Below are 105,842 nucleotides of genomic sequence, written 5' to 3'. Positions count from 1 at the left end.
AGCGCCGCAAGGCGCGCCGCGACCTCGTCCTTGCTCATTTCCGGCCATTCCTCGACACCGGCCTTCGAGACGATCCGCACCCGGTTGCGATCGCCGCCCATGACGCCCCCCGTACCGATCCCGCTGTCATGCGAGACATCGTTGGCGACGATCAGATCGGCGCCCTTCTTCCTGAGCTTGGCCTCGGCGTTCTTCTGCACATCCTGCGTTTCGGCGGCGAAGCCGATGACCAGACGGGGCCGCTTCGCATGATGGCCCACAGTAGCCAGGATATCCGGGTTTTCGACCATCTGCAGCGGCGCCGGCCCTTCACCATGCACCTTCTTGATCTTCTCCCCTGCCGAACTGGCGGCGCGCCAGTCGGCAACCGCCGCGACGAAAACGGCCGCGTCGGCCGGCAGCTGCGCTTCGACGGCCTCCAGCATCTCCTGCGCGCGCTCGACATGGATCGTTTTAACGCCGGACGGATCGGCGATTGCGACAGGCCCCGAGACCAGCCGCACATCGGCGCCCAGCCGGGCAAGCGCCGCCGCAATCGCGTGGCCCTGCCGGCCTGATGAACGGTTGGCGATATAGCGGACCGGATCGATCGGTTCGTGCGTCGGCCCGGAGGTGACGACGATCTTTGTGCCGGCGAGCGGCTTGGGCCCGTCTTGCAGCAGGCCCTCCGCTGCCGCGACGATCTCCAGCGGTTCGGCCATGCGGCCCTCGCCCGCCTCACCGCTTTCGGCCATTTCGCCCTTGGCAGGCCCGATGAAGTGAACACCGTCGCCCTTCAGCACGGAATGATTGCGCCGCGTCGCCGGGTGCGACCACATCTTTGGATTCATCGCCGGCGCCATCAGCACGGGCCTGTCAGTCGCGAGCAGCACGGCCGATGCCAGATCGTTGGCGAGGCCGCTGGCCAGCTTCGCCATCAAGTCTGCGGTTGCGGGCGCGACGACAATGATGTCGGCCTCTCGCGCCAGCCTGATATGGCCGATATCCTGCTCGTCCTGACGGTCGAAAAGATCGGTAAAGACGTGATCCGCGCTCAGCGCGCCGACGGACAGCGGAGTGATGAATTCCTTCGCCGCCCTGGTCATGACGCAGCGCACCGAAGCACCCCGCTCGCGCAGCCGCCGGATCAGATCCAGCGCCTTGTAGGCGGCGATGCCGCCACCGATGATGAGCAGGATGCGATTGTCCGAAAGCGCCATGCTGCGATCGATCCTGTGCGAAGCGTTCAAGCCGACAAGCCGGCCGCTTACGGTATGGAGGAAATCGAAGCCCTTGAAAAGCTTGGAAACAATCTGGGGTTAAGAGCAAAAATTAAGGCGGGAGCCGAAGCTCCCGCCTTAATGGATCAGTCCCTTTTCAGGAAGCTTAGTCCTGATTGTAGAAGGGATTGGCTTCCTGCTGCGACTGGACGCCGGTGCCGACAACGCGGTTGTGGTCGATATAGAGATCGCGGCGGACCGAGTTGGTCTGGAGCTTGTCGATACCGGCCTCAGCCTGGTTGACCTTCTGGCCGGCAAGCGTCGGCGCGCCCAGAACGTTGGAAGATTCACCGGCGGCAAAAGCAACGCCGTTCAGCGCAACAAGCGCAGCGATGGCAAGAGCAAACTTTTTCATTTTATTCGTCCTATGTTGATACAAAAACCCTGTGAGCGGGGAAAGCGGCCTAATCGGTAAACCATTGATGTCTTGGGAGAATTCGTGGCTGCCGCTGGGTCTGTCAGTTTCTTTCGTTCGTCTCACTGGACAGAGATGGTGAGGCCTGCCTCATATTACCAGTGTCGGTTTTTGTGACAGTCCGTTGCCAAAAGTGGAACGATGCGGAATGCCTTTGCCGGCGGGCGAACGACACAAATATCCGGTTCAAAGATCGAGCGGAGACCGGCATGTCCGGGGGACAAGCCGTTGGATACAGAACAAAGAAAAAGGGCAGGAGCCGAAGCTCCCGCCCTTTTTTGTAAAGCCGTCGTTCGGCTTAGTTCTGGCTCTTCAAGGGGCCAGCTTCACTCTGGTACATGCCGCCATCGGCCTGGCCCATGGTGTTGTCCATGTAGCCCCCGCCCATGTAGGAGCCCTGGTTGATCGAGCTGATGCGCAGCGTATCGACCGGGACCGTAGCCTGCTCGACGCGCTGACCCGCCAAGGTCGGCTCACCGATAACATTCGATGATTCGGCATAGGCCGCGCCACTCAGAGCGACAAGACCGGCGATAGCAAAAACAAACTTTTTCATTTTCTTCATCCTGTTGTTGAATACAAAATTGACTGACCGTGAAGGAGCTTGGCTCTAGAGTTAAAATGTTAGGCAAGAATTTGCCTTATCAAACTCATTGAAATCCTGAATTAATCTTTTCAGGGTTTACCAATTGGCTCGATCGTTCCGGCACCACTTCGATTTTGTTGATCTCGATTTCGTTGATCTGTTTGAAGTGGAACAACCTGTATACGGGACCAAACGAGCTGGAGTTTCAAATGTTCCAACAACAACGCGGCGTAAAACTAAAAAGGGCGGGGTTTGGCCCCGCCCTCATCATCACAGTCGCGTGAGCGACTTAGTCCTGGTGCTGAAACGGCGAGTTCTGATCCTGGCCGACCGTACCCGACTGGTTGCCCATCCATGCATCGCGGCGAACCGACTTGGTGGCAAGCTGGCTGGTATAGGAGTCGCTGACCGGTTCAACGGTCGCATTTTCCTGGCCCGCCAAAAGCGGGGCGCCGAGCGTGGCCGCCCAAGCGGACGACGCGCCGGTCAATGCGGCAATAGCAGCAATAGCAATAGCAAACTTCTTCATGACGTGGTTCCTATCTCTCCAAAAACAGGCATTCGAAGGACTTATCAACACGGCGACCGACTGATCTCATGGGAGGAATTCCAGTCGTCCGTCAGGGTCTCCTTCGTTCACCTGTGGAGCGCAGGTAGGCGTCGCTGCAAGTCGCCGGTAGTGTCGAATTCTGTCTTTCTGTGTCGCAAAATACGGAACAGCCGCCGCATCGCAAATGGCAGCGCAATAAGAATCCGAACCACCTCACCAACGCCGGCTATGCACTTTTTTGCCGACGCCTACGGCTGGAACCCTCCTAAATTTATACCCAGGACTACATAAGGTGTTGGAATAAAACGATCTTTCGAACCCGCGATTTCTGCTCCCGCCTTTGTGTGTCGATTTCATTGTAAAAAAGACATAGGACCCCATATTCGAGCGAAGCGCTTCCGGCGCTTCGCAATCGCCCAAACGCGGAAATTTCAGCATGGTTGGCTTTGAAGACCTTCAGACCTTTGTGGAGGTTGCTGATGCGGGAGGGTTGACTCGCGCCGCCCAGAGAATGGGGCTGGCAAAATCGATTGTCAGCCGTCGGCTCATGCGTCTTGAAAAAACCCTCGGCGTGCAGCTTCTCGCCCGCAACACGCGCGGCGCCGCATTGACGGAAGCAGGCGCCACTTTGCGCGAACATGCCGCCCGTGTGGTCACAGAAGTCCAGGCCGCCTTCGACGCCATATCTCCGACCGACGAAATCTGGGGCCGCCTGCGGGTCGCCGCGCCGCTCTCCGGCGTCACCCATCTCGCGCCGGTCATGGCCGATCTTGCGCGCCGTTATCCCCGCCTGGAAGTGCAGACCTCGTATACCGATCACATGGTCGATCTCGTCAGCGACGGATTCGACGTCGCTATACGGGCGGGCTATCTGGAGGATTCCAGCCTCGTCGCCCGCCGCATCGCCCCGCTTCATGCCAAGGTGGTCGCCAGCCCGGCCTATCTGGCGCAGCATGGGATGCCAGCCACGCCCGCCGACCTTGTCGATCACGAGGCCCTTACGACGGGGGCGGATTCCTGGCGCTTCAACGTCAAGGGCGAGGTCCTGATCATCCACCCCACCGGCCGCTTCAAGGCCAACCACGGTCAGGCCCTGCTGTCGGCGGCGCTCGAGGGGCTCGGCATCGCCATGTTGCCGGATTTCCTGACCACGCCGCTGATCGCCTCGGGCGCCCTGGTGCAGGTCCTTGCCGACTATCCGACCCCTGACGCGGGACTCTATGTGGTCCGGCTGCCGGGATCTCAGCCGCCACGCAAGATCAAGGCGCTGACCAACATCCTGCTGGAATATTTCGCGCCGGGGCCGGAACTGACGGCTAAGGTCTGATCCAGAGGCTGAATCTCAGGACAGCTTCCAGGCGATATAGATCAGCGCCAGCGCGATCGCCCACAGCGCTACCCGGCCCGAGCGCGAATAACGCGCCTCCGCCTTGCCGATCGCCCGCGCCGTGGCCTCGTCGAAACGCAGCCCGCGTTCGGCCATGGTGTCAATCTCGCGCGACAGTCGTTCGGTGCGTTGCGCCAGGTCAGGCGCCTGCCTTGCCAGCGAAACCAGTGCGCCCACGCCGTCGCGCATATCGGTCAGCACCGCGCGCGGGCCGAGGTTGCCGCGTATCCAGCCGCCCACCACCGGTTCGGCTGTCTTCCACATGTTGAAGGCCGGGTCGAGCGTGCGCGCCACCCCTTCGACGACCACCATCGTTTTCTGTAACAGCACGAGTTCCGGCCGCGTCTCCATGTCGAAGATCTCGGTCACTTCGAACAGCAGCGTCAGCAGTCTGGCCATGGAGATCGTCTCCGCCGGCTGGCCGTGGATCGGCTCGCCGATGGCGCGGATCGCCTGCGCGAAAGCGGCCACGTCGTGCTTGTGCGGCACATAACCGGCCTCGAAATGCACCTCGGCGACCCGCATATAATCACGAGTGATGAAGCCGTAGAGGATTTCGGCCAGGAAGCGCCGCTCCTTCTTGCCGAGCCGGCCGGCTATGCCGAGATCGACTGCGACAATGGTGCCGTCGGCCTCGACGAACATGTTCCCCGGATGCATATCGGCATGGAAGAAGCCGTCGCGCAGCGTGTGACGCAGGAACGACTGGATCAGGTTGGCCGCGATCGCCTTCAGATCGTGGCCGGCCGCCGCCAGCGCCGCGACATCGTTCATCTTGATGCCGTCGATCCACTCCATGGTCAGCACGTCGCGGCCGGTGCGCTCCCAGTCGACGGACGGAACACGGAAGCCCGGATCGTCCCTGGTGTTCTCACCGATTTCGGACAGCGCGGCGCCCTCGAGCCGCAGGTCCATTTCCACCTTGGTGGTCTGGGCCAGCGTCTCCGTCACCTGGACGGGGCGCAGGCGACGCGTCGACGGAACGTATTTTTCCTGCAGCCGCGCGGCGAGGAAGTAACTTTCAAGGTCATGCTGGAAGCGCCGTCGCACGCCGGGCCGGATGACCTTGACGGCAACCTGTCTGGCTAAACCGGCATAAGCCGCCTCGGCCACGTGCACCTGCGCGATCGATGCGGCGGCGACCGCCTCACCGAAATTGACGTAAAGATCGTCTATCGGCCGTCCGAGCGAAGCCTCGATCTCGGCCACCGCCGCTTCCTTGGGAAAGGTCTGCATCTTGTCCTGCAGCATGGCGAGATCGACGGCAATGTCATTGCCGACGACGTCGGGCCGCGTCGCCAGGAACTGCCCGAGCTTGACATAGGAAGGCCCAAGCCTGGCCACCGCCTGCGCCAGCCGGTCGGTGCGCCCGTGCCTGAGCGCCCGCCGCTTGGTCAGGAGCCGGGCAACCCGCCAACCGAACTTCGGCAGGCCGGAAAGCTGGTCGCCCGGAATGGCGACCACGACGCCCTCGCGCACCAGCACCCAGCCGGCCCGAACGAGCCGGAACCCCGCGCCGAGCGCGCTCATGCGGAGCCTTTCCTCAAAGCTTCCAGCCCGAGTGGAGCGCTGCGATGCCGCCGGAATAATTGCGGAAGGTGACGCGGTCGAAACCGGCGCGCCCGATCATGTCGGCGAAGTTCTTCTGGTTGGGAAACTTGCGGATCGATTCGACAAGGTAGGCGTAGGGCTCGCCGTCGCCCGTCACCATCCGGCCTATGCGCGGAATGGCATTGAACGACCACGCTTCATACGCCTTGTCGAGCAGCGGCATGTCCACCTCGGAGAATTCCAGGCACAGGAAGCGGCCGCCGATTTTCAAAACCCGGTAGGCCTCGGCCAACGCCACTTCGATGCGTGGCACGTTGCGGATGCCGAAAGCGATCGTATACGCGTCGAACGAATTGTCGGGAAACGGGAGTTCCTCGGCATTGGCCTCGACGAAATCGACATTGCCCAGCAAATCGTATTTTTCGGCCCGGTCGCGCCCGACCGTCAGCATCGACCCATTGATGTCCAGCACGGTGGCCGCGGCGTTGCGGCCGCTCGCCTCCACGATGCGGAAGGCGATGTCGCCGGTTCCGCCGGCAACGTCCAGCACCCTCCAGCCGGGACGCTTCGGCGGATGCAGCCAGGCCACCATAGCGTCCTTCCACAAACGGTGGAGGCCGGCCGACATCAGGTCGTTCATCAGGTCGTAGCGATCGGCGACCTTGTGGAACACTTCGTTGACCAGCGGCTGCTTTTCGCCGGCCTCGACCTTCTGGAAGCCATAGGAGGTTTCCATGCCTCCGGCGGCTGTCGTTCTTGAGCCTGACATAAATGTGATCCGTCACAAAATCGGCGCGACCATAGCCGATCAGGGATGCGGGCGCTATTGTTTAGACCATCTCTTGGGCGCGGTGTTCAGCCGCGCTTGCCAGCCGCGGAAACGGGGAAGCGATGCCTTTGAAAGCCGAACTGCACTGCCACATCGAAGGGGCAGCGGCGCCCGACCTCGTCATCCGGCAGGCGCGCAAATATGGCAAGGACACCTCCCCCTATATACGCGATGGCTCCTTTGTCTGGGACGATTTCAGCACATTCCTTGCGGCCTACGATTTCTCCTCGGACCTTTTTCGCACCGAAGAGGACTATGCGGTGCTGGCCGAGCACTATCTGACCAGTCTCGCCCGCGATGGGGCCATCTACTCAGAGGTCTTCACCTCGCCGGACCATGCGAAGAAGGCCGGCCTCTCGCCCAAGGCCTACACCGACGCGCTCGGCGAAGGCATGGCGCGCGCCAAGGCCAAGACCGGCATCGAGGGCCGCATGATCGTCACCGGCGTCCGCCATTTCGGGGTCGAGCCGGTTGAGCAGGCGGCGCGCTTCGCCGCACGCTGCAATCACCCGCTGGTGACTGGCTTCGGCGTGGCGGGCGACGAGCGCATCGGCGATTTCGAGGATTATGTCCGCGCCTTCGAGATCGCCCGCGAGGCGGGCCTCGGCATCACCATCCACGCTGGCGAGCTGACCGGCTGGGAGAGCGTGGCGGCCGCGCTCGACCACATTCGCCCCTCCCGCATCGGCCATGGCGTGCGCGCCATCGAAAACCCCGATCTGGTCAAGCGCATCGCCGACGAGGGCATCGTGCTGGAATGCTGCCCCGGCTCGAACGTGGCGCTCCGGGTCTTTCCCGATTTCGACAGCCACCCTTTTCCAGCCTTGAAGGCGGCCGGCTGCAAGGTCACGCTCAATTCGGACGATCCGCCCTATTTCTGGACCTCGCTGAAACGCGAATACGAAATCGCCTCGACGCATTTCGGCATGAACGAAAAAGCCCTGCTCGGCGTCACCCGCACGGCCATCGAGGCAGCGTTCGTGGACAGGAAGACAAAAGCGGCGCTGCTGGCGAAACTGGACGGCAAAAAGCGCTAAACGCCCTAACGGCGACGTCTTGTCCGCTGTGGACGTGCGTGCCCTGCGATGGCGCGGGACTCGCCAAACGCGCCGTCATTCACTATTCACGAAGGCATTCGTTTGTTGCCGGAGAACCATCATGAAGGGCGTCACCGTCGTCGACCATCCGCTTGTCCAGCACAAGCTGTCGATCATGCGCAACAAGGATACGTCGACCGCCGGCTTCCGGCGGCTGCTGCGCGAAATCTCGCTGCTGCTCGGCTATGAGGTCACCCGCAACCTCGAACTGACGACGACACGCATCGAGACGCCGTTGGAAACGATGGATGCGCCGGTGCTGGAAGGCAAGAAGCTGGTCTTCGCCTCGGTGCTGCGCGCCGGCAACGGGCTGCTGGAGGGCCTGCTCGATCTGGTTCCGGCGGCGCGCGTCGCCCATATCGGGCTTTATCGCGATCACGATACGCTGGAAGCCATCGAATATTTCTTCAAGGCGCCGAGCGATCTCGCCGACCGTCTCATCATCGTCGTCGACCCGATGCTGGCGACCGCCAACTCGGCCATCGCGGCGATTGACAAGCTGAAGGCGCGCGGCGCCACCAACATCCGCTTCCTGTGCCTGCTGGCCTCACCCGAAGGCATCGAGCGCTTCACCAGCGCTCATCCGGACGTACCGGTCTACACCGCCTCCATCGACCGCGAGCTGAACGACAAGGGCTATATCATGCCGGGTCTTGGCGATGCCGGCGACCGCATGTATGGGACAAAATAGCGTCGTTTACCGGCTGTTTACGCAAAAGCGCGGTTTCCTCAAGCCGACCGGCCATCGGCGCAGGCGTTAAGACGGAAAATACCATCGCGGCGCTATCGATGTCCTTGAAAGAGGCATCCATGTTGCAGAAGCTCCTCATCGCGGGCGTGATCGTCGGGTGTTCGGCATCGCTGCCGATCCTTCTTCAATCGCACCCCGAAGCCTTCGAGCACGTCATGCGGTTCGCGCTCGACAAATCGAAGGACATGACGGCCGAAGCGCCGATGACGATCGCGACCGCCGTCTCCGAGCCGGAAACATCCCAGCCGCTCGGGCGAAAGGTCCTCGTCGCAGCTGATAATCAGGGACATTTCGTTACGACTTTCAAGGTCAATGGCCGCCCGGTCGACGCCATGGTCGATACCGGCGCCACGGTCGTCGCCCTCACCGCTTCGACAGCCCGCAAGGTCGGCATTTCGTTGAGCTCGGGCGATTACAATCACGAAGTGAGCACCGCCAACGGTCAGGTAAAGGTGGCGGTGGTGACCATCGACAGCATTCAACTGGGCAAGATAACCCTCGAGGATGTGCAGGCCGTCGTCATCGAGGACAAGGCGCTGCGCACCAATCTGATCGGCATGAGCTTCCTGAAGCGCCTCGACAAATATCAGGTCCAGGACGGCGCCCTGCTGCTGGCGCAGTAAGCCGCGTCATCGCAACGGCAATCAACGCGGCAGGATGCGCCGGATGATCGCCTTCTCAGAAGCTGGCCGCTGCGGCCCAACCGTATAGGCAGACCGCACCGCCGCCGCGGCCGCCTCGGCGTCCGTCTCGTTGCGGGCGTGGATCAGCGCCAGCGCCTCGCCGGTCCGGACCTCCGCGCCGACCGGCAGGAGCCGCGTGATGCCGACCGCATGATCGATCACGTCCTCATTGCGCCTGCGCCCGCCGCCCAGCGTCACCACCGCGAGCCCGATCTCCCGCGTGGCAATCCCGATAACGAAGCCGTTCTCATCGGCTTTGACCGCATGTTCGATAGGTGCCTTCGGCAAAAAATCATGCGGCCGCTCCACGAGGCCCGCCGGACCTCCGAGAGCCGAGACCATGCGGCCGAAGGCCGCCGCCGCCCGCCCGCTCGACAGCGCCTCGCCCGCCCGCTCAAGCCCTGCCTTGTTGGAGGCCGTTATTCCCGCTGATTGCAGCATCTCGGCCGCCAGTGCCAACGTCACCTGCTCCAGCCGCCGGTCGCGGCTGCGGCCGGCGAGGAAGTCGACGGCGTTCAGCACCTCGACGGCATTGCCGGCTGCGGAGGCCAGCGGCTCGTTCATCCCGGTGATCAGCGCCGTCGTCTTGAGGCCAGCGCCGTTCGCCACCTCGACCAGACTGGCGGCGAGAGCGGTGGCGTCGCGCGACTTTTCCATGAACGCGCCATTGCCGACCTTCACGTCCAGCACCAGCGATTGCAGCCCGGCGGCCAGTTTCTTCGACAGGATCGACGCGGTGATCAGCGGCACCGATTCCACCGTGGCGGTAACATCGCGGATCGAGTAGAGCCGCTTGTCGGCAGGCGCGAGATCGCCGGTCTGGCCGATGATGGCCGCGCCCGTCTCCACCACCGCCTTTCGGAACAGACCGATGTCGGGCTGGCTGACATAACCGGGAATGGCGTCCATCTTGTCCAGCGTGCCGCCCGTGTGGCCGAGGCCACGGCCCGAGATCATCGGCACATAGGCGCCGCAGGCAGCAACGATGGGCGCCAGCATCAGCGAGACATTGTCGCCGACGCCGCCAGTGGAATGCTTGTCGGTGACGGGACCCGGCAGGTCCGACCAGTCGAGCACATCGCCGGAATCGCGCATCGCCATGGTCAGCGACACCGCCTCGTCCCGGCCCATGCCGCTGAAGAAGACCGCCATGGCGAAGGCCGCCACCTGACCGTCCGACACGCTTTTGTCGGTCACGCCCGAAATGAACGCACCGATCTCCTCGGCCGAAAGCTTCTGGCCGTCGCGCTTGTGGCGGATGATCTCCTGGGGGAGCATGGGCAACTATCCCTCCCCCTCACGCATCGAACAACCCATCCTGGAACACCTTCTTCAGGATCGTCGCCAGCCGGCCGCCGCCGATGGGGGCCATATCCTTGGTTTCCTGGTGCGACAACTCGGCCCCCGTCATGCCGGCGGCAAGGTTGGTGATAACCGAGCAGGCGGCGACGCGCAGGCCGAAGAATCGTGCCAGGATCACCTCGGGCACCGTCGACATGCCCACCGCATGTGCGCCGAAGGCACGCGCCATGCGGATCTCCGCCGGCGTCTCGAAGGAGGGCCCCGAAAACCACATATAGACGCCCTTGTGCAGTTCTATGCCGGTCGCCTGCGCCGCCCGCTCCAGCGCCGAACGCATGCCCACGTCATAAGCCTCGGTCAGCCCGACGAAGCGGCGGTCCGTCGGTTCGCCGAACAGCGGATTGGAACCGGAAAAGTTGATGTGGTCGGTGACGAGCATCACCGAACCGGGCAGCATTTCGGGGTCGACCGAACCGGCGGCGTTGGTCAAGAGCAGCCGGGAGACGCCGATGCCGGCCAGCGTCTCGATGGCCGGGCGCATGACGGCGGCGTTGCCTTCTTCGTAGTAATGCGCGCGTCCTGCCAGCATCAGCACCGGTCTGCCGGCGAAACGCCCCGCGACCACCTCGCCGGCATGGCCGGTGACGCCGCTGCGTGGAAAGCCGGGAAGATCGGCATAGGGGATACGCACTGCGCCCTCCACCTCATCGACCAGCCCGCCGAGCCCCGAGCCCAGCACCAGCGCCGTGGATGGCGCCAGCCCGTCCAGCCTTTCGACGAGATGATCGACGGCGGCTTTCATTTGAGGATATCGCCCCTGAACCCGTAGGGCAGGATGTCGCCCATCGTCACCGTTTCGACCACACCGGTCTCGTCGCAGAGATAGAGCTTGGTATCGGGCTGCGTGAACTCGGCCAGCCGCTGGCGGCAGCCACCGCAGGGCGTGCATCTGGCCATGCGCTCGGCGATCACCGCGATTTCGGTGATCCTGCCCCCACCGCCCATGATGTAGTGGCCGAGCGCCGTCGTCTCGGCGCACCAGCCTTCCGGATAGGATGCCACCTCGATGTTGGCCCCGGCGAAGACGCGCCCGTCCTCCGTACGCAACGCCGCCCCGACCGGGAATTTGGAGTACGGCGCATAGGCCTTGGCCATGGCGGTCTGCGCGGCAAGGAAGAGGTCATGCGACATGGCTCACCGCTCCTTCACATACGGTACGCCGCCGGCCCGTGGCGGGATCGCTTTTCCGATGAAGCCGGCGAGCAGCACGACGGTCAGCGCATAGGGCAGCGCCTGCATGAACTGTACCGGCACCCGGCCGATCAGCGGCAGCGGCGTGCCTTGCAGCCGAATCGCCAGCGCGTCGAGGAAACCGAACAGCAGGCAGGCGAACATGGCGTTGACGGGCTTCCACTTGGCGAAGATCAGCGCCGCCAGCGCGATATAGCCCTTGCCGGCGGTCATGTCCTTCACGAAGCCGCCATTCTGCACCATCGACAGATAGGCGCCTGCAAGACCGGTCAGGATACCGGTGCAGATGAGTGCGCGATAACGTAGCCAGGCAACCGAAATGCCCGCCGTATCCACCGCCGCCGGATTTTCGCCGACAGCGCGCAGCCGCAAGCCGAAGCGGGTGCGGAACAGCACCCACCAGGTGAAGGGGACCGCGAGGAAGGCAAGATAGACCAGCACCGAGTGGCCCGAGATCAGCTCGGCATAGATCGGCCCGATGATCGGCACGCCGCGCAGCGCATCAGCGCCGGGAAAGGTGATCGCCTCGAACCGTTCGTTCGGCGCCAGCGCCGGCGTCCGGCCGCCTTGGCTGAACCAGGCCTGGCCGAGAATGACCGTGGACCCCGCCGCGATGAAATTGATCGCCACGCCCGACACGATCTGGTTGCCGCGATGGGTGATCGAGGCGAAGCCATGGACGAGCGCGAAGGCCACGGAAATCAGGATCGCCATGCCGAGCCCGATAAATGCCGAGTGAAACACCGAGGCGGCGGCCGCTCCGGCGAATGCTCCGACCAGCATCTTGCCTTCAAGGCCAATGTCGAAAACGCCCGCCCGCTCCGAATAGAGGCCGGCAAGACAGGCCAGCAGCAGCGGCACGGAAAGGCGGATGGTCGAATCCAGCGTCTGGATGACGATGTTGAAGAAATCCATCTCAGCCTCCCCCGCCCTTGGCCGCAGCCATGCCCATGGATTTCGGACTGACGGACGCGAACAGCGCCTGGATGTATGGCCTGAACATGTGTTCGAGCGCCCCCGCGAACAGGATGACGAGACCCTGGATGATGACGATCATGTCGCGGCTGATCGCCGGCATCTCGAAGGCCAATTCGGCGCCGCCCTGATACAGCGCGCCGAACAAAATGGCCGCCAATACAATTCCCACCGGGTGGGAACGGCCCATCAGGGCAACTGCGATGCCGACATAGCCGGCGCCGCTGACGAAATCGATGGCGACGTTGTGCTGGTCGCCCATGGTCGGGTTGAGGGCCATCATGCCGGCCAGCGCGCCGGAGATCATCATGGCAATGATGATGATGCGGGTTTCGGAAATACCGGCATACTTCGCTGCCTTTGGGCTGTGGCCATAGGTGCGCATCTCGTAGCCCAGCTTGGTGCGCCAGATCAGCAGCCAGACCAGCCAGGCCATCAGCAGGGCCAGCAGGAAACTGACATTGAACGGCGCTGAACGAATTTTCGCTCCGAACAGTTCGATGATCCAGTTGAGTTTCGGCAATTGCCCGCCTTCGAGGAAGTTGCGCGTTTGCGGCGCTTGCGAGCCGGCTGGCTTCAGCGCGCCGACAAGGAAAAAGACCATTGTCGATGCGGCAATAAAATTGAACATGATCGTGGTGATGACGATGTGCGAGCCGCGCTTGGCTTGAAGATAAGCCGGGATCAGCGCCCACAGCGCGCCCATGACCGCGGATGCGACAATGGCGATGGGAAAGGTTATCCACCACGGCGTCACGCTGTCGAATACGAGACAGACGACCGCGACGCCCAAGCCGCCGATATAGGCCTGACCCTCGGTGCCGATGTTGAACAGGCCGCAATGCACCGCCACCGCGACCGACAGTCCCGTGAAGATGAAGGTCGTGGCGTAGAACAATGTGAAGGCGATGCCCTGCCCGCGTCCGAACGCGCCCTCGACCAGGATGACGGCGGCGCGGAACGGGTTTTCGCCGACCAGCAGCACGACGAAACCGGCGACGACGAAGGCGACGAGCAGGTTGATCAGCGGAATGAGGCCGTAATCGGCCCAGCCCGGCAGCTTGGCGTAAGGCGTGCTCATTCGGCCGCCTCCTTGTGCTCGACACCGGCCATGAGCAGGCCAAGCTCGCCTTCCGTCGTATCGGAACCACGTTCGCCGACGATGCGGCCGGCGAACATGACGAGGATGCGGTCGGACAGCGAGCGGATCTCGTCCAGTTCGACCGAGACCAGCAACACCGCCTTGCCGGCGTCGCGCATGGCGATCAGCCGCTTGTGGATGAACTCGATGGCGCCGACATCGACACCGCGTGTCGGCTGCCCGACGATCAGCACGCCGGGATCCTGCTCAATTTCGCGCGCCAGCACGATCTTCTGCTGGTTGCCGCCGGAGAAATTGGCGGTCTTGAGCCGGCAGTTCGCCGGCCTGATGTCGTATTTCTCGATCTTGTCCCTGGCGTCCTTCTGGATGGCGTCGATGTTGAGGAACGGACCTTTCAGATATTGCTCGTCATCCTGATAGCCGAGGATGGAGTTTTCGTTTTCCTCGAAGGCGAGCACCAGGCCGACATGGTGACGGTCCTCTGGCACATGGGCGAGTCCGCGCTCGCGCAATTCCCCGGGATCGGCCGCGCCCGTGAGGTCGATCGGCTTGCCGTCCAGCGTGACGCTGCCGGAAACGGCCTTGCGGATGCCGGAAATGGCCTCCAGAAGCTCCGACTGGCCGTTGCCGGCGACGCCAGCGATGCCGACGATCTCGCCGGCGCGCACGTCGAAGGAGACATCGTCCACCATCGTCACGCCGCGCAAATCCTTGACCGTCAGGTTCTTCACCGAAAGCTTGACGCCTTCCGCCTGCATCGCGTCCTTTTCCACACGCAGCAGCACGCGGCGTCCGACCATCAGCTCGGCGAGTTCCTCGACCGTGGTCTTCTTCGTCTCGCGCGTGGCGACGATCGTGCCCTGCCGCATGACCGAGACGCTGTCGGTGATCGCCATGATCTCGCGCAGCTTGTGCGTGATCAGCACGATGGTCTTGCCCTGCTCCTTGAGCTGGCCGAGAATGCGGAACAAATGGTCGGCTTCCGCCGGCGTCAGCACGCCGGTCGGCTCGTCAAGGATCAGGATTTCAGCGCCCCGATAGAGCGCCTTGAGGATTTCGACGCGTTGCTGCAAGCCCACCGGCAGTTCCTCGATCAGCGCGTCGGGGTTGACCTGCAGGCCATATTCACGCTCCAGCCGGATCAGTTCCGACCGTGCCTTGGCGATGGAGGATTTCAGCAGCGCGTTGCTCTCGGCCCCGAGGATGACATTTTCCAGCACGGTGAAATTGTCGACCAGCATGAAGTGCTGATGCACCATGCCGATGCCCGCCGTGATGGCGTCGTTGGAGGTCTTGATCGTCGCCGGCTTGCCGTTGACGCGGATTTCGCCGCTGTCGGCCTGGTAGAAACCGTAGAGGATCGACATCAGCGTCGACTTGCCGGCGCCGTTCTCGCCGACGATGCCGTGGATCGTGCCACGGGCGACCTCCAGATTGATGTCGCGGTTGGCCTGGACGGCGCCGAAGCTCTTGTTGATGCCGATCAGCTCGATTGCGGCTTCCGCCATACGGCTGTTCCCACTTTTGTTTTTTTATCGACCGGTCAAAAGTCGTAGCATGGCGCGGCTGGCCATGCCAACGGCCTGCCGGTTCTATCACTCTCGACAAAACCCCGCCCGCTTGTCAATTTCGGCACGAGCAAAATTGCCGCCCCCGCGCGAACATGCATTCGGGCGTTGTCGGGCAGCCACATAGGAACATTCGCATGACAGTGCCCACAGACCGGCTGACCACGCTGGAAATCCGCGCCGCCGAGCAGGAGCGGACCATCGAGGAACTTTCGGCGCAGATCGCCGAACAGTGGAAGGTGATCGAAAGGATGCAGCGCAAGCTGGATGCGCTGACGGACCGGTTTCTCGTTCTGGAGGAGCAGGCCGCGCCGGATGTGCCTATCACCAAGCCGCCGCACTGGTAGTTCCATCAGCCACTCATAGGTCCGGCCCCGGCAAACCGGGACCGGACAAGTTCAGGCTCGGAACATCAAGCTGTCCCGACCCGAATTGGTTACATCGCCTTGAGCACGGCGATGTCGCGCAAGGCGCCCGGCGCGCCAGTGATGTCGCCGGTCTTTTCGGCTACACCCGTTTCCAGGTTGACCTTGTGCAGCGCTCCCGAGGCCACCAGCCAGCCCGTGTTGGCACCCTCGGCCGTCGTATGGACGTCGAAGGCATACGCATCCGATGTCACGCCGAGCGCGCCGATGGTCTTGAGCGTCCCGTCATTGGGCTTCGTCTGCTGGAGGAAATTGCCGGCCGCGTCGATATCGTACATGGCGGTCTTTTCCGGCTTGCCATGCGAGTTGATGTAGGCGGTGGCGACGACGTTCGGCTTGGAATCCGCGCCCTTGTCGCCGGCCTCGAAGTTCAGCGCGCCGTCCTGTGTCACCTCGCCGGTATCGGGATTGGCGCGCAGATTGGTGCCGTCCGAACCCATGACGCGCAGCCGATCCGACGTCGGGTTGAAATCGACGCTTGCCAAAATGCCGTCGGGCAGCATCTTGGTCAGCTTGCCGCCGGCCGTCGCCGCGCCCGCTTCATCGATCGCAACGATGGTGCCGTCGCCAGCGACGCCATAGAGCTTGCCGTCGGCGGGCCGCATGTCGATGCCAATCAGCCTGTCGACGCCTGTCACATCGACGGTTTTGGTCACTTCCGGCTTTTCGGTGTCGAACCACACCAGCGTCTTTTCTCCGGTAAGGCCGACGACCGGCTCCGCATTGGCCGATATCGCCATCAGGCTGGCGCCCGCGATGAGAAAGGCGGAAAGGGTTTTGTTGTGAACGTTCATGGCGGGTCTCCTTGTATCCGCAAGATGAGCCTTGCCCTTGCCTTACCCGCGAGGACACATTGCGGATGCAGCGCCCGAAGAAAAATTTCCGCTCTTGCATCCGGCGGCGTTCCTCGTGTGTATGACAATCGAGGTTTCCTGCTCTGCAAGGTCCGGGAGGACGATGGACGCGACTTCCGACGACGATCTGTGCACAGCGCTGCTGGTGCGCGTGGCCAAGGGCGACCGGGCTTCGCTGGGCGAGCTTTTCGCCCGCGAAGCCGGCAGGCTGATTGCCGTTGCGCGGCGCATCCTGCGGCGGTCCGACCTGGCGGAGGAAGCTGTCCAGGATGCTTTCGTGGCGGTATGGCAGCGGGCATCGACCTATGATGGCGCACGCGGCTCGGCGCGCGCCTGGCTGACCACCATCGTGCGCAATCGCGCCCTCAACATGCTGCGGGACGGCGCCCGGCTCGACTATGTCGATGACGACATGCTGGAGCATTTTGGCGAACGCAGCGCCGATGCCGAGGCCGCCTACGCTGCCTTGCCGGACCGCGAGGCACTCAAGCAATGCCTTGGCCAATTGGATGCGTCGCGGCGGCGCTCGATCCTGCTTGCCTATGTGGTCGGATTCACCCATGGCGAAATCGCAGCCGACCTCAAGGCGCCGGTGGGGACGGTGAAGGCCTGGATCAGGCGTGGCATGATCGCCCTGCAGGAGTGCCTGTCATGACCGACAACGAGCAGAGAATGGCGCGCGCCGGCGACTATGTGCTGGGTCTGATGAGCGAGGAGGAACGCGACCGGGCCGAACACGACATGGAACGCGACGCCGCCTTTCGCGATGCGGTGCTGACGGCGGCGCAGCACTTCCACAAGCTCGACCTGACCACAGCTCCCGAGCCCGTTCCGGACGAACTATGGCAAAAGGTATCCGAACGCATTGCCAGTCTGCCGCAGATGCAGGCTGCCGAAACCGCCCCCGCCTCGCCCTCGAAACCGCGCGTGGCGGCGAACGCCAGACCGAAGCGCTTTGGGCTCCATTCGCTCGGCGGACGTGGCGGTTTCGCCATCGCCGCCTCGCTGGCCGCCGCCTGCGCGATCGGCTATTTCGGCGCGCTCGCTACCGTGACGAACCCCCAGCCAGTGGTCGTGGTGGTGCTCGATACGCCAGCCAACACGCCCGGCGCCATCTTCGAAGCTTTCGCCGACGACAGCGTCCGCATCGTCCCGCTCGAGGAATTCACCGTGCCGGCCGGCCAGACCATGCAGGTCTGGACGCTTTACGACAAGACTGTCGGGCCGGTCTCGCTCGGCACCATCGGCGCCAAGGCGACAGAAGTGCGCTTGCAAGGCCCGCATCTGCCCCTGCCGAAACCCGAACAGCTCTACGAGATCACGCTGGAGCCATCGCCCGGATCACCGACCGGCAAGCCGACCGGGCCGATTCTGGTCAAGGGTTTCGCCAGGCAGCCGGCGCGCAGCTGATCAAAGCAAAACCGCCGGGACAATGCCCCGGCGGCTCGAACCTTATTTAAAATCAGTCGTAAGCAGTTCAGTACGGGCAGGCGCTGTCGGCCGTATAATCATGCACCTCGACTGTGCCGGCGATGATGTCGGCCTTGGCCTTTTCGGCGGCTGCCTTCATGTCGGCGGTCACGAGATCCTTGTTGTTGTCGTCCATGGCGTAATCCACACCGCCTTCCTTGAGGCCGAGATCCTGGAGGCCGCCGCTGAACTTGTCGTCCTTGGCGTCCATGAAGGTGGTGTAGACGGCAACGTCGACGCGCTTCAGCATCGAGGTCAGCACCTTTCCGGGCTGCAGGCCGTTCTGGTTGGAATCGACGCCGATGCCGAGCTTGCCGCCATCCGCCGCAGCCTGCAGCACGCCAACGCCGGTGCCGCCGGCCGCCGCATAGATGACGTCCGCGCCCTGGTCCATCTGCGTCTTGGCGATTTCACCGCCCTTGGCCGGGTCGTTCCAGGCAGCCGGCGTATCGCCGGTCATGTTCTGGATAACCTCCGTCGCCCCGGCGGACTTGGCGCCGCCGACATAGCCGCAGCCGAACTTGCGGATCAGCGGAATGTCCATGCCGCCGACGAAGCCGACCTTCTTCGACTTGGAGGCCATCGCGGCCAGCACGCCCACGATGTAGGAGCCTTCCTGTTCCTTGAATTTAAGCGACCGCACATTCGGCAGGTCGACCTGATCGTCGATAATGGCGAACTTCAGCTCGGGATATTCGGCGGCCACCTTCTTCAGCGAATCCACCCACGAGAAGCCGGCCATCACGATCGGGTTGCGGCCGTCCTCGGCGAAGCGGCGCAAGGCCTGCTCGCGCTGCGAGGCGTTGGAAACCTCGAACTCGACATAGGAGATGCCGGTTTCGGTCTTGAATTTCTCGGCGCCGTTATAGGCCGCTTCGTTGAACGATTTGTCGAACTTGCCGCCCAGATCGTAGAGCAGCGCCGGCTGGATATCGGCGGCGAAGGCCGGCATGACCATTGCGGTTGCGGCCAGGAGGCCGAGAACGAGACGTTTCATGTGATCCACACCCTGTCGGTTGTTTCCGTTTTCGCGCCCCGCGCTGCCGGTTTGAAGCCAGGCGCACAGGGTTCCGGCAGGAAAGATAGGCCTCCCGCTTGACGGCCAATCTTGCATGGCCGGAAACAAAATTCACGCGGAATTTTGACCTTTTGGAAAACCATGGCGCGGTGTGGCAGCGCCATGGTTATGGGTTGCGGTGCGCGCGTCGCGGGTCAGGCGTTCGCGGCAGCCGAAGCCGCGGAAGGTATGGCGCAGGCGACGCCGGTGCCCCTCAGATTGCAGTACCCGTAGGGATTCTTGGCCAGATACTGCTGGTGGTCCTCCTCGGCGAAATAGAACTCCGGAGCGGGCGCGATCTCGGTGGTGATCTTGCCGCGGCCGGCGCCTTTCAGCGACGCGTCGTAGGCATCGCGCGAAGCGATCGCCGCCTGCTGCTGCCCCTCACCAAAGGTGTAGATCGCCGAACGATAGGTGGTGCCGACATCGTTGCCCTGGCGCATGCCCTGCGTCGGATCATGGCTTTCCCAGAACAGCTTCAAAAGGTCGGCATAGGAGACGATCTTCGGATCGAACACGACGAGCACGACTTCGGCATGGCCGGTCAGGCCGGTGCAGGTTTCCTGATAGGTCGGGTTCGGCGTGATGCCGCCGGCATAGCCGACCGCCGTCACCCAAACGCCTTCGGTCTGCCAGAACAGCCGCTCCGCGCCCCAGAAGCAGCCGAGCCCGAACATGGCCGTCTCCAGCCCATCGGGATAAGGGCCCTTGAGCGGCCGCTTCGAGACATGGTGTTTGGCAGCAGTCGGGATCGGTTTGTCCCGTCCGGGCAACGCTTGCTCAGGCTTCGGCATCGTCACTTTCTTGTTCAAGAGGTCGCCGAGAAAAAACATGCGCAAATCTCCTTCCCGTTTTCAGGAATCCACGGTCAGCCGATGGCATATCTGCCGGCAAACGGCTGTCGCCTGTAGCCGACACAATAGAGCAGAAACGCCAGCAGCGCGAAAAGGATGAAGCCGGGTTGATCGATAACCCAGCTCAGACCCATGTCCCAGGCGAGCGGATGCAGCTTGCCGCGGACAAAGGTCTCGAACGAGACCAGGGTGTCGGGCGATACCGAATTCCAGCTGGTTCTCAGCGGTGTCATCACAATCTGCGAGGCCACGACCGACCGCGTCGTATCGAGCACCGCCATGATGACGGAAACGGCCAGCGACACCATCGCCGCGAAACGGAACAGGAAACGGATCATCCGGCCTTCCGGTCTTCGCCAGCCATCGCCCTGAAAGGCTTGGCGGCCGGCATCTCTTCATCCGACAACAAATATGGCGTGAACAGCGCTAGCGCAATGCGGACACACGGATTTGAGCCGGGTTTGATCGTGAACCCTCAGATGCGACGCCGTGACATCGACCGTTTTCGACGCCATGTCGAATGCGCCAGCCTCGCGCCAAAGCTGTCGGACCGGCGTTGCAAGCCTGCACGGATGCCCGAGCGCAGGAAAGAACTCGCGGCGGCGCCATTATGTCTTGGCATTCCGCGCCGGATCGACTAGATCAGCCCCGCGCCCGCCACTTCGGTGGCCAAGGCGCAGGAAAGGCCCGCCCCATAGGTCAAGGGCGGCCCCATGTCCCGGCTTCCGGGACTGATTTCCACCGGAATGCGCATTCCCGACCCGCGCGGCGAAACCGGCCGTGTCGAGCGCAAAGGACGGAGAGGTGGCCGAGTGGTTGAAGGCGCACGCCTGGAAAGTGTGTTTACGGGAGACCGTAACGCGGGTTCGAATCCCGCTCTCTCCGCCAGCTTCCCTTCTGTAAGCGTTGGGAAATAAGGGTTTTCGTACTAGTCGCGATAATTTTCCCCACAATTTTCCCCACAAATATTTACGGCTTTGAACGAACTTCGGCGGACTTTCGCCCGCCGATTGATCAGTTTTCAGGCAAGGCATTCAGCCACGCCTTGGCGTCTTCGGCCCTTATCAACGTCATCCGTCCGGCCTTCCTGATCTTCAGCCGTCCGTCCTTGATCTCCTCGAAGACCTTCGTCCGCCCTACCCCAAAGGCATCGCAGAACTCTTCGACGCGATAGGCCATTTTCTCTCTGGCTTGTTCGTTCATCGGGAACCCCCCATGGCTACGATCAAAAGCCAGACGCCGGCGATGAAGATTCCTGTCAGCGTGGCGAGGAGCCACGTCGCAGGATCGTTGAAGGTCGAGCGGCGGCTAGGCTCGGACGTTCCAGTTGCGAGCGACCGGGAAGCCAAAAGGTCGACCATGGCGGCGGCCGAGTGGTGCTCGGCCTTTCCGATGAAACGATCCGCGACCGCCATCAGCCGGTTGGCTTGAGCGGTCAGGCAATAGGCGCGCCAGACATGCCAGAGCGCCTTAGTGGAGAGGATGAGGCGCTTCACGGCTGCGCCTCCCCGAGCAGGGAGCGGAGGAACCGGTCAAGGTCAGACCCGGCGGCGTCCTCGCAGTTGCGCAGCGTGTCGTTCGGCCCCGAGTTGTCGAGGAAGAAACGAGCCTTCATGCGCACATCCTCTGCTGTCTCGCAGGGAGCGACGATCACGGCATGTTCTGCCGCCTCGTAGGCATCCGCCTCCGGGCTGTCCCAATCTGCGGCCTCGGGAGCTGCATTGTATGCAGCGCTCGCCTGTGCAAAAGCGTCGATCAATTCGCGGAGGTCAGCCATTGCGCTTGCCTCCCTTCACGGCTTTCGCCATGTCGCGGGCGAGGCGGTAGAGCATCTTCTCGGCCACGTCTGCCGGCTCGGGCGTGCCGAGGTCGAAATCGGCTTGGTCGAAAGCTATGGCCCCGATCTTGACGGCGAAGCCCTCCAGCGTCGTCGCCTTTGCCCGGTGGATTGCCTTCATCAGGCGGATGCACTCGGCATGAACCCTGTTGAAAGCGTAGCTGGCAGAGGCGTAGCCGGTCTTGCGATAAATTGATCCCGCAAGCTTCACGTCGTCCAGGCTCCAGTCTCGGCGGTCCTCGGAGAGGCCGGATTTCGCGAGCGCGCTTTCGTATGCTGCGAAGGTTGGACCACGGGCCTGATCAAGTTTACGCGCTGCTGCCTTTGCGGCTTCGAACTGCCGGCCAAGCTCGGCAAGCTTGGCGTCGGGGCGGACGGGCGGAATGACGGCGCTCACGAGGCACCGCCGTTCTGGCCGTCATCCAGCGGGCAACTACGGACTTGCCAGTCGAGATCGGCCGACAGTGTCGCAAGCTTGGCTACGATGTGTGCCCGTTCTTCGCCGCCCCACGTCATGGACGCCAAGATGATGTCAAACTTCGCGTCAGCCTCGGCTCTGCTGCAAACCTTGCGCTGACCTACCTCCTCGCGGATGTCATCGATCTCGCAGGCAATGTTATTGCGCAGGTTTTCGAGGATCGCTCCAACTTCGGTCATGCCTTTGGTGGCTGTAAACACGCCCCACTCCTGCAAGCCGCTGAGTGTGTTCGTGACGGTTTCCAGTGCGTCAATGAGGCCGCGAAGCTGCTCTAGCGGCAGACCCTCGGTTGCAAATCCAAGCGGATGAGGTTCACGGACGATCATGCCGCACCGCCTTCCGGGAGCATGGACGCAATCAGGGCTTTTTGCTCCTCGCCAGTGAGTTCGGTGTCCTTGGTCCACTCGCGGAGGAACTTGGCTTTGAGCCGATGCTCGTGCCCGCCGACCGTGCGGTAACCGCAGATAGCCAGGGCCGCTTTATTCAGCTTCTCGCAAAGACCGCCGACCTCCGGGTCATCTGCATCGGTCTGGTTGATTGCGTCGGCAGTTGCCTTGTGGTCATCGATCATGGCGCGGAGGCTGGCGTTGTCATGCTCGCATTTGGGGAGCATCGACAGCAGCAGGTTATCGACTTGATACCCTTGCAGTTCGCCATGGTGCTGGGTGTTCATTTTCAGAAGGTGGCGGGCCTTGGCCGCCATGTCGGCGGCCGTGAAGGCTGGGAAAAAGCAGACCTCCGTCAACGCGGCTTCTTCAATGTCGCTGGCAACATCCCATATCGCCGTCTCCTCGGCTGTCGCGTCCCGCCCGAGAATGAGATCGTCGCTGAGATAGACGGTGGATTCGAAATAGGCATGCGCCGCTTCATGACGCGCGATAGTGCGGCGCAGAAGGTCTGAGACCGCGTTCTCGGTCTGTGCTTCTGGATTTCCAGCCAGAGCGGTGCTATTTACGTGCTTGGTCATCTTTGCTTCCTAGGCTTGATGATTTCGGGGACCGCCTTGCCGGGCGGTTTTCATTTCGAACGGCGATCAGATCGAGCCTGCCGGCTCGCTGGTCGCCGTTTTCGTTTCTCGGTCCATCCGGTCGCGAATGCACCGGACGATTTCACTGTTTTGAGAACTGCCGTTCCGGTGAGCTTGGGCTTCTAAAAAAGCTTTCGCATCCGCTGGGAGACGCAGTGTGACGGTGGTGTTCATTTTCCTCCTCGTTAACCATATGACACCGTTTTAGTGTCGCACCAAAATGGTGTCAAGACATGACACCAAAATAGTGTTATTCGCTTGTGGAAAGGTGGATGACATGACCGACGATGACGCCGAAATCCGGATAACTTTGCGCCTGCCCGCCAAGCTGCGCGACAGGCTCGAATATTCGGCAGGCATGAACTCGCGCTCGATGAATGGCGAAATCGTAGATCGGCTGGACTGGTCCTTTGACCGGTCCACCAAAGAGATGCAGGCCCTTCTCGACCAGATATCAGAGCGAGACGCGAGAATTCGAGAACTGGAAGCCTTTGTGCGTCCACCGGCAGAGCTGTCAGGCGCCGATCTCGCCAAAACCACTAAGCTTCTTGCAGAAGCGCTTGACCAAGTGAAGAAGAACACACGCCAGTATGTATTGGCGATGCGGTTTCTCCTTGAGGAACTTGTGGCCCAAGGCAAGCTAGATGAGAACGGCATGCGGCTAGCGCAACGCATGATCACAGAGACCGGGTTTCTCGACCACGACGAACCCGACGAATAGCCGGTGTCGGCGGTGGGCATGCCAACCGGCGCGAAATTGCGCTGATAAGCTCTGATGCTTGATGGCGACATGGTGGGCGCGACCTGTTCTCCTGCTAATTGGCACCCTATGCGTTACGCATTACGCAAGTCAACCGTAATGCGAAGAGAATTTCGTTAACTTCGAGTTCTTGCTTTGTTCCCTCCTAGTGAGTCAGAATGACGCAGCTAGTGTTTGGAGTTGGCAATGGACGGGGACGAGGCTGCGCGCCTGATCTTGGGCTTGGCGAGTGTATATGTCGCTTGCGACGACTGCGGGCATAACCGCGTCCTTCGCCTGTCGAATCTCAAACAGGCGGCAGCGTTAGGGGTTCACACCTATAGGGATCTGTGTTCAAAAATCCGATGTGGTGAATGCCCGCGCCGCCCTCCGGAAAAGCGCAATCTCACGATCCGCCCGACCTGGCAGGGAGAGGATCAGGTTGTGGCCTGAAAAACGATCTTATGAACCGTGAAGACGCTGTCCGCATCGAAGAACATCTCCTCGGTCTCGCCTTCGTCTGGGTTCAACTGACGAAGGCGCAGCCCTTTTGAAGTGTTGGAGATGAATTGCTTGATGTAGCTGTCCGGCGCTTCGTTTTCGTCCGCAATGATCTGAGCGACGACGAAATCGCCGGCGCGAACTGGCGCCCTTGGATTGAGCCATACCGTTTCACCAGCGAAAAATCTCGGTTCCATTGAGGTTCCATAGACCTGCACCGCATAGGCGTCATCGACCCCTTCCAGCATGGGCGGGCAGAAGACGTAAGCGATTTCCTGGCCGTTCAGAATGAAGCGGCCGTTCGCTCCAGCGACGGTCTGCCCGAGGAGCGGAACCATTCGGCCCGGAAACCTCTGGTGAACTGGCGGAAAGCTCGCATTTGGCTTCGGCCTCGGAACAGCCTCGGACGCTGAAGCAGGAGCCTCCCCTACGCCCCGGAGAAGCCAGTCTGACGAAACGCCGTATCGCTCGACGTAGGTGCTCAACGCGCGCCCGATCCCCCGACTGCCGTTTTCATGGGCAGCCATCGTGGCATACGGGATGCCGAGGGCCAGCGCTGCCTCGTTCAGGGTGGCGTATCCGGCAGCTTCCCGCGCGGCGCGCAATCGTTTTGTTATCTCGGTATCGCTCATGCGTTATGCATACCGGGTATTTTTCCACAGCGCCAGTTGCTATTCGCATTATACCTAACGTAGAATGACCGGCATCTGATTTGCACAGGAGCCGTCATGCCAGTCGTTACGTTTCTCGACTTCGACTTGAGGTCGCACCGGGATCACAAGCTGAAGTGGAGCCAAGCCCAGCTTGCCAGTTTTCTCGGATGCTCCCAAGCTCAAGTGTCGCGCATGGAAGCTGGCCGCCGGGTCACCCGCACCTTCATGAAGTTGCTGGCCACGATTGAGCCGCCATTCGTCGTAACGCGAACACATGACGGGACCGTCATCGTCGTCGACCCCAACAGTGGCCTCTCAGCATCCGGACCGAATGAAGCCGACGCATTGGCGGAGATCAGGCGGCTGCTCGCTGAGCGAGATGTTCGAATCGAGGAACTGCAAAGCCTCCTCAGCGGGAGCCAGGCGGCTTGACCCAGATCGCCTCTATCCGTGTCGATTTGATCGACCGCCGTTCCGATGCCCGGCCGCTTGACTCAGCCACCATCGACGGACTGACCCAGAGCATCAAGGTTGTCGGCCTCATAAACCCGATACGGGTCCGTCCAGTCGGCGAACGCTACGAGATCGTATCCGGCCACCATCGTTTTGGCGTCTGCGCCTTCCTCGACTGGGCTGAAATCCCCTGCATCGTTGCCGACGACGACGATCTCCATGCCGAACTGGCGATGATCGATGAAAACCTGATGCGGGCTGAGTTGTCCGCATCAGAGCGGGCGGTCCAAACCGCGCGCCGCAAGGCAATCCATCTGGAGCTGCACCCGGAGACCGCCCAACATGTGGCTGGCGCCCATGCCTCAAATCGGTTGCAGGGCAACGCAAGCGCAAACTTTGCGCCTGCGTTCGCCGCAGAGACGGCGAAGGCCACGGGTCAATCTGAACGCACAGTTCAGCTCCACGTAGAGCGCGGCGAAAAGGTCATCGGCGCAGCGCTGGACATAATTCGCGGCACGAAGCTGGATACCGGCGTTTATCTCGACAAACTGAAAAGGCTCTCGGCGTCCGACCAGATCACGGCAGCGAAGCGAGATGTCGCATGGGAGAAGCAGAAGTCCGCCGCAGCACCGCCGGAGAACTCGCAAGGGCGTGTCGGCGATACAGCCTCACAGGTCCAGCCCAAGGCCAAGCCGACATATGAGCAGATGCGGTCGGCGATCCTGCTGCTGGCCGATCTCACCGCCGACGACATCACCAGCATTTGCCCGCCGACCAAACGAGCCGCCATGTGCCAGAAGCTGGCTCACCTGGAACAGGTTTTTGGGCAGGTGCGGGAGGCCGCATCGACATGAGCAAGGTGGCGCTAGATTGGTTCAAGCACCAGCGAATTGGCGACGCAACGCTGAAGGCGGTCGTGCGGGCTATCGCGTGGAGCGCGGACAAGGGTGGCGGTGAATGTCGTGCCGCCCAGAGTGTTCTAGCCGCAGAAGCGTCAACGACAGATAGAGCCGTCCGGGCGGCGTTGGTGGTTCTTGAACGTCTGGAAATCATCCGGCGCAAGCCCCGCAGCAAGGGCAAGTACGGTCGGACGACAGACTTGATCATGTTGGCGCTGGACAGACATTTCGATGTCTCCAAGGCATCAGTGCGGGCCATCAGAAAGAGTCTTCGACCGGCTCTGCAACCGGAACGCCGTTCCGGTAAGACCGAGACTTGCAACCGGAACCGCGTTCCTCTGCAACCGGAACCGCGTTCCGGGGAATATAACCCGGTTTACCCAGAAGTACCCTATCAGGTTAGGATTAGCACTAACGTTGAAGGAAGTAGCACAGGGGGAGAGACGAACCCCACTGACCGGGCAGCCTACCCCGCCAACGTGATCCCGCTTATGTCCCGAGGTGTGGCATGAGCGCGGAGCTTCGCCACTACCAGGTCGCCGCGATCGATCTCGTTTGGCGCGCCATGGCCGAGGGCCGGCGTCGGCCGATCCTGATGATGGCAACCGGCGCCGGCAAGACCAAGACGGCAGCCGAGATCATCACGCGCGCTGTCGCGAAGGGCAAGCGCGTGGTGATGACCATGCCGGCGATCGAACTCATCGACCAGACCGTGCAGGCGTTGTGGAACGAAGGCATCCGCGACGTGGGTGTTATCCAGGCCGATCACCCGATGACGGACTATTCACGTCCGGTGCAGGTAGCGAGCGTGCAGACGCTGTCCCGCCGCAAGCTGCCCGAAACCGATCTGGTCATCGTCGACGAGGCGCACCGGGCGCACAAGATTATTTTCCAGTGGATGCAGCAGTGCCCAAAGCTGCCGTTCATCGGACTGTCAGCCACGCCGTGGACGAAGGGCCTCGGCAAGCACTACGACGATCTGATCATCGCCGCGACGACGCAGCAATTGATCCGAGAGGGATATCTCTCACCCTTCCGCGTTTTCGCGCCAAGTCATCCCGATCTGACAGGGGTTCGCACCGTTGCCGGCGACTATGCTGAAGACGACTTGGCGGAGGCCATGGATAAACCGCAGCTCACCGCGGACGTGGTCTCCACATGGCTGAAGCTCGGCGAGAACCGTCCGACGCTGTGCTTTGCCGTCAACCGTGCTCACGCACGCAGCCTGGAGCGGGATTTCAAGCGGGCTGAGGTGCCCTGCGGTTACGTTGACGGGAACAGCGAGCCATCCGAGCGCCGCGAAGTGAAGCAGGCTTTCGAGCGAGGCGACATTCGGGTTGTCGTCAACGTCGGCGTTCTGACGACGGGCGTGGATTGGGACGTCCGATGCCTGATCCTGGCGAGGCCGACAAAATCGGAAATGCTCTACGTCCAGATCATCGGGAGGGCGCTGCGACTGGCGCATGGCAAGGCCGACGCGATCATTCTGGACCATTCCGACACCACGCTGAACCTTGGCTTCGTGACCGACATCCATCACGAGAAACTGAGTGACGGCAACGAGCGTAAGGGGTCGGCATCCAGCCGCCCGGAGCGCCCTGCCCCGAAGCCGAAAGAATGCTTGTCCTGCACCCGGCTCAAACCCGCAGGTGTTCGCAAATGCCCTTCATGCGGATTCGAGCCGCACAAGATGGAGGCGGTTGAAACCAGTCAAGGCGAATTGGCCCATCTCGGCGGCAAGCAGATCAAGGCCAGCATGGACGACAAGCGCCGGTGGTATTCGATGCTGCTCTGGCATGAGGAGTTCAAGCAGTACAAACACGGTTGGGCCGCCAACAAATATCGTGAGAAATTTGGCGTCTGGCCGAACGGCATAGACGTGAAGCCCGCCCAGCCCGACGTGCAGGTTGGCAACTGGATCAGATCCACGCAAATCCGCTGGTACAAGGGTCAGGAGAAGGCGAAAAAGGCAGCGGAGGGCGCGCAGCATGCAGCCTGATCGCAAGCCTTTGCGTGATCGCGGACAAGGCAGGTGGCCGAGCATCCTTTCGGCCCTCGGCGTCCCCGACGATCACCTGAACACCCGCAAGCATCAGCCTTGCCCATGGTGCGGAGGAAAGGATCGATTTCGGTTCACCGACAAGGATGGAACGGGGGCGTTCTATTGCGGTCAGTGCAAGCAGCACAGCGCCGTGGATTACCTGATGCAGATCAATGGCTGGGATTTCGCCCAAGCTGCGAAGGAGATTGAGGGCGTTCTCGGTGAGGCGAAATTCTGCCGCAAGAAGAACGCCGACGACAGCGCCGCGCGCGCCGCGATGCAAAAGACGTGGGACCAGGCCGTGCCGGTCGTTGCCGGCGATTTCGTCGACCTGTGGTTTGCCAACCGCGGAATCCGGCAGGAGACCTATTGCCGGTGGCTGAAGAAAATCGATCTCGCCGAGTACGTCGACGACGAGGGCCGGAAAAGCCGTCATCCGGCGATGGTGGCTAAAGTTTTGGCGCCGGACGGTTCGCCCACGAATTTGCACCGCACCTATCTGACCCTGGATGGTCAAAAAGCCAAAGTCAGTTCGGTTCGCAAGGTCATGGTCGGAGGCATCCCCAAGGGCGCAGCCGTCCGATTGTTCGACGCCGGTCCCGTCCTTGGCGTGGCCGAAGGCATCGAGACAGCTTTTGCGGCCTCGGCACTGTTCGGCGTTCCAGTCTGGTCGACTATCAATTCCACGATCCTTTCAGGATGGCTGCCGCCCGAAGGCGTCCAGCAGGTCATCGTCTTTGGGGACAACGATCCGAAATTTGGTGGCCAGGCAGCCGCGACAGCGCTGGCGCACCGGCTTGCCTGCATCACAAACCGTCCGCTGGCGGTCGGCCTGGAGATACCGCCGACCCCAGGCACCGATTGGAATGACGTGCTTCTGGAACGGAGGCGTGCTGCAGCATGACCCGCCAGTTCACGCACGAGGCGATGGCCGAAGAAATTGGCAAGCTCGTCTGGAGCAAGCGCGCATGGCTGGAGCAGTTCGGCTCAGGAAAGGCCGGTCGGCCTCAGCACGAAATCGAGACCAAGCAGATCGAACTAGCAGTTCTTGAGCAAGCGCATGGCGACTATCGCAACGCGGCAGGAAGAAAGAAGGCGAGTGCATGACGCCAATCGTTTCGCTCAGCCAGGCTGAACTGGATGACGCCTACCACCGCGCATATTTCGAATGCGAGGCGGCGGCTATCGCGGCTGTCTGCCGGGTTTTGCCCTGGGAGGATGATCGGGCGACGCGCGACTTGCTGATCAACAGGATCGCGCAGGACCTGCACGAGGTCGAGGCAAGCCACCTTGGACCGGACCGCTATACGGCGTTGATGGACAGGCTCGTGGCGAAGCTCTCCGAAGGCATCGACGGAGCGCGGCCGCAATGACCATCGCCGAACGCCGCGCCCGCCGCGAATACGACCGGCTGAACCCATGGCGGCCGATGTCCGAAGCCAAGCCGGACGGAACGGTTTCCGAGCTGCTGTTCAACGACTTGGCCGGAGATTTCCCCGCCGAAACCTGCCGGTATTTCCTCGATCCGGACGGCAGTTGGTATCGCGTCGATCCGCCCGGAAAGGTCTGGCCATGGCCATCGCCTATGAACTGGCGACCCGCATTCGCAAAGCTGACGCCGGAGCGCCGGCATTACCTCAAGAAACAGGCTGACGCACAATGAAGCTTACCATTCCCGGCTGCATGTCCCTCGCCGTCCACGATCGCCGCTGGTTCGTCCTGCGGACGCGCGGCGGCTATGACGATCAAGTCTTCGCTGATCTGCTGGACAAGGGCTATGAGGCCTATTTGCCGCGGTCAAGGACGGACAAGTTCAATCGTCGGGTCCGCGTCTTCGCCGAGCGGACCAATCCTCTCATGCCAGGCTATCTGTTCATCGTGCATCCGCGCAAAAATGCACCGATTGATGATTGGCGGGAAGTCCGCGACATCAACGGCGTACTCGGACCGATTGGAACGTCGGTCGCGCCCCTGTTAATTCCGTGCAGCGTCGTTGAAGCGATGATGTCGAGCGAGTTCGAAAGCGCTTACGACGATACCCGCGCGGCCAAGATCATGCGCGGCGAGACCAGCCACGCGGCGCTGGAGAAGCGGTTCGCGCCGGGGACCAGGTTCACCGTGAAGGACGGACCATTCGCCACTTTTATCGCCACCGCCGACACTCTCACGATACATGATCGGGTAAAGGCGCTCGTGGAGATATTCGGCCGGATGGTGCCCGTCGAGTTCGAGCCAGACCAGCTGGAGCCCGCGCCAGAGAAGCGAAAATCCAAGGTAGCGTAGCTGATTTGTGCACAGCGCGGTAAAGTCGTTGTCGAAACCGCGCAAATCGGATATATGACGGGCTGGATGATTTGCTTGACCGATTGGGGGCCTTCGGGCGCTGCCAGCGAAGCGGACCCAGCCCGGCGGCGATGCACCGGGCGCGACGGGGTTCTATGGTCGGGACGCTACCAACTTAGCCAGTAAGTAGGGTCGCGACGGCTGCTCCTAAACAAACGTCCACCACGCCTCGCACCCTAAGTGCAAACAATCCTGGTGCAAAAAAGCGCACGCGTTCATTCCCGCATAGAGACTAGAGCTTCTGCAAGGCATCGATACGGTCGATTTCGCCTATGAGCTTCTGATAAGCCGATCTCGCATGGATGCAGTAGTCGAGATGTTCCTCGGTGATGTTCACCGGTGCATTGTCCTCTCGAACCGTGAAGACCCTGGCTAAGCCGGCCCCATAGTCAGCGATCTCAGCGTCGAGCTTGTCCAGCTTCTGCTGGAGAGCGTCGCGTAATGCTTCGACGGCTTTCGACATGCGATGCCTTTGCATGGTTCTTGCCACGCACCTGAGCGTAGCCATCGGCGGCAGCCCAGACAACAAGGCAGCCGAAGACCGTAGAGAAGATCAGGGCGACAGAGATGGGCATGCGAGACATCGACCTGCCATAGACCATCGGGTCGGGGGTACGGCTGTCACATGATTACAATCCCGTCACGATGACACCAATGGTTACCGGATCGTGAACGGTCAGGCGCGCCCACGCCTCCGCAGCGCTGACCGCCGCCCCTCGGCCAGGGAGCGCGGCTATACATGGGCATGGGAGAAAGCTCGATCAGCATTCCTCGCCGAGCCTGACAACCAATTCTGCGTGAAGTGCAAGGCACGTGGCCTGCTCAACTCAGGCACCCTGCGCATGGACGGCACGCCAGAGCGCAACCCTCGGCGCATCGGCCTCGTGGTCAACCACATCGTGCCGCACAAGGGCGACCAGACATTGTTCTGGGACAGGTCGAACTGGGAACCGCTCTGCCACGACGACCACGACATCACTGCCCAGCGTGAGGAGCATGGCCGCGACACGAACGGAGCCGACATAGACGGCCGACCGATAGCCGCTGATCATCCATGGAACCGCAGCCGACTTTGACAACGCTAAGGTTTTGACCTTCACTCAAGTATCGGGTGAGGGGAAACGGCGTGCAAGTAGAGAAGATCGATCCTATTAGGATCAAATACGAAGGCTTAGACGCAGATCGAAACATCGTTGAACTGGAATCGCTGGCGTCCTCACTTCGAGGTGCATCGCGGCTTCTGGTCTCCAGCGGGCAGGTCGCTCTAACTGGCCGCTATTCGAAACGAGATGCCAGTAATGAGGTTCGGGCCTATGCCCTGCCACCGCAAGCTGGCTCCTACGACATCTGGGTTATGGTGCAGCCCATCTTCGCGGTGGGTGCCGCCATTGCCGTGCCGATGTTGCCATACATCGACGTCATGGTGAGAACCGCAGCTACCAAAGCGACTGAAGCGCTTGTCAACGCAACTGTCGCACGATGGTCGGGAAGGTCAAAGGAAATGGACCAAGCCAACCAAGTCGCCGTTAAGGCTTTGGAGGAAATGGGTCACACATCGCGGGCCGCGATTGCGATGGCCGAGCGAGTTGCCTTGTCGAACCACCCAGCGGCGAAGTTGATTGTGCAGCCAATCGGCACGTCGGCGCAGACACTGATAATTGGCCATCAAGAGAGCGGAGCCTTCTCCGTCAATGCCGACGACCGCGCCGCGATTGAGCATGTGGAGCCTGTAGAGATCGGCAGCGAAAGGGTCATGACGCTCACGATCTCGGAGCTCGACCTCGTGACAAAGACTTGCAAGGTCACCGTAGTCGGCGACGACAGTGCGGCGGCAAGACGTGTCGCTGGCCAGATCACCGATCCACAGATCGCCCAGCCAAACAACCCCTACTCGTCAGCCTTCGACAGTCAGAAGCCGATCAACGTGAAGTGCAAACCTCAATACACCGAGGGTGAACTCGAGCGGCTGTTCATCTCCGACATCGCCGCCTAAGGGAGGGAGGGGCAAAAGTCAGGGGACTTGGGTGGCCGGACCGGCTGGGGGCTTCCTTCGCACCGAAAGCAAATTCCAAACAAAAAAGTTGAGGACACCCCGTAGGGGTGAATGCGCATGAACTTGGTCGACGATACGGGGTCTCTGGTCGTCGAGCCGGACTGGACCTCGCTTTTCAATGATGAGCTTGAGATCGCTGCCGCTCACGAGCATTGGCGCGTGATCAGCACCGAATTGCGAGAACGCCAGATTCTGTCTCCGGCCAACGCCCACGCCCTACTCAGGCTGATCGTCGCTTATGTGTCTTTCGACCGAGCATCGCGGGAAGTGGCGGAGAATGGCGCAGTGATGAAACCGCGCCGGAACAACGCGAAATCTATCGCTCGGGTCAGCCCCTGGTTCGTTGTCATGCGCGAGGCGAGCGCCGATGCGACTGGCCTGGAATCGAAGCTCGGACTGACGCCGCGGGACCGAAACGCCGCCGGCAAGGTTGAGCCGAAGAAATCAAAGGCACGAGCCAGAGATGCCTATTTCCGACCGGTGGCCTGACGATCCGGCAACACTGTACGCGCTGGCTACAGTCGACGGCCGGCGACCAGACGGAAGCCTGGCGGGTGAACTGGAAATCGCGGCATGCCGCCGTCATCTGGAGGATCTGGAAACCGGACCTGATCGGGGACTGCGGTGGGAGGTTGATCGTGCCCTCCATGCAATCAATTTCTACCCTTCGGTTCTCACCATAACCGAAGGTTCCCATGTGGGGCGCCCCTTCAAGCTTCTGCCTTGGCACCAGTTCGTTGCCGGCTCGCTGTTTGGATGGCGTAAGACCTCCGGACGCATGCGGTTCCGGTCTGCGTGGCTCGAAACCGGAAAAGGACAGGCGAAGTCGCCCTTCATGGCGGCCACAGGCCTCTACATGACGGGCTTCTATGGAATTGCTCGGGCAAGGGCATTCTCCATTGGGCAGGACAAGGCCACGGCGAACGTTCTGTTCAAGGACGCGGTCGCTATGTGCCGCGCGCCATTCCCGGTCGAAGACGGTGAGGATGTTGACGAGGCGGACACCTTGGTCGCAAGCGGGAACGTACTGATCCGCGGTGAAGGTGATAACGCCTGGAAGATCGAATTTCCGGCCGAAGGATCGTTGTTTCAGTCGCTGGCGAATGGCGAGTCGCCGTCAGGTCCAAAGCCAACGCTGGTCGCAGCGGACGAAATACACGAGTTCAAGAACAACACTTCGTTGGAGATTTGGAAGAACGCCATCGCCAAGATGCCCGGCGACGCTTTGATGTTGCTGGGAACAAACACACCCGCGTCAAACCAGATTGTGGGGACGGAGTACTCGGAATACTACCAGAAGGTGGTCAAAGGCGAGATTGAGGATGACGAGGCATTCGCCTTCATCGCTCGCGTCGACGAGGCGGATCGGGAAGACGTTTTCAATCGGCCCGAGGTGTGGACGAAATCGCTGCCGGCGCTGGGTATCACGTTCCCACTTGAGAACGTTCAAGGCATCGTCAACACCGCCAAGCATCTCCTGTCGACTGCTCTTTCAGCCAAGCGCCTCTACATGGGCATACCGCTTGGCTCGACGGGCTTCTGGATTGCGGAAGAGGCTTGGCAGGCTGTCCAGGGTTCGGTTGATGAACAGAAACTGAAGGGGCGCCGCTGCTGGCTGTCCCTCGACCTTTCCAAGAAGAATGACCTCACCGCGCTCAGCGTATGCTGGATCGACGAGCACGGTCATCTCTGGGTCAAGACGTTCTACTGGACGACGCTATCCGGTCTGAAGGACCGATCCCGCAAAGACCAGACGCCCTATGATCAGTGGGCCGAGAAGAAGCTGATCACAGCCGTCCCGGGCGCGGTGATCGACAAGTCTTTCGTAGCGGCCGAGGTGAGGCGCATCTGCGCCGAGCACGAGGTTGAGTTCATGGCCTTCGATCCTGCTGGCATGGCCGACTTCATCGCCGCTTGCGAGGAGATCAGGTTCGAGGTCTGGAAATATGAGGGACCGGACAAGGCAGAAGGCATCGGCTTGAAGCTGGTCAATCATGCGCAAGGCCCGCGAGTTCGCTTCGAAGATCGTCAGTTGACCATGCCCAGATCGATCGAGCGGCTGGAAGACAGAATTCTGAACAAGACCGTCACCATTGACGCCTCGCCGGTGTCGTACTCATGCGCAGGCAACGCGATGATGATCGCCGATGGTCAGGAAAACCGTGCCTTCGACAAGAAGCACTCCCGGGGAAGGATCGACGGCATGGTGACCATCGCGATGGCCGTTGGCGCGGCTGATAACGAACTTGGCGGGGAGCCTATCGATCTCGACAGCTTCTTTAGCAATCCGCTTCGAGTTGGTGCTTGATGACGAGCCGGACGCGTTCGCGCCAGCAGAAAAAGGCGCTTGTTCCGATCAATATGACGGAGCAACAGGCGGCCGAAAAGGATCGCCGGCTCCGCCTGCAAGATGGCGGCGCGTGGGCGGCTGCATTCGGTTATGACAGCGGGTCCGGGAAAACCGTCACGACCGAAACGGCCATGCGGTTGGCGACGTTTTGGGCCTGCGTCCGCGTGACAGCTCAGGCGGTCTCCTGCCTGCCTGCTGCAATGTATGATCGCATTGACGACAATGACCGAGAGCGCGTTGACGACGATCTCGCGGAGGTCATCTGCGAAAGCCCCAACGAAGACCAGACGCCGCTTGAATTCTGGGAAGGCAACGTCGCCTGGCTTCTAACTGACGGAAACGCCTATTCCGAGCGGGTAGAGTATGGGAAACGGCTCGTGGCGTTGCAGCCTATGGCCAGCAATCACACCAAGCCGATCCGCAAGCCGGATGGGACGCTCGTCTATCGTTTTCACGATCGTGGCAAGACCGAAGACCTCCCGCGCGACAAGGTCTTCCACATCAAGGGATTCGGGTTCGGCGGGGATGTCGGACTGTCGGCCATTCGCTACGGCGCCCAGACCTTCGGCACGGCACTGGCCGGCGACGAGGTGAGCAGTAGGCTTCTAGGGTCCGGGTTGTCGGCTGGCGGCCTCCTGAAGTCCGAATACAATCTCACCGACGATCAAAAGGCCGATCTGCGCTCCATTCTGGAAGAACACATCGGGTCGCCGAATACCGGCAAGCTTCTCATGCTGCCGAAGGGCATAACCTACGAACGGCTTCAGCTTGATCCGGTCGATGCCGAGCTATTGGCCCAGAAGAATCTGTCAATCGAGGAAATCTGCCGCTGGACAGGTACCCCGCCGATTATCATCGGACACGCCGCGCAGGGTCAAACGATGTGGGGCACCGGCGTCCAGCAGATTTTGCTGACCTGGCTGGCGCTCGGAATCGATCCGATCTGCGACCGTATCGAAGCGCGGGTGAAAAAACAGCTCATACGGCCCACGGGTGACCGTCGTCGATATTTCGAATTCAACCGCGAAGCCATGATGCAGATGGACAGCGCCGCGAAGGCCGCGTTCCTCTCGACTGCCGTCCAGAATGGCCTCATGACCCGGAACGAAGGCAGGGCAAAACTCAACCTGTCCAAGATGCCCGGCGGCGAGATGCTGACGGCACAAACCAATCTCGCACCGCTCGAAAAGCTCGGTGGTGAAGTCAATGACGGCGCGCAAGCGCGTGCCGCTATGAGGGCTTGGCTCCTCGACCAGGTCGACCAGAAGGACAAGGAAGCAGCATGAGCAAGCGCGATCTGCCTGTCGCCACCGTCTCGGCTCGACCGGGCCTCAAGAGCGATATTCCGAACACGGTTCTGTCCCGCTGGAACCCTGAGGTCAACGCGGCGGCCAACGATGACGCATCGATCTCTATCCTCGACGTGATCGGGTCGGACTGGTTTGGCGAGGGCGTCACCGCAAAGCGGATTTCGGCAGCCCTGCGCGCCATCGGCAAAAAGGACGTGACAGTCGTCATCAATTCGCCCGGCGGCGACTATTTCGAGGGCTTGGCGATCTACAACCTGCTGCGCGATCATCCCGCCAACGTGACGGTCAAGATCGTCGGCATCGCCGCCTCGGCCGCTTCGGTCATTGCCATGGCTGGTGACGAAATCCAGATCGCACGCGCCGGCTTCCTGATGATCCACAACACATGGGTGATCGCTGCCGGCGACCGACACAATCTGCGCGATGTGGCGGACTGGCTTGAGCCCTTCGATAATATGGCCATCGACATCTACGCGGCGCGCACCGGCATGGAAGCCAAGCCGCTCGGCAAGATGCTCGACAATGAGACGTGGATCGGCGGTTCCGACGCGATTGAGCAAGGCTTTGCCGATGCTCTCCTGCCTGCCGACGAGATCGACAGCAAGACCAAGAACTCCGCCGAGGGCAAGGCCGTTTCGGCCGCTCACAAGGTGGACTCCCTTCTGGCCAAAATGAACGTGTCGCGTTCCGAGCGGCGCGAACTCATCCAGGCCCTGAAAGGCGGCATGCCCAGCGCTGCCGCAACCGGCATGCGTGGCGCTGCCGTCGTCGAGGAGGTCGAAACCCTCCTGAACTCCCTGAAAGCAATTAGGACTACAGCCTAAAGGAGGCATCCATGTCCAAGCACTTTATGCCGCGAGCCAGCCTCGTGGCCCTTATGGCTGCGCGCCCGGCCGGTATCGTCGGCAGTGTACGCAGCGAAGCCAACGTCGACGCGGCCAAGCTTGAAAAGCTGCTCAACGATGTCAATGCGGAAGTGAAGCGCGTTGGCGACGAGGTGAAGCAGACCGCCGAACAGGCTTTGCAGCAGTCGAAAGACGCCGGCAAGATCACCGACGAGGTGAAGGCCAAGGCGGACGAACTGCTCACCGCGCAGTCCAAGCTCAACGACGCCCAGCAGAAGATTACGGGCCGGCTGGAGCAGTTGGAAACCCGGAACACAGATCTGGAGCAGCGTCTTGCGTCCCGGCGCGGCGGCAACGGCAACGATGCCGTCAAGTCACTGGGCCAGATGGTTGCCGAATCCGAAGACGTGAAGAACTTCACGACCAAGATGGGCGCCAAGGGCACGGTGCGCATCACGGTCCAGAACGCCATCACCTCGGCGACCGGCTCGGCCGGCGATCTCATCGTGCCTCAGCGCGAGACCGAGATCATCGGTATCCCCCGTCGTCAGATGACCATTCGCCAGCTTCTCCAGGTCGGCCGTACGACCTCGAACTCGGTCGAGTATGCCCGCATGGTCTCCCGCACTAACAACGCGGGCGTCGTGGCGGAGAACACGCTCAAGCCGGAATCGGACTACGTCTGGGAGCAGGCCGACGCGCCGGTGCGCACCATCGCCCACTGGGTGCCGGTGTCCCGTAACGCGATGGACGACATTCCCCAGCTCCAGGGCGAGATCGATGGCGAGCTTCGCTATGGTCTCGACCTGGCCGAGGAGAACGAAATTCTCAAAGGCGACGGCACCGGCCAGCATCTCGACGGCCTCGTTCCGAATGCCACGGCCTACGCTCCTGCCTTCGCCCCGGCCGACGAAACCGACATCGACACGCTTCGTCTCGCGCTGCTCCAGGCTTCGCTTGCCGAATACGCTGCCGATGGCATCGTCATCCACCCGACCCGCTGGGCCAAGATCGAGCTGACGAAGGATGGCGAGCAGCGCTACGTCTTCGCCAACGTGATCCAGATGGCAGGACCGCAGCTCTGGGGCCGTCCGGTCATTGCCACACAGGCGATGGACGAAGACGAGTTCCTGACCGGCGCCTTCCGCATGGCGGCGAAGATCTATGACCGCATGGATGTCGAAGTCCTGATCTCCTCGGAAGATCGCGACAACTTCGTCAAGAACATGCTGACCGTCCGCGCTGAAAAGCGTCTGGCGCTCGCCATCCGCCGCGCCGCCGCGCTCGTCACCGGCGAGTTCGCCGGCTGATCAACAGACGCGGCGGGTTAGCTCGCCGCGCCTCTCCACAGGAGTGACGGACATGAAAAAGCAGTATCGCGTTGCGCGGTCGCTTTTCGGCACCTTCGGCAGTCTCAGACGCAATGCTGTCTTGGCTGGCGACGATCCCCGAATTGCCGACAACAAGCGCGCGTTCGATCTCCTCGTGAAGCGCAAGCTTCTGGTCGAGGAGAACATCGACGACGATAAGCCGAGCGCCGCACCGGCGAAGGGCAAGAGCGGTCACGGCAAAGCCGACTGACCTTCCTGAAATCACAACCCATAGGAGACGCACATGCGTCGCATCAAGGTTACCGCCACCACGGCGGCCGATGGCACGGCGACTGTCTATTCGCCGCGGGTCAGCGGCAAAATCCACAGCGTCGTCTACCAGAAGGACGGAACGACCGGCTTCACGGACGGCGTGGACTTCGCGCTCACCGCCGAAGAAAGCGGTGAAAACATCTGGACCGAGTCCAACGTCAATGCCAGCACGTCGCGCTATCCCCGCGCGCCGACGCATTCGCAGGCTGGCGCTGCTGCGCTCTATGCTGCAGGCGGCACCGGCATTCTCGACAAGATCGCTCTCGCGAACGACCGCGTGAAGATCGTGATCGCCCAGGGTGGCAACGCCAAGAAGGGCATCTTTCTGGTCCTGGTCGACTGACCCTCATGCGCGCCCGGACCATCATACCGCCCGATCCGATCGTCACGTCGGCAGAGATTGCCGGTGCTGGCGAAAGCGATGCCGCCGTTGATGCCTTGATACAGGCTGTGACGGAGGACATTGACGGGCCGGGCGGCTGGCTCGGGCGCGCTTTGGGACCGCAGACGCTGGAACTGTCGCTCGACTGCTGGCCGGGGTGCGTGAAGCTTCCCTACGGTCCTGTGATCAATGTCGAGCGGTTTACCTATGTGGACCCGGACGGCATCGAGCATGACGTCGCGGAGGGCGACTACTGGTCCCACGACGGTCAGGTCGGTGGATGGATCGCGCCGGCACTGTCGTCGCTGCCTGCCCCGATCAAGATCACTTATCAGGCTGGCTATAACGGCGAGCACACGGGGCCTGTGCCAGAGCGCGCGCGCCAAGCAATCATCCTCTCGGTGCAGCATCTGAGGTCGCTTTCGGTGGAAAGCCTGTATCTGAAAGCCGATGAAGTTGATGGCGTTGGCCGTAAGGAGTTCACCCTTTCCGACCAGGCGAGCAACATAGTCGAGCGCACCTGTGAACGGCTTCTCTCGACGTTGCGAGTTTTTGCATGACCCCGGCCAGCGCCATCGCATCGCTCGACCGGCAGTTGGCCGAGCATGGCGAAAGGGTCATTGTGCGCCGGTTTCTGGCGCCCTCTGGTGATCCTCGGCCGAAGACGGACCTTGAAGACGTTCCGGCATTTGTTAGGCCTGTGAAGGCCGAGCAGTTAACCGACGCGATCGATCAGACGTTCTCCAATGTGGTGTTGAGCCCGTCCGGGCTTGCGGTGCTGTTGCCTCTCAGGAAGGGCGACAAGATCGTTGTCCAGGGCAAGGAACGTAATGTCGAGTTCCCCGGCCCAATCTTTATGGGCGGCACGCTGGTTCGGATCAACCTCGTGGTTGGTGGCTGATGGCGACCGGCTTCGAATTCTTCGCGCGCGACCTGAAGGTGGCGACCGCCAGCCTTGAACCGACGGCGATCAACAAGGCCGTGGCGGCTTTCGCGAAGAGGGAACTGCGCCGCGCCATCGCCGAAGGAATCGCGAGCCCGAAATACGAGCGGTTTGTCAACGGACGGCAGGGTGCGGCTGAGGAAACCTACTCGGCGCCCGGCGCCATCGTCTACGAATTCGTCAACTGGCCTGTCGTCATCGATGCGGCTCTTGCTGAACTGAGGAAGCGCAGCCCGCGCCGCTCCGGGCGTTTCGCCTCGTCCTTCATCGTCATCGCCAGCGGTCGCGCAGTCGTTGACGACTTCACGAAGATCAGGACCGACGCCGAGATCATCATCACCAATTTTCAGCCCTATGTGCGCAAGGCAGAAACCGGACGGCTTGGCATACCCGCCTACCGCCTCTTCACCGGAACGGCGCGCTCGATCCGTAGCCGATTTGCCGGCGCCTTCACGGTCAAGGCCACGTTTCTGGACATCAGGGCCGGGCTGCACCCGTCGATCCCGTACAAGCTGAAGCGCTCTCGGGGCGGTCGCAAGGATCGGCAGGCAGGCCAGCCGATCACCTATCCCGCAATCGTCATCAATCCGGCGAACTGATGTCCAGCCCCGAAACATTCGATATCGTCGTCGCGCAGCTCGGCGACAACTGGACGCTGACGCCGGTCGTCTTCGAAAACGAAGACTATCAACTGCCGGACACACCGGCGCCTTTCGTCTCCGTCGAGATCTATGGCGACTTCTTCGACCAGGCGTCGATCGGCGCCGGCGAGCGCGATGACAATCTATGGCGCGAAGGCGGAGAGATTTTCCTACACGTCATGACGCCGAACGGAACCGGCAGCCGACAAGCCAGGCAGTATGCCAAGCAGCTGGTCAATTTGTTCCGAGGCCAGGACATCGACGGCGTGCGCTTCCTCGATGCGTCGATCGGCGCCGGCGATCCGGGGCGAAGCTTTTCCAACTATTACGCCATGACGGCGACCATCGGCTTTGAAAGGGACGAATGATGGCCAAAGTGATCAAGCCTTTCACCACGAAACTGCGCCGGTTCAAGGATGGCGACACAGTCTCGTCCAGTGAGGATTTGACGCCACATTCCTTCGAAAGCCTGACGGGCGCCGGCTACATCGAGCGCCTTCCGGTCTCCTCCAAGCCCAACAGTCCGACAAGGACTGATCCTTCCCAGCAACCTCGGCCGTCAGTGAACGGCATCTAACGGAGCGGTTCCATGACTGATTCCAATCGCCTTCGCTTGACCTATGTCGAAGAGGCAACGCTCGGCGTCACGCCGGCTTCCCCGCGCATGCGCACCGCGCGCCTGACCGGCGAGGGCCTGGCCTTCAAGCCGACCTTCGTCAATTCGGAAGAACTGCGGTCGGACCGCATGAACCCCGATCCGATCAAGAGCGGCGAGGAAAACAACGGCCCGATCAATGGCGAGCTGTCATTCCCGGTGGATGGATCACCGCTGTCGTCGTGGTTCAAGTCGCTGTTCTGCTCGACATGGCTGAACACGCCGTTCCGCGACAATGACGGTGTGGCCGATTCCGTCATCACGGGTCTTGCGGCGACCACTGACGTGGCCACGGTTCTGACCGGCGATGCTTTCGCGGTCGGTCACTTGGTGCGCTTCACCGGCTTTACCAATGCAGCCAACAACGGCGTCTTCCGCTGCACCACGGCCAGCGCCACCGTTCCGGCCTTCCTTGGTGCCGGCTTCGTTGCCGAAGCGGCCCCACCCACTGTGGCGCGCATGAAGGTCGTCGGTCTTGCGGGCGCCGCCGGCGACATCACCGCACTTGCTGAGGGTCTCGGCTCGACGACGCTGAACTTCACCACACTCGGCCTGCGTGTCGGCCAGTGGGTGAAGATCGGCGGCGCCGCCGATGCCAACACTTTTGCCTTCCTTGTCACGGCCGGCGCAGTGGCCCGCCGCCAGGCATGGGCGCGCATCACCGCGATTACGGCGACCAAGCTCACGCTCGACAACCTGCCTGCCGGCTGGGCCACGGATTCCGGCACGGGCAAGACCATCCAGGTGTTCTTCGGCGACCAGATCAAGAACGGCACGGCCCTCTTCGGCGGCACCATCGAGCGCGGCTTCATGGGCCAGGCGGTGCCGACCTATATCATTCAGCGCGGCATGATCGCCGGTGAAGGGTCGTTCGAGTTCAACACCGAGGGCGCGGCGAAGTCCGTCTTTACCTTCACCGGACTTTCCGGCGAGATCGGCACGGTCTCGCTCGATCCGACGCCTGACGATGCCACGACGAACCCGATCATGGCCGCCGGCGTCAATGTCGGCCGGATCGCCGAAAACGGCGCATGCCTGACGTCGCCGAACTGGATGCAGTCGCTCCAGATCGCCGTCAACAACAACCTGCGGCCGAAGATGGGCCTCACATGCGGCGAAGCGGTCGGCCCCGTCGATATTGGTGCCGGCGCCTTCGACGTGACCGCTTCCGCCCCGGTCTATTTCGGTGACAGCGTGCTGGCGGCTAAGGTGCTTTCCGGCACGCCGACAAACATCAACACCCGCATCGCCAAGAACAACCAGGCGATGATCTTCGCCCTGCCGCGCATCACCTTCACCGAAGGCTCGCCGTCCGCCGGCGGCAAGAACCAGGATGTCATGCTGCCCTTGTCCGGAACGGCCAGCGCCGATCCGCTCACGGCCGCGCATCTCATCTGCGACCGCCTCGAATACTTCGTCTAAGGAGCAACCATGACCGTCAAGCTTTCCTCCCTTCGCGCCAATGTCGAGCGCGAGCAGAAGGGCGACTGGATTCCCTATCCCGAATGGCCGGGCGTGGAATTCAACGTGAAGTCCTTCTACAGCCCGGAATATCTCGCGGCCCGCAACCTGCTCTTTCAGGGCTATGCGAAGAAGTATGGCAACGATCCGGTTCCGCCCGATGTGCTGCGTCAGGGCCTCGGCGAACTCTATGGCGAACACATCCTGCACGGCTGGCGTGGGATCGATGTCGACTGGACGCGCGAACTTGCCACGGCCGAACTGACCGCCGAGAGCGGACGTGACATCGTCAAGGCCGTCGAGTGGTGCGCGCAGCGCCTTGCCAAGAAAGACATCGAGTTCGTCGAGGGCGCGGTAAAAAACTCCGCGCGGCCTTCCGGTGGAAAGTCACCAGCGAAGGCCGCAACGATTGGCTGAAGAAGGTTGCCGCCGAGTTTCCAGACGAGGCGGCAAGCATCCAGATCGAAGAGCCGCCTGAAGAGGCGGAGTATCGCGACTGGCATCCGCTCTATTGGAACGCATGGACCGCGCTTCGGCATGATCGACAGTTCGGCGCCATGGGAGGTGCCTCGCCCATCTCTTATGTCGCGATCTCGGCCTATACGGCCGATCATGGGATCGTCGGTGCTGATCGGAAGGTTTTCGAGACGCTGTTGCGCGCGATCGACGATGAGTGGCTGGCTTGGATGGCAGAGAAGTTGCCGAGCAAGCCGGTCGCTACATCGTGAAATGTTGCCTCGTATCAGGGAGGACAACCGAGTTGGGTGACGAGTGTCTGGAAGAGTTCTGACCCAGATGCTTTAATCTCAGTCGGTAGCATGGTCGCTGTGTTTGACTCTCGGTTGTAGAAAAACGGCTCGATACCAATATAGCCGCCCATTCTGTTTCGCCCGTTCACGTACCCGCAGATCACTGATTTATCGCGTTTCTCTGCTTTCAGGCTGTAATTGACGGCATAAAATCTGGCGGCTTCGGGATCGAAAAAGCCTTCTGTCACCTTCCGTGTGATCAGGGAAATGTCGCCTATATCCAGATTGGAATAGGATGTGTCCGCGAAAAGTTCAGCGCCTGCGGCAGACTGTTTGTAGCGTGAGAAGAATTGGTTGGTGGCCCAAAAGGAGCCAATCAGGATCACCACGCAGCACGCCGCTGCGACCAGCCACTTCAGCCATCGATCCATGATCAATCCCCCGCCGAGAGGCGGGAAGATATGCCTTCTAAATAGAAGGTTCAACTAGGGACTCTACCTCAGAGGTTTGTCTGGATGACCGTTCAATTGTCCTCCCTTCGTGTCGCGCCAGAATTGGACGCTCGCGCATACGTCGCCGGCGTTTCCGACAAAGTGTCGGCCGATAAGGCAATGATCGCCTCAAGCAACGCGACTGGCGCGGCGCTCGTTCAAACCGAAACAAAAATCAATACGTCTGGCGATGCGATTGCCCGCCTTTCGCGGCAGTATATTGACGGCTATGTAGCCGAACAGAGATTCACCAGCGGCCTAAATGCTATCAGTAGAGGCCTGGAAACAGGACGCACCAACCTCGAAGGCGCTCAACGGCTGTTGGTTGGAATGCAGCAACGGCTCGGCCTAGTGGCTGATTCGGAACAAGCCGCTGCAGCAGGACAAATCCGGCTTGCCGCCGCGATCGATGCTGCGAACGCTCAAATTGCCGAGCAGGCAACTGCTGCTGCCCGAGACGCTATAGAACTGGATCGCATGCGGACCGCGGAAGCTGCTGCAGCGCGTGAAACCGAACGTATGACTGCCGGTGTTTCCGCGCTCCGCGCCCAACTCAATCCGCTGGCTGCGGCGCAAGACCAGGTCAACGCCGAGATCGCTGAATATGTCCGTTGGGCTGAGCGTGGCGCGATATCCGCTGCAGAGCTTGCCCAAGCTCAGGCTATGGCGAGCGGTCGTCTTTCCGCCAACCAGAACAGGCCCGGAGGAAACTTTGCCGCAATCGGGGCGGCATCACAGTTCCAAGACATTGCCGTTACGGCTGCAATGGGGCAATCAATTCCGATTATCGCCCTCCAGCAGGGCACGCAGCTTGCCGGCCAGTTGCAGGCGGCACTTGGCGAACAGGGCGCCGCGGGTGCGGCCAAGCTGCTCGGCAGCGCATTGATGAGCCTTGCAAGCCCTGTCAGTTTGATCGCTATAGGCGTGACCGCTGCTTCCGCCGCAGCCATCCAGTTCTTTCTGAGTCTCGGCGAGAACGCGCGCACCGCCGACGACGTGTTGAAACAGCATGAGGAAAATATTCGACGCTTAGGCCCTGCGTACGCCAGCGCGCAGGCAGCAGAAAAAGCCTATTTCAGCGAGAGCATCGCATTGGCAAATCTCCGGTTGCGCGCCGATGCCGCTGAAGCATTGAAGACGCAGGTTGTCGATGCCCAAACTGCCATTCTCAATCTCGTTAAGTCGGAAGGCCTGTTCTCTTCGCGTTTCTATGATGCGAAAAGTGCGATCGACTCTTTCGTTCAGTCCGTTGTAGACGGATCGCCGGCGGCACTCCAATTTCAGGAACGTATCGCGGCGCTTCGGAATAGCGGCGCGTTGACGGAGCAGGTGGCGCAGGATCTGCTCAAGGCGACAAACCTAGCTGCCGACACTGAACGCAAGCTCGGCTCTGTCGCCGGACAGGTCGACCTTGCTGCCGATGCTTTTGCGCGGATGCAGGCGCAGATACAGGGCATCAATCCTTATCAAGCGTCTTCCGGGTTGGCGTCTGTTACGAGCCGCGTCGATGAACTGTCGAAGCAGCTCGCCGCCGGCATCATAACGGCAGAACAATTTCGCAATTCTCTTGCCGACCTGTCAGCTGTAAGCCCCGACTTTTCGGGGTCTATCGCAAGCATCAGCGGTCTCGCAGATCAAATGGAGCGGGCGACCCGAGCCGCACAGGGCTTCGCAAACACCACGGCGAAGACATCTCGGCCGGGAGCGATGGACAATGCGGCGGGTCAATTCGACGATGCCTACACGATGTGGCGGCGTTTTGGGTATGACGCCGATACCGGTGTCGATCCTAATAATCCCTCCATCGATCACTCTGCCGACCTTGAAGCGAAGCGTGCAGAAGAGAAATTGCGCCGGCAGCAGGAAGCGCTGGATCGCGAACTGGAGCAGCTGCGCACCTCGCTGATGACGCAAGAAGAGCTGGAGAACAACAGCTACGCCACGCGCATTCTCGATATCCAGTCCTTCTACGAACAGGGCATGATCGCCAAGCAGGAATATGACGCGCTGCTTGAGCGGGCTCATATCGACCATGAAGACCGCATGCTGGAAATCTCGCGGCAGCGGGCCGAGCAGGATGCGCGCATTCGTGATGCGATGTATTCCTATGCTGCCAGCACCTTCGGGTCGCTGGCGAGCGCGGCTGAAAGTTTCGGCGAGAAGGGCCTTGCCACGGCAAAGGCCTTCGGTATCGCCCAGGCCCTCATCAGCACCTATGCCGGTATCGCCAAGGCGCTCGACAATCCGTGGCCGCTGAACTTCGTCATCGCCGCATCGGTCGCGGCAGCCGGCTTCGCCCAGGTGGCCAACATCATGAGCACCCGCAAGGGCGGCGGAGGATCGCGCAGCAGTTCGTTCGGCGGCGGCGGCAGCAGCGGCTCGACCGGCTCGGCTGCAGCGCCTGCCCAGCAGACGCAGGCGCTTTCCCTCCAGATTATCGGCGACGTGTTTCCTCGCCAGAGCATCGTCGACCTGATCCAGCAGATCAACGATGCCCAAAAAGATGGGCACAAGGTCGATATTCACCTCAAGGGCGCCTGATGACCGTCATCACGACACAGACCGTTGTCATCTCGGCGGCGCTGGCGAACAAGAATGTCGATGCGCCGGTGATCGGCTGGGATAACCAGGTCGCTCGCGGCGCGATCGCGGCGACGTCGGAGGCAGCCTTTTTCCCGGCCAACAATCTGGCCAACCCTTCGACGGCCGAGCGCTGGCAGGCTGCCAGCAATACCACGCAGTATCTGACCTTCACCACCGATCCGACGCGGCCGTGCGACTATGTCGGCATCGCCCGTCACAATCTCGGCTCCAACCAGAACATCATCTCGGTCGAGGTGCCCGATCCGGACAACGAAGGGTCATGGCTGGAAGCGGTTCCGGAAACGCTTCTGGGCAGCGATGCGCCGGCGCTGCTGCGTTTCGAGCCGGGCTTTTTCAACCAGGTGCGGCTTCGAATCCAGGGCGGCGAGGATCCTGCGCGCATCGCGGTCGTCTATGTCGGCAAGCTGCTGGTGCTGCAGCGCGGCCTGCAGCCTGGACATGTGCCGCTGCCATTCGCCCTGAACGACGATGTGTCGTCGGCCATGGCCGAAAGCGGCGACTTCCTCGGCCGCATCGTGACGCGCCAGGCGCTCAAGACTTCGGTTTCGGTGCAGTTGCTCGAATACAACTGGTTCATCGAATATATGGCGCCGTTCGTGAAAGCAGCGCGAACCACGCCCTTCTTCTTCGCATGGATGCCGACCACCTATCCGGACCAGATCGGCTACGCCTGGGTGACGAATGATATCCGGCCGGATGCGGTGCGCATGCATTTCGGGATCGCGGTGAACGTCAACATGGACCTGGCGGCGCTCGCCCTATGACAAAGGCGCTCACCTTCGTCGAGATCGACATTCCCTATTGCGCGCTCTCCTATGGCGTGGGCGCTTGCCCGGCGGTGCTTGGCGTCGATTCCGATATGAAATGCTTCAACTCGCCGGCGACCTGTCCGGTGCGGCCTTCCTTCGTCGATGCGCCTGTGACGCTGCGCTTCGCCGTCAACACCGCCTATCTGGCGGAAAGCGGAATCGACGCCATCGGCTGCATCGAGGATGTGTCCTTCACGCCAGGCACGGTCTCGCTCGGAAAAGACCTCGGGACGCGGGCGTCGCTGCGCATCACAATGTCCGACTTCCCATGGGGCGATGCCGCTCCTGGCTTCGACAAATACCTTGCCGAGCGGCCTTACGATCCGTTCAAGGTCGGCACGTTCTGGGGCAAGTTCCGGGCGCGCCAACCTTATCTTCGCAGCCGTCCGCTGCGCATCATCCAGGGCATTCTGGGGCAGACGCTGGCGGACATGGAAACCCGTCATTTCCTGGTCGAAAGCCTCGATGGGCCGACGAAGGACAATCGCTTCTCCATCATCGCCAAGGATGCGCTGAAGCTGGCGGATGGCGACAGGGCGCAGGCGCCGGTCATGTCGCGCGGCTTCCTGTTCGTCGACATCGACGAGGAAGCCACCAGCGCCCAGATCACGCCGGCCGGCATCGGCGATATCGAATATCCTGCGACCGGCATCGTGGCGATCGGCGGCTCGGAAATCTGCAGCTTCACGCGAACCGGCGACATGCTGACGCTGGTGCGCGGCCAGTTCAATACCGAGGCGGCGTCGCACTCGGCTGGTGACCGCGTGCAGATTTGCATTCGCTATCTCAGCCAGGACCCGGCCGACATCCTTGCCGATCTGCTCATCAATTATGCCGGGGTGCCGGCGGACTATATACCGCTGACGGCTTGGAAGACCGAAACGACGTCCTTCCTGCGCAATCTCTACACGGCGCTGATCGCCGAGCCGACGAGCGTCAGCACGCTCGCCGCCGAACTGGTCGAGCAGGGCGCCTTCGCCGTCTGGTGGGATGACATCAACAAGCTGATCAAGCTGCAGGTGCTGCGCCAGATCGGCACCGATGTCGCGCTGTTCTCCGACGATGTCGTCATGCAGGGATCGCTCACGGCGACCGATCAGCCTGACAGGCGCATCTCGCAGGTCTGGACCTATTTCGCGCAGATCAACGCGCTGAAGAAGGTGGACGATGCCGACAACTATCGTTCCTGCTCGGCGACGGTCGACCTGCAGGCCGAGGGTGACTATGGATCGCCCGCAATCAAGAAAATCTATTCGCGCTGGATTGGCGAGGGCGGAAGGGCAGTCGCCAACCGGGTCAACGATATCCAGATCGGGCGGTTCGGCCAGCCACCCCGGAAGTTCAAGCTCGACACGATGCGCGGCGGCCGCATCACGCCGATCCTTGGCGCCGGCTACAAGATCAATGCCCGTACCATCCAGGATGCCACCGGCGCCCGTATCGACCTTCCGGCGCAGATTACCAAGCTCGATCCGAAGCCGGATCGGTTCGGGGTAGAACTGGAGGAATTTCGCTTCACCTTTCTCGATCTGGATGGACCGCGCGCGGTCATCTTCGATCTCGATACGTACAACATCAATGCACGCTCGATCTATGACCAGTTCTACCCGGCGCCAGAGGAAGGCGACGAGGTCAAGCTGATCGTCGAGGAAGGGGTGACGGTCGGGTCCCGCTCAACCGATATGCCTGCGATGAATATTGGCGACTGGCCGGTAGGCGTCATCGTTCGCCTGATCATTCGAGGCCGCATCCAGGGTCGAGGCGGTGACGGCGGCAATTATCGTGGCAGTTCAATCTTGGCGGAACCTGGCAAGGATGGCGGAGATGCGCTCCTGACGCGATCGCCGATCGTCATTGAAAGTGACGGCGGTGAAATCTTCGGCGGCGGCGGAGGTGGCGGCGGAAACAACGTATTCATCCAAGGGCTGGGGGGTGGCGGCGGCGCCGGCTTCAACCCTGGCGAAGCAGGGGCTCAACAGAGCCGTTTTGGAGATACAACATATCCGCAAGCGGGCAAGCGCGACGCCGGCGGCGCCGGCGGCACTGCCACTTTTGGCGGTGGCCTGTCATCTGCCGGTGCAGGCGGCGGGCCGGGCTTGCCGGGTGAGGCATCCGGCAAATCAGGAGGTGCCGCCGGCACCGCCATCGACGGAATTAGCTTCGTGACCTTCGACGACGTGCCCGACATTCGCGGCCCGCAGATCAACTGATCCCTTTCACATCGAGGTATTTCAATGGCGCTTGGGCGATGGCAGGCGGCGATTACCGACGCCAATGGCAACATCCTGCCAGGTGCGTCGGTCGAGGTGCGCTCGGAAGCGACCGGCGCGCTGGTGCCACTCTATTCCGACCGCGCCGGCAATGCCGTTCGCGGCAATCCGTTTCAGGCCGATGCCGACGGCTATGCCTTCTTCCATACGGCGGGTGGCGCCTACCGGGTCACCGCCACGCTCAACGGATCCTCGCGCGAATGGCGCTACGTCGCCGTCGGCCTTGCCCAGGAGACGGATTTCACGCTGGCGACGCCGGCCGGCGAATGGGATGTCGGCGCGACATATGCAATCGGTCAGTACGTCTATTGGGACGGCTCGATCTTCATCTCCCGGATCGACGGCAACATCGGCAATGAACCGGACTCAGTGACGCCCGGCGACACGACGCAGTGGATGTTCGCCGGCGGTTCCGCCACGCAAGGCCCGCGCGGCCCTGCTGGCACGATCGAGGTCGGCACCGTCACCACGGTTGACGACGACGAACCGGCTGCCGTCGAGAATGTCGGCACCGAAGAAGAAGCCATTCTCAACTTCGACATCCCGCGCGGCGCCAAGGGCTTCACCGGCCCTGTGGGCGAGCAGGGCGAGGTCTTCGACCAGTTCGGCGTCGATATCTACACCGCAGCCGGCATCTCGCCTGGCAGCTACTACACCGACCTTGCCGCAGCAGCGGATGCCACACTGACGCGCCTCTATGCCCGCCTCGTCGATGCCGATCCTGGTGGCGAGCTCACCTTTGCCCTGTTCGTGGCCGGCGCGATGGTCGGCGGCCCCTACAGTATCGCCTATGGCGACGAGATCAATCTTTCTGGCCTCGACATCGATGTGCCGAGCGGTTCGCGCGTCTCGATCCCGATCCTTGCCGTCATGGGCGGCGTGCGCGCCGTCTATGTCCGCTGGGCCGGCGAAGTCAGTCCGGACCTGACCGTCAAGTCGAGCGACGGCTCCGTCACCAACATCATCAAGCTCACCCAGGCCGAGTACGATCTGATCGAAACGCCTGATCCCGAAACCCTCTACATCATCGTCGATTAGGAGAAGGCCATGGCCTCTTTCGTGAAGTTCAACGCCTTCGTCGAGAACGTCGCCGAGAAGGTACACAATCTCGGTGCCGACACGCTCAAGGTGATGCTCACCAACACGGCGCCGAGCGCAGCCAACGCGGTCAAGGCGGACCTGACCGAGATCGCCGCCGGCAACGGCTACACCGCCGGCGGCGCGGCGGCCACCATCTCATCGTCTGCCCAGGCGTCAGGGGTGTACAAGCTCGTGCTCGCCGATGTCGTCATCACGGCGAGCGGCGGTTCAATCGGCCCGTTCCGATATGCGGTGCTTTACAATGACACGCCAACTTCGCCCGCCGATCCTCTCATCGGCTATTGGGATTACGGCTCGTCGCTGACGCTCGCCAACGGCGAAAGCCTGACGGTCGATTTCGACCCGACCACCGGCGTTCTGCAGATCACCTGACATGCTGCTTCGCAACGCGCGCAAGGTCATGCTCGGCGGCGACGAGGTCAGCCGGATTCATCTTGGGCCGGACCTTGTCTATCGGTCGAGCTATTATCTGCATGCGGAGGCCGGCGCTGTCGCGCTGACTGGCAAGGCAGCCTCTCAGACGCGAACGATCCCGCACCCACGCGGCAGCTTCACGCTCGCCGGCAAGGATGCCGGCATGGCGGCGGCCCGCAAGCTGGCGGCCGCGTCCGGATCGTTCGCCTTTGCCGGGCAAAGCGCCGAGGTACGCCAGCTCAACCGCTATTCCGCCGAGCGCGGCCTGTTCAGCCTTGGCGGCCAGAGTGCGGGACTTGTTGCGTCGCGGCGTCTGACGGCGGCGGTCGGATCGATGTCCCTCGCAGGGCAAGTGTCTGCCCCCGCAATCCTGCGCAAGCTCGTTGCCCAGCGCGGCAGTTTCGCAGCCGGGGGCCAACCGGCGAATTTGATCTACGGTGCGCCTGCCGTTGAAATGGCCCTTACGGATACCCTGCTATATGATCCCGCCGTATCGGGGGACATAGGGCATCATACTTTTCTCGGAATGGATTTCGGGCCGGACGTCGCGGGACGTCGGCTCATCTGCATTGTTCATTATGTGACTGCTGCCTATACACCCGAAATTGTCGTCGCCACCATTGGCGGTTCGGCGGCAACGGTACATGTTCAGGCGAGTGGCGGCGACTTTCAGTCGTACAGTTCTGGCACGGCTATCATCTCCGCGGCCCCCGGCGGCACGTCAGGTAACATCTATTTCGAGATATCCGAAGCTGGAGGCATCCAATATTCTTCTGCCGCTGTCTACGCGGTTCAGGGGCTTTACTCCACGACACCAGTCGACACAGCCTCCAAGGAAAGTGACGGCGATCTTCTGAATGTCGTTGACCTGCCTATCGATGTTTCAGCCGGCGGCCTCCTGTTCGTCGGTGCCTACATCTACCGTAACAGTTCGCCCTACGAGTTTGAGATGGCCAACATGGGTTATTGGGCTGCTCAAGACCTTGGTGCCAACGGCTACCGTCAGACATTCGGCGGCTGCACGCCGATAGACACAGATCAGTCAAACCGTGCGGTGCGCATCGTCAAGACCGGCGGCAGCGGTTTCGAGCCTGCGGCAGTCGCCGCTTCCTTCCGATAGGAAACACCATGACCGTCATGCAATACACGAACCGCCCTGCGCCGGCGGCGCTTCCGGCCGGCTGGGCGCTGCTGGGCAACAAGCCCGAGGGAATCGCGGTCGACTTCTGCGCCATGAACATGGCCGTTCGCGATCGGACCACGCCGGCCAACAACTTCTCCGGCGATCCGGGCGAGCGATTTTCTTATACCTCGCCTTCCACAAAGTGGATTTGCGACGGTCTCGGCCAGATGGTTTCCGGCACCACGTTGCGGTGCGATCACGACCGGGGAACGCTGGACAGCAGCAACACGCCGCTGACGTCGTTTCACGCCAACAAGACGCTGACGATCGTCGGGGCGACCGACTATCGGCGCGGTGTGCAATGGCTCACCGCCACCAGCTTCGTTCCCGGCACTGTCGTGAAGAACGGCACCGGGAGCTATATCTGCCTCGCCTCGCACACCTCGGCGGCCACGTCGGAGCCTGGCGTTGGCGCCACCTGGCAGACCTATTGGGCAGCGGCAACCGGCCATACGGTGCGCGTCACGGCATCTGCCGACGCGACACGCTGGATGCTCGGCAAGGTCGTGTCATTCAACACGGCGACTAAAGCGCTGACGCTCGCGGTATACGCATCTTCCGGTCCGATTTCCGGCTCCTCGTGGAAAGTGATCGTGGCGCTCGGCATCGTGTCGGAACGCCAGAGCACCAACGCGATCATCCAGAGCGCCGACCTGAGCAACAATACTGCTTGGACAAATTGGCTTGGTGGAGCGGTCACTCCCGTCGCCAGCATCTTTTCCGGCGGAACATCCTACAAATTTGCCGGTAACGGGACGGGTTCCACATCCAGAACTCAGACGACCGCGACCCTCCCGGACAGCAGCCCTGTCTGCCATTGGGCGATCATCGAGCAGGACACCGGCACCTTTTACGAATGGGGCGTCTACGATCTCTCGGCTGGCGCGTTTATCGGCGGTGCTCGTTTCAACTGGGCTACGGAGACGGTCTCGGTGCTGTTCGGGTCTCTCGTCCGCTCTGGAGTCGTCAATCTTGGCATCGGCCCAAATGGGGGGAAGCTTCGTCTCGTCTGGCTCGTGGTCAATACGGGGGCGAGCGGGCAGGTGCGCCGCATCTACAATTATCCCAATGGCACCGGTGGCAACACGCTTGCCACTATCATTCACCATGTCCAGATCGAGCCAATGCCCTATCCGACGACGCCGATCGTCACTGGGGCATCGGCCGTCACCAGGGCAGCGGACAATATCCGCCTGCTGACCTCGCTATTTCCATACACCGCTGCCGCTCAAACCGTGATGGTAGAGTGTGATTTCCCCTACGGCTCTGATCTCAACAACGGCGCCCGCTGGGCCTTTACGCTCGGTCATACAAGCAACGATCGCTATCAAAGCTACAACGCAGGTTCTGGCAGAAACTACATCTCGCTCGTCTCCGGAGGCACCACTTCGGTTATTGGCAATGCCGCGCCCACGTCAGATGCGATGATCAAGACGGCGTGGCGCATTCAATCTGCGGATAGTGCGGTGTCTCAGGCTGGCTCTCCGGCCGTGGGCGTGGCCGTGCCGGCATCCATGCCCGCTGCAACGACGACACTTTACCTGGCGCAGTCGTTCAGCGGGATTTCTCATATCGACGGACATATCAAGTCGTTCGTCTTCCGGCCCGACGCGGCATCCAACGCCGAACTTCAGGCAATGGCAGCATGATCGGCGCGGTCGAATATTTGAGCTGGTGCCCGGATCGACAGACATTCATCGACACGATGACGGTGCTGCTCAATCCGTTGACTGGCGAGCCGCTGGCGTCGGTCGATGCTGAAACCGGCGAGTTGGTACCGTGCTCCGATGTGCGCATCGACGAGATCGGTCCGGTGGTGAAGACGCCCGCGGTCTTTGACGAGAATGACGATCTGGTGACGCCGGCCGAGATCGTCGGCGGCCACCACGTCAATCTCGCGGCGGTTGGCGATCTGGCGGAAGCGCTTTTGGCGGGAGGCGACCCATTGGCTGCGCTCTTGTCGCTGTTAGGCCAGATGGACCCTGTTCCGCCGATCGAAGGCGTTCCGGCCGGCTATGAAGGCACGTCCGGCATGCGCGTCTACATGGCCAGCAACGTCACGCACCGCGCCCGGACCTGGGCTTAAAACAGCACCCAGACCGCCGCGCCCAGCGAACCCACGACCAGGAACATCAGGATCACAAGCGCAAGCCTCGTCCGCCACGTCACCGGCGGCCCGCCGTAGTCGGGTGATTTATCGTATCCGCCCATAGCGGCCACCTCACCACAACCGAAGGAAAAACGCCATGTCGTCCATTGTGACGGCGGCCTTGCTGCGCAAGATCAGCAAGGGCACGCCGAATGCTGCCAACATGAACTCCGTCATCGTCGCGCTTGACGGCTATGGCGCGGCGGTCGGTCTGGACCTTCCTCACCGTGCCGCGCAGTATCTGCCGCAGCTCCTGCATGAAAGCGGCGCGTTCAAATACGACCGCGAAATTGCCTCCGGTGCCGCCTATGAGGGCCGCAAGGACCTCGGCAACACGAAGAAGGGTGACGGTGTCCGCTTCAAGGGCCGCACCGGCATCCAGTTGACCGGCCGGGCCAACTATCGCGCCTTCACGGCATGGGTTCGCAAGTTGATCCCGAACGCTCCTGACTTCGAAGCCAACCCGGATCTGGTGAACACCGATCCCTACGAAGGGCTGGCGCCAATCTGGTATTGGGATGTTGGCAATCCGACGCGCAAGTCGCTCAACGTCTACGCCGATCAGAACAACATCGAGATGATCACCCGCAAGGTGAATGGCGGGCTGAACGGCTACGATGACCGGCTGAATTATTACGACCGTTCGGCGCTGGCGATGCTCGGCTATGCCGTCAACGCCTACAGGGCGTTCCAGACGGACGCCAGGAAGAAGGGCTGGTACGACGGCGAGGTCGACAATGACCCCGGCCCGAAGACGCGGGCAGCGCTGCACCGTGGCCTGGTCGCGCTGACCAAGCCGGCGGAGCAGCCGAAGAAGATCGCCGCGGCTCCTGTCGTCGAGACGAAGGAAGTCGAGGTCGAGAAGAAGGTGGCGGTGGAAGTGCCGGTGCCCGTCAAGACAAACGATCTCGACAAGCCTTGGTACAAAGACCTGCTCGGCCAGAAGGAGGTCGTCACCACGGTTGCCATTCCGGGCATCTCGGCATTGGGCGGCGTGCCATGGCAGAACGTGGCGATCATCGCCGGGCTCTGTGTCCTGGCGGCCGCTGCCTACTATGTCATTCGCAAGCGCGATGCCGCGAAGCAGGAAGCCAAGGTGCAGGCCGTTCATGCCGATGCTGCCGAAGCCAAGGCGGCGATGTGATGAGCGAGGTCAAGACAGAGCCGGTGAAGGCCACCTATTTCGCCGGGTGGATTGAACAGCGGGACGCCAAGGTCCCGGGCAGTGTCAGCTTCTCCGAGACCGACGACGAAGGCGATATCTGGATGTCCTACTCCTGCCCATGCGGTTGCGGCCGCTTGGCCAATCTCCTTGTCGGCAAAGGCGTCAAACCAGAATTGTCGCCTTCGTGGAACTGGAATGGTTCGACAGATAAGCCGACGCTGACGCCGTCTGTCCATCACGTCGGCCACTGGCACGGCTACCTGACCGATGGCGTCTGGAGGTCATGCTGATGGCCGCGATCATCTCCCTCCTGGCGGGCGCGCTGGGCATCAATCGCGCTCTCGCCGGCATCCTCGCCGCCGCCGTGGCCCTGACGGCCGTCAGCGGCGTCCTGTGGGGCGGCTACGAACTCGTCAAGCATTGGGGAGCGGAAGAGGTCCGCGACCAGATTCAGAAGGAAAACCAGAATGCGATTCACAAGGGCCTCGATGCTCGCATGTCTTTCGACGAGTGCCTTGCTGCTGGCGGGGTGTACGACTTCCAGCGTCAGCGGTGTTCCGGCCCTGCGCTCGGCACTCAGTAACGCCCTGCCTGGCGCGCAGGGCAAGACCGTGGCCGATCAGAACCAGATCGACCGCACCGTCGCACCGGGCTGCGCCATCGGCCTCTATAAGCCGGCGGAATGTGCCCGGCACACCAAGGCGAGCGCCGAGCGCCGCGCCGAACTGAAATAGCAGCAGGGCAGCGGGGCAGATGGCGGCATCTCTGAATGAGATCTACAAGCTGGTTGGTGAGTTGCGTGGCACGGTCGAGGCAGTCAAGAGCGGCATCGGTGAGATCAAGGATGACATGGCTGCATCAGAGGTCGCCTCGTCAAACAGCCGCCAGAACATGCATCATCGGCTTGATGACATCGTGATGCGAACCACGCATCTGGAAAGCGATATGTCGTCGACCAAACACAAGCTGGACAGCATGGAAAAGGTCACTGTCGAGGTGACCACGCTTCGGACGAAGGCGCAGGGCGCAGGCACGCTCGGGCGCTGGTTGATACGCTTCGGCATCGGTATCGTCACTTTGGCTGGGTGGCTGATTGGCGCCTACACGTGGATGACCGGCCGGCCGCCGCCATAGCGTCATCGTATGCCGCCTCCATTAAAGCCCGCTCGGCTCCGGCTGGGCGGGCTTTTTTGCGTTCAGATGAGCAGATCCTGCTCAAGCGGCTTCGCTGGCGCATCGACGACAACCAGCATGTCGTCAGGCAAAGGCCGCTGCAGCCGCTTCGCTTCTTCCCATGGTGCCGATAGCCACAGGTCGATCTCTTCCGGCGTCGTCAGGATCGCCGGCATCGCTTTCGGGTGAATTGGTGCAACGACCGCATTTGGTTCAGTGGTGAGAAAGCCGTACAGCTCGAACTCGCGTTCCCCGTCCCTCACCTTCTTCACGCCTCGCCATGGCGTCCAGAAGCCCGCAAAGAAAATCAGCGGGCGGCTGGGGTCGCGGGCGAACCATGCGTTCGGTGTCCGGCCGCCTTCCACCTTTGCCGCCGGGTTGGGCTCCGCGAAGCTCGTGAACGGAACGACACACCGGCTCGTCGGACCAAGCCAGCGGCGCCAGTGCGGCGAGTTGGCGTTTCGGATGTTGGTGACGCCGGGATCGTAGTTCTTGATGTAGGCCGGCGGCGACGGCATGCCCCATGTGGCCGGCACGACTTCGCGCTGTCCGTCCGCGCCAACGCGCACGATCGGCGCAAGCGTGCCCGGATACACGTCACGGCTCGGCTCGTTGAAGCCCGAGATGTCGCGGAACGCCTTCGTCAGGGCGATGATGGCTTCTTTGTTGGTGGTGACGTTGTAGAGGTTGCACATGCGACGATCCTGCAGCAATGGATGTCTGTTGCCGTTGTGCCGCCAGTGAACGGAATGAGAACAAAAGAGTCAAGATGATCTTGACGAAATAGGAAAGCAGTCCTTTTTGTAGGGCATGCCCGAACCGTACTGGCCGAAGCGCAAAGGCCCGCCGTACCGATTATCCAACGCCGCGAAGTCCAATCGCCTGGCGTCAATCCGCTGCACCTACTGCAAGCGGCAACGTTTCTATTTCATCGCCGATCTGATCACCGCCTTCGGTGACGTTGAGTGCGACGATCTGGTTCGGGTCGCCAAACTGCATTGCCGTCGATGCGACGGCAAGGGTTCGCTGGATCTCCATGTCGGCGGTCCGATCCGAAACGCCGATAAAGCTTGGCTGCGCAAGATCGACTACGTGGAGGACATCCGGCGTATACATTGGAAGGATGTGCAGGGGGTATAATCGGCATCGTGCAGCCAAATCTAGGAAGACATTTACGAGTGTAGGAAACGCAGGCTTAAACTGTAGAGAGCTATGCTGCTCGGATGGATGAGCGCGAATATGATTGGCTGGAAGGCGGCGATGGCCTTCACTCTGGAGCGATGACCCAGCAACCGATCCGTGTGATATTTACCGCGCAGACGCTTATCTCAGGCGGTATTGCAGTCGCAATGGTTGTCGCTGCCGTGTTTTATGTTCTGTTCATGCGGGGCTCATGAAACGAAAGTCCTGACTTTACCGTGGACAGAAGACGTTAACCCTCGCCGCCATAGCCTCCTTCCTGATTCTGGAGGGGAGCCTATGCAGTCAACAGTCACCGCGTTTCCACTGAGCCGCCAACAGAAGCTTGTGCGGGGAATAGCCGACGTTTTGCGTTGCAAGCGGGGCGATGATGCCACGCTTTTCTGGCGGGATGCTGCAAAGGCTCTCATGCAAAACCTGATTGCACGTGGTGTTGACCCTCAATCTGCCGAAGATGAGGTGAGGGGTGTGTTCTATGCCGTCATGGGAGAGATGGAAGCTGACGCTCAGGTGCGGAAGGGCCGAGCGCGTAAAACCCCGGCTCCGGCCGGGGTTTAGATAGTCGAGGATATGACAACGTCGGGGGACAAGTCTGTGACTGATGGAGGCGGGGATATAGACGTATACGCTGTGCTCGTGGAAGCAGCGACGACGCGAAAGCGGTTGGCCAAGGCAATGCTGGACGCCTACGCAGCCGACGCATTCGATGAACCTGGCACACCCGAGGACATTAAGCGCTGGGCAGATGAACTGGCAGATGCTGAGAGCGAACTTGCACGGCTGCATCCGCCCCATAGAGCTTAAAATGCAACCCGATCCCAACTCCGCGCTTCATGAAGGTGATACGAGAGCTAGTGCAGGGAACGGCGCCTAAAACGAAAACCCCGGCCGGAGCCGGGGCCGATGCTTGCAATTATTTGCAAGATTATGCTGCCTGAGGGAATGGCACGTCAAACCGGAGCGGAACACCTATCGCCTTGAACGCGTCCTCCATAGCATCGAGCCTCGAATTGTGATCGAGACGAAATAGCCTATCAACGTGCTCACGGTGACAACCCAGGAGGCGCATCAGATCAGCGCGAGTCAGACCTTTTTCGCGTAAGATCATGTAGAGTGCAGATTTGAGATAAACCATTGCGGGTACCTCTACAAACCTACCAACACCCGGGGTATCTTGAAGTGGATGTGGAATATCCTCGGCGTCCGCGATCCGCCCTGCGATAGCCTCTTCGATTGCGTTGCGACCGTTCCGGCAGGCTTCCTCTTGAGTGGTTCCGTAACTGACCACCTCCTCGAACTGTGGCGCGGTTACAAGCCAAGAGTCTCCGTCCGGCCGTATTGCCAGTTCATACCATGCCATATCTTCTCACCCTTTTTACTTCAGGCCCAATTGCTTCTTGATCTGAGCGACCAGACCTGGACCGAGCTCTTTGCTGCCTCCGTGCATCGGAAGCTGTGATTTTTTATCGCCAAGCTTGATTGTGGTATGACCGCTGCCGCCGCGATGATTTTCAAAGGTGCAGCCTTGCTTGGCGAGATAGCGCTTGAGCTCATTTGCATTCATACACATAGGATACTCCACACTTGTGTGGAAGTCAACATATGTGTTGAATAACCAACGTGGTGAACAAAACATGGTTCCCAGACGGCTTGGAGCAGTTCACGCATTCCCCTCTGGCTCTGCGTCCTCAAGCTCAATCTCTTGCCGGATGCCGACAATTGCTGACGGCATTCCTGTAGCCCAGTCTCTGTATACCGTCACTCCATGTCCGGCACGTCGCCACTGACAAACAGCGTCTTGGGCGGACCATACTCGCCAATGTCCGGATTCGCCTCCCGGCTCCATGCGATGACGCCGACGTGCTTGCTCGCGAGAGCTTTGGCCGTCCGGATCGCACGTTCCTCGCTCTGCTGGTCGGCTGGACCGAAGGCCGGAAACAGCTCACCGTCCTCGCCCCGGTCGAACGCGACGACGACGATCAGCTTCGGGCGCTTCTGTTGAGGCAGCAGGGCATCGGACATGATGGCACGATAGCACCAGCGGTGTTGGGAGCAAGAACTCAACCATCACGACCAGTTCGCTTCTTTCGACCCGGTTTCCAAAGATCGGGTCGCTCTAGTTCTCGGCCGCTCCCCACAACGCCCTCGGAGATGCCGAGATACTGCTTGTAGAAAAGCCATACCCGAGCCACCGAGCGGCCTTGGTGAACGGGGTCAACTCCGGGGAACCCTGGCAGAGTCGCTATCGTAGGAAGCCGTTCCTTTCGCCACCGCGCGGCGCGCTTCTTGCCAACGACTGCGACGGCAATCTCGTCATCGCTGGCAAATAGCGGCAGATGCGCCAATACCTCCGGCATGTCGTCGAGCATCAGCCCGCAACCAGCCTGAGCGGTTTCTTCGAACCGAAACAATAGTCTGACCACGCGACCATGAGCTTGCGGCGACGGGCTAAGGCGTCGGAACGCCTATAGGCACGTTCGGTCTCGTCACCGACACGATGCGCAAGTGCCGCCTCGGCCAGCTCGCGCGGAAACGAGGTTTCGTCACCCGCCCAATCGCGGAAGGCGGAGCGGAAACCGTGCGCCGTGTACTGGTCGACCTTCATGCGCCGCATGAGCATGGGGAAGGCCATCGTCGACAACGGGGCATCCTTCTTCTCTCCCGGGAACACATAATCGGACACCCGCGCCTCCTTTAGCGCCTTGAGGATTTCAGCTGATCGGGGCGTCAGGGGAACGCGATGTTCCTTGCCGGCCTTCATGCGCTCTGCCGGTACCGTCCAGACGGCCGCGTCAAGGTCAATCTCAGGCCACTTGGCACCCATGACCTCCCCGGAGCGCGCGGCGTTGAGAATCAGGAACTCCAAGCCGCGAGCCGCCATCGCCTCGGCCCCTTGCAGTCGTGCGATGAAGGCCGGGACTTCCGCGTATGGCATTGCCGCATGATGGCCTCTGGCGAGCTTCTGGCGGGCTGGCAGGGCGTTCTTGAGATGACCGCGCCAGCGCGCAGGATTTTCCCCTGCCCTCCATCCCTTTACCGCGGCAAAATCCAGAACGCGTTCGATCCGCCCCCGGATGCGCGAGGCAGTCTCGGCTTTCGTCTGCCAGACCGGCGCCAGAACCTTCAGAACGTCTTCGGTGTCGATGGCCGAGATCGGGCGCTTGCGCAGCGCAGCGCAGTACGCATCGCCGAGCGTCATCTTCCACTGGTCGCGGTGCTTCGCGTTCCGGAATGACGATGACATGGATGCCAGGAACTTGTCGGCCGCATCGCCGAAGGTCACCGGCGCAGCTTTCTTTCGCTCCGCAATCGGGTCCAAGCCCTCAGAGACTTGTCGCCGGCATTCCTCGACCCGCTGGCGCGCTGTCCCGAGCGTGACGGTGGGATATGACCCCAAGCCCATCTCGCGCCGCTTGCCGTCCTTCATCCACAGGAACACCCAGGACTTCGATTGTCCGGCCGCGATGTTCAGATAAAGTCCGTCGCCATCGGCGTATCGGCCGGGCTTGGTCTTCGCCTTCACGTCCACCGCTGATAGCCGCTTGGAAGTCCTGGCCATTCCTTCCCCACAATTTTCCCCACAATCGCCTTTAGATAGGCGCGGACGTAGGCGAACGTCAACAGACCGAAAAGCCCGGTAATCTACGGGTTTGTGGGTTTAGCCGAACATCTTCGAACTATGGTGAACGGCTATAATTCGGACGCTCTCTCCGCCATCTGTGCTTGCTACCGAAGTTTTTTTGCGCCGAACCGTATTTCGAAGACCGGCCCTTTGGCGTCATCGACCTCCATGCACCAGTCGGTGCCGATGGACAATTGACCATCCAATTCCGAAATCATTTCTCCGCAGGCCCTTGTTGCTTCGTCCTACGCATGCTTTTCGTCCGTGAGAACGGTGCCTATCGTGTCTCTGATCTCCGGAGAGCCATGGCTGACGTGGAAAAAGTAACGCGGCATACTATCGTCCGTATCTGGCGGAATGCGTCACTTAAATCAGGTACGAGGCAATTTGGTTCCTGATCGGAGTCCATCGTCCGGCAGCCCTCCGGGTTCAGGAACCGTCGGAATCAAAATCCGGAGAAACCAGCGCCGACGATGCGGGTGCCGTCAGCACCCATCGCACGAAACCGGCCTGGCGCTCATATATCGCCGTTCCATCCACCGATTGCGGCGCCACACGCTGGAGAACGACCGTACCGAAACCACGGGAATTGCCTTTACCGGGCTTGGGAACCGAGGTTTCCTCCCAAGCTAGACTGAATTCGCGCTCTCCCGATGCTCCAACGCCAACCTGCCAGCTTACCGTTATGCGCCCGGCATTGCCGGACAATGCGCCATATTTTGTGGAATTCGTCGCCAATTCGTGGAACGCCATGCCAAGATATTGCACCGAATTCGGCAAAAGCGTCAGCATGGGACCGGAAAGCGTAACCTGCTCCTCATGGCCAAATGGCTTGAGGTGTTCTTCCACCAGATCAAAGACGCTGGCTCCCACCCACTCGGAAGACACCAGAAGATCGTGCGATTTGGAAAGCGCAATGATGCGCTCCCGTATCAGAAACTCGAACTCCTCGGGATCGTCGGTGCGCCTCCGAGTTTCCCGGATCATGGAAAGAAGGACCGCGAACTGGTTCTTGACCCGGTGGTTCACCTCGCGGAGCAAAAGACGGATCTTCCTTTCGCTTTCTTTTAAAGCCGAAATGTCGCGGGCGATCTTGGAAGCGCCGATGATTTCACCACGCGAATTCTTGATCGGTGAAACCGTCAGCGAAACCGGGATCAGGACGCCATCCTTCCGCAGCCGCATGGTTTCGAACGTCTCGACCCGCTCGCCGCGCCGGATGCGGCTTATGATATCGGCCTCTTCGTCATACCGGTTTTCCGGGATCAGCATCAGCACCGGCTGGCCGATCGCCTCGCTCGGCAAATAGCCGAAAAGCCGCTCCGCCGCAGCATTCCAGCTCTCGATGATGCCGTTGATGTCCTTGCTTATGATCGCGTCGAAGGAAGAGTCGACGATGGCCGCGAGCCGGGCCGCTGTCTCTTCCGAAAGTTGATTGTGATGAATGCCCACTATTTTGCCCATACGCCATATCTAGCATGGCGATTACGGGCAGCCAGCGGAATTTCCTGCTTTTCAAAGCCGGGCGCAGCCGGTGCCCGCGTGGGAAACCCGCGCGCGGGTCGGTGCATCGCGATCCAGCGTAAGGCGCACGCCTTTCGGGCATATTGCGAGTTGCATCCGCAAACAATTATCGACTTCCGCCCGCCTTCGTGATGAAATTCGCTTCCTGGTCACTGGATAGGAGGTTTCGATGGATCGAAGACTATTTCTGACGGGAATGCTCGGCTTTGCCGCGACAGCCGCCGTTGCCAGCGTGGTCCGACCGACAAATGCGCTCGCCGGCGTACCGGGCGGCAACGGAATCCTGGACGAACTTGAAACGTCCACGCCGGACTTTCTCGACACCGAACTGGAGGCGAGCCCTGAGCTCATCAATCATAGGCCCGGTCACCATCGGCCGAGGCGTCGCCGGCGGCGGGTCTGGAGACGGGTCTGCCGCAGATACTGGCGTCATGGCCGCCGCATCACCCGCTGTTATCGCACCAGGGTTTGGGTGTGGCTGTTCTGATCTGAAGTTTGAACCCCGGCTCAGGCCGGGGTTTTCGCTTGTGCGGGCCGGAAAAACGCACGCGATGCTGACCCTCCCTGCGCGCGGGCGGCAAGGATTTTGCGGCGATCGCCTTGTCATTGTGGCCCTGTTACATTATATTTGCAAAATCGATCTTGCTTGTTGAGCTTGTTTTGTCGCTGCGGCGTTCATCCGATCTTTCCCATCAATTTCGAAGAGTGTGACGTTTGGCTTTCCGCCAGGCGCCGAAAATCTATGCAATTGAAAGGATTTTTTGATGGATACTGGAACCGTAAAGTTCTTTAACTCGACCAAGGGCTTCGGCTTCATTCAGCAGGACAACGGCTCGCCGGACGTCTTCGTGCATGTTTCCGCCGTCGAACGCGCCGGCCTTCGCGGGCTCGTCGAGGGCCAGAAGATCGGCTTCGAAATCGTCGCCGACCGCAAGACCGGGCGCAGCTCGGCCGAGAATTTGCAGGAAGTCTAGCAAACCGCTTGCCTCCAGCCTTTGACCACGGATGTACTGGCACTGGCAGTAGAGGCTTCGAGAAGGTCGGGTTTTACCCGGCCTTTTTCTTATCAGGAGAAAGCCCATGAAGGACGCTCTTGCAGAGGGCATTTTCAAGCCCAAACCGACAACCGCTGAAGCCAAGGGTGACGCCACCACACGCGCGGCGCGTACCATCATCGGCAGCGAAGTCGCCCTTCGCGACGCCAAGACCGAGAGGCTGCGCAAGGCGCGGCTCGCGCAGGAGGCTCTGGAGCCGGCTCCCGAGCCGAAGGCCAAGCCAAAAGCGAAAGCCAAGGCCAAGGCCAAGCCGAAAGCGGCTGCTGCGAAGCTGGCCTCCACCTGAGATCGCTTCGCGCTGAAAGGAGCGGACGCCGCTCTTGTCTGACGCCGGCTTATAGAATTAGGATGCTGCCGTAGAACGGTCCGTGGCACCAGTAACGGCAGCGTTGCGCGCATGTACAAAATCGACTCGACGTTTCAGCCGATGCTCGATGCCTGTGACCGCGCCGCCTACTACTTCGGAAATACCGACTACGTTCAACTGGGCCTCGATGGGTACATCGAGGCTTTGCGCTATGTAAGCCTCGTCCGCACCGAACCCCACGCCCGGCCGGATCGTCACTTCTTTCCAGCCGGCGCCGCTGCATCCGGATCGGGCTTTGCGCTGATCACAAACGCGCTGATGGCCGCTGACGAAACCAGGCGTTTCTTCGCCGATGAGCCGGCCGGTGGCCTTGGTTTTTGCCTGGAGCATGACGAGCAGACCGGATATCTGGCAAGCCAGCTCGGCCTGGCGTTCGCCAATGTCCCCTATGATGTTTATCGCCGGACTGACAGCAAGATAACCGGCATGGCTCTGGCGCAGTCCTGCGGCGTCCCCAACGTCCCCGGCGTCGTCCTTGCGCCGCGAAGCTATGACGAGGCGCGCGAGGCCGGCGCCATGCTTGGCGAGGACCTTGTCGTCCAATTGCCTTTTGGCTGTTCCGGCGAAGGGACCTTCTTCATTTCCTCGCAGCGGGACTGGGACCGCTGCTTTAAACCTGGAGAGCCGGTTGGAGACGTGCGGGTGCTGCGGCGCCTGCGATGCCGGTCGCTGACGGTGGAAGCGTGCGCAACCGCCGCCGGAACCATCGTCGGGCCGGCGCTCGTCGATACGATAGGCCTTGCCGCGCTGACGACGCGCAAGGGCGGATGGTGCGGCAACGAGGTTCCAGACGCCGGTATCGACGACGACGTCTGCGGCCGGGCGCGCCGCTACGCCAACGCCATCGGCGGCGCCATCTATCGCACCGGCTTTCGCGGCTATTTCGGTATCGACCTGCTTCTGGACCTCGACACCGGGGCGCTTTTCTTCGGCGAGATCAACCCACGGGTTACGGCCGCCGCCACCATTTCAAACCCGATCATGCTGTCGATGGGCGTGCCGCCGATGACGGTGTTTCATCTGCTGGAAATGCAGGGGAAATCGGGAGCCATTCCCGTCGAGGCAATCAACGAGGCGACATCGCCGCGACCGCCAAGAAATTTCTCGCACCTCATCGTGCGCAACAAGGAGCAGGCCAAAATCGCAACCAGGCTGCCGCAGCGGGGCTTGTGGGATATGGCGTCGGGAGAATTCCTCGGCAACCGGATCGAGTGCCCGTTCCGCATCGCGCCTGGTACCGCCTATTTCATCCCCGAGGCTCCACCCGGCTCGTCCGTGGAACACGAGGATGAAATCGGCAGCCTTTTCTTTGCCGAACCGATTGCCCTGGATGGAAAGGGCGAGCTTTCCGGCCATCATCTCAACATGGTGCAGACGATCCTGCGCGAACTCGCGCTCTAGTGCAGTCCGGTCACGGCGAGAGACGGTCGAAAACCGCGGCCGGCGCTGATCGGGCAAGAACCCAGCCGGCGGCAGTCCCTGGCTACTAGCCCGGCATTGATTTAGCCACGCAAAGAAATAATCTCAAAATGCGGTATCGTCCTTTTATTGCCGCTGAATTCTAAGTCCTGAGATGAGGGAAGGATTTTGGAATGCTGAATCGCCTGTCGCCATTGGGAAAATCCGCATCGGCCCGGCTGGCCGAACTTTACAAGCATCGGCCCGACCAGACGGTCGTCATCGCAGGAAGCCTGGTCACCGGTTTCGGCAACAGCCGTTCCGATCTCGACGTCTATGTGATCGGCGAAACCCTGCCGCTGGCGCATGAGATGGACCTGAAACAATATGATTTCCATGTAACCGTCGCTCCGGACGGCACAGTAGCCGAACGAGACGACGACACCGCCCCTGACTCGCAGGTCAAGGAAGTGTTCAAATACAGCAATGGCGGGTTGGGCCCGGTTCACATAACCTTTTTGACGACATCGCAGGTGGAAAAGCTGCGTGACCGCGTCGAGGAGGTGTTTGCCAGGGCAGCCGCAACGGTTGACTACATGCGCGGCTACGACACGGCGGATTTCGGCTACACCCCTTTCGTTTTTCTGGGAAAGCTGCTGCAGGGCGAATGCCTTGCCAACCCAGAACTTTTCGAAAACCTTCTTGGCCAGGAGATCCGCTCGAAATTCTGCTTCATTTCGTACCGCTACAAATGCCCGACCTATGTCGAGATGAACGACGCCGCCGGCTCCTGGGAAGCCGGCGATTTTCTGATGGCGGCGCTGTTCTCCAGGATCGTCCTGGAGAGCTTTTCATGGTCGCTGTCTTTGCTGACGCTCGACACCAACACCAACCCAAAATGGGTGACCAAGTGCATCACCGCCTGGCCTGAAAGGTACAGGCAACTCAGCCAGACATGCCTTTCCCTGCTTCTCGGCGATATTTCCAACGAGGCGGCGCAAAAGGCTTTCACGCCGAAAGCGTTGGACACCGTGGACGAATTGATCCGCGCCTGCGTGCGCGAACAGGACGCCAATCCGGTCATGCCGAAGTCAAGGTCGCTGCTGGCCTTGTTCGACGACTATTTCGCCGGCCGTCTCACCAAGGATGCCAACCAACAGGATTACGACTGGGAAAAGCGCGTCTACGGCGCAGACTCTCTCCCCACCACTACACTCTACCGTATCAAATCGGATTGAACGGACCACCAGACAATCGTCCAAGCAAAGAACGCTGAACGTTGGGAATTCGATAGACAGCTGCGTAAAAAAGGACGGGATAATCTTCCCCTAGGTCATCAACTTATAACATTCCGTCCCGCTTCTGCTATGGTACACGGGCGGCGGACCTGATTTCCGCCCGGCCGGCGCCGTTCAGGCAACCTCCCACCGGCGGCGCCGGCCAACCTCTCTGGCCGTTCATATCTGGCTCGCAGCTGTTCCTGCTGCCGGAGCATGAGTTTGATCCGCTTGCTGGCGCAGAACCGCAAAGCGCCGCAAGTCGCGTGTTTGGTCGGCTGAACGGGAGCTGATGGTTAGCGAATTATCAGCTTTGTCGTGCCAGAACGGGCCATGCTCTCGAAGACGCTGCTTCACCCGGCTGAACTTTTCATGCTGACCGTCACGCTGGTAGTGAGCTTCATTGATATCGCCCTCGTCCTGGCGCGCGGCTCGACGCTCGATGCCGCCGCCTATGCGATGATCCTCGGTCTTGCCGCCCTGCTGATCGCCGTGGGCTACATCTACCGACGCCTTGATCGAAGCGAAGGCATTGGCGCGGCCACGACCTGCGCCGGCCTCTTCATCGCCTTCACCGGGGCGACGTCGCTGTTCAACTACCTGCTTTTGCCCAATGGCAGACCGACGATCGATCATTGGGTAAACGGCCTCGACGCCGCGCTCGGCTTCAGCTGGCCGGTGGCCATTGCATTCGGCGCGGCACACCCGATCCTCAACGAGATCATGCGGATCGCCTATATGTCGACCTTGCCGCAGATCGCCCTGCTGGTCGTCGTACTGGGGCTTACGGGCCGCCTCGCCGACCTGCATGGGCTTCTGGTGACAGTAACGGTCGCCGCCCTCGTCACCGTCGCCTTCTGGGGCCTTTTTCCCACCACCGGCCCCAGCGCCCTCTATGCTTTGCCGCAGGATATGCTGGCGAAAGCACGGCCGATCCTCGGACCGGAATACGGGGCCTACGTAACCTCGGTCATCGAGAACGGCACTCCCTTCTTAAGTCCGAACGATTTCCGCGGCCTCATCGCCTTCCCTTCCTTCCATACCGTACTGGCTTGCGCCGCCGTCTATTACGCCCGCCCTATAGGCTGGCTGTTTCCACCGCTTGTCATCGTCAATCTCATGATCTTGCCTGCCGTCGTCGTGCATGGCGGCCACTATCTCGTCGACATACCCGCGGGAATGGCGGTCTTTCTTTTGTCCTTGCTGGTGGCGCGGGCCATGGTCCGGGCAGGCCCGGCGCGAAGCCGGGCGCCGGCCTGACCGATCCGCCGCCTGCATTCAACGCCCTTCAAGACATTGCTCCGGCTACCGTATTCTTTCGGCTGTAAGTCCAGGTCTGACGAATACTTAAAATGCGAATGAAAATTGTCCTTTCGTTAAGCAAATCCTGTCTCAACGCTTCGTTTACTATTTCGCTTAACGCAACCGCAATCGATCCCTCGCAATATGAGCCACGGTTCAACAAGAAACCGTCCACGACTGTCACAACCGGGCTTAAAGGAACACAACCATGACGAAGCTTCTTTCGCGTTTCTACAAGGACGAATCGGGTGCAACGGCCATCGAATACGGCCTGATCGCCGCCCTCATCGCTCTGGCGATCATCACCGGCGCCACCGCTGTCGGCACCCAGCTCGCTGCGAAGTTCACCAAGATCTCCACGACGCTGAGCACCGCCAAGTAATTCGCTGGGCAACGCGCCCAACCAAGACTCTGAAAGGGCCGCCTCCGGGCGGCCCTTTTGCGTTCAGCTGCAGCGGATGATTCCCCAGCGCCAGCAAGCGCGCCGGATATGGAACTGCGGCAAGGGCACCCTATATTGACCGGATGACACTGAGATCGAGTACGAAGACCGCTAAACGCCAATTTGCCGGCTGTATCGTCGCGGCGGCGTGTGCCGTGCTGGCGGTTTCAGCCCTGGAAGCGTCCGCGGTCGAAATCGGCTCTGGCAATACCGGGCTTAATACGCCCGGCGATCTCCAGGCTGCCCAGAACAGGCTGCAGCGCCAGCAATACCAGCAGATGCAGCAGATGCAGCGCGAACAGGACCGGCTGATCATCCAGCAGCCACAGCCTAGGCAAGAAGTGCCACGCCTCAAGCCCGGCTGCCAGGTTCAGATCTACGGAAACCGTACCGTCACAACCTGCCGCTAGTCCTGGCCGGATACTGGCCAAAACCGAGTCGCCGCTTATTTAGCCGTCTATTATCTTCCGTGATAAAATTCATGGAAGAATCGGTTATCTGTTGCCGCGCGTGGAATGAACGGAAGCCTGCCGGGCGAAAAAACGAATGGTTGTTACGAAGAAAAAAGCGATCCGCAAGGCGAGGAAGGGCGAAACCGTCCGTCAGGTGGCCGCCGTGCCGTTCCGGCTCGATGTCGATGGCGGCCTCGAAGTGATGCTTGTCACCTCGCGCGAGACGAAGCGCTTCATCGTGCCCAAGGGCTGGCCTATGAAAGGCAAGAGCGGCCGCAAGGCAGCAACGATCGAGGCCGAGCAGGAAGCCGGCGTTGTAGGCAAGACGCTGAAGGAGCCGGCCGGCAACTATTCCTACTGGAAGCGCCTTTCGACACGCTTCGTGCGGGTGAATGTTGTTGTCTACCTGCTCGAGGTGAGCGAGGAACTCGCCAACTGGCAGGAAAAGAAGAAACGGCAGCGCGCTTGGCTCACGCCGGCCGACGCAGCCTTGCTCATCGACGAACCGGATCTCGCAACGCTTGTGACATCGCTCAAGGGGCCGGCAGCATCCTGAACCCGTCGAACCGGTGTAGCCCTAGCTCTCTGGCAGGGGGCGCGGCGCTGTCCCCGTATAAGCCCAGAGCCATTCGCGCGGCAACGGCCCCTTGTTGCGGCCGCCCTGCTGGGTCTGCTCCCAGGCATGAGCGAGGATGCCAACCGACCTTGACAGCACAAACAGGCCGCGCGTCAGGGGCGGCGGAAAACCCAGCTCGCCATAGATGACGGCGGTCGCGCCGTCGATATTGAGCGGAATGCGCTTGCCCTTGCGGCGGGCGATCTCCGCTTCCAGCGCCTCGGCAATGTCGGCGAACCGCCCCCCGATGACGCCCCGCGAGGCGAATTCCCGCGTCAACTCCAGCAGCCGCGGCGCGCGTGGATCGACTGGATGGAAACGATGGCCGAAACCTGGCACATAGCCTTTTTCCTGGTTGAGGAAGCGCTCTAGGCGCGCCGACACGGCAACTTCCAGCGCATCGCCCCCGTCCATCGCCACGGCGATGTCGCCATAGAATTCCAGCGCCTGTTCGCCAGCCCCGCCATGCACATCGCCCAGCACGTTGATGGCCGACGCCATGGCGCTGTTGATGCCGACGCCGCATGTCGCGGCCATACGGGCGATGGCGATGGACGGCGCCTGCGGCCCGTGGTCGACAGCGGCGCCCAGCGCAATGCCGAGCAGCGCTGCCTGGTCCTCGCTCGGCAATTCGCCGCGCAGCATCAGCCAGATCGTGGCCGGGAAGGACACACGGCCGATCAGGTCCTGGATCTCATAGCCGCGCAGCCGGATCATGCCCGGCGCCATCTCGATGATTTCGGTCTGCCACCATTCCTCGCCGCGTTCGCGGCCGGTCTTGTCCCGTTCGCTCATGAGCCGGCCTCCGCTTTGGAGCGCGCCGGCAGGGAGGCCAAAACCTCACGCGTATGCTGCCCCAGCGCTGGCGGCGACCGCCGCGGCAGCGGCGGCTCGCCATCGACCAGGAAACCGCCGCGTACAACAGTCAAAGGCCGTCCGAGCTCGGCCGTCTCGTTAAAGCGGACCGCCATGTGGCGGCCGGCGATCTGCGGCTCGGCCAGCGCCTGCGGAATGGTCAGCACGCGGCCGGCCGGTACGCCGGCCCGGTTGAACCGTTCCTCCCACGCAGCGGCGGTATCCCTTGCGAGCGCTTCTTCAATCAGGTCCTTCAATTCCATGCGGTTTCGCTTGCGCGTCTCGCGTTCGGCAAAGCGGTCGTCCCGCGCCAGTTCCGGACGGTCGATCAGTCCGCATAGGGTCACGAACTGTTCCTGCTTGTTGGCGGCGATGTTGAGCAGCCCCTCGCCGGTCCGGAACGTGCCGGAGGGCGCCGCCGTCATGTTCTCGTTGCCCATGGCCTGGGGTTCGATACCCGCTGTCAGATAATTGGAAACCGGCCAGCCCAGCGCCGAAAGCGTGCATTCCAGCATGGAGACGTCGAGAAATGCCCCCTCGCCCGTCGTCTTTTGCCGAACCAGAGCGGACGCGATGGCGAAGGCGCCCACCAGCCCACCCAGCGTATCGGCCACCGGATAGCCGACGCGCAACGGCGCTGTTTCCGGCGTACCGGTGATGCTCATGATCCCGGACAGGCCCTGGATGATCTGGTCGTAAGCGGGATTGTTCCGCATCGGCCCGGTCTGTCCGAATCCGGAAATGGCGCAGTAGACGAGGCTCGGCCGCACCTTTTTTAATTCGTCAAAACCAAGCCCCAGCCGCGCCATCACGCCCGGACGGAAATTCTCGATCAAAGCGTCGGCAGTCGCCACCAGATCGAGAAACCGCTGCTTGTCGTCTTCTTTCTTGAGGTCGAGTACGACAGAGCGTTTGCCGGCGTTCTGCGCCAGGAACGATGCCCCCATGCCCGCCGCGTTGAGCTCCGCTGACGCACCGAGCTGCCGTGCCAGATCGCCACCGGACGGCGCTTCGACCTTGATGACGTCGGCCCCCAGCAGGGCGAGCTGATAAGCACAGTAGGGGCCGGCAAGAACATTGGTCAGGTCGAGAACGCGAATACCGGAAAGCAGGTCTGTCATGATTATAGCGGCACCTCATGCATCGCCGGGTATAGCCTCCTGGCCCTTGAGACGGCGGCGCTCGACGTAGCCCCAGATGAACGGCCCGGCCAGGCCGATGAAGGCGAGGATCAACAGCGTCAGCGACAAGGGATGCGTATAGAACACCGTCCAGTCGCCGTTGGAAATGGTCATGGCGCGGCGGAACTGTGCCTCCGCCAGCGGACCGAGGATCATGCCGATGATTACAGGCGCCGTCGGGAAGTCGAAGCGGCGCATCAGGAAGCCGACGCCGCCCAAGAGATAGAGCACGATGAGATCGATCGGCGATTGCGAGATACCGTAGGTGCCGACGGTCGAGAAAACGAGGATGCCGGCATAGAGCTGCGGCGCCGGGATCTTCAACAGGCGAACCCACAGGCCGATCAGCGGCAGGTTGAGGATGACAAGGATGACGTTCGCGATGAACAGGCTCGCGATAAGTCCCCACACCAGATTGGACTGGGTCGTCAGGAGCAGTGGACCGGGATTGATGCCGTAGCTCTGGAACGCCGACAGCATGATCGCCGCCGTCGCCGAGGTCGGCAGGCCGAGCGTCAGCATCGGCACCAGCACGCCGGCGGCCGAGGCGTTGTTGGCGGCTTCCGGGCCGGCAACCCCCTCGATGGCGCCCACCGTGCCGAACTCTTCCTTGTGCTTGGAAAGCTTCTTTTCGATCGCGTAGGACAGGAAGGTCGGTATTTCGGCGCCGCCGGCGGGCATGGCCCCGATCGGGAAGCCGATGAGCGCCCCCCTGATCCAGGCCTTCCATGAGCGGCTCCATTCCTGTGCCGTCATGTAGAGCGAGCCGCGCAGCGGCACGATCTCGTCCTTGCCCGAATAGCGCCGGGAAGCGACGTAAAGCGTTTCGCCGACGGCGAACAGGCCGACCGCCGCGATGATGACGTCAACGCCGTCCAGCAGTTCCGTCATGCCGAATGTGAAGCGCGGCTGACCGGTCTGCAGATCGACGCCGATCATGCCGATCACGAAGCCGAGAAACAGGCTGCTCAGGCCTCGCACCGCGGATGAGCCGAGCACGGCGGAAACCGTGATGAAGGCCAGCACCATCAGCGAAAAATATTCCGCCGGGCCGAAGGCCAGCGCGAACTTGACGACCACCGGGGCAAGAAAGGCGACGCCGAGCGTTCCGAGGGTTCCCGCCACGAACGAGCCGATGGCTGAAGTGGCCAGCGCCGCGCCGCCACGGCCCGACCGGGCCATCTTGTTGCCTTCCAGCGCCGTGACGATGGTCGCGCTTTCGCCGGGCGTGTTGAGCAGGATCGAGGTCGTCGAGCCGCCATACATGGCGCCGTAGTAAATGCCGGCGAAAAGAATGAACGAGGCTTCCGGCGCCACCTGATAGGTGATCGGCAAAAGCAACGCGATGGTCAGCGCCGGCCCGAGACCCGGCAGCACGCCGATGGCGGTGCCAAGCGTCGTGCCGAGCAGGCACCACAGAAGATTGACGGGGGTGAAGGCGACGGCAAAGCCATGTCCGAGCTGGGTCAAAGTGTCCATGACGTCAGCCTCCGATCGTGCCGGTGAGGGCCGCGATGGCGGCATTCAGCTGGTTTTCGATGATGCCCGCCCCGATATTGACGCCGAGCGCCTTGGCGAAACCGAAATATGCGGCCAGCGCCAGCACCAGGCCGAGCAGGGCGTCACGGATGGGACGCCGGCTGCCGAAGCCGTAGCAGACGAGCGTGAACATCACCACGGATGCTGCGGTGAAGCCCAGGGGCTGGATCAGGACCAGATTGGCGACCAGCCCCGCAACGACGAAGCTCATCGACCGCCAGTCGGTCGGCGTTTCCTTTTCTTCTTCCTGCTGCCAGCCGCCGCGCACAGCCGACAGTATCAGCAGCAGGGCAAGAACGAGCATTCCGCCGAAGGTGATGTACGGGAAAACCTTGGGGCCGACTTTCGAATAGAGGGGCGAAACCGGGATCGCCAGGGTCTGCCACAAAACCGCTCCGGCGCAGGCCAGGAAGCCAATGCCCAGCAGCAGTTCCGGCATTGCGACACGCGGGTGCGCGCCGTCCTCCTCGCTGATGCTCATGTCCGTCCTCCCAACATGGCTGCCCGTTATTGTGTCCGGCATCGTCGCCGCCGGCGATCCGGCTGTCCATGCCGGATTGCGACATTTCAAGCGAGGGGCAGCGCGCGCTGCCCCTCGTTGAAAACGCTATGCGAGACCGAGATCCTTGAGAATCGCCTCGATGCGAGCGGTGTCGTCGGCAACGAACTTTGTGTAGTCGTCGCCGGTCATCAGGATCGACGTCCAGTTGCGGTTCTTGCACTCCGTCGCCCAGGCTTCGCTCTTGGCCATGGCTTCGACCAGGGTGATCAGTGACTTCTTGTCATCTTCCGAAATGTCCGGCGGGGCGAACACCCCGCGCCAGTTGAACAGCTCGACGTCAATGCCGGATTCCTTGAGCGTCGGCGCATCGATGCCTTCCTGGCGCTCGCCGGACGAGACCGCCAGCAGCCGCAGCGCGCCAGCCTTGATCTGCTCGGCAAACTCGCCATAGCCGGAAATGCCGGCCGCGACCTGGTTGCCGAGAAGCGCCGCCAGCGCTTCGCCGCCGCCCGCGAACGGCACATAGGAAAGGCTGGTCGCCGGAACGCCCGCCGTCTTGGCAATGAGGCCGAACAGGATATGGTCCGAACCGCCGGCCGAGCCGCCGGCAACCGGCACCTTGGTCGGATCGGCCTTCAGCGCGGCGACGAAATCCTGCGCCGTCTTGAAGGGCGAGGCCGCCGGAACGACAAGCGCCTCGAACTCGCCGGTGAGGCGGGCGATCGGCGTTACCTGGGTGAGGTTGTTGGGCGACTTGTTGGTCAGGATGGCGCCGACCATGACCATGCCGGCCACCATCAGCGTGTTACCCTTGCCCTTCCACTGGTTGATGAACTGCGGCAGGCCGACAGCGCCGCCGGCTCCGGGAACATTGGTGATCTGCGAGCCGGAGATCAGCTTCTCCTTGCGCAGCACCTGATCCATGGTGCGGGCCGTCTGGTCCCAGCCGCCACCGGGCGCGGCCGGCACAAAAAGCGCGATCTGAGGTGCGCTCTGGGCCAAAGCCAGGCCCGAATTCGCAAGCACAAAGCCGGCCGCGCCGGCCATCGCCGTACCGGCCAGAAATTCTCGTCTGTTCAGCATCCGTAATCCTCCCAATTGTCGGCGCCTGCGGTGCGCCAGAAACGCGGCCGGAGCCCCGCTCGCGGAATTGAAGCAAACTTCTGTTGGTTCTGTCAACTGAAACGGCGTTCTGCTAGACAGAACTCATTCGCCGGATTAAAACGTCCCCGGCCCTTGCATACAGTGAGAGTAGAGATGAATTCGCCGAGTGGCGATGCGCGCGCAAAACCAACTGCCGAGGGTGTCGCTGCCCTCGACCGGGCGGTCGCTATTCTCGAAGCCTTCACGCCTGCGGATGCTTCGCTCGGCCTGGCGGAGATCGCCGCGCGCACCGGCCTCTACAAGAGCACCATCCTGCGGCTGGCCGGCTCGCTGCTGCGCGGACAGTTGCTGGAGCGGCTGCCGGACGGACGCTATCGCATCGGCTATGGCGCCTTCCGGCTGGGAACGCTCTACCAGCGCTCGGTGGTGGCAACGGATGTGCTGTTGCCGATCATGCGGATGCTGGCGGACGAATCGCGCGAAAGCGTCGCCTTCTATGTCCGCTCCGGCGATGTCCGCACCTGCCTGTATCGCATCGAATCCAAGCACCCGATCCGCTACACGGTCCGCGAGGGCGACATCCTGCCGCTCGCCATAGGCTCCGGAGGATGCACGCTGGCGGCATTTTCGGGCTTCGATGGCGAGCCATACGAAACCATCCGCAGAACCATGCATCATATCTCAATCGGCGAGCGCGATCCCGAAACGGCGGGGGTTTCAGCGCCGGTCTTCGGACCCAATCATACGTTACTCGGCGCGCTCACCCTGGCCGGGCCGCGTTCGCGTGTCGACAGCGCCTTTCTGGAGCGCATGAGCGGCCTGATCCTGCAATGTGCGGCCCGGGCGACGTCGGCCCTTGGCGGTGACGCCTCGGCGTTCGAACGCGCAGCGCGCGGGCTGGGTACAGCCCAGGATGGCCGCGAGTCAGCCCGCTAGGGCACCAGCCTGTTTTTCGCTCAGTTTGCCTTGACCAGCACAACCCGGCGGTTCTTGGCGCGCCCATCCTCACTGTCATTGGAAGCCACCGGCGCCATCATCCCGGCTCCTGCGGCCGTCAGCCTGCCGCCGTCGATGCCATATTTCGAGGCGAGCGCCGCCTTGACCGCCTGCGCCCGCCGTGAAGACAGGTCTATATTGTAATCGAAGGCTCCCTGATTGTCGGTGTGGCCGACAACGATGACCGCCATTTGGGGGTCCTTGCCGAGCAGCGTGGCGATCTCCTTCAGGGTCGGGTCCGATTCCGGTTTGATCTCTGCCTTGTCGGTATCGAAATAGATGCCGTAGAGCGAAATCGAGCCGGTCGTCGAAAGCGACTCCTCCATCTTCGCCGCTTCCACCACCACCATCTTCTTGTCGCGCGCCTTTGGCTCCAGCACATGCACGACTGCAATGGTGCGGCCGTTGAGTTCCTTGCAGTAAAGGTCGTCGATCAGCGAAAAAGTCTGGACGGTGACATAGGCGTCGCCGCCATCCTGCGGCACCTTGGCCGAAGCATAGCGCTGGTCATTGATACTTGAGGTCAGGGCGCATTTGCCGTTGCTGAAATCGGCATCCTTCAGGTCCGACGCATGGAAGAAATACATCGTCAGGCTCATGTCGTTGCCGCCGCCATCGGACGACCGGTCGGCAGCGCCGCCGCATTCTTCCTTCTTGCACTCGAACAGCACCTCGCCGCCCGCCTGCCCGATCACATCCTCGTAGTTGCGCAAGACTTCCAGCGGCGAACGCCCGTCGGGCAGCACATAGGCGATGCGTGTCAGCGCGCCTTCCGCTTCGATTTTCTTGTCGGGCGCGAAGACACGATTGTTCATCGAATCGCGCGCGTCTGCATCCTCGCTCGGCTTCAGGGGCGAGAGCGGTATGGTGAAATCGGTGTAAGCGGATTTTTCGTAGGAAACGATGAACGAGCCATCATAGCGCTTGGCCAGCGCGTTGTCGGCAGCGCCCTCTATGTCGGCTGTCGGCACGGTGGCGTCCGCGATCGCCAGAGGAATGGCGATCGACATTCCAACACCGATCCAGACGGCGAAGGAAAGCATTCTTGAAACTATTTGCATCGTTCCCCCCCCGAAGTTGCGGCAGTCACGCTAGCACACGCCAATTGAAGCAGATAGGTGGCCATAATCGTCGGCGAGGCCTTCAGCCGAAGCGTTCGAGCACGATCATCGTGTGCTCGTTGTAGAGTCCGCGTCCATATTCACGATAGCCGCATTTGTGCGCCACCTTGAGCGAAGCCGGGTTCGTCGGCTCGACGATGCAAACTGTGCGTCCGCCATCGAACGCCTGGTCGCCCCAGGCAAGTAACTGGCTGACCACTTCCGTCGCCAACCCCTTCCCATGCGCGGCCGAAATAAGTCCCCAGCCCGCTTCCGGCGTGCCTTCGAAGGATGGCTCGATGGCGCGGCGCAACTCATGAAAGCCGGCTTCGCCGAGAAACCGGCCCGTGCCTTTTTCCTCGATCGCCCAATAGCCGAAACCCATGAACGACCACATGCCTGCGTGGCGCAGCAGGCGCTGCCAGCTTTCCTCCCGCGTCCGCGCCCGCCCGCCGATGAAGCGGAACACCAGCGGGTCGGCGCCCATGGCGGTATAGGCGTCGAAATCCTCGGGCTTGTGCGGCCGCAGGATGGTGCGTTCCGTCTCAAGAATGGGTGCGGTCGTCCTTCGTTCGGTCATGAATGCAGTTCCTGTTCGTCTCCTCACTAGCAAGGTGACCGAAAGCGGCAAGATACAGATGGCGGCAGGCGCAGTGACAGCGACGCCCGCGGAACGTTTACGCTTGGGTATCCCAGCCATTCTGCCGCGGAGCGGATATGCGCCCCCAACACCGGTCATGCTGGCCCATGGGAATTTCCGCTAACGATGATAGCTTCGGCGCAACACCACCCACGCAGGCCAGATCTCAGGGCCGGACCGAAGGGAAATCCATGGACACGACCGAGCTGATCCTCGCCATCCTGCATCACCTGCTGGTTTTCTCGCTGGCCGGCATCATCGCCGCCGAGTTCGTGCTCATCCGCAACGAGATGACCGCCTCGACCATACGGCGGCTGGCGCGGATCGACCGGCACTACGGCATGATCGCCGCACTGGTGATCGTCGTCGGCATCGGCCGCGTGGTCTGGGGACTGAAGGGCTGGGAATTCTATATCTACAACTGGGTATTCTGGGCCAAGATGATCGCGTTCCTTGTCGTTGGCCTTCTTTCGATCGGCCCGACAATGCGGTTCATCTCATGGAGCAACCAGGCCGGGCAAAACCCCGCCTTCGCCGTACCGGCGGCCGAACTGGCGTCGGTAAAGAGCTACATCCGCGCCCAGGCGGGGATCTTCCTGCTCATCCCGATTTTCGCCGCTGCCATGGTCCGCGGCTACGGACTGTAAGAAATGTCTTCGGCAGGGGAGGTTCGCTAATCCACCGGCTCCACCGGCCCCAGTGAAGCAATTTCCACCAGCGGCGCCGGAATGCTCGTCGTCTTCACCTTCGCCTTGCACAGATCGGCAATGACGCAGATCGGGCAATCGGGCTTGCGCGCCTTGCAGACATAGCGGCCGTGCAGGATCAGCCAGTGATGCGCATGGCGCATGTACTCGTCGGGAATGATCCGCACCAGCCCGGCCTCGACCTGCTCGGGCGTCTTGCCGGGCGCCAGGCCGATCCGGTTGCCGATGCGGAAAATGTGCGTGTCGACCGCCATCGTAGGCTGGCCGAACGCCATGTTGAGCACGACATTGGCGGTCTTGCGGCCAACGCCGGGCAGTTTGACCAGCGCGTCGCGGCTATCGGGAACCTTGCCGTCGTGCTCACGGATCAGCGCCCCGGACAACGCGATGACGTTCCTCGCCTTGCCGCGCCACAGGCCGATGGTGCGGATATAATCGCCCACCTTCGCCTCGCCCAGCGCCAGCATCTTGTGCGGCGTGTCAGCGGCCTCGAACAGTGCCCGTGTCGCCTTGTTTACCCCGGCATCGGTCGCCTGCGCCGAAAGCACAACCGCAACCAGCAGCGTGAAGGCGTTGGTATGCTCCAGTTCGCCGCGCGGTTCAGGCCGCTGCACCGAAAAGCGGCGGAAGATCTCCCGCACCTCCGTCGCGCTGTAGAGCGATCGCGACGCCCTGGCCGGCCTCGATTTCGGCTTGGCTTTGATGCCGGTTGGCGAGGCCGGTTCGGAGCTGCGGCGTTGTTTGGGCTTGGGTGTGGGCATCGACTTCCTATAATATCAGGATATGAGCGAGACAAACCCGTCGGCGGCTGCCGACCAACCCTTTTTCCACGCCTTGCTGACCCCGCACCGGTCGCTGGGCAGGACAGGCTTCATGATCCTGATGGGCGCGCTGCTGTCCGGCTGGGCCGTCACCGGCGTCTTCATGCTGTCACACGGCGCCTGGCCGGTGTTCGGCTTCTTTGGTTTAGACGTGCTGGCCGTCTATGTCGCTTTCCGGCTGAACTACCGAGCCGCCCGCGCCCGCGAGGAGGTCTCGGTGTCGCGCACGGCGCTCGACATCCGCAAGGTCGCACCGTCGGGCAAGGAAGAGGCGCATCGCTTCAACCCGTTCTGGACGCGCTTTTCCATCGCCCGCCATTCGGAGATCGGCATCACCGGCATGCGGGTGGAGGCGCAGGGGAAGGCCGTACCGATCGGCACCTTCCTCAACCCCGATGACCGCGAAAGCTTCGCCGCCGCCTTTTCTCGCGCGCTGGCGACAGCGAAAATGCGGTAGGCGGCGGCATCGGCCCCGTATCCCTGATCAAGGCAGGTTTCGGGTGGTTCGCGACGCCGCCAATGGCGATATTCGGGGCCAAGGAGTAATTGCCATGAACGCCCAGATATCTTTGACCAAAACCGATATGCTTGAAGCCATGCCGATGAAGCCTGTCCCCACCCTTGAACGCGACGTCACGCCGGAAGGCAGCGACTACGAGGTCGTTCGCCGCGCCATCGAGAAGATCAGCCTCGACTATCGCGACCAACCTTCGCTGGAAGAACTGGCGGAAGCCGTCGGCGAGACCCCCACCGGCCTGCAGAAGCTGTTCACCCGCTGGGCCGGCCTGTCGCCCAAGGCCTTCCTGCAGGCGGTTACGCTGGACCATGCGCGCAAGCTGCTGGATTCCGGCATGCCCCTTCTGGAAACCTCGTTCGAGGTCGGCATGTCGGGCCCCGGACGCCTGCACGATTTGTTCGTCACCCATGAGGCGATGTCGCCGGGCGACTACAAGAACCGCGGCGCCGGCCTGACGATCCGCTATGGTTTCCACATCTCGCCTTTCGGCGTCGCACTGGTCATGGTGACGGACCGCGGCCTCGCCGGCCTGTCCTTCAACGATGCCGGCGACGAACGCGCCGCCTTCGCCGACATGTCGGGCCGTTGGCCGAACGCCAACTATGTCGAGGACATGTCGGCGACTGCGCCCTATGCCGCCCGCATTTTCGACCCTGCCAAATGGCGGGCGGACCAGCCGCTGCGCGTCGTCATGATCGGCACCGATTTCCAGCTCCGCGTCTGGGATGCCCTGCTGCGCATTCCGATGGGCAAGGCCTGCACCTATTCCTCAATTGCCGAACGCATCGGCCAGCCCACGGCCAGCCGCGCGGTCGGTGCGGCCGTCGGCGCCAATCCGCTGTCCTTCGTGGTGCCGTGCCATCGCGCCATCGGCAAGTCCGGCGCGCTGACCGGCTACCACTGGGGCCTGACCCGCAAGCGCGCTATCCTTGGCTGGGAGGCGGGTCAATTGCAGGCGCCCGCCGCTTGAACAGGCGCGGCCCGAACAAATTGAGGCAAAGCCCGGCGATCACCAGCGCCGACGCGATCAACTTCCAGTCCTGCACGGGTTCGCCGAGCAGGACCGCCGAGCCCAGGAAGCCGAAGACTGGCACCAGAAGCGTGAACGGGGCGACGGTGGAAACCGGATAGAGGCCAAGAAGGCGGCTCCATACCGCGAAGCCGAACAGCGTCGACAAATAGACGATGTAGGCGATCGAGCCGGCCGAAACCCAGTCAAGGCCGGTGAAGCTGTCGAGGAAGGTCTCCCGCTCCAGCACCATCGCCACGATGAGCAGCGGCGGCAGCGCGATCAGGCTGCCCCACACCACCAGCCCGAGAACATTGACCGAGGCGTTGGTCTGCGAAATACGCTTCGAGACCACATTGCCACCGCCCCAGGCCGCCGCCGCGCCGATCAGCAGCGCCAGCCCCGCCAGCGTCACCTCGCCGCCGACATGCGCGGCGACCAGCCCGACGCCGCAGAACGCCAGCAGCGCGCCGGAGATCTGCCATACGCTCGGCCGCTCCCCGAGCAGCACCACCGAAAGCCCGATGGTGAAGAACACCTGCAATTGCAGGATCAGCGAGGCGAGGCCGGCGCTCATGCCGATCTTCATGCCGGTGAACAGCAGCCCGAACTGCAGGGCGAAGATCATCAGCCCATAGCCCGCCAGCAGCCGCAACGGCACGTCCGGACGCCGGATGAAGAATACCCACGGAAAAGCCGCGAGGAAGAACCGCGCCACCCCGAGCCCCAGCGGCGATACCTGGCGCAGGCCAAGCTTGATGATAGCGAAGTTGACGCCCCATATGGCGACCACGACCAGGGCAAGCAGGAGATGGCGCAGGCGCATCGTTCAATCCATCTTATGGGGAAATCAAATAGCTGAAACCATTGTACTTTTCACCTTAGCGCAGGCATAGGCCGCGCGACAGGCACGATACCGGCCTGTCCTATGGACCAGCGGCCCGACCTGCACGGCATAGGCCGCGTCATCGAGATCGCAGCAATTGGCGAAAACTCATCGACGTTTCGTATTTCCATTCCTGCCGGCAATGGTTAGCTTCCCGGAAAATTCTGGGAGGCTTTTCATGATCATCGTCATCGGCTCGATCAATCTGGACCTGATCGCCACGGTCGACCGGCTGCCGGGAGCCGGCGAAACAGTGCCCGGCAGCGGCTTTTCCACCGCGCCCGGCGGCAAGGGCGCCAACCAGGCGCTGGCCGCGGCGCGGGCCGGCGGCCAGGTGCGCATGGTCGGGGCGGTCGGCAAGGACAACTTCGCTTCCGAAGCGCTGGCACTGCTGAAAGGTGGCATGATCGATCTTTCGGGCGTCGGCGAAACCTTCGCCTCGACCGGAACCGCGCTCATTCTCGTCGGCGGCGACGGCGAGAACATGATCGCCATCGTGCCCGGCGCCAACGGATCGGTCGTTCCGGGGGACCTTTCGAAGGCCTTCCTGAAAAAGGGCGACATCGTGCTGCTGCAGCACGAAATCCCGTTGGCGACCGTGGATGCGGCGCTCGACGCGGCGAAGAAGGCCGGCGCCGTCACCATCCTCAACACCGCTCCCTTCCGCGCCGAAGCGGCGGATATGCTTGCCAAGGCCGACTATGTCGTCGCCAACGAAACCGAATTCGATCTTTACACGGAGGCGCTTTCGCTTTCCGGCCGCGACCGGCAGGCAAGGATGAAAGCCTTCGTCCAGAAGACTGGCCACACCATCGTGCTGACGCTTGGCGGCGATGGCGTCATGGCCGCGACGCCGGAGGGTTTTCTGCAGGTTCCGGCGCTCGCCATCAAGCCAGTCGATACAGTCGGGGCGGGCGACACCTTCTGCGGCTATCTGGCGGCCGGTATCGCGGCCGCGCTGCCGCTCGAAGAGGCGCTCCGGCGCGCGGCCGCGGCCGGTTCGCTGGCCTGCCTGAAGCCTGGGGCGCAACCGGCCATTCCGCTCAAGGCCGATGTCGACGCCGCCCTTGCCGGCTGAAGAGTCAAATGACCCCTGCCCTTGCCGATTCCTCCAATCGCCCATCTTGCCTGGGTGATTTCTCCATGCATTGATGGCGTCAAACCAAGGAATGAGCCATGTCCGCTTCGCTTTATGCCGCCTATCTGCTGGCCTGCCTGATCATCATCCTGGTGCCGGGTCCGACCGTCACCCTCATCATCGCCAACTCAATCCGCCACGGCGCCCGTTCGGGGCTGGCGAATGTCGCCGGTACACAGGCAGGCCTCGCGGTCATGATCGCCATCGCCGGCATCGGCCTCACCTCGCTCATCGAAGCCATGGGACACTGGTTCGAATGGGTGCGCCTGATCGGCGCCGCCTATCTGGTCTGGATGGGCATCCAGATGTTCCGCTCCAGAGGAAACCTCAACCCTGACGGCAGCGCCCGTAAGCCGCGCGGCGGCTTCTTCCTGCAAGGTCTTCTGGTCGCCTTGAGCAATCCGAAGACGCTGGTGTTCTTCGGCGCTTTCTTCCCGCAGTTCATCGATCCCGCGGGCAATTATGCCCTGCAGATCGCCGTCATGGGCGCGACCGCCATGGTCTTCGCCGCCGTGTCGGATTCCACCTATGCGCTCGCCGCTGGCCGCGCCGGCAAGGCGCTCTCCGCCGGCCGCATCCGGCTGCTGTCGCGCATCAGCGGCAGCTTCCTGATCGGCGGCGGCCTCTGGCTGGCGTTCTCGAAGGGCAAGTGAAAGGCTGTTCCTTCTCCTACAAGGGGAGAAGGAATAGCCGCGCCCAGCTCCCTACAGACGCCCCAACCGCTCCACCAGCAGCGCGAAGAACCCGTCATGGTCGATGTCGCGTATGACAAGGGCGTTCTTCGGCCGCTTCGTCACGCCCCACCAGTCGATCACGGTCATGCCCATGGTCAGCTCCGACGTGGTTTCCACCGCGACGTTGCAATGGCGGCCCTTGAACAAGGCCGGCTTCAACAGATACGCGATCACGCACGGGTCGTGTAGCGGTCCGCCGTCGGTGCCATACTTTTCCTCGTCGAAACGCTCGAAGAATTCCAGCATGTCGGCGGTGGCGTTGCCGACGCGGGTGCCGAGGTCACGGAAGGCCTGTGTGCGCCTGGCGCTGGTCAGCGCCTTGTGGGTGACATCGAGCGGCATCATCACGATTGGGATTCCGGAGCGGAACACGATATCGGCCGCATGCGGATCGACATAGATGTTGAATTCCGCCGCCGGCGTGACGTTGCCGCCTTCGAAGAAGCCGCCGCCCATCAGCACGATCTCCTTGATGCGCGGCGCGATGCGCGGCTCGCGGATCAGCGCCAGCGCGATGTTGGTCAGCGGCCCGAGCGGACACAGGGTAATCGTGCCGCTTTCCTCGCCCATCAGTGTTTCGACGATGAAGTCGACCGCATGTCTGTCCTGAAGCTTCATGGCCGGTTCGGCAAGCTCCGGACCGTTCAGCCCGGTCTTGCCATGCACTTCCTCGGCAGTGACCAGTTCGCGCATCAGCGGACGGATCGCACCGGCGAACACCTTGATATCCGGGCGGCCGGCCAGTTCGCAAATCTTGCGGGCGTTCTTTTCGGTCAGTTTCAGCGGCACGTTGCCCGCTACGGCGGTGATGCCGACCACCTCCAGTTCCGCGCTGCCCAGCGCCAGGAGAATGGCGACGGCATCGTCCTGACCGGGATCCGTATCGATGATTATCTTGCGTAAAGCGGGCATTCTTTATCCTTGTCGGTGGAGTCTTTCGGGGGAACGATTGCGCTAGCTTGAAACGCCTTGAACTTGGCCTTTCGGCAGACCATATCAAGGCTACCGTGAAGAATGCCAGTATGGGTTTTTCCGGTTGATGTCGCTCCTGGAGGACAGCTGAAACATGTCTCGAATGACGCCATTTTCCAGCCCTTTGCTGCTGGGTTTCGACGCGATGGAGAAGACCCTGGAGCGTCTGGCAAAATCCGGCGACAGCTATCCGCCTTACAACATCGAACGATTGCGCGGAACCGAAGGCGCTGCCGAACGGTTGAGAATAACGCTTGCCGTTGCAGGGTTCGCGGAAAGCGACCTGGATGTGACGACGGAAGAAAACCAGCTCGTCGTGCGCGGCCGCCAGGCCGACGAGACCGAGCGGGAATATCTCCACCGCGGTATCGCGGCCCGTCAGTTCCAGCGCTGCTTCGTTCTTGCCGACGGTATGCGGGTTGTAGGAGCGGAGTTGAAGAATGGTCTTTTGTCCATCGATCTGGACCGGCCGGAAGCCGAAAGACTGGTACGGAAAATAAATATATCGGTGAAAGACTGATCTTTGCCGATGGCTCTCATGCGGGACGGCCCAGTCGGCGCCTCGCTGAAAGGAGGCTGAAATGACCAGCATTGACGAAAGACTGACGATGACCAGCGGTGAATTCGCCCATCTTGGCGAGGGTTCCGTGGCCTATGTGCGCAAAGTGTCCAGCGACGATCTTCGCGGCCGTTTTCCGGGTCTCGACGAAATCGCGCCCGGTCTCGAACTATGGGCGCTGTTTTCCGCCAATGGCGAACCGATCCTGCTTTCCGACGCACGTGAGCGGGCGCTTGCCGGCGCCATGGAAAACGATCTGGTGACGGTCGCCATCCATTGACGGCTGACCGCGAGGCTGAATGCCTCGCGCAGCGTGAAGGCTGCTGAGACCGCCCGAACGAAAAAGGGCCGCCAATGGCGGCCCCGATGCGGTCAAGAGTTCATTCCCGATTGAAATTACAGGATTCAGGCGGCGTGCGAGGCTGGCGTCTGCGACAGCAGCGCGAGGATCGCCGCCGAATCGCGCGTACCGCGGACCTTGGCCACAGTATCGCCATCGCGCAGCACGCGCGCGATCCGCGATAGCGCCTTGAGATGATCCGCACCGGCGCTCTCCGGCGCCAGGAGCAGGAACACCAGATCCACCGGCTGGTCGTCGAGCGCCTCGAAATCGACCGGGGTTTCCAGCCGCGCAAAGACGCCCGTAATCCGTTTCACACCGGCCAGTTTGCCATGCGGTATGGCGATCCCGTTGCCGACACCGGTGGAACCCAGGCGCTCGCGCTGCAGGATGGTGTCGAACACCTCCCGCTCGGGAAGACCCGAAATGACGGCGGCGCGCTCGGCAAGAAGCTGCAGAAGCTGCTTCTTGGAGTTGGCCTTCAACGTCGGCAAGATAGCCGAAACGTCGATCAGGTCGCTCAAGTCCATTTTCACGATATCCTTTGTTCGCCCGCCATTGCTGGCTCATGCCGGAATGGCGGATCGGCCTTTATCCCTCGGCGACTTTCGCCGTCGAGGGGTCGATCCAGCCGATGTTTCCATCCGGCCGACGGTAGACGATGTTGAGATGCTCGTTTCCGGCATTGCGGAAAACAAGAACGGGGCTGTCCTTGTTGTCGAGCTCGATGACGGCCGAAGCCACGGACATGGTCTTCAGAGTCATGGTCGATTCGGCCACGATGGCCGGAGCATAATTTTCGGGAATGTCTTCGTCGTCGTCGGCAAGGGGCGCCATCACCGTGTAGGCGACATCGGTGGCGTTGCCGTCAACCGCACCGGTCGCGTGGGACTTCAGCCGTCGCTTGTAACGTCGAAGCCGGGTCTCAAGACGGTCCGCGGCGGCTTCGAACGCCAGCGTGGCGTCTTGCGCATCGCCCGTCGCCTGCAGCGCGGTGCCTGAATCCAGCCGTACCATACAATCCGCCGTATAGCGCGAACCGGCCTTGACCACCGTGACGTGGCCTGAAAATCCACGGTCGAAATATTTCCCGATGGCCTCTCCGACACGGTCGTTGATGCGCGTACGGAACGCATCCCCGACATCCATGTGTTTCCCCGATATGCGCAGCGTCATATGAAATTTGACCTTCCCTGCTCAGGCATCACACTCTCCGGAGTTTATACCCGTGGTCCGTGCGCACAAGCTTCGCGGCGCCATTCGCCCCGATTTTTAAGTCCGAATTTGCGGCTGGCTCCAAGCCGTCCGCGTTGCCGTTCCCCAGCCAACGACGTGACGGACCGTCCGCATGCAGGCCCCGCGGGCCCATCTCATGCGGGCGGGCTTCTAGACACTTCGGCGGAGCTTGTCAACGAAACGGCGAGCCTGTGGATACCCGGCAAGGCCACTGGACGATCACCGGCCGGCACTGGCCATGGCGCGTTTTTCGCGCCGACGCTGCACGGAAGACGGGATATTCATGCCTTCCCGGTATTTTGCGACCGTCCGGCGGGCGATATCGACGCCGCTCGCCTTCAACTGATCGACAATCGCATCGTCGGAAAGCACGTCCTCGGACTTCTCCTCGTCGATCATCTGGCGGATACGATCGCGCACCGCCTCGGAGGAATGCGCCTCGCCGCCCTCCGCCGAGGCGATGGCGGCGGTGAAAAAATAGCGCAGCTCGAAGACCCCGCGCGGTGTCAGCATGTATTTGTTGCTGGTCACCCGGCTGACGGTGGATTCATGCATGCCGATGGCGTCCGCCACCATGCGCAGGTTGAGCGGTTTCAGATGCCGCACGCCATGGGCGAGAAACGCGTCCTGCTGGCGCACGATCTCCGTCGCCACCTTGAGGATCGTCTTCGCCCGCTGGTCAAGGCTGCGCGTCAGCCAGTTGGCGTTCTGCAGGCAGTCGGAAAGGAAGTCTTTCTCGAGCTGGTTCTTCGCGTGGCTGGAAACATGGGCGAAATAGATCTGGTCGACCAGAACCCGCGGCAGCGTGTCCTGATTCAATTCGATGGTCCAGCTGCCGTCATTTGCCGTCCTCACCTCCACGTCCGCCACGATCGCATCGCTGGCGCCGCCGGAGAACACCGTGCCCGGACGGGGATCGAGCGCCTGGATTTCCGCCAGCATATCGAGCAGATCATCCTCATCGACGCCGCAGAGGCGCTTGAGCGTATGAAAATCGCGGCGCGCCAGAAGCTCGAGATTGGCAACGAGCGTTTTCATGGCCGGATCCAGCCGGTCCCGCACAGCCAGTTGCAGCGACAGGCACTCCGCCAGGTCGCGCGCAAAGAGTCCGGCCGGCTCGAAGGTCTGGCAAACGGCCAAAACCCTGTCGACGGAAGCCATGTCCGCGCCCAGCCGGTCGATGACCTCCTGTGTCTCGCTGCGTAGATAGCCTGCCTCGTCCAGCCCATCCGCCAGTTCAGCGGCGATCAGACGGTCGGCCGGCTGGACGAAGCCCAGCGCGATCTGCTCGGCCACGTGGTCCCGCAGGGTCGTCCTGACCGCGGCCATGTTTTCCATGGCGAAGGCGTCGGAGGCGGGACCATTGCCGGTGGGAGCCGACTTCCATTGCGCCGAAAGATCGGGGCCCAGCCTTTCGCTAACGCCCGGATCGTCCGGGAAAAGGTTTTCCAGGGATGAATCGAGTTTTTCTGAGATTGCCTCGGAAGACCAGGCCGTCTCCCCTTCGAACCAGTCTCCTTCAGCAGCCGCGCTCGCATCGGTATCGGCCGCTTTCAGGGCTTGGTCGCTGGCGGCGTCGTCCTGAGGGTCGGCGCGCTCGATGAGCGGATTGCGCTCGATCTCTTCGTCGATGAAGCGCTCCAGCTCCGCATGCGTGAACTGCAGCAGCCGAATCGACTGCATCAGCTGCGGCGTCATCACCAGCGACTGCGATTGCCTCAACTGTAGTTTGGCGGTCAGCGCCATGGCCTTGGATCAACGCCCTTCACGCAAAAAACTTCTGCCCGGCATAGAAACTGGCCCGGCTTTTGCTTGTCAAGGCAAATAGCGCCGCCGACGGCGGTTCCGACCGCGGGAGAACCGAAAAGCAGCAGCGATTTTGGACGGGGAGCGCCAGCATGGCGCATTCACGGGAAGCGACGGATAGCGGGTTTCAGCTGCTCAGAGCGTGAAGCCTTCGCCGAGATAGAGGCGGCGCACATCGGGATTGGCCACCACTTCCTCGGCCTTGCCGTGGGTCAGCACCTCGCCGGCATGGATGATGTAAGCCCGGTCGATCAGGCCGAGCGTCTCGCGTACATTGTGGTCGGTGATCAGAACGCCGATTCCGCGTTGCGTGAGATGACGCACGAGTTGCTGGATATCGGCCACGGCAATTGGGTCGATGCCGGCAAACGGCTCGTCCAGAAGCATGTAGTTGGGCCGGCTGGCCAATGCCCGGGCGATTTCCAGACGCCGCCTTTCGCCGCCAGACAGCGACAGCGATGGCGCCTTGCGCAAATGGCTGATGTGGAATTCCTCGAGCAGAGCGTCGAGGCTTTTTTCGCGTTCCTTGCGGCTCTTTTCCACCACTTCCAGCACAGCGCGAATGTTCTGTTCGACATTCAGCCCGCGAAAGATCGAGGTTTCCTGCGGTAGATAGCCGATGCCGAGCCGGGCGCGGCGGTACATGGGCATGGAAGTCACATCGAAACCGTCGATCTCGATCGTGCCCTCATCCACCGGCACCAGTCCGGTGACCATGTAGAAGCATGTGGTTTTGCCGGCGCCATTCGGACCGAGCAAGCCCACCGCCTCGCCGGCGCGCACACCAAAGGAGACGCCGCTGACGACCTTGCGGCCCTTGTAGCTCTTGGTCAGCCCCTTGGCGATCAGGGTGCCCTTGAACTTGGCGCTTATGGCGGAATCCGAGGCCGGCGCGGCCGCGCCTTTCGAACTCCTGGATAGGAATCGCGGCAATGCAGTCACGGCCATCAGGGCTTCTGTGAACCCGGCGTGATCGACATCATGACGCGGCCGCCCGAACCGGCCTTCGCGCAGCCATCGACCTGGGCGAGCCCGGTTTTCATCTGCACCGTCAGCTTGCAGCCGACCAGCACGTTGGGGCCTTCGGAGAGCACCACCTTCGAACCGGACAGGACAAGCACCTGGCTTTTCATGTCGAAGGTGCCTCGATCGCCAGTGGCGACCTGTGTATCCGACTTGATGTAGACCTTGTTATCGACTTCGAGGTGATCAATGTTGGCCGACCCGGTGGCAGCCGAGCCACCGTCCTTGGCGTAAAAGACTTTCATCGAGCCTGCCTTGAGCAGGGTCGGACCCTGGACAACGCTGACATTGCCGGTGAATACGGCCACATTGTCCTCCTGCCGGACCTCCAGCTTGTCGCTTTCGATCTGGATCGGCTTGTCGCCGCTCAGCTTCAGGCCCGACATGGTGCTGTTGGCAGCGTTGGCATTCGCGCCGTCGGACTGTGCGAGCGCCGGTACGGCCCCTGCCAGCATCAAGGCCGTAGCCGCAGCGATAAGCCTGATCGAACTACTGGGCCGCATTCGTCTCTCCGCTTTGATTTTCGGCCGTCTTCAATTTGGCCGGATCGATGTTGACGCGCACCCGCTTCTCGAAAATCAGGATCTTGCCGTTGTTTTCCACCGACATCGTATCCGAACTGATGCGCGATCCGTCGCGGGTGATATCGACAGGATCATTTGTCTTCATATTGCCTTTGCCCATGTCAAGGAAGGCCGATTTCAGTTTGACCACCATGCCGTCATTGGTGCTGACCGTAACCGCGCTGTCGAGATCGATGGTGTTGTTCTCGCGGTCGTAGATGCCGCGGGCAGCGTTGATCGTGGCCGTTGTCTTCTCGTCGATCGGCAGCTTGGCGTCGATGCCTTCGAGTTCGATGATGTTTTCCTTGGAAGCGTCCTGCACGGCCCTGATAGCATTCATGGAATAGGGCAGGTTCTGCTTGGTAAAGCCCTCAAGCTTTGGATTGGCCATCACAAGCTTGCCGTCGCTGAAAGCGCTGTTTTCCGTTTTGACCGGAACGGCGGCCGGCGCCACCATGTAGGAGTAGACCGGAAACGCGATGGCGATGATCGCGGCGGCCAACGGCAGCGCCAGCTTCAGGAACCGCACGCGCTGCGAATGCCGCTGGGCATTGCCGAAGGCAACCTCCAGCCCGGACGTGTCATTGGTCGTGGCAGTCACGTCCTGCTCCACATTCTTCGCTTTGGTCGGTCGCGCCAAAATCCAATCTTTCCGGCAATTCGCCGCGTCTATGTCGCCTACAGTTTGTGTTGCCGGGCCCTGCGAACAAGCACAACCCGAAGAAAGTCGCAAAAATATGTCTGCTTCGCTGCCTGAACGCCTGCGCGTTCGGCCAGCCTGCGCGAAACCTGACTGGCGAGACACGCTTTTCATGGTCGCGCGCGATCACAAACAGCCAGCCAAGGTTAATTTCCAGTGAACGCCCGCACGGCATTTCCGTCAAGGCCACCTTCAAGACCGGCCTTTTCAGGAAAGCGGTGGCGAGCGGCTGGCGGTTGCTCTAAAAGCAGCAGCTTGCGCAGACACGAGGCTGTTATGACAATCAGAGCCGAAGATTTGATCGACCGACGCCGCTTGCGGCGCAAACTCACCTTCTGGCGTGTGGCCGCGCTGGCCGTCGCCGCCGCCGGCGTCCTCGCCTTGGCGCTCTGGTTCTACCGAGAAGATATGGGCGGCTCGGCCGTTGACCACATTGCCAAGGTGAAGATCGAAGGCACGATCACCGAAGATGAGGAACTGATCGGGCGGCTGGAAAAAATCCGCGAATCGAAAAGCGTCAAGGGCGTCATCCTGACTATCGATTCGCCCGGCGGCACCACCGCGGGCGGCGAATCGATCTATGACGAGGTGCGCAAGCTCGCCGGCGACAAGCCGGTCGTCGCCCAGGTTGGCACGCTTGCCGCTTCGGCAGGCTATATGATCGCCAGCGCCGCCGACCATATCGTCGCGCGCAAATCCTCGATTGTCGGCTCGATCGGCGTCCTTATCCAGTTTCCCGACGTGACGGGTCTGATGGAAAAGGTCGGAGTCAAGCTGGAAGAAGTGAAGTCGTCGCCGCTGAAGGCGGAACCCTCGCCTTTCAACCCGACGACGGATGAGGAACGCGACATGGTTCGCAAGCTCATCCTCGACAGCTACGACTGGTTCGTCGGCATCGTCGCCGAGCGGCGGTCGATGACGCGGCCGCAGGTGCTGGCGCTGGCCGACGGTTCCATCTTCACCGGCAGGCAGGCGCTCACCAACAAATTGATCGATGCCGTCGGCGGCGAGCAGGAAGCCATCGACTGGCTGGCGACCAAAGGCGTCGACGAAAAGCTGAAGGTGGTCGAATGGAAGAATACGGAGAGCCGCGGCGGCTTCCTTTTCTCCAAGGCGCTGACCCAGACAATCGCCAAGGCTCTCGGCTTGCCCGAATACAGCGGTGACCTGGCGCGCGAACTTGGCATGGATCGCTTGTTCCTTGACGGTCTCGTCTCGGTCTGGCACCCTTGAATTCCGTTCGATAGAATGAAAAACCGAATAAAATCATCCTCCTAATTTTGACTTCATCGTTTTCACGGGGAACGTCGGCATGATCAAATCCGAGCTTGTGCAAATCATTGCGACACGCAATCCACACCTGTTTCTGCGCGACGTGGAGAATATCGTCGGCGCCATTTTCGACGAGATTACCGATGCCCTTGCCGATGGAAATCGTGTCGAATTGCGGGGCTTCGGCGCCTTTTCGGTCAAGAACCGGCCAGCGCGCACCGGCCGCAATCCGCGCACCGGCGAATCGGTCGAGGTCGAGGAGAAGTGGGTGCCGTTCTTCAAGACCGGCAAGGAATTGCGCGAGCGGCTGAACGGCGGCAAATAACGCCGCCAATCGCCGCGCCCAACCGGAAACGCAGCCCGGACAACGCTACCATGTTCAACCGCTTCCTGCTGATCGTCGTCTTCGTGCCGCTGGCGGTCATCCTGATCGCGCTGGCGGTGGCGAACCGGGAGCTGGTTGCCTTCACCATCGATCCGTTCAATCCCGGTAATCCGGCCCTCACCGTGACCCTGCCGCTGTTCATCTTCCTGTTCGCCGCGATTGCGCTCGGCATGGTCATCGGCAGCATGGCGACCTGGATCCGGCAGGGGCGCTACCGCAAGCTGGCGCGCCAGCGCGGCGTTGAGGCCGAAAACCTGCGCCAGGCAGTCGCCGCCCGTCCACCGGTGGCGCAAGGACCGGCTTTGCCCAAGCCGAACGGACCATAGGCGCGCGCTTGCACGACGGATTATCCTGATGCTGACCATTTCGGCCGCCGAGGTCGACCGGGCGCTGACGTTTCCGGGCCTGGTCGAAACCCTGCGCTCCGCCTTCCGCGAGGGAGCGGTGCAGCCCGTCCGGCACCATCATGCGATCGAGCGCCCGCCCGGATCCGGCTCGACGCTTCTGCTGATGCCGGCATGGACTGATTTCGACAATGCCGAAGCATCAAAGGACGGCCATATAGGGGTCAAGATCGTCACCGTCTCGCCAGACAACAATGCAGTCGGAAAGCCGGCGGTGATGGGTCTCTATTTGCTGTTGAACGGCGCGACAGGCGAACCGCAGGCGCTGATCGATGGCCAGAGGCTGACGCAGTGGCGCACGGCCTGCGCTTCGGCGCTGGCCGCCGACTATCTGGCGCGCGGGGATGCCTCGCGGCTGCTTGTGATCGGCGCCGGCGCGCTGGCGCCCTTTCTCGCCAGAGCTCACGCCGCGATGCGGCCGATCACCTCCATCCATATCTGGAACCGCACGCCGGCCAATGCGGAAAAGATCGTCGATGACCTGCGGGCTGACGGGTTTTCAGCCGAGGTTGCGACGAATCTCGACGCCGAACTGGCCGGGGCCGACATCGTCTCCTCCGCGACCATTTCGGCAACCCCCCTCGTCAGGGGCGCGCTGCTCAAGCCCGGCGCGCATGTCGATCTGGTCGGCGGTTTCACGCCGGCGATGCGCGAGGCGGATGACGATGCGATCCGCCGCGCCCGCGTCTATGTCGATACCCGCGCCGGAGCCACCAGGGAAGCCGGCGACATCGTCCAGCCTCTCGCTTCCCGAGTGCTTGCACCAGAGGCGATCGTCGCGGATCTCGCCGAATTGGCGCGTGGCGAGAAAAAGGGACGGGAAAGCGGCGCCGAGATAACGCTGTTCAAATCTGTCGGCGCGGCCCTTGAAGACCTCGCCGCGGGCATTGCCGTCTATGAGGCTCTCAGATAGATGCAGCCTGACGGCGCGGCTTCACAAGCCGACCGCGCACCGACCGATGTCACGTCCCTGGAGCACTCTCATGAACCGCAATGGTCTTTATGCCGTGATCGGCGCGCTGATTGTCGCGGTCATCGCGCTCGGCATCTATGTCTACCGGGAAGAACAAAAACCTGAAGGCGTCGAGTTGAAAATCGACGACAGCGGCATCTCGATTCAGAAAAATTGACGGCCGGCCGCTCAGGAGGCGGTCAAACACGTCCTTCAGCGTTTTGGATCAGCTTATTGGGATTCGCTTGCCGGCCGGTTTTGCGGGGCCCCGCGATAGGCGTCCCGGCCGATAGGGGATTGCGCCCGATCCCTCAAAAGACCTGTGATCCGCGCAAAGCTCGAGAAGGACTTACGAGCCTCCTCGGCGCTCATCTGGCCATTCATGGCCGCGGCGCAGCAGTTCACGGCGCATAGATAAACAGGGCCCCGCCTGCCGACAGGCCAATTCCTCAGGAAAACAGTTGCTCCGGCGACACTGTCGATTTCCTGGACAGGGTGACCGGAGCCGAGTGATACACGCACCGGCGAGAAGAACTGCAGGCGATCCATAGGCAAGGCCTCCCGAAGTTTTTATTTTTAAGAGACAACCCTATTAAACTCTCAAAACGACAGCCAGTTCCAGAAAATTTTCAGAAAGATTAAACGGCAACCGAGCGACGGCCCGCCTTTGCGGGCGAGCCGTCGGGACATGGAGGGACATGTCCGTGATCCTAATGGAAAAGGATCGCCCGGCAGAACGTCGAGCCGGCGCAGCAGTTCCATGGCAGTGGAAAGAATCTTCGACGGCTGAGGCCTCGGCGGGCTTAACCCGCCCTTAAACCGCCGCATCTAGTCTTCACCCGGAACGCCATCGGCACAGGGACGTAAGGGCGCATGGCGAACCGCAGGGACAGACGCATCGAGCCGAGCTTCGACGGTCCTTCAAGGACTGGTTCGTCGAGCGGCTTTTCGGTGCGGGAGGAGGACCGCGTCGTGCCGTCAAATCGGAAATCTCCCGCCAAGCGCAAGAAGTCCAAGGCCCGGTCTTCCCGTCGTGGCAGCAGCAGGCGCGGATTGTTCGGTCTGTTCGGCCGCCTGTTCTACTGGTGCTTCGTGCTCGCCATCTGGGGCGGCATCGCCGCCGCCGGCATCGTCGTCTACTATGGCGCGAAAATGCCGGCCGCCACGACATGGTCGATCCCGGACCGCTCGCCCAACATCAAGATCGTTTCCGTCGATGGCCAGCTGATCGCCAATCGTGGCATGAGTGGCGGCGAGGCTGTCGGTCTGCATGAAATGTCGCCCTACATCCCCCAAGCGGTCATCGCCATCGAGGACCGGCGGTTCTATTCGCATTTCGGCATCGACCCGATCGGCCTGACCCGGGCCATGGTCACGAACGTCATGGGCGCACGCTTCACCCAGGGCGGCTCGACGCTGACTCAGCAATTGGCCAAGAACCTGTTCCTGAAGCCCGACCGCACCGTGGAACGCAAGGTCCAGGAAGTGCTGCTCGCCCTTTGGCTGGAGCAGAAGCACACCAAGGACCAGATCCTCGAAATGTATCTCAACCGGGTCTATTTCGGTTCGGGCGCCTATGGTGTCGAAGCCGCTTCCCGCCGCTATTTCGGCAAGAGCGCGCGCGACGTGACGCTGGCCGAGGCCGCACTTCTGGCAGGTCTGCTGAAGGCCCCATCGCGCCTGTCGCCTGCCCGCGATCCCAAGGCTGCCGAGGAGCGCGCCCAGCTCGTCCTCGCAGCCATGAAGGACGAAGGCATGGTCAGCGACAAGGAACTGGCCCGCGCCATGAGTGCGCCGGCGACGCGCGCCGCTTCCTACTGGACGGGGTCCGAGAATTACGTCGCCGACACGGTTATGGAGGAACTGCCCGACCTTATCGGCGATGTGCGCAGCGATATCGTCGTCGATACGACGGTGGATCTCAACCTGCAGAAGCTCGCCGAGGACTCCATCCGCCGGCTGATCGACGAGAAGGGCAAGAAACTCGACGTCAGCCAGGGCGCGCTGGTGTCGATCGACAATTCCGGCGCCGTGCGCGCCATGGTCGGTGGCTATGATTACTCCACCAGCCAGTTCGACCGTGCCTCGGAAGCCCGTCGCCAACCGGGTTCGGCTTTCAAGCCGTTCGTCTACATGGCTGCGCTGGAGGCAGGCCGCACCCCAGACAGCGTGCGCAACGATGCGCCGATCAAGATCGGCAAATGGACGCCAGCGAATTTCGACGGCAAGTATTTCGGCAAGGTCACGCTGGCGACGGCGCTGGCCAAGTCGCTGAACTCGGTCGCGGCGCAACTGACGATGGAAGTCGGGCCGGATGCCGTGGTCGAGGCCGCGCACCGCATGGGCATCCAGTCCGACCTGCAGAACAACACGTCGATTGCGCTCGGCACCTCGGAGGTCACGCCGCTGGAGCTGACCTCCGCCTATGTGCCCTTCGCCAATGGCGGCTACCGGCCTGAAATCCATTTCATCCGCCGCGTGACGACGACCGAGGGCAAGCTGCTCTACGCCAATGACGGCGGCAGCGCGCCACGCGTCGTGCGGCCGGAAGTGGTCGGCATGATGAATTCGATGATGACCGGAACGGTCGAGATCGGCACCGCCCGGAAAGCCGCTTTCGGCTGGCCTTCGGCCGGCAAGACCGGCACCAGCCAGAATTCCCGCGATGCCTGGTTCGTCGGCTATACCGCCAACCTCACCACCGGCGTCTGGTTCGGCAACGATGACGGCAAGCCGATGAAGCGCGTTACCGGCGGCGCGTTGCCGGCGCAGGCCTGGCATGAATTCATGATGGCGGCGCACAAGGGCGTTCCTGTCGCGCCGCTGCCGGGAGCCTGGAAATCGTCGCCGCCCGCCGACACCATCGTGCGCAGCGACCCCTCCGGCAAGCTGCCGCCGGCAATGGTCCCGCAGGCGGATGTCGGCGCGCAGCAGGATGCGGCAGCACAGCCGCGCCGCGCCCCAAGACCCGCGCGCTCGGTCGATGGCGGCGGTTTCGGCATGCCTGATGACGATGAGCCGACCGCCTCGATCAACCGGCCGGTGCCGCCCGGCGACGTCGGCGGACCGCTGAAGAAGCGGCAGACCTCCATCCTCGACATCCTGTCGGGCGGCTGAGACCTCGCAGCTGAGGGCATAACGGGCTCGGACGCCGTTCAGGAAGAACCTGCTGGTATCTGTCGCAGGTCTGGTTACAGCCGCACGCTTCCGCTACATGTCATCGCTGGAGACAGCGATGACGCAGACCGACACCAGAAAGACGATCGTGCTGACCGGCGCCAGCCGTGGCATCGGCCATGCGACAGTCAAGCGCTTCTCCCGCGAGGGCTGGCGGGTCATCACCTGTTCGCGACAGGCATTCGCCGACAATTGCCCCTGGCCGGCCGGCCCGGAGGATCACATCAAGGTCGACCTCGCCGACCCCGAAGATGTTGGCGTCGCGGTTTCAGAGATACGTCATCGGCTTGAGGTCAATGGCGGCCAGCTTCACGCCCTCGTCAACAATGCCGGCATTTCGCCGAAGCTGAAGGACGGCAACAGCCGCATGGACTCCATCGATACGCCGATGCATGTCTGGCGCGATGTGTTTCAGGTGAATTTCTTTGCCCCGATCATGCTGGCGCGCGGGCTGTTCAAGGAACTTGCGGCGGCAAAGGGTTCTATCGTCAATGTCACCTCGATCGCCGGTACCCGCGTGCATCCTTTCGCCGGCACCGCCTATGCGACCTCCAAGGCGGCGCTGGGTTCGCTGACCCGCGAGATGGCGCATGATTTCGGCCCGCATGGCATTCGAGTCAATGCCATCGCTCCCGGTGAGATCGACACGGCCATCCTGTCGCCCGGCACGGACAAGATCGTCGAGACCATCCCGTTGCGGCGGCTCGGCGCGACGGCGGAAGTCGCCGACATCATCTATTTCCTGTGCTCCGAGCAGGCTTCGTATGTGACCGGCTCGGAAATCCATATCAATGGCGGCCAGCACGTATAGCCAACGCTGGCTGGCCTCAAAGACTACGCTGTGAGCGACGTCTGCGGCACCGCGGGCTTATCCTCCTCGCCCACGAGCGCCGGCTCGGCCCTGCCGCTCAGCACCGTCTCGACGATGCCGCGCGCGATTTCGCGCTCGCCCATGATCACCGTATCCGCCCCGAGCCCGGTCAGATGCTCGACCTCGGCATCGGAATGCGCCCGCGCAATGACTGAAATCGCCGGGTTGGCGGCCCGCGCGCGCAGAATGATCTGGCCGGCCTCGAATGCGTTCGGTATGGCCAGAATCAGCCGCTCGGCGCCCGCGGCGTTGGCGGCGGCGAAAACATCACCGCGCGCGGCGTTGCCAGAAACGGTTTCTATTCCAGCGAGCTTCAACTGCGCCAGCACCTTGTCCGCGTCCTCGATGACCAGGAATGGCCGTCCGGCCAGCTTCAGCGCCGTCCCCACCAGACTGCCCACACGGCCATAGCCGATCAGGATCGTATGGCCGGAAAGGTTCGTCGCCGGCGGCGGACCGTCCTCGGACAGCTTGGCCGAAGCGGCCGTTGCGGCGACCATGCCGGGTGCGGTCGCCGGCCCCGTGGGCCTTGCCGCGGCCTCTGGTTCTTTCGCGGGGGCGCGGCTTTCCAGCCATGGTTTCAGGCGGTCGATGGCGGCGAACATCACCGGATTGAGGACGATGGAGAGGATTGCGCCGGCCAGGATCAGGTCGCGGCCTTCTTCCGGCAGCAGATTGAGGCCAACCCCGAGCTCGGCAAGGATGAAAGAGAATTCGCCGATCTGCGCCAGGCTGGCGGAGATCACCAGCGCGGTCGCCGGCGGGTGGCCGAAAGCCAGCACGATCAGGAATGCCGCCGCCGATTTGCCGATCACGATGATGAACAGCGTCGCCAGGATGGGTGCCGGGTGCGCCAGCAAGCTGGTCGGATCGAACAACATGCCGACGGAGACGAAAAACAGCACGGAAAAGGCATCGCGCAGTGGCAGAGACTCTTCCGCGGCGCGATGGCTGAGTTCGGACTCGCTCATGATCATGCCAGCGAAGAAAGCGCCCAGCGCCAGTGAAACGCCGAACAGATGGGCTGCGCCGAAGGCGACTCCGAGCGCGATCGCCAGCACCGCAAGCCGGAAAAGCTCGCGCGAGCCTGTATGCGCGACATAGTGCAGGATCCATGGAATGACCCGGCGTCCGACGACCAGCATCACCACGACGAACGCGGCAACTTTCAGCAACGTCAGGCCGACTACGCCCCAGATGCCGTAATCCGCGGGCAGCGAAAACAGCCCACCCGTGGCATGCGCGGCGTCCGCTTCCTGCCCGCCCAGCACTCCCGCCAGCGCCGGCAGCAGCACCAGCGCCAGAACCATGGCGAGGTCTTCGACGATCAGCCAGCCGACCGCGATGCGGCCGCGCTCGGTCTCGATCAGCCGCCGCTCCTGCAGCGCGCGTAAAAGCACCACGGTGGATGCGACGGAAAGCGCCAGTCCGAAAACCAGCCCTGCGCCCATCGTCCACCCAAGCAGCCAGGCTAGGCCAGCGCCAAGCGCCGTCGCGAAGGCGATCTGCACGACAGCGCCCGGCACCGCGATAGCCCGAACGGAAAGCAAATCCTTTAATGAAAAATGCAGGCCGACGCCGAACATCAGCAGGATCACGCCGATCTCGGCCAGCTCCAGCGCCAGCCCCTGGTCGGCGACGAAGCCGGGCGTGTTGGGGCCCACCAGCATGCCAGCGATGAGATAGCCCACCAGCGGCGGCATGCGGAACCGGTTTGCGATCGCGCCGAAGACGAATGCCAGCCCCAGACCGGCGACTATTGTGGCGATAAGGGGCGTGTCATGCGGCATTGTCTATGGAGCGCCTTTCAAAATACTGATGTGGGATGCGCAACGGAACCCCGCCGCTCCCGCCAATATGGTAGACGGTGCGGGGGGCGCGCAACCCTTGAAAGACGTTAAACTTGAGGGTTTTGCTAGAATTTAAGCCGATACGGTGGCTGTTTCGGCTTCACGCCGCCTTGAGGACCTGCTCGATATCCCAGACCGGCTGGTTGGTCAGCGTCTTGACAATCTCCGCCTTGACCTTGTCGGAAACCTCCTTGTGCAACTTCTTGCGCATTGCGCCCAGAACCTGCGGCGGCGCCACCAGTACGATCTCCTCGAACTCGCCGCGATGCGCCAGCTTGTAAAGGCGCTCCGCGATCTCTTCGCCGAAGCGCTCCTTGCTGAGGCGGTGCCAATCCGTCTCCTCATAGGCGCTGTTGTGTGATGAAGGTCCATCGCTGTGGCGGCCCGGCCGTTCGACACCCTGCTCGCGCGTGGCCGGATTCTCCTGCGTCATCTCGGTCGCCACCTTGAAATCGGGAAACCTGGCGTCGCCTTCGTTCTTCAGGAAGAGCGCCTTTTCGCCATCCGCCACGACCACCCAAAGTCCATGCTTCAGCACGATATTTTCCATGACACTTCCTTTCGAACGCTGCGCAACCCGCCCGGGTCCCAACGTCGGCGCGAGCAGGAATGTTCCGCCCGAGTGCGCGGCGTTGGCGCAACGTGATGGGAAGGGACCAATTTAATCTACTAATCTAATAGAAATTAGCACCGCATGTTTTGGACTTCTCGTGGCTTAGGGCTACAAACACGCGGCTTGGCCTCGCATGGGGGATGAAAATCCACCCCAGGCCGTGTTCTGGAATGTTTTTCTCCGTCTTTTTATGCAATCAGAAAATCGATTGCCTACACCGGAAGGGTGCGCGAGTGCGTTCCTTCTGCATGAAGACGCTTGCCGGTAGAACTGCTCGCCAGAACGAGATTTTGCAATGCAGCATGAGTCCCAGGAAAAGCCCAGGCTGAACGCCTTCCCCATCTTCATGCGGGTTGAGGGAGAAGTGGTGGCGATCGTCGGCAGCGGCGACGAAGCTCTGGCGAAAGCCCGGCTTCTCGGCCAGTCGAGCGCCAGCCTGCGGATCGTCGCCAAGAACGCTGAGCCGGCGCTTCTCGATTTCATTGCCCGGCACCGCGCGGTCCACGTCGAGGCCGACTATGCGCACGAGCATCTTGAAGGTGCGGTGATGGTGTTTGCCGCCACCGCCGACGAGACGCTGGACACAAGGATCGTCGCCGACGCGCGCCGCATGGGCATCCCGGTCAACGCGGTCGACCGGCCGGAACTCTGCGATTTCTTCACGCCCGCTCTGGTCAACCGCGCGCCGTTGGCAGTCGCCATCGGCACGGAAGGCGCTGGCCCGGTCCTGGCCCAGATGATCCGCGCGCGAATAGACCAGATGCTGTCGCCGTCGCTCGGCGCGCTGGCCGGACTCGCTGCCTCGTTCCGAGATGCCGCCGAAACACTGTTGCCGAGGGGCAATCCTCGCCGCCGTTTCTGGTCGGATTTCTTCAGCGGGCCGACGGCGCGGGCCGTCGCTGCGGGAAACCTTTCGCTTGCGCATGACGCCGCAACCGAACTGCTCCTTTCCAGGACGCCTGCTGTGGGTCATATCGCGCTGGTCGGCGCAGGCCCCGGCGCGGAAGACCTGCTGACGTTGAGGGCGCAGCGCCTGCTCATGGATGCCGATGTCATCGTTTTCGACGCGCTGGTGCCGGAAGCGGTCGTCGCCATGGGCCGTCGCGATGCCGAGCGCATGCCGGTCGGCAAGCGCAAGGGCTGCCATTCCAAGAGCCAGTCCGAGATCAATACGCTGCTGGTCGCCCTTGGCCGCGAAGGCCGGCGTGTCGTCCGCCTGAAAAGCGGCGATCCGCTCGTCTTCGGCCGCGCCGGCGAGGAAATGGCCGCGTTGCGCGACGCCGGCATTTCCTACGAGGTCGTGCCGGGCGTCACCGCGGCCTTCGCCGCCGCCGCGGATTTCGAACTGCCGCTGACGCTGCGCGGCGTCACCTCGTCGATGGTTTTCACCACCGGCCATGACTTGAAGGGCGGCACGCTGCCCGACTGGGCAAAGCTTGCCATTTCCGGCGCCACCGTTGCTGTCTATATGGGTCGTTCGGTTGCCGCCGAAGTCGCGGGGCGTCTGATCGAATCAGGCCTTTCGCCCGACACGGCGGTGGCGGTGGTCGAAAACGCCAGCCTGTCCAATCGCCGCCGCTTCCATGGCACGCTGGCCGATTTGCCCTCGCTGGAAGCGCGCCGCGATCTGAGCGGACCCGTCATGACCATCATCGGTGATGCTGTCGCCGGCGCAAATTTCGATCGCTCCGAGGCGCTGGTCGCACAGAAGCCAACTGTATTCGGGCAGGACGAAGCCTTGGTCAGCGCCGCGGAAGGAAAAGCCCGATGAAGATCCTCACCGGAAACCGCCTGACAGACGGCGAAGCTGTCTGGTATGGCAACGGCGCCTGGCTCGAAACCATCGACAAGGCCGATCTAGCCGACGACAAGGCGGCCGAGGAAAGGCTGGAGGCCATCGGCGCCGCCGCGCTCGCCAACAATGTCGCCATCGACATCAATCTGGTCGATGTAAACGTGGTGGACGGTGTCATCGAGCCGCTGCGCCTGCGTGAAAGAATCCGTGCCGCCGGCCCAACCAATCGCCTCGATCTCGGCAAGCAAGCGGATCATGGATCCGTGCCTGCAGCCTAGAAAGACAAGCCAGCGGGCGGACGCGCCCGGAAAGACGAAACGCAATGTACCGATACGATGAATTCGACCATGAATTTGTGAAGGCCCGGGTCGCCCAGTTCAGCGACCAGGTCCAGCGCCGCCTTGTCGGCGAGATCACCGAAGACCAGTTCCGGCCGCTGCGGCTGATGAACGGTGTCTATCTGCAGTTGCACGCCTATATGCTGCGCATCGCAGTGCCCTACGGCACACTGAATTCGAAGCAGCTGCGTATGCTCGGCCATATCGCCCGCAAATATGACAAGGGCTACGGCCATTTCACCACGCGCCAGAACATCCAGTTCAACTGGCCGGCGCTCTCGGATATGCCGGCCATCCTCACCGATCTGGCCAGCGTCGAGATGCACGCCATCCAGACGAGCGGCAACTGCATCCGCAACGTCACCGCCGATCATTTCGCCGGCGCCGCCGCCGACGAAGTCGCCGATCCTCGCCCCTATGCGGAAATCCTGCGCCAGTGGTCATCGGTGCATCCGGAATTTTCCTACCTGCCGCGCAAGTTCAAGATTGCCGTTACCGGAGCGGAACGCGACCGCGCCGCAATCCAGACGCACGACATTGGCCTGCATCTTAAGAAGAATGCCGATGGCCAGCTTGGCTTCGCGGTCTATGTCGGGGGCGGCCAGGGCCGGACGCCGATGGTGGCGAAGAAAATTCGCGACTTCCTTCCGGGAGAGCACCTGCTGTCCTACTGCACCGCGATCCTGCGTGTTTACAACCTCTACGGGCGTCGCGACAACAAATACAAGGCGCGCATCAAGATCCTCGTCCACGAGACGGGGGCTGATGAAATCACCCGTCAGGTCGAGGCCGAGTGGGAAGCGCTCAAGGACGGCGAATTGAAGCTGCCCGAAGCCGACATCAAGGCCATCGACGCTTATTTCGCGCCGCCGGCGCTGCTCGACCGCCCCGACGGCGACGATGCAGTGAAACTGGCGCGGCTCGATTCGCGCTCTTTCAGCGAATGGCTGGACCAGAACGCCGTCACCCACCGCCATCCCGACTATGCGGCGATAACGATATCTCTGAAGGGCATCGGCGAAGTCCCGGGCGACGCAACTGCCGAGCAGATGGAGGCGGTCGCAGACATTGCGGAGAAATATGCGTTCGATGAACTGCGCGTCAGCCATGAGCAGAACCTGATCCTGCCGCATGTGGCGCGCGCCGATCTCAAGGCTGTTTACGATGCTCTGGTCGAGATCGGATTGGCGACGGCCAACTCGAACCTCATCACCGACATCATCGCCTGCCCTGGCCTCGATTATTGCGCGCTTGCCAACGCCCGCTCCATTTCGGTTGCGCAGGACATTTCACGGCGCTTCGCTTCGCTGGAGCGGCAGCGTGACATCGGCGAGCTGAAGCTCAAGATTTCGGGCTGCATCAATGCCTGCGGTCACCATCATGTCGGCCACATCGGCATCCTCGGCGTCGAGAAGAAGGGTTCCGAGCTCTACCAGGTGACGCTGGGTGGTTCCGCCGACGAGAACACCAGCGTCGGCGATATCGTTGGACGCGGCTTCGAGCCGGAAGAGATTACCGACGCCATCGAGAAAATTGTCGATACCTACCTGGCGATCCGGCTCGATCCTTCCGAGAAGTTCATCGACACCTATCGCCGGATCGGCCTCGCACCGTTCAAGGAGGCGCTCTATGCTGGCGAAACCAAGGCCGCTTGACCGGATCGAATCCGCCGAGGCGGGAGCTGTCGCCCAGGCCGCCCAATTCGAGGCACTTTATGGGCATCTCGATGCGCGCGAGGTCATTGAACGGTCCGTGCGCGAGCTTTTCGCTGGCGAGATTGCCGCGGTATCCTCCTTCGGCGCCGATTCCGCCGTTTTGCTGCACCTGATTGCCGAGGTCGATCACAGCCTGCCGGTCCTCTTCCTCGATACGGGCAAGCATTTTGGCGAAACGCTCGAATATCGCGATGCGCTGGCGGCCGATCTCGGACTGGAGCATATCGAGGTGCTGACCCCCGACGACGCAGCACTGGCGCGCATCGATCCGACCGGCAAGCTGCACGAGACCGACACAGATGCCTGTTGCGACGTTCGCAAGGTGGAGCCTATGGCACGCGGCGTTGCGCCATATCGCGCCTGGTTTACGGGCCGCAAGCGCTTCCAGGCTTCGACCCGGGCCGCGCTTCCTGTCTTCGAGGCGGTTGGCCCGCGCATCCGCATCAATCCGCTGGCGAAATGGACCACCGCCGATCAGGCCGACTATATGCGCGCGCATGCGCTGCGCGAAAACCCGCTCGTCGCCTATGGCTATCTGTCCATCGGCTGCTTTCCCTGCACCGAGCCGGTCAAGCCCGGCGAAGATGCGCGCAGCGGACGCTGGGCCGGCCAGGCAAAGACGGAATGCGGCATCCATCTCTCAGGGCTGGAGCAGTCGCTGACCGGCCCGTCGCGTTGACAATTTGAACCTTGCGCCTGTCGTGGCCCTTCGAACGGCTGCGGCAGGCTGGAAACTTGCCAAAGAATAGGCCATATGCTCGCCCTCATGACCGACGCCAACGCTGAAACCAACGTGCCGCCCGCGCCGCGCCTATGGACGCAGGAGGGCTTTCGCGAGGATGAGTGGACACATGCCGAGGGCAGCGGAGCGCTTGCCGGGAACGGTCGTTTCATATTGCCTCTGGCGGCCTTTCTGGACCTGGATCCGCAGGTCCGCATCTCGGCGCGCGAGCGGCTCG

At 61.9% G+C, this 105,842-nt stretch carries 129 protein-coding genes, 1 tRNA gene and 1 pseudogene (2 of these 131 cut by a window edge); 77 read left to right on the top strand and 54 right to left on the bottom strand.

Annotated features, from left to right (window positions below; all coding sequences use genetic code 11):
- The 4 genes from coaBC to J2X35_RS16220 all read right to left on the bottom strand — a co-directional run.
- Positions 1-1,199, bottom strand: the 5' portion of a protein-coding gene (gene coaBC / locus J2X35_RS16235) for a bifunctional phosphopantothenoylcysteine decarboxylase/phosphopantothenate--cysteine ligase CoaBC (protein ID WP_310187359.1). The gene continues 34 nt to the left of window position 1, outside the view; only the first 1,199 of its 1,233 coding nucleotides appear in the window; its start codon is at positions 1,197-1,199; its stop codon lies beyond the left edge, outside the window.
- 166 nt (positions 1,200-1,365) lie between these two features.
- Positions 1,366-1,614, bottom strand: coding sequence for a hypothetical protein (locus J2X35_RS16230; protein WP_056111625.1), 249 nt, complete (start codon positions 1,612-1,614; stop codon positions 1,366-1,368).
- Positions 1,615-1,972: 358 nt separating this feature from the next.
- A complete protein-coding gene (locus tag J2X35_RS16225) occupies positions 1,973-2,230 on the bottom strand; it encodes a hypothetical protein (protein ID WP_156459828.1) in 258 nt (85 codons plus the stop codon).
- 319 nt (positions 2,231-2,549) lie between these two features.
- Positions 2,550-2,789 (bottom strand): hypothetical protein, encoded by a 240-nt coding sequence (locus tag J2X35_RS16220; protein ID WP_056111632.1) that lies wholly within the window; start codon positions 2,787-2,789, stop codon positions 2,550-2,552.
- Positions 2,790-3,246: 457 nt separating this feature from the next.
- Between J2X35_RS16220 and J2X35_RS16215 the strand changes: the two genes are divergently transcribed.
- Positions 3,247-4,137, top strand: a complete 891-nt coding sequence (locus tag J2X35_RS16215) for a LysR family transcriptional regulator (RefSeq protein WP_056111635.1) — start codon at positions 3,247-3,249, stop codon at positions 4,135-4,137.
- 15 nt (positions 4,138-4,152) lie between these two features.
- On the opposite strand, the gene ubiB is transcribed toward J2X35_RS16215, so the two are convergent.
- Positions 4,153-5,727, bottom strand: a complete 1,575-nt coding sequence (gene ubiB / locus J2X35_RS16210; RefSeq protein ID WP_310187354.1) for a 2-polyprenylphenol 6-hydroxylase — start codon at positions 5,725-5,727, stop codon at positions 4,153-4,155.
- A 13-nt stretch (positions 5,728-5,740) separates the two neighbouring features.
- Complete coding sequence (gene ubiE / locus J2X35_RS16205; RefSeq protein WP_310187350.1) at positions 5,741-6,517, bottom strand: bifunctional demethylmenaquinone methyltransferase/2-methoxy-6-polyprenyl-1,4-benzoquinol methylase UbiE; 777 nt, start codon at positions 6,515-6,517, stop codon at positions 5,741-5,743.
- Positions 6,518-6,639: 122 nt separating this feature from the next.
- Here ubiE and J2X35_RS16200 point away from each other — a divergent pair, with 122 nt between their 5' ends.
- From J2X35_RS16200 to J2X35_RS16190, 3 genes are all read left to right on the top strand, one after another.
- On the top strand, positions 6,640-7,614 hold the full coding sequence (locus tag J2X35_RS16200; RefSeq protein WP_310187347.1) for an adenosine deaminase: 975 nt from the start codon (positions 6,640-6,642) through the stop codon (positions 7,612-7,614).
- A gap of 121 nt (positions 7,615-7,735) precedes the next feature.
- On the top strand, positions 7,736-8,365 hold the full coding sequence (upp, locus tag J2X35_RS16195; RefSeq protein ID WP_056111647.1) for a uracil phosphoribosyltransferase: 630 nt from the start codon (positions 7,736-7,738) through the stop codon (positions 8,363-8,365).
- A gap of 119 nt (positions 8,366-8,484) precedes the next feature.
- On the top strand, positions 8,485-9,048 hold the full coding sequence (locus J2X35_RS16190; RefSeq protein ID WP_056111649.1) for a TIGR02281 family clan AA aspartic protease: 564 nt from the start codon (positions 8,485-8,487) through the stop codon (positions 9,046-9,048).
- Positions 9,049-9,069: 21 nt separating this feature from the next.
- Here the strand turns inward: J2X35_RS16190 and deoA are convergent, their stop codons facing one another.
- From deoA to J2X35_RS16160, 6 genes are read right to left on the bottom strand one after another with little or no spacing between them, the layout of a single operon-like run.
- A complete protein-coding gene (gene deoA / locus J2X35_RS16185) occupies positions 9,070-10,386 on the bottom strand; it encodes a thymidine phosphorylase (protein ID WP_310188709.1) in 1,317 nt (438 codons plus the stop codon).
- Between the two features lie 19 nt (positions 10,387-10,405).
- Entirely contained in the window at positions 10,406-11,212 is an 807-nt protein-coding gene (locus J2X35_RS16180) for a purine-nucleoside phosphorylase (RefSeq protein WP_056111655.1), read from the bottom strand.
- The gene (gene cdd, locus J2X35_RS16175) at positions 11,209-11,601 is read right to left on the bottom strand and encodes a cytidine deaminase (protein WP_056111658.1); all 393 of its coding nucleotides are present in this window, start codon (positions 11,599-11,601) and stop codon (positions 11,209-11,211) included. Before cdd ends, J2X35_RS16180 begins: the two co-directional genes overlap by 4 nt.
- 3 nt (positions 11,602-11,604) lie before the next feature.
- On the bottom strand, positions 11,605-12,576 hold the full coding sequence (locus J2X35_RS16170; protein ID WP_310187342.1) for an ABC transporter permease: 972 nt from the start codon (positions 12,574-12,576) through the stop codon (positions 11,605-11,607).
- Between the two features lies 1 nt (position 12,577).
- Complete coding sequence (locus tag J2X35_RS16165; protein WP_310187339.1) at positions 12,578-13,717, bottom strand: ABC transporter permease; 1,140 nt, start codon at positions 13,715-13,717, stop codon at positions 12,578-12,580.
- A complete protein-coding gene (locus J2X35_RS16160; RefSeq protein WP_056111665.1) occupies positions 13,714-15,246 on the bottom strand; it encodes an ABC transporter ATP-binding protein in 1,533 nt (510 codons plus the stop codon). The genes J2X35_RS16165 and J2X35_RS16160 overlap by 4 nt, the downstream gene beginning before the upstream one ends.
- A 197-nt stretch (positions 15,247-15,443) precedes the next feature.
- On the opposite strand from J2X35_RS16160, the gene J2X35_RS16155 reads away from it, so the two are divergent.
- A complete protein-coding gene (locus tag J2X35_RS16155) occupies positions 15,444-15,653 on the top strand; it encodes a SlyX family protein (RefSeq protein ID WP_056111670.1) in 210 nt (69 codons plus the stop codon).
- Between the two features lie 89 nt (positions 15,654-15,742).
- Here the strand turns inward: J2X35_RS16155 and J2X35_RS16150 are convergent, their stop codons facing one another.
- Positions 15,743-16,525, bottom strand: coding sequence for a DUF4394 domain-containing protein (locus J2X35_RS16150; RefSeq protein WP_310187334.1), 783 nt, complete (start codon positions 16,523-16,525; stop codon positions 15,743-15,745).
- Positions 16,526-16,688: 163 nt separating this feature from the next.
- Between J2X35_RS16150 and J2X35_RS16145 the strand changes: the two genes are divergently transcribed.
- Both J2X35_RS16145 and J2X35_RS16140 read left to right on the top strand, forming a co-directional pair.
- Positions 16,689-17,240 (top strand): sigma-70 family RNA polymerase sigma factor, encoded by a 552-nt coding sequence (locus J2X35_RS16145; protein ID WP_310187330.1) that lies wholly within the window; start codon positions 16,689-16,691, stop codon positions 17,238-17,240.
- Complete coding sequence (locus tag J2X35_RS16140; protein ID WP_310187326.1) at positions 17,237-17,995, top strand: anti-sigma factor domain-containing protein; 759 nt, start codon at positions 17,237-17,239, stop codon at positions 17,993-17,995. Before J2X35_RS16145 ends, J2X35_RS16140 begins: the two co-directional genes overlap by 4 nt.
- A gap of 67 nt (positions 17,996-18,062) precedes the next feature.
- Here the strand turns inward: J2X35_RS16140 and J2X35_RS16135 are convergent, their stop codons facing one another.
- From J2X35_RS16135 to J2X35_RS16125, 3 genes are all read right to left on the bottom strand, one after another.
- On the bottom strand, positions 18,063-19,052 hold the full coding sequence (locus J2X35_RS16135; protein ID WP_056111681.1) for a BMP family protein: 990 nt from the start codon (positions 19,050-19,052) through the stop codon (positions 18,063-18,065).
- A gap of 215 nt (positions 19,053-19,267) precedes the next feature.
- Positions 19,268-19,945 carry a peptide-methionine (S)-S-oxide reductase MsrA gene (gene msrA / locus J2X35_RS16130; RefSeq protein WP_056111684.1) on the bottom strand — a complete coding sequence of 226 codons (678 nt, stop codon included), beginning with the start codon at positions 19,943-19,945 and terminating at the stop codon, positions 19,268-19,270.
- Positions 19,946-19,980: 35 nt separating this feature from the next.
- Positions 19,981-20,304 (bottom strand): hypothetical protein, encoded by a 324-nt coding sequence (locus J2X35_RS16125; protein WP_310187324.1) that lies wholly within the window; start codon positions 20,302-20,304, stop codon positions 19,981-19,983.
- A gap of 460 nt (positions 20,305-20,764) precedes the next feature.
- On the opposite strand from J2X35_RS16125, the gene J2X35_RS16120 reads away from it, so the two are divergent.
- Positions 20,765-20,854: transfer RNA gene (locus J2X35_RS16120), tRNA-Ser, on the top strand.
- 126 nt (positions 20,855-20,980) lie between these two features.
- Here the strand turns inward: J2X35_RS16120 and J2X35_RS16115 are convergent.
- From J2X35_RS16115 to J2X35_RS16085, 7 genes are all read right to left on the bottom strand, one after another.
- Positions 20,981-21,169, bottom strand: coding sequence for a helix-turn-helix domain-containing protein (locus tag J2X35_RS16115; RefSeq protein WP_310187321.1), 189 nt, complete (start codon positions 21,167-21,169; stop codon positions 20,981-20,983).
- Complete coding sequence (locus J2X35_RS16110) at positions 21,166-21,462, bottom strand: hypothetical protein (protein ID WP_310187319.1); 297 nt, start codon at positions 21,460-21,462, stop codon at positions 21,166-21,168. The genes J2X35_RS16115 and J2X35_RS16110 overlap by 4 nt, the downstream gene beginning before the upstream one ends.
- Entirely contained in the window at positions 21,459-21,743 is a 285-nt protein-coding gene (locus J2X35_RS16105; protein ID WP_310187317.1) for a hypothetical protein, read from the bottom strand. Before J2X35_RS16105 ends, J2X35_RS16110 begins: the two co-directional genes overlap by 4 nt.
- Entirely contained in the window at positions 21,736-22,200 is a 465-nt protein-coding gene (locus J2X35_RS16100) for a hypothetical protein (protein WP_310187315.1), read from the bottom strand. The genes J2X35_RS16105 and J2X35_RS16100 overlap by 8 nt, the downstream gene beginning before the upstream one ends.
- Positions 22,197-22,607 carry a hypothetical protein gene (locus tag J2X35_RS16095; protein WP_310187313.1) on the bottom strand — a complete coding sequence of 137 codons (411 nt, stop codon included), beginning with the start codon at positions 22,605-22,607 and terminating at the stop codon, positions 22,197-22,199. Before J2X35_RS16095 ends, J2X35_RS16100 begins: the two co-directional genes overlap by 4 nt.
- Positions 22,604-23,248, bottom strand: coding sequence for a hypothetical protein (locus J2X35_RS16090; RefSeq protein ID WP_310187311.1), 645 nt, complete (start codon positions 23,246-23,248; stop codon positions 22,604-22,606). Before J2X35_RS16090 ends, J2X35_RS16095 begins: the two co-directional genes overlap by 4 nt.
- Before the next feature lie 66 nt (positions 23,249-23,314).
- Entirely contained in the window at positions 23,315-23,482 is a 168-nt protein-coding gene (locus J2X35_RS16085; RefSeq protein WP_310187310.1) for an Arc family DNA-binding protein, read from the bottom strand.
- Between the two features lie 103 nt (positions 23,483-23,585).
- On the opposite strand from J2X35_RS16085, the gene J2X35_RS16080 reads away from it, so the two are divergent.
- Positions 23,586-24,029 (top strand): Arc family DNA-binding protein, encoded by a 444-nt coding sequence (locus J2X35_RS16080; RefSeq protein WP_310187307.1) that lies wholly within the window; start codon positions 23,586-23,588, stop codon positions 24,027-24,029.
- A gap of 455 nt (positions 24,030-24,484) precedes the next feature.
- Here the strand turns inward: J2X35_RS16080 and J2X35_RS16075 are convergent, their stop codons facing one another.
- Positions 24,485-25,180, bottom strand: a complete 696-nt coding sequence (locus tag J2X35_RS16075) for a S24 family peptidase (protein ID WP_310187305.1) — start codon at positions 25,178-25,180, stop codon at positions 24,485-24,487.
- Between the two features lie 96 nt (positions 25,181-25,276).
- Here J2X35_RS16075 and J2X35_RS16070 point away from each other — a divergent pair, with 96 nt between their 5' ends.
- The 8 genes from J2X35_RS16070 (at position 25,277) to J2X35_RS16035 (ending at position 30,877) form a co-directional block, all read left to right on the top strand.
- Entirely contained in the window at positions 25,277-25,633 is a 357-nt protein-coding gene (locus J2X35_RS16070) for a helix-turn-helix transcriptional regulator (RefSeq protein WP_310187304.1), read from the top strand.
- Positions 25,630-26,508 (top strand): ParB N-terminal domain-containing protein, encoded by an 879-nt coding sequence (locus J2X35_RS16065; protein ID WP_310187302.1) that lies wholly within the window; start codon positions 25,630-25,632, stop codon positions 26,506-26,508. The genes J2X35_RS16070 and J2X35_RS16065 overlap by 4 nt, the downstream gene beginning before the upstream one ends.
- A gap of 553 nt (positions 26,509-27,061) precedes the next feature.
- Positions 27,062-28,552, top strand: coding sequence for a DEAD/DEAH box helicase (locus J2X35_RS16060; protein WP_310187299.1), 1,491 nt, complete (start codon positions 27,062-27,064; stop codon positions 28,550-28,552).
- A complete protein-coding gene (locus tag J2X35_RS16055; protein WP_310187296.1) occupies positions 28,542-29,498 on the top strand; it encodes a toprim domain-containing protein in 957 nt (318 codons plus the stop codon). Before J2X35_RS16060 ends, J2X35_RS16055 begins: the two co-directional genes overlap by 11 nt.
- Positions 29,495-29,701 carry a hypothetical protein gene (locus J2X35_RS16050; protein WP_310187294.1) on the top strand — a complete coding sequence of 69 codons (207 nt, stop codon included), beginning with the start codon at positions 29,495-29,497 and terminating at the stop codon, positions 29,699-29,701. Before J2X35_RS16055 ends, J2X35_RS16050 begins: the two co-directional genes overlap by 4 nt.
- Positions 29,698-29,967: a hypothetical protein gene (locus tag J2X35_RS16045; RefSeq protein WP_310187291.1), complete on the top strand. Its 270-nt coding sequence runs from the start codon at positions 29,698-29,700 to the stop codon at positions 29,965-29,967. The genes J2X35_RS16050 and J2X35_RS16045 overlap by 4 nt, the downstream gene beginning before the upstream one ends.
- The gene (locus tag J2X35_RS16040) at positions 29,964-30,257 is read left to right on the top strand and encodes a hypothetical protein (RefSeq protein ID WP_310187289.1); all 294 of its coding nucleotides are present in this window, start codon (positions 29,964-29,966) and stop codon (positions 30,255-30,257) included. Before J2X35_RS16045 ends, J2X35_RS16040 begins: the two co-directional genes overlap by 4 nt.
- Positions 30,254-30,877: a transcription termination/antitermination NusG family protein gene (locus J2X35_RS16035; RefSeq protein ID WP_310187286.1), complete on the top strand. Its 624-nt coding sequence runs from the start codon at positions 30,254-30,256 to the stop codon at positions 30,875-30,877. The genes J2X35_RS16040 and J2X35_RS16035 overlap by 4 nt, the downstream gene beginning before the upstream one ends.
- 292 nt (positions 30,878-31,169) lie before the next feature.
- Here J2X35_RS16035 and J2X35_RS16030 read toward each other — a convergent pair whose 3' ends face one another.
- Positions 31,170-31,400 (bottom strand): hypothetical protein, encoded by a 231-nt coding sequence (locus J2X35_RS16030; protein ID WP_310187283.1) that lies wholly within the window; start codon positions 31,398-31,400, stop codon positions 31,170-31,172.
- A gap of 379 nt (positions 31,401-31,779) precedes the next feature.
- Here J2X35_RS16030 and J2X35_RS16025 point away from each other — a divergent pair, with 379 nt between their 5' ends.
- The 17 genes from J2X35_RS16025 (at position 31,780) to J2X35_RS15945 (ending at position 43,948) form a co-directional block, all read left to right on the top strand.
- A complete protein-coding gene (locus tag J2X35_RS16025) occupies positions 31,780-32,013 on the top strand; it encodes a hypothetical protein (RefSeq protein ID WP_310187280.1) in 234 nt (77 codons plus the stop codon).
- Positions 32,014-32,063: 50 nt separating this feature from the next.
- Complete coding sequence (locus J2X35_RS16020; RefSeq protein WP_310187278.1) at positions 32,064-32,930, top strand: hypothetical protein; 867 nt, start codon at positions 32,064-32,066, stop codon at positions 32,928-32,930.
- Between the two features lie 117 nt (positions 32,931-33,047).
- The gene (locus tag J2X35_RS16015) at positions 33,048-33,479 is read left to right on the top strand and encodes a P27 family phage terminase small subunit (RefSeq protein WP_310187276.1); all 432 of its coding nucleotides are present in this window, start codon (positions 33,048-33,050) and stop codon (positions 33,477-33,479) included.
- Positions 33,454-35,298, top strand: a complete 1,845-nt coding sequence (locus J2X35_RS16010; RefSeq protein ID WP_310187273.1) for a terminase TerL endonuclease subunit — start codon at positions 33,454-33,456, stop codon at positions 35,296-35,298. Before J2X35_RS16015 ends, J2X35_RS16010 begins: the two co-directional genes overlap by 26 nt.
- The gene (locus tag J2X35_RS16005; protein ID WP_310188706.1) at positions 35,298-36,626 is read left to right on the top strand and encodes a phage portal protein; all 1,329 of its coding nucleotides are present in this window, start codon (positions 35,298-35,300) and stop codon (positions 36,624-36,626) included. The genes J2X35_RS16010 and J2X35_RS16005 overlap by 1 nt, the downstream gene beginning before the upstream one ends.
- Positions 36,623-37,474 (top strand): head maturation protease, ClpP-related, encoded by an 852-nt coding sequence (locus J2X35_RS16000; protein ID WP_310187270.1) that lies wholly within the window; start codon positions 36,623-36,625, stop codon positions 37,472-37,474. Before J2X35_RS16005 ends, J2X35_RS16000 begins: the two co-directional genes overlap by 4 nt.
- A gap of 11 nt (positions 37,475-37,485) precedes the next feature.
- The gene (locus J2X35_RS15995) at positions 37,486-38,805 is read left to right on the top strand and encodes a phage major capsid protein (RefSeq protein WP_310187267.1); all 1,320 of its coding nucleotides are present in this window, start codon (positions 37,486-37,488) and stop codon (positions 38,803-38,805) included.
- Positions 38,806-38,857: 52 nt separating this feature from the next.
- Positions 38,858-39,076: a hypothetical protein gene (locus J2X35_RS15990; RefSeq protein ID WP_310187264.1), complete on the top strand. Its 219-nt coding sequence runs from the start codon at positions 38,858-38,860 to the stop codon at positions 39,074-39,076.
- Between the two features lie 33 nt (positions 39,077-39,109).
- Positions 39,110-39,481: a hypothetical protein gene (locus J2X35_RS15985; RefSeq protein ID WP_310187260.1), complete on the top strand. Its 372-nt coding sequence runs from the start codon at positions 39,110-39,112 to the stop codon at positions 39,479-39,481.
- Between the two features lie 5 nt (positions 39,482-39,486).
- A complete protein-coding gene (locus J2X35_RS15980) occupies positions 39,487-40,080 on the top strand; it encodes a hypothetical protein (RefSeq protein ID WP_310187257.1) in 594 nt (197 codons plus the stop codon).
- Positions 40,077-40,421 (top strand): hypothetical protein, encoded by a 345-nt coding sequence (locus J2X35_RS15975; RefSeq protein ID WP_310187254.1) that lies wholly within the window; start codon positions 40,077-40,079, stop codon positions 40,419-40,421. Before J2X35_RS15980 ends, J2X35_RS15975 begins: the two co-directional genes overlap by 4 nt.
- Positions 40,421-41,062, top strand: a complete 642-nt coding sequence (locus J2X35_RS15970; protein WP_310187252.1) for a hypothetical protein — start codon at positions 40,421-40,423, stop codon at positions 41,060-41,062. Before J2X35_RS15975 ends, J2X35_RS15970 begins: the two co-directional genes overlap by 1 nt.
- The gene (locus tag J2X35_RS15965) at positions 41,062-41,472 is read left to right on the top strand and encodes a hypothetical protein (RefSeq protein WP_310187249.1); all 411 of its coding nucleotides are present in this window, start codon (positions 41,062-41,064) and stop codon (positions 41,470-41,472) included. The genes J2X35_RS15970 and J2X35_RS15965 overlap by 1 nt, the downstream gene beginning before the upstream one ends.
- Positions 41,472-41,681, top strand: coding sequence for a hypothetical protein (locus J2X35_RS15960; RefSeq protein ID WP_310187247.1), 210 nt, complete (start codon positions 41,472-41,474; stop codon positions 41,679-41,681). Before J2X35_RS15965 ends, J2X35_RS15960 begins: the two co-directional genes overlap by 1 nt.
- A 12-nt stretch (positions 41,682-41,693) precedes the next feature.
- On the top strand, positions 41,694-43,181 hold the full coding sequence (locus J2X35_RS15955; RefSeq protein ID WP_310187245.1) for a phage tail tube protein: 1,488 nt from the start codon (positions 41,694-41,696) through the stop codon (positions 43,179-43,181).
- Between the two features lie 9 nt (positions 43,182-43,190).
- Positions 43,191-43,637, top strand: a complete 447-nt coding sequence (locus J2X35_RS15950) for a hypothetical protein (protein WP_310187243.1) — start codon at positions 43,191-43,193, stop codon at positions 43,635-43,637.
- Positions 43,526-43,948, top strand: coding sequence for a hypothetical protein (locus J2X35_RS15945; protein WP_310188749.1), 423 nt, complete (start codon positions 43,526-43,528; stop codon positions 43,946-43,948). Before J2X35_RS15950 ends, J2X35_RS15945 begins: the two co-directional genes overlap by 112 nt.
- A 14-nt stretch (positions 43,949-43,962) precedes the next feature.
- On the opposite strand, the gene J2X35_RS15940 is transcribed toward J2X35_RS15945, so the two are convergent.
- Positions 43,963-44,400: a hypothetical protein gene (locus J2X35_RS15940; protein WP_310187240.1), complete on the bottom strand. Its 438-nt coding sequence runs from the start codon at positions 44,398-44,400 to the stop codon at positions 43,963-43,965.
- A gap of 84 nt (positions 44,401-44,484) precedes the next feature.
- On the opposite strand from J2X35_RS15940, the gene J2X35_RS15935 reads away from it, so the two are divergent.
- From J2X35_RS15935 to J2X35_RS15900, 8 genes are read left to right on the top strand one after another with little or no spacing between them, the layout of a single operon-like run.
- Positions 44,485-47,001, top strand: coding sequence for a phage tail length tape measure family protein (locus J2X35_RS15935; RefSeq protein WP_310187238.1), 2,517 nt, complete (start codon positions 44,485-44,487; stop codon positions 46,999-47,001).
- On the top strand, positions 47,001-47,828 hold the full coding sequence (locus J2X35_RS15930; RefSeq protein ID WP_310187236.1) for a hypothetical protein: 828 nt from the start codon (positions 47,001-47,003) through the stop codon (positions 47,826-47,828). Before J2X35_RS15935 ends, J2X35_RS15930 begins: the two co-directional genes overlap by 1 nt.
- Positions 47,825-50,083, top strand: a complete 2,259-nt coding sequence (locus J2X35_RS15925; RefSeq protein ID WP_310187234.1) for a hypothetical protein — start codon at positions 47,825-47,827, stop codon at positions 50,081-50,083. The genes J2X35_RS15930 and J2X35_RS15925 overlap by 4 nt, the downstream gene beginning before the upstream one ends.
- A 24-nt stretch (positions 50,084-50,107) precedes the next feature.
- Positions 50,108-51,181 carry a carboxypeptidase-like regulatory domain-containing protein gene (locus J2X35_RS15920; protein ID WP_310187231.1) on the top strand — a complete coding sequence of 358 codons (1,074 nt, stop codon included), beginning with the start codon at positions 50,108-50,110 and terminating at the stop codon, positions 51,179-51,181.
- A 9-nt stretch (positions 51,182-51,190) separates the two neighbouring features.
- Positions 51,191-51,616 (top strand): hypothetical protein, encoded by a 426-nt coding sequence (locus J2X35_RS15915; protein WP_310187228.1) that lies wholly within the window; start codon positions 51,191-51,193, stop codon positions 51,614-51,616.
- Position 51,617: 1 nt separating this feature from the next.
- Complete coding sequence (locus J2X35_RS15910) at positions 51,618-52,778, top strand: hypothetical protein (protein ID WP_310187226.1); 1,161 nt, start codon at positions 51,618-51,620, stop codon at positions 52,776-52,778.
- 8 nt (positions 52,779-52,786) lie between these two features.
- Entirely contained in the window at positions 52,787-54,490 is a 1,704-nt protein-coding gene (locus tag J2X35_RS15905) for a hypothetical protein (RefSeq protein ID WP_310187224.1), read from the top strand.
- Positions 54,487-54,927, top strand: coding sequence for a hypothetical protein (locus J2X35_RS15900; protein ID WP_310187221.1), 441 nt, complete (start codon positions 54,487-54,489; stop codon positions 54,925-54,927). The genes J2X35_RS15905 and J2X35_RS15900 overlap by 4 nt, the downstream gene beginning before the upstream one ends.
- On the opposite strand, the gene J2X35_RS15895 is transcribed toward J2X35_RS15900, so the two are convergent.
- Positions 54,924-55,052 carry a hypothetical protein gene (locus J2X35_RS15895; RefSeq protein ID WP_310187219.1) on the bottom strand — a complete coding sequence of 43 codons (129 nt, stop codon included), beginning with the start codon at positions 55,050-55,052 and terminating at the stop codon, positions 54,924-54,926. The two genes, J2X35_RS15900 and J2X35_RS15895, sit on opposite strands and share 4 nt — an antisense overlap.
- 35 nt (positions 55,053-55,087) lie before the next feature.
- Between J2X35_RS15895 and J2X35_RS15890 the strand changes: the two genes are divergently transcribed.
- From J2X35_RS15890 to J2X35_RS15870, 5 genes are read left to right on the top strand one after another with little or no spacing between them, the layout of a single operon-like run.
- Complete coding sequence (locus tag J2X35_RS15890) at positions 55,088-56,134, top strand: glycoside hydrolase family 19 protein (RefSeq protein ID WP_310187215.1); 1,047 nt, start codon at positions 55,088-55,090, stop codon at positions 56,132-56,134.
- On the top strand, positions 56,134-56,445 hold the full coding sequence (locus tag J2X35_RS15885) for a DUF6527 family protein (RefSeq protein WP_310187212.1): 312 nt from the start codon (positions 56,134-56,136) through the stop codon (positions 56,443-56,445). The genes J2X35_RS15890 and J2X35_RS15885 overlap by 1 nt, the downstream gene beginning before the upstream one ends.
- Positions 56,445-56,738, top strand: a complete 294-nt coding sequence (locus J2X35_RS15880) for a hypothetical protein (RefSeq protein WP_310187210.1) — start codon at positions 56,445-56,447, stop codon at positions 56,736-56,738. The genes J2X35_RS15885 and J2X35_RS15880 overlap by 1 nt, the downstream gene beginning before the upstream one ends.
- Positions 56,739-56,766: 28 nt before the next feature.
- The gene (locus J2X35_RS15875; protein ID WP_310187208.1) at positions 56,767-56,889 is read left to right on the top strand and encodes a hypothetical protein; all 123 of its coding nucleotides are present in this window, start codon (positions 56,767-56,769) and stop codon (positions 56,887-56,889) included.
- A gap of 19 nt (positions 56,890-56,908) precedes the next feature.
- Complete coding sequence (locus J2X35_RS15870) at positions 56,909-57,289, top strand: DUF1515 family protein (RefSeq protein ID WP_310187204.1); 381 nt, start codon at positions 56,909-56,911, stop codon at positions 57,287-57,289.
- 62 nt (positions 57,290-57,351) lie between these two features.
- Here J2X35_RS15870 and J2X35_RS15865 read toward each other — a convergent pair whose 3' ends face one another.
- Both J2X35_RS15865 and J2X35_RS15860 read right to left on the bottom strand, forming a co-directional pair.
- A complete protein-coding gene (locus J2X35_RS15865) occupies positions 57,352-58,023 on the bottom strand; it encodes an SOS response-associated peptidase (RefSeq protein WP_310187202.1) in 672 nt (223 codons plus the stop codon).
- Between the two features lie 193 nt (positions 58,024-58,216).
- Positions 58,217-58,444: a hypothetical protein gene (locus J2X35_RS15860; protein ID WP_310187200.1), complete on the bottom strand. Its 228-nt coding sequence runs from the start codon at positions 58,442-58,444 to the stop codon at positions 58,217-58,219.
- A 107-nt stretch (positions 58,445-58,551) separates the two neighbouring features.
- Between J2X35_RS15860 and J2X35_RS15855 the strand changes: the two genes are divergently transcribed.
- Positions 58,552-58,725 (top strand): hypothetical protein, encoded by a 174-nt coding sequence (locus tag J2X35_RS15855; RefSeq protein ID WP_310187198.1) that lies wholly within the window; start codon positions 58,552-58,554, stop codon positions 58,723-58,725.
- Positions 58,700-59,086, top strand: a complete 387-nt coding sequence (locus J2X35_RS19870) for a DUF6074 family protein (protein WP_405023238.1) — start codon at positions 58,700-58,702, stop codon at positions 59,084-59,086. The genes J2X35_RS15855 and J2X35_RS19870 overlap by 26 nt, the downstream gene beginning before the upstream one ends.
- 817 nt (positions 59,087-59,903) lie before the next feature.
- On the opposite strand, the gene J2X35_RS15850 is transcribed toward J2X35_RS19870, so the two are convergent.
- From J2X35_RS15850 to J2X35_RS15835, 5 genes and pseudogenes are all read right to left on the bottom strand, one after another.
- Positions 59,904-60,092 (bottom strand): type II toxin-antitoxin system HicA family toxin, encoded by a 189-nt coding sequence (locus tag J2X35_RS15850; RefSeq protein WP_310187196.1) that lies wholly within the window; start codon positions 60,090-60,092, stop codon positions 59,904-59,906.
- 194 nt (positions 60,093-60,286) lie between these two features.
- A complete protein-coding gene (locus J2X35_RS15845) occupies positions 60,287-60,550 on the bottom strand; it encodes a hypothetical protein (protein WP_310187194.1) in 264 nt (87 codons plus the stop codon).
- A 346-nt stretch (positions 60,551-60,896) separates the two neighbouring features.
- The gene (locus J2X35_RS15840; RefSeq protein ID WP_310187193.1) at positions 60,897-62,087 is read right to left on the bottom strand and encodes a phage integrase central domain-containing protein; all 1,191 of its coding nucleotides are present in this window, start codon (positions 62,085-62,087) and stop codon (positions 60,897-60,899) included.
- Between the two features lie 167 nt (positions 62,088-62,254).
- Positions 62,255-62,383, bottom strand: a pseudogene (locus J2X35_RS19865) (hypothetical protein); the annotation flags it as partial.
- Between the two features lie 196 nt (positions 62,384-62,579).
- Positions 62,580-63,614, bottom strand: a complete 1,035-nt coding sequence (locus tag J2X35_RS15835; RefSeq protein ID WP_056111695.1) for a sensor histidine kinase — start codon at positions 63,612-63,614, stop codon at positions 62,580-62,582.
- Positions 63,615-63,843: 229 nt separating this feature from the next.
- Here J2X35_RS15835 and J2X35_RS15830 point away from each other — a divergent pair, with 229 nt between their 5' ends.
- From J2X35_RS15830 to J2X35_RS15800, 7 genes are all read left to right on the top strand, one after another.
- On the top strand, positions 63,844-64,161 hold the full coding sequence (locus tag J2X35_RS15830) for a protamine-2 (modular protein) (protein ID WP_082542449.1): 318 nt from the start codon (positions 63,844-63,846) through the stop codon (positions 64,159-64,161).
- A gap of 277 nt (positions 64,162-64,438) precedes the next feature.
- Positions 64,439-64,648: a cold-shock protein gene (locus J2X35_RS15825; RefSeq protein ID WP_056115934.1), complete on the top strand. Its 210-nt coding sequence runs from the start codon at positions 64,439-64,441 to the stop codon at positions 64,646-64,648.
- A 106-nt stretch (positions 64,649-64,754) separates the two neighbouring features.
- Positions 64,755-65,015 carry a hypothetical protein gene (locus J2X35_RS15820; RefSeq protein WP_310187189.1) on the top strand — a complete coding sequence of 87 codons (261 nt, stop codon included), beginning with the start codon at positions 64,755-64,757 and terminating at the stop codon, positions 65,013-65,015.
- A 111-nt stretch (positions 65,016-65,126) separates the two neighbouring features.
- The gene (locus J2X35_RS15815; RefSeq protein ID WP_310187186.1) at positions 65,127-66,497 is read left to right on the top strand and encodes a hypothetical protein; all 1,371 of its coding nucleotides are present in this window, start codon (positions 65,127-65,129) and stop codon (positions 66,495-66,497) included.
- Between the two features lie 191 nt (positions 66,498-66,688).
- Positions 66,689-67,732, top strand: a complete 1,044-nt coding sequence (locus J2X35_RS15810; protein ID WP_310187183.1) for a hypothetical protein — start codon at positions 66,689-66,691, stop codon at positions 67,730-67,732.
- A gap of 372 nt (positions 67,733-68,104) precedes the next feature.
- Entirely contained in the window at positions 68,105-69,031 is a 927-nt protein-coding gene (locus tag J2X35_RS15805) for a phosphatase PAP2 family protein (RefSeq protein WP_310187180.1), read from the top strand.
- Between the two features lie 250 nt (positions 69,032-69,281).
- The gene (locus J2X35_RS15800; protein ID WP_310187178.1) at positions 69,282-69,455 is read left to right on the top strand and encodes a Flp family type IVb pilin; all 174 of its coding nucleotides are present in this window, start codon (positions 69,282-69,284) and stop codon (positions 69,453-69,455) included.
- A gap of 227 nt (positions 69,456-69,682) precedes the next feature.
- Here J2X35_RS15800 and J2X35_RS15795 read toward each other — a convergent pair whose 3' ends face one another.
- Positions 69,683-69,853: a hypothetical protein gene (locus J2X35_RS15795; RefSeq protein ID WP_310187174.1), complete on the bottom strand. Its 171-nt coding sequence runs from the start codon at positions 69,851-69,853 to the stop codon at positions 69,683-69,685.
- Between the two features lie 208 nt (positions 69,854-70,061).
- Between J2X35_RS15795 and J2X35_RS15790 the strand changes: the two genes are divergently transcribed.
- Positions 70,062-70,523 carry an NUDIX hydrolase gene (locus J2X35_RS15790; RefSeq protein ID WP_310187171.1) on the top strand — a complete coding sequence of 154 codons (462 nt, stop codon included), beginning with the start codon at positions 70,062-70,064 and terminating at the stop codon, positions 70,521-70,523.
- 21 nt (positions 70,524-70,544) lie between these two features.
- Here J2X35_RS15790 and J2X35_RS15785 read toward each other — a convergent pair whose 3' ends face one another.
- The 5 genes from J2X35_RS15785 to J2X35_RS15765 form a co-directional block, all read right to left on the bottom strand.
- Positions 70,545-71,378: a citryl-CoA lyase gene (locus J2X35_RS15785; RefSeq protein ID WP_310187167.1), complete on the bottom strand. Its 834-nt coding sequence runs from the start codon at positions 71,376-71,378 to the stop codon at positions 70,545-70,547.
- Positions 71,375-72,559, bottom strand: coding sequence for a CoA transferase (locus J2X35_RS15780; protein WP_310187164.1), 1,185 nt, complete (start codon positions 72,557-72,559; stop codon positions 71,375-71,377). The genes J2X35_RS15785 and J2X35_RS15780 overlap by 4 nt, the downstream gene beginning before the upstream one ends.
- A 15-nt stretch (positions 72,560-72,574) precedes the next feature.
- Positions 72,575-74,098 (bottom strand): tripartite tricarboxylate transporter permease, encoded by a 1,524-nt coding sequence (locus tag J2X35_RS15775; RefSeq protein ID WP_056111719.1) that lies wholly within the window; start codon positions 74,096-74,098, stop codon positions 72,575-72,577.
- 4 nt (positions 74,099-74,102) lie between these two features.
- Positions 74,103-74,639: a tripartite tricarboxylate transporter TctB family protein gene (locus J2X35_RS15770; RefSeq protein ID WP_310187161.1), complete on the bottom strand. Its 537-nt coding sequence runs from the start codon at positions 74,637-74,639 to the stop codon at positions 74,103-74,105.
- Positions 74,640-74,765: 126 nt separating this feature from the next.
- Entirely contained in the window at positions 74,766-75,743 is a 978-nt protein-coding gene (locus J2X35_RS15765; protein WP_056111722.1) for a tripartite tricarboxylate transporter substrate binding protein, read from the bottom strand.
- Positions 75,744-75,917: 174 nt separating this feature from the next.
- Between J2X35_RS15765 and J2X35_RS15760 the strand changes: the two genes are divergently transcribed.
- Positions 75,918-76,700 carry an IclR family transcriptional regulator gene (locus tag J2X35_RS15760; RefSeq protein WP_310187157.1) on the top strand — a complete coding sequence of 261 codons (783 nt, stop codon included), beginning with the start codon at positions 75,918-75,920 and terminating at the stop codon, positions 76,698-76,700.
- A gap of 20 nt (positions 76,701-76,720) precedes the next feature.
- Here J2X35_RS15760 and J2X35_RS15755 read toward each other — a convergent pair whose 3' ends face one another.
- Positions 76,721-77,821 carry an OmpA family protein gene (locus tag J2X35_RS15755; RefSeq protein ID WP_310187156.1) on the bottom strand — a complete coding sequence of 367 codons (1,101 nt, stop codon included), beginning with the start codon at positions 77,819-77,821 and terminating at the stop codon, positions 76,721-76,723.
- Positions 77,822-77,903: 82 nt separating this feature from the next.
- Positions 77,904-78,440, bottom strand: coding sequence for a GNAT family N-acetyltransferase (locus J2X35_RS15750; RefSeq protein WP_310187154.1), 537 nt, complete (start codon positions 78,438-78,440; stop codon positions 77,904-77,906).
- Between the two features lie 251 nt (positions 78,441-78,691).
- Between J2X35_RS15750 and J2X35_RS15745 the strand changes: the two genes are divergently transcribed.
- On the top strand, positions 78,692-79,147 hold the full coding sequence (locus J2X35_RS15745; RefSeq protein ID WP_310187151.1) for a DUF2214 family protein: 456 nt from the start codon (positions 78,692-78,694) through the stop codon (positions 79,145-79,147).
- A gap of 26 nt (positions 79,148-79,173) precedes the next feature.
- On the opposite strand, the gene nth is transcribed toward J2X35_RS15745, so the two are convergent.
- Positions 79,174-79,968, bottom strand: coding sequence for an endonuclease III (gene nth, locus J2X35_RS15740; RefSeq protein ID WP_310187150.1), 795 nt, complete (start codon positions 79,966-79,968; stop codon positions 79,174-79,176).
- Positions 79,969-79,990: 22 nt separating this feature from the next.
- On the opposite strand from nth, the gene J2X35_RS15735 reads away from it, so the two are divergent.
- Positions 79,991-80,485 (top strand): DUF2244 domain-containing protein, encoded by a 495-nt coding sequence (locus J2X35_RS15735; protein WP_310187148.1) that lies wholly within the window; start codon positions 79,991-79,993, stop codon positions 80,483-80,485.
- Positions 80,486-80,612: 127 nt separating this feature from the next.
- Positions 80,613-81,515 (top strand): bifunctional helix-turn-helix domain-containing protein/methylated-DNA--[protein]-cysteine S-methyltransferase, encoded by a 903-nt coding sequence (locus J2X35_RS15730; protein WP_056115940.1) that lies wholly within the window; start codon positions 80,613-80,615, stop codon positions 81,513-81,515.
- On the opposite strand, the gene J2X35_RS15725 is transcribed toward J2X35_RS15730, so the two are convergent.
- Positions 81,469-82,380, bottom strand: a complete 912-nt coding sequence (locus J2X35_RS15725) for an EamA family transporter (RefSeq protein WP_310187146.1) — start codon at positions 82,378-82,380, stop codon at positions 81,469-81,471. The genes J2X35_RS15730 and J2X35_RS15725 overlap by 47 nt on opposite strands.
- A 238-nt stretch (positions 82,381-82,618) precedes the next feature.
- Between J2X35_RS15725 and J2X35_RS15720 the strand changes: the two genes are divergently transcribed.
- Positions 82,619-83,518: a ribokinase gene (locus J2X35_RS15720; protein WP_310187145.1), complete on the top strand. Its 900-nt coding sequence runs from the start codon at positions 82,619-82,621 to the stop codon at positions 83,516-83,518.
- 98 nt (positions 83,519-83,616) lie between these two features.
- Positions 83,617-84,231 carry a LysE family translocator gene (locus tag J2X35_RS15715; RefSeq protein WP_310187143.1) on the top strand — a complete coding sequence of 205 codons (615 nt, stop codon included), beginning with the start codon at positions 83,617-83,619 and terminating at the stop codon, positions 84,229-84,231.
- A 51-nt stretch (positions 84,232-84,282) separates the two neighbouring features.
- Here J2X35_RS15715 and J2X35_RS15710 read toward each other — a convergent pair whose 3' ends face one another.
- Entirely contained in the window at positions 84,283-85,224 is a 942-nt protein-coding gene (locus tag J2X35_RS15710; RefSeq protein WP_310187141.1) for a nucleoside hydrolase, read from the bottom strand.
- Between the two features lie 154 nt (positions 85,225-85,378).
- Between J2X35_RS15710 and J2X35_RS15705 the strand changes: the two genes are divergently transcribed.
- Positions 85,379-85,804, top strand: coding sequence for an Hsp20 family protein (locus tag J2X35_RS15705; RefSeq protein WP_056111755.1), 426 nt, complete (start codon positions 85,379-85,381; stop codon positions 85,802-85,804).
- 61 nt (positions 85,805-85,865) lie between these two features.
- Positions 85,866-86,123 carry a DUF1150 family protein gene (locus J2X35_RS15700; protein ID WP_056111758.1) on the top strand — a complete coding sequence of 86 codons (258 nt, stop codon included), beginning with the start codon at positions 85,866-85,868 and terminating at the stop codon, positions 86,121-86,123.
- A gap of 125 nt (positions 86,124-86,248) precedes the next feature.
- On the opposite strand, the gene ptsN is transcribed toward J2X35_RS15700, so the two are convergent.
- The 6 genes from ptsN to lptC all read right to left on the bottom strand — a co-directional run bounded on the left by ptsN (position 86,249) and on the right by lptC (position 91,454).
- Positions 86,249-86,713 (bottom strand): PTS IIA-like nitrogen regulatory protein PtsN, encoded by a 465-nt coding sequence (ptsN, locus tag J2X35_RS15695; protein WP_056111761.1) that lies wholly within the window; start codon positions 86,711-86,713, stop codon positions 86,249-86,251.
- Between the two features lie 61 nt (positions 86,714-86,774).
- Complete coding sequence (hpf, locus tag J2X35_RS15690) at positions 86,775-87,359, bottom strand: ribosome hibernation-promoting factor, HPF/YfiA family (protein ID WP_310187137.1); 585 nt, start codon at positions 87,357-87,359, stop codon at positions 86,775-86,777.
- Between the two features lie 279 nt (positions 87,360-87,638).
- A complete protein-coding gene (rpoN, locus tag J2X35_RS15685) occupies positions 87,639-89,165 on the bottom strand; it encodes an RNA polymerase factor sigma-54 (RefSeq protein ID WP_310187134.1) in 1,527 nt (508 codons plus the stop codon).
- 195 nt (positions 89,166-89,360) lie between these two features.
- Positions 89,361-90,173: an LPS export ABC transporter ATP-binding protein gene (gene lptB / locus J2X35_RS15680; protein WP_056111768.1), complete on the bottom strand. Its 813-nt coding sequence runs from the start codon at positions 90,171-90,173 to the stop codon at positions 89,361-89,363.
- Positions 90,173-90,751: an LptA/OstA family protein gene (locus J2X35_RS15675; protein ID WP_310187131.1), complete on the bottom strand. Its 579-nt coding sequence runs from the start codon at positions 90,749-90,751 to the stop codon at positions 90,173-90,175. The genes lptB and J2X35_RS15675 overlap by 1 nt, the downstream gene beginning before the upstream one ends.
- A complete protein-coding gene (lptC, locus tag J2X35_RS15670) occupies positions 90,738-91,454 on the bottom strand; it encodes an LPS export ABC transporter periplasmic protein LptC (protein ID WP_056115944.1) in 717 nt (238 codons plus the stop codon). The genes J2X35_RS15675 and lptC overlap by 14 nt, the downstream gene beginning before the upstream one ends.
- Positions 91,455-91,787: 333 nt before the next feature.
- On the opposite strand from lptC, the gene sppA reads away from it, so the two are divergent.
- The 5 genes from sppA (at position 91,788) to J2X35_RS15645 (ending at position 94,702) form a co-directional block, all read left to right on the top strand.
- Positions 91,788-92,744: a signal peptide peptidase SppA gene (sppA, locus tag J2X35_RS15665; RefSeq protein ID WP_310187127.1), complete on the top strand. Its 957-nt coding sequence runs from the start codon at positions 91,788-91,790 to the stop codon at positions 92,742-92,744.
- Positions 92,745-92,823: 79 nt separating this feature from the next.
- Positions 92,824-93,108 (top strand): integration host factor subunit beta, encoded by a 285-nt coding sequence (locus J2X35_RS15660; protein ID WP_056111776.1) that lies wholly within the window; start codon positions 92,824-92,826, stop codon positions 93,106-93,108.
- A 50-nt stretch (positions 93,109-93,158) separates the two neighbouring features.
- Positions 93,159-93,494, top strand: a complete 336-nt coding sequence (locus tag J2X35_RS15655; protein WP_056111782.1) for a hypothetical protein — start codon at positions 93,159-93,161, stop codon at positions 93,492-93,494.
- A 28-nt stretch (positions 93,495-93,522) separates the two neighbouring features.
- Positions 93,523-94,485, top strand: coding sequence for an ornithine cyclodeaminase family protein (locus tag J2X35_RS15650; protein WP_310187121.1), 963 nt, complete (start codon positions 93,523-93,525; stop codon positions 94,483-94,485).
- A gap of 70 nt (positions 94,486-94,555) precedes the next feature.
- Positions 94,556-94,702 (top strand): hypothetical protein, encoded by a 147-nt coding sequence (locus J2X35_RS15645; RefSeq protein ID WP_156459832.1) that lies wholly within the window; start codon positions 94,556-94,558, stop codon positions 94,700-94,702.
- A gap of 53 nt (positions 94,703-94,755) precedes the next feature.
- Here the strand turns inward: J2X35_RS15645 and J2X35_RS15640 are convergent, their stop codons facing one another.
- Entirely contained in the window at positions 94,756-95,073 is a 318-nt protein-coding gene (locus J2X35_RS15640; protein WP_310187119.1) for a DUF982 domain-containing protein, read from the bottom strand.
- Between the two features lie 324 nt (positions 95,074-95,397).
- Here J2X35_RS15640 and J2X35_RS15635 point away from each other — a divergent pair, with 324 nt between their 5' ends.
- Both J2X35_RS15635 and J2X35_RS15630 read left to right on the top strand, forming a co-directional pair.
- Positions 95,398-97,641: a transglycosylase domain-containing protein gene (locus J2X35_RS15635; protein WP_310187116.1), complete on the top strand. Its 2,244-nt coding sequence runs from the start codon at positions 95,398-95,400 to the stop codon at positions 97,639-97,641.
- A gap of 118 nt (positions 97,642-97,759) precedes the next feature.
- The gene (locus tag J2X35_RS15630; protein ID WP_310187114.1) at positions 97,760-98,512 is read left to right on the top strand and encodes an SDR family oxidoreductase; all 753 of its coding nucleotides are present in this window, start codon (positions 97,760-97,762) and stop codon (positions 98,510-98,512) included.
- Positions 98,513-98,535: 23 nt separating this feature from the next.
- Here J2X35_RS15630 and J2X35_RS15625 read toward each other — a convergent pair whose 3' ends face one another.
- Together J2X35_RS15625 and J2X35_RS15620 are read right to left on the bottom strand one after the other, a co-directional pair.
- Complete coding sequence (locus J2X35_RS15625) at positions 98,536-100,362, bottom strand: cation:proton antiporter (RefSeq protein WP_310187111.1); 1,827 nt, start codon at positions 100,360-100,362, stop codon at positions 98,536-98,538.
- Between the two features lie 160 nt (positions 100,363-100,522).
- The gene (locus J2X35_RS15620) at positions 100,523-100,972 is read right to left on the bottom strand and encodes a host attachment family protein (protein ID WP_310187110.1); all 450 of its coding nucleotides are present in this window, start codon (positions 100,970-100,972) and stop codon (positions 100,523-100,525) included.
- Between the two features lie 358 nt (positions 100,973-101,330).
- Between J2X35_RS15620 and cysG the strand changes: the two genes are divergently transcribed.
- The 5 genes from cysG to J2X35_RS15595 all read left to right on the top strand — a co-directional run.
- Positions 101,331-102,806 (top strand): siroheme synthase CysG, encoded by a 1,476-nt coding sequence (gene cysG, locus J2X35_RS15615; RefSeq protein WP_310187108.1) that lies wholly within the window; start codon positions 101,331-101,333, stop codon positions 102,804-102,806.
- Positions 102,803-103,108, top strand: coding sequence for a DUF2849 domain-containing protein (locus J2X35_RS15610; protein WP_056111801.1), 306 nt, complete (start codon positions 102,803-102,805; stop codon positions 103,106-103,108). The genes cysG and J2X35_RS15610 overlap by 4 nt, the downstream gene beginning before the upstream one ends.
- Positions 103,109-103,152: 44 nt before the next feature.
- Positions 103,153-104,823, top strand: coding sequence for a nitrite/sulfite reductase (locus J2X35_RS15605; protein ID WP_310187104.1), 1,671 nt, complete (start codon positions 103,153-103,155; stop codon positions 104,821-104,823).
- Positions 104,798-105,562, top strand: a complete 765-nt coding sequence (locus tag J2X35_RS15600) for a phosphoadenylyl-sulfate reductase (RefSeq protein ID WP_056111808.1) — start codon at positions 104,798-104,800, stop codon at positions 105,560-105,562. The genes J2X35_RS15605 and J2X35_RS15600 overlap by 26 nt, the downstream gene beginning before the upstream one ends.
- A gap of 75 nt (positions 105,563-105,637) precedes the next feature.
- Positions 105,638-105,842 carry the 5' end (the start) of a DUF934 domain-containing protein gene (locus J2X35_RS15595; RefSeq protein ID WP_310187103.1) on the top strand. Its footprint extends 356 nt past the window's final position, so 205 of the gene's 561 nt are visible here — the first part of the coding sequence; the start codon lies at positions 105,638-105,640; the stop codon falls past the right edge of the window.

Source organism: Mesorhizobium sp. BE184, from assembly GCF_031457045.1.
Classification (GTDB): Bacteria; Pseudomonadota; Alphaproteobacteria; order Rhizobiales; family Rhizobiaceae; genus Mesorhizobium.
Note: the sequence above shows the minus strand (reverse complement) of the source record. Positions and strands in the feature narration are given on the sequence as shown.

Excerpts from the sequence above, each read along its gene's own strand:
- ptsN (WP_056111761.1), bottom strand. The coding sequence starts at position 86,713 with ATGGACTTGAGCGACCTGATCGACGTTTCGGCTATCTTGCCGACGTTG.
- J2X35_RS16060 (WP_310187299.1), top strand. The coding sequence starts at position 27,062 with ATGAGCGCGGAGCTTCGCCACTACCAGGTCGCCGCGATCGATCTCGTT.
- J2X35_RS15815 (WP_310187186.1), top strand. The coding sequence starts at position 65,127 with ATGTACAAAATCGACTCGACGTTTCAGCCGATGCTCGATGCCTGTGAC.
- J2X35_RS15625 (WP_310187111.1), bottom strand. The coding sequence starts at position 100,362 with ATGCCGCATGACACGCCCCTTATCGCCACAATAGTCGCCGGTCTGGGG.
- J2X35_RS15880 (WP_310187210.1), top strand. The coding sequence starts at position 56,445 with ATGGCCGCGATCATCTCCCTCCTGGCGGGCGCGCTGGGCATCAATCGC.
- J2X35_RS15895 (WP_310187219.1), bottom strand. The coding sequence starts at position 55,052 with ATGGGCGGATACGATAAATCACCCGACTACGGCGGGCCGCCGGTGACG.
- J2X35_RS15805 (WP_310187180.1), top strand. The coding sequence starts at position 68,105 with ATGCTCTCGAAGACGCTGCTTCACCCGGCTGAACTTTTCATGCTGACC.
- J2X35_RS15715 (WP_310187143.1), top strand. The coding sequence starts at position 83,617 with ATGTCCGCTTCGCTTTATGCCGCCTATCTGCTGGCCTGCCTGATCATC.
- J2X35_RS16095 (WP_310187313.1), bottom strand. The coding sequence starts at position 22,607 with ATGATCGTCCGTGAACCTCATCCGCTTGGATTTGCAACCGAGGGTCTG.
- J2X35_RS15860 (WP_310187200.1), bottom strand. The coding sequence starts at position 58,444 with ATGTATACGCCGGATGTCCTCCACGTAGTCGATCTTGCGCAGCCAAGC.
- J2X35_RS15720 (WP_310187145.1), top strand. The coding sequence starts at position 82,619 with ATGATCATCGTCATCGGCTCGATCAATCTGGACCTGATCGCCACGGTC.
- J2X35_RS15975 (WP_310187254.1), top strand. The coding sequence starts at position 40,077 with ATGACCCCGGCCAGCGCCATCGCATCGCTCGACCGGCAGTTGGCCGAG.
- J2X35_RS15930 (WP_310187236.1), top strand. The coding sequence starts at position 47,001 with ATGACCGTCATCACGACACAGACCGTTGTCATCTCGGCGGCGCTGGCG.
- J2X35_RS15915 (WP_310187228.1), top strand. The coding sequence starts at position 51,191 with ATGGCCTCTTTCGTGAAGTTCAACGCCTTCGTCGAGAACGTCGCCGAG.
- J2X35_RS16125 (WP_310187324.1), bottom strand. The coding sequence starts at position 20,304 with ATGATCCGTTTCCTGTTCCGTTTCGCGGCGATGGTGTCGCTGGCCGTT.
- J2X35_RS15965 (WP_310187249.1), top strand. The coding sequence starts at position 41,062 with ATGTCCAGCCCCGAAACATTCGATATCGTCGTCGCGCAGCTCGGCGAC.
- J2X35_RS16230 (WP_056111625.1), bottom strand. The coding sequence starts at position 1,614 with ATGAAAAAGTTTGCTCTTGCCATCGCTGCGCTTGTTGCGCTGAACGGC.
- ubiB (WP_310187354.1), bottom strand. The coding sequence starts at position 5,727 with ATGAGCGCGCTCGGCGCGGGGTTCCGGCTCGTTCGGGCCGGCTGGGTG.
- J2X35_RS15660 (WP_056111776.1), top strand. The coding sequence starts at position 92,824 with ATGATCAAATCCGAGCTTGTGCAAATCATTGCGACACGCAATCCACAC.
- J2X35_RS16155 (WP_056111670.1), top strand. The coding sequence starts at position 15,444 with ATGACAGTGCCCACAGACCGGCTGACCACGCTGGAAATCCGCGCCGCC.
- J2X35_RS16135 (WP_056111681.1), bottom strand. The coding sequence starts at position 19,052 with ATGAAACGTCTCGTTCTCGGCCTCCTGGCCGCAACCGCAATGGTCATG.
- J2X35_RS15780 (WP_310187164.1), bottom strand. The coding sequence starts at position 72,559 with ATGACAGACCTGCTTTCCGGTATTCGCGTTCTCGACCTGACCAATGTT.
- J2X35_RS15775 (WP_056111719.1), bottom strand. The coding sequence starts at position 74,098 with ATGGACACTTTGACCCAGCTCGGACATGGCTTTGCCGTCGCCTTCACC.
- J2X35_RS16145 (WP_310187330.1), top strand. The coding sequence starts at position 16,689 with ATGGACGCGACTTCCGACGACGATCTGTGCACAGCGCTGCTGGTGCGC.
- J2X35_RS19870 (WP_405023238.1), top strand. The coding sequence starts at position 58,700 with ATGTTCTGTTCATGCGGGGCTCATGAAACGAAAGTCCTGACTTTACCG.
- J2X35_RS15935 (WP_310187238.1), top strand. The coding sequence starts at position 44,485 with ATGACCGTTCAATTGTCCTCCCTTCGTGTCGCGCCAGAATTGGACGCT.
- J2X35_RS15840 (WP_310187193.1), bottom strand. The coding sequence starts at position 62,087 with ATGGCCAGGACTTCCAAGCGGCTATCAGCGGTGGACGTGAAGGCGAAG.
- J2X35_RS15770 (WP_310187161.1), bottom strand. The coding sequence starts at position 74,639 with ATGAGCATCAGCGAGGAGGACGGCGCGCACCCGCGTGTCGCAATGCCG.
- J2X35_RS15845 (WP_310187194.1), bottom strand. The coding sequence starts at position 60,550 with ATGTCCGATGCCCTGCTGCCTCAACAGAAGCGCCCGAAGCTGATCGTC.
- J2X35_RS15925 (WP_310187234.1), top strand. The coding sequence starts at position 47,825 with ATGACAAAGGCGCTCACCTTCGTCGAGATCGACATTCCCTATTGCGCG.
- J2X35_RS15640 (WP_310187119.1), bottom strand. The coding sequence starts at position 95,073 with ATGGATCGCCTGCAGTTCTTCTCGCCGGTGCGTGTATCACTCGGCTCC.
- J2X35_RS16105 (WP_310187317.1), bottom strand. The coding sequence starts at position 21,743 with ATGGCTGACCTCCGCGAATTGATCGACGCTTTTGCACAGGCGAGCGCT.
- hpf (WP_310187137.1), bottom strand. The coding sequence starts at position 87,359 with ATGACGCTGCGCATATCGGGGAAACACATGGATGTCGGGGATGCGTTC.
- J2X35_RS15885 (WP_310187212.1), top strand. The coding sequence starts at position 56,134 with ATGAGCGAGGTCAAGACAGAGCCGGTGAAGGCCACCTATTTCGCCGGG.
- J2X35_RS16040 (WP_310187289.1), top strand. The coding sequence starts at position 29,964 with ATGACCATCGCCGAACGCCGCGCCCGCCGCGAATACGACCGGCTGAAC.
- J2X35_RS16070 (WP_310187304.1), top strand. The coding sequence starts at position 25,277 with ATGCCAGTCGTTACGTTTCTCGACTTCGACTTGAGGTCGCACCGGGAT.
- J2X35_RS16035 (WP_310187286.1), top strand. The coding sequence starts at position 30,254 with ATGAAGCTTACCATTCCCGGCTGCATGTCCCTCGCCGTCCACGATCGC.
- J2X35_RS15900 (WP_310187221.1), top strand. The coding sequence starts at position 54,487 with ATGATCGGCGCGGTCGAATATTTGAGCTGGTGCCCGGATCGACAGACA.
- J2X35_RS16010 (WP_310187273.1), top strand. The coding sequence starts at position 33,454 with ATGCCTATTTCCGACCGGTGGCCTGACGATCCGGCAACACTGTACGCG.
- J2X35_RS15790 (WP_310187171.1), top strand. The coding sequence starts at position 70,062 with ATGGTTGTTACGAAGAAAAAAGCGATCCGCAAGGCGAGGAAGGGCGAA.
- J2X35_RS15980 (WP_310187257.1), top strand. The coding sequence starts at position 39,487 with ATGCGCGCCCGGACCATCATACCGCCCGATCCGATCGTCACGTCGGCA.
- lptB (WP_056111768.1), bottom strand. The coding sequence starts at position 90,173 with ATGGCCGTGACTGCATTGCCGCGATTCCTATCCAGGAGTTCGAAAGGC.
- J2X35_RS16115 (WP_310187321.1), bottom strand. The coding sequence starts at position 21,169 with ATGAACGAACAAGCCAGAGAGAAAATGGCCTATCGCGTCGAAGAGTTC.
- cysG (WP_310187108.1), top strand. The coding sequence starts at position 101,331 with ATGCAGCATGAGTCCCAGGAAAAGCCCAGGCTGAACGCCTTCCCCATC.
- J2X35_RS15655 (WP_056111782.1), top strand. The coding sequence starts at position 93,159 with ATGTTCAACCGCTTCCTGCTGATCGTCGTCTTCGTGCCGCTGGCGGTC.
- J2X35_RS15905 (WP_310187224.1), top strand. The coding sequence starts at position 52,787 with ATGACCGTCATGCAATACACGAACCGCCCTGCGCCGGCGGCGCTTCCG.
- J2X35_RS16165 (WP_310187339.1), bottom strand. The coding sequence starts at position 13,717 with ATGAGCACGCCTTACGCCAAGCTGCCGGGCTGGGCCGATTACGGCCTC.
- J2X35_RS15825 (WP_056115934.1), top strand. The coding sequence starts at position 64,439 with ATGGATACTGGAACCGTAAAGTTCTTTAACTCGACCAAGGGCTTCGGC.
- J2X35_RS15650 (WP_310187121.1), top strand. The coding sequence starts at position 93,523 with ATGCTGACCATTTCGGCCGCCGAGGTCGACCGGGCGCTGACGTTTCCG.
- J2X35_RS16190 (WP_056111649.1), top strand. The coding sequence starts at position 8,485 with ATGTTGCAGAAGCTCCTCATCGCGGGCGTGATCGTCGGGTGTTCGGCA.
- J2X35_RS15985 (WP_310187260.1), top strand. The coding sequence starts at position 39,110 with ATGCGTCGCATCAAGGTTACCGCCACCACGGCGGCCGATGGCACGGCG.
- J2X35_RS15950 (WP_310187243.1), top strand. The coding sequence starts at position 43,191 with ATGACCGTCAAGCTTTCCTCCCTTCGCGCCAATGTCGAGCGCGAGCAG.
- J2X35_RS16080 (WP_310187307.1), top strand. The coding sequence starts at position 23,586 with ATGACCGACGATGACGCCGAAATCCGGATAACTTTGCGCCTGCCCGCC.
- J2X35_RS15835 (WP_056111695.1), bottom strand. The coding sequence starts at position 63,614 with ATGGGCAAAATAGTGGGCATTCATCACAATCAACTTTCGGAAGAGACA.
- J2X35_RS15765 (WP_056111722.1), bottom strand. The coding sequence starts at position 75,743 with ATGCTGAACAGACGAGAATTTCTGGCCGGTACGGCGATGGCCGGCGCG.
- J2X35_RS15850 (WP_310187196.1), bottom strand. The coding sequence starts at position 60,092 with ATGAATGCAAATGAGCTCAAGCGCTATCTCGCCAAGCAAGGCTGCACC.
- J2X35_RS15820 (WP_310187189.1), top strand. The coding sequence starts at position 64,755 with ATGAAGGACGCTCTTGCAGAGGGCATTTTCAAGCCCAAACCGACAACC.
- J2X35_RS16075 (WP_310187305.1), bottom strand. The coding sequence starts at position 25,180 with ATGAGCGATACCGAGATAACAAAACGATTGCGCGCCGCGCGGGAAGCT.
- J2X35_RS15855 (WP_310187198.1), top strand. The coding sequence starts at position 58,552 with ATGGATGAGCGCGAATATGATTGGCTGGAAGGCGGCGATGGCCTTCAC.
- J2X35_RS15745 (WP_310187151.1), top strand. The coding sequence starts at position 78,692 with ATGGACACGACCGAGCTGATCCTCGCCATCCTGCATCACCTGCTGGTT.
- J2X35_RS16225 (WP_156459828.1), bottom strand. The coding sequence starts at position 2,230 with ATGAAAAAGTTTGTTTTTGCTATCGCCGGTCTTGTCGCTCTGAGTGGC.
- J2X35_RS15810 (WP_310187183.1), top strand. The coding sequence starts at position 66,689 with ATGCTGAATCGCCTGTCGCCATTGGGAAAATCCGCATCGGCCCGGCTG.
- J2X35_RS15700 (WP_056111758.1), top strand. The coding sequence starts at position 85,866 with ATGACCAGCATTGACGAAAGACTGACGATGACCAGCGGTGAATTCGCC.
- J2X35_RS16025 (WP_310187280.1), top strand. The coding sequence starts at position 31,780 with ATGGACGGCACGCCAGAGCGCAACCCTCGGCGCATCGGCCTCGTGGTC.
- J2X35_RS15635 (WP_310187116.1), top strand. The coding sequence starts at position 95,398 with ATGGCGAACCGCAGGGACAGACGCATCGAGCCGAGCTTCGACGGTCCT.
- J2X35_RS15910 (WP_310187226.1), top strand. The coding sequence starts at position 51,618 with ATGCTGCTTCGCAACGCGCGCAAGGTCATGCTCGGCGGCGACGAGGTC.
- J2X35_RS15865 (WP_310187202.1), bottom strand. The coding sequence starts at position 58,023 with ATGTGCAACCTCTACAACGTCACCACCAACAAAGAAGCCATCATCGCC.
- rpoN (WP_310187134.1), bottom strand. The coding sequence starts at position 89,165 with ATGGCGCTGACCGCCAAACTACAGTTGAGGCAATCGCAGTCGCTGGTG.
- J2X35_RS15610 (WP_056111801.1), top strand. The coding sequence starts at position 102,803 with ATGAAGATCCTCACCGGAAACCGCCTGACAGACGGCGAAGCTGTCTGG.
- J2X35_RS16140 (WP_310187326.1), top strand. The coding sequence starts at position 17,237 with ATGACCGACAACGAGCAGAGAATGGCGCGCGCCGGCGACTATGTGCTG.
- upp (WP_056111647.1), top strand. The coding sequence starts at position 7,736 with ATGAAGGGCGTCACCGTCGTCGACCATCCGCTTGTCCAGCACAAGCTG.
- J2X35_RS16045 (WP_310187291.1), top strand. The coding sequence starts at position 29,698 with ATGACGCCAATCGTTTCGCTCAGCCAGGCTGAACTGGATGACGCCTAC.
- J2X35_RS15870 (WP_310187204.1), top strand. The coding sequence starts at position 56,909 with ATGGCGGCATCTCTGAATGAGATCTACAAGCTGGTTGGTGAGTTGCGT.
- J2X35_RS16170 (WP_310187342.1), bottom strand. The coding sequence starts at position 12,576 with ATGGATTTCTTCAACATCGTCATCCAGACGCTGGATTCGACCATCCGC.
- J2X35_RS16015 (WP_310187276.1), top strand. The coding sequence starts at position 33,048 with ATGAACTTGGTCGACGATACGGGGTCTCTGGTCGTCGAGCCGGACTGG.
- msrA (WP_056111684.1), bottom strand. The coding sequence starts at position 19,945 with ATGTTTTTTCTCGGCGACCTCTTGAACAAGAAAGTGACGATGCCGAAG.
- J2X35_RS16215 (WP_056111635.1), top strand. The coding sequence starts at position 3,247 with ATGGTTGGCTTTGAAGACCTTCAGACCTTTGTGGAGGTTGCTGATGCG.
- J2X35_RS15620 (WP_310187110.1), bottom strand. The coding sequence starts at position 100,972 with ATGGAAAATATCGTGCTGAAGCATGGACTTTGGGTGGTCGTGGCGGAT.
- J2X35_RS16200 (WP_310187347.1), top strand. The coding sequence starts at position 6,640 with ATGCCTTTGAAAGCCGAACTGCACTGCCACATCGAAGGGGCAGCGGCG.
- J2X35_RS15995 (WP_310187267.1), top strand. The coding sequence starts at position 37,486 with ATGTCCAAGCACTTTATGCCGCGAGCCAGCCTCGTGGCCCTTATGGCT.
- J2X35_RS16150 (WP_310187334.1), bottom strand. The coding sequence starts at position 16,525 with ATGAACGTTCACAACAAAACCCTTTCCGCCTTTCTCATCGCGGGCGCC.
- J2X35_RS16220 (WP_056111632.1), bottom strand. The coding sequence starts at position 2,789 with ATGAAGAAGTTTGCTATTGCTATTGCTGCTATTGCCGCATTGACCGGC.
- J2X35_RS15960 (WP_310187247.1), top strand. The coding sequence starts at position 41,472 with ATGGCCAAAGTGATCAAGCCTTTCACCACGAAACTGCGCCGGTTCAAG.
- J2X35_RS16005 (WP_310188706.1), top strand. The coding sequence starts at position 35,298 with ATGACGAGCCGGACGCGTTCGCGCCAGCAGAAAAAGGCGCTTGTTCCG.
- J2X35_RS16000 (WP_310187270.1), top strand. The coding sequence starts at position 36,623 with ATGAGCAAGCGCGATCTGCCTGTCGCCACCGTCTCGGCTCGACCGGGC.
- cdd (WP_056111658.1), bottom strand. The coding sequence starts at position 11,601 with ATGTCGCATGACCTCTTCCTTGCCGCGCAGACCGCCATGGCCAAGGCC.
- J2X35_RS15735 (WP_310187148.1), top strand. The coding sequence starts at position 79,991 with ATGAGCGAGACAAACCCGTCGGCGGCTGCCGACCAACCCTTTTTCCAC.
- J2X35_RS15970 (WP_310187252.1), top strand. The coding sequence starts at position 40,421 with ATGGCGACCGGCTTCGAATTCTTCGCGCGCGACCTGAAGGTGGCGACC.
- J2X35_RS16055 (WP_310187296.1), top strand. The coding sequence starts at position 28,542 with ATGCAGCCTGATCGCAAGCCTTTGCGTGATCGCGGACAAGGCAGGTGG.
- J2X35_RS15830 (WP_082542449.1), top strand. The coding sequence starts at position 63,844 with ATGGATCGAAGACTATTTCTGACGGGAATGCTCGGCTTTGCCGCGACA.
- J2X35_RS16085 (WP_310187310.1), bottom strand. The coding sequence starts at position 23,482 with ATGAACACCACCGTCACACTGCGTCTCCCAGCGGATGCGAAAGCTTTT.
- J2X35_RS15730 (WP_056115940.1), top strand. The coding sequence starts at position 80,613 with ATGCTTGAAGCCATGCCGATGAAGCCTGTCCCCACCCTTGAACGCGAC.
- J2X35_RS16090 (WP_310187311.1), bottom strand. The coding sequence starts at position 23,248 with ATGACCAAGCACGTAAATAGCACCGCTCTGGCTGGAAATCCAGAAGCA.
- J2X35_RS15940 (WP_310187240.1), bottom strand. The coding sequence starts at position 44,400 with ATGGATCGATGGCTGAAGTGGCTGGTCGCAGCGGCGTGCTGCGTGGTG.
- sppA (WP_310187127.1), top strand. The coding sequence starts at position 91,788 with ATGACAATCAGAGCCGAAGATTTGATCGACCGACGCCGCTTGCGGCGC.
- J2X35_RS15890 (WP_310187215.1), top strand. The coding sequence starts at position 55,088 with ATGTCGTCCATTGTGACGGCGGCCTTGCTGCGCAAGATCAGCAAGGGC.
- J2X35_RS15785 (WP_310187167.1), bottom strand. The coding sequence starts at position 71,378 with ATGAGCGAACGGGACAAGACCGGCCGCGAACGCGGCGAGGAATGGTGG.
- J2X35_RS15705 (WP_056111755.1), top strand. The coding sequence starts at position 85,379 with ATGTCTCGAATGACGCCATTTTCCAGCCCTTTGCTGCTGGGTTTCGAC.
- J2X35_RS15755 (WP_310187156.1), bottom strand. The coding sequence starts at position 77,821 with ATGCAAATAGTTTCAAGAATGCTTTCCTTCGCCGTCTGGATCGGTGTT.
- J2X35_RS15600 (WP_056111808.1), top strand. The coding sequence starts at position 104,798 with ATGCTGGCGAAACCAAGGCCGCTTGACCGGATCGAATCCGCCGAGGCG.
- J2X35_RS15630 (WP_310187114.1), top strand. The coding sequence starts at position 97,760 with ATGACGCAGACCGACACCAGAAAGACGATCGTGCTGACCGGCGCCAGC.
- J2X35_RS15920 (WP_310187231.1), top strand. The coding sequence starts at position 50,108 with ATGGCGCTTGGGCGATGGCAGGCGGCGATTACCGACGCCAATGGCAAC.
- J2X35_RS15675 (WP_310187131.1), bottom strand. The coding sequence starts at position 90,751 with ATGCGGCCCAGTAGTTCGATCAGGCTTATCGCTGCGGCTACGGCCTTG.
- J2X35_RS15605 (WP_310187104.1), top strand. The coding sequence starts at position 103,153 with ATGTACCGATACGATGAATTCGACCATGAATTTGTGAAGGCCCGGGTC.
- J2X35_RS16180 (WP_056111655.1), bottom strand. The coding sequence starts at position 11,212 with ATGAAAGCCGCCGTCGATCATCTCGTCGAAAGGCTGGACGGGCTGGCG.
- J2X35_RS16160 (WP_056111665.1), bottom strand. The coding sequence starts at position 15,246 with ATGGCGGAAGCCGCAATCGAGCTGATCGGCATCAACAAGAGCTTCGGC.
- J2X35_RS15750 (WP_310187154.1), bottom strand. The coding sequence starts at position 78,440 with ATGACCGAACGAAGGACGACCGCACCCATTCTTGAGACGGAACGCACC.
- ubiE (WP_310187350.1), bottom strand. The coding sequence starts at position 6,517 with ATGTCAGGCTCAAGAACGACAGCCGCCGGAGGCATGGAAACCTCCTAT.
- J2X35_RS15760 (WP_310187157.1), top strand. The coding sequence starts at position 75,918 with ATGAATTCGCCGAGTGGCGATGCGCGCGCAAAACCAACTGCCGAGGGT.
- J2X35_RS15955 (WP_310187245.1), top strand. The coding sequence starts at position 41,694 with ATGACTGATTCCAATCGCCTTCGCTTGACCTATGTCGAAGAGGCAACG.
- J2X35_RS15645 (WP_156459832.1), top strand. The coding sequence starts at position 94,556 with ATGAACCGCAATGGTCTTTATGCCGTGATCGGCGCGCTGATTGTCGCG.
- J2X35_RS16030 (WP_310187283.1), bottom strand. The coding sequence starts at position 31,400 with ATGTCGAAAGCCGTCGAAGCATTACGCGACGCTCTCCAGCAGAAGCTG.
- J2X35_RS15710 (WP_310187141.1), bottom strand. The coding sequence starts at position 85,224 with ATGCCCGCTTTACGCAAGATAATCATCGATACGGATCCCGGTCAGGAC.
- J2X35_RS15990 (WP_310187264.1), top strand. The coding sequence starts at position 38,858 with ATGAAAAAGCAGTATCGCGTTGCGCGGTCGCTTTTCGGCACCTTCGGC.
- J2X35_RS15800 (WP_310187178.1), top strand. The coding sequence starts at position 69,282 with ATGACGAAGCTTCTTTCGCGTTTCTACAAGGACGAATCGGGTGCAACG.
- J2X35_RS15725 (WP_310187146.1), bottom strand. The coding sequence starts at position 82,380 with ATGCGCCTGCGCCATCTCCTGCTTGCCCTGGTCGTGGTCGCCATATGG.
- nth (WP_310187150.1), bottom strand. The coding sequence starts at position 79,968 with ATGCCCACACCCAAGCCCAAACAACGCCGCAGCTCCGAACCGGCCTCG.
- deoA (WP_310188709.1), bottom strand. The coding sequence starts at position 10,386 with ATGCTCCCCCAGGAGATCATCCGCCACAAGCGCGACGGCCAGAAGCTT.
- J2X35_RS16050 (WP_310187294.1), top strand. The coding sequence starts at position 29,495 with ATGACCCGCCAGTTCACGCACGAGGCGATGGCCGAAGAAATTGGCAAG.